At 54.4% G+C, this 115,032-nt stretch carries 97 protein-coding genes and 6 tRNA genes (2 of these 103 running past the window's edge); 63 read left to right on the forward strand and 40 right to left on the reverse strand.

Translation table 11 applies throughout. The features are described 5' to 3' along the window. From L1F30_RS07140 to L1F30_RS07175, 8 genes are all read left to right on the forward strand, one after another. Positions 1-1,619, forward strand: the 3' portion of a protein-coding gene (locus L1F30_RS07140; protein ID WP_253361119.1) for a YgiQ family radical SAM protein. The gene continues 613 nt to the left of window position 1, outside the view; only the last 1,619 of its 2,232 coding nucleotides appear in the window; the start codon falls outside the window, past its left edge; the stop codon is at positions 1,617-1,619. Between the two features lie 1,583 nt (positions 1,620-3,202). After that, the gene (locus L1F30_RS07145) at positions 3,203-3,742 is read left to right on the forward strand and encodes a YaeQ family protein (protein ID WP_253361121.1); all 540 of its coding nucleotides are present in this window, start codon (positions 3,203-3,205) and stop codon (positions 3,740-3,742) included. Between the two features lie 253 nt (positions 3,743-3,995). Next, positions 3,996-4,214 carry a hypothetical protein gene (locus L1F30_RS07150; protein ID WP_253361123.1) on the forward strand — a complete coding sequence of 73 codons (219 nt, stop codon included), beginning with the start codon at positions 3,996-3,998 and terminating at the stop codon, positions 4,212-4,214. Further along, the gene (locus tag L1F30_RS07155; protein ID WP_253361125.1) at positions 4,214-4,591 is read left to right on the forward strand and encodes a hypothetical protein; all 378 of its coding nucleotides are present in this window, start codon (positions 4,214-4,216) and stop codon (positions 4,589-4,591) included. Before L1F30_RS07150 ends, L1F30_RS07155 begins: the two co-directional genes overlap by 1 nt. Positions 4,592-4,779: 188 nt before the next feature. After that, the gene (locus L1F30_RS07160; RefSeq protein WP_253361127.1) at positions 4,780-5,670 is read left to right on the forward strand and encodes a DUF6694 family lipoprotein; all 891 of its coding nucleotides are present in this window, start codon (positions 4,780-4,782) and stop codon (positions 5,668-5,670) included. A 117-nt stretch (positions 5,671-5,787) separates the two neighbouring features. Continuing rightward, positions 5,788-6,456 (forward strand): AHH domain-containing protein, encoded by a 669-nt coding sequence (locus L1F30_RS07165; protein WP_253361129.1) that lies wholly within the window; start codon positions 5,788-5,790, stop codon positions 6,454-6,456. After that, positions 6,434-7,006 (forward strand): imm11 family protein, encoded by a 573-nt coding sequence (locus L1F30_RS07170; RefSeq protein WP_253361131.1) that lies wholly within the window; start codon positions 6,434-6,436, stop codon positions 7,004-7,006. The genes L1F30_RS07165 and L1F30_RS07170 overlap by 23 nt, the downstream gene beginning before the upstream one ends. Positions 7,007-7,169: 163 nt before the next feature. Next, positions 7,170-7,760, forward strand: a complete 591-nt coding sequence (locus L1F30_RS07175; RefSeq protein WP_253361133.1) for a triacylglycerol lipase — start codon at positions 7,170-7,172, stop codon at positions 7,758-7,760. 374 nt (positions 7,761-8,134) lie between these two features. On the opposite strand, the gene katG is transcribed toward L1F30_RS07175, so the two are convergent. Then, positions 8,135-10,339, reverse strand: a complete 2,205-nt coding sequence (katG, locus tag L1F30_RS07180) for a catalase/peroxidase HPI (protein ID WP_253361143.1) — start codon at positions 10,337-10,339, stop codon at positions 8,135-8,137. A gap of 389 nt (positions 10,340-10,728) precedes the next feature. On the opposite strand from katG, the gene L1F30_RS07185 reads away from it, so the two are divergent. Continuing rightward, positions 10,729-11,679: a hypothetical protein gene (locus L1F30_RS07185; protein ID WP_253361145.1), complete on the forward strand. Its 951-nt coding sequence runs from the start codon at positions 10,729-10,731 to the stop codon at positions 11,677-11,679. A 33-nt stretch (positions 11,680-11,712) separates the two neighbouring features. Here L1F30_RS07185 and L1F30_RS07190 read toward each other — a convergent pair whose 3' ends face one another. Both L1F30_RS07190 and L1F30_RS07195 read right to left on the reverse strand, forming a co-directional pair. After that, positions 11,713-13,101 (reverse strand): cell wall metabolism sensor histidine kinase WalK, encoded by a 1,389-nt coding sequence (locus L1F30_RS07190; protein WP_253361147.1) that lies wholly within the window; start codon positions 13,099-13,101, stop codon positions 11,713-11,715. Continuing rightward, the gene (locus L1F30_RS07195) at positions 13,098-13,796 is read right to left on the reverse strand and encodes a response regulator transcription factor (protein WP_253361149.1); all 699 of its coding nucleotides are present in this window, start codon (positions 13,794-13,796) and stop codon (positions 13,098-13,100) included. The genes L1F30_RS07190 and L1F30_RS07195 overlap by 4 nt, the downstream gene beginning before the upstream one ends. Before the next feature lie 161 nt (positions 13,797-13,957). On the opposite strand from L1F30_RS07195, the gene L1F30_RS07200 reads away from it, so the two are divergent. Next, positions 13,958-14,473, forward strand: coding sequence for a Spy/CpxP family protein refolding chaperone (locus L1F30_RS07200; protein ID WP_253361151.1), 516 nt, complete (start codon positions 13,958-13,960; stop codon positions 14,471-14,473). Positions 14,474-14,573: 100 nt separating this feature from the next. Here L1F30_RS07200 and L1F30_RS07205 read toward each other — a convergent pair whose 3' ends face one another. The 3 genes from L1F30_RS07205 to L1F30_RS07215 form a co-directional block, all read right to left on the reverse strand. Next, positions 14,574-15,953 carry a DEAD/DEAH box helicase gene (locus tag L1F30_RS07205; protein WP_253361153.1) on the reverse strand — a complete coding sequence of 460 codons (1,380 nt, stop codon included), beginning with the start codon at positions 15,951-15,953 and terminating at the stop codon, positions 14,574-14,576. 70 nt (positions 15,954-16,023) lie between these two features. Continuing rightward, positions 16,024-17,826, reverse strand: coding sequence for an ABC transporter transmembrane domain-containing protein (locus L1F30_RS07210; protein ID WP_253361155.1), 1,803 nt, complete (start codon positions 17,824-17,826; stop codon positions 16,024-16,026). A 69-nt stretch (positions 17,827-17,895) separates the two neighbouring features. Beyond that, positions 17,896-18,912, reverse strand: a complete 1,017-nt coding sequence (locus L1F30_RS07215; protein ID WP_253361157.1) for a tRNA-dihydrouridine synthase — start codon at positions 18,910-18,912, stop codon at positions 17,896-17,898. Positions 18,913-19,127: 215 nt separating this feature from the next. Here L1F30_RS07215 and L1F30_RS07220 point away from each other — a divergent pair, with 215 nt between their 5' ends. The 3 genes from L1F30_RS07220 (at position 19,128) to L1F30_RS07230 (ending at position 22,528) form a co-directional block, all read left to right on the forward strand. Continuing rightward, positions 19,128-19,361 (forward strand): OadG family protein, encoded by a 234-nt coding sequence (locus L1F30_RS07220; RefSeq protein WP_253361159.1) that lies wholly within the window; start codon positions 19,128-19,130, stop codon positions 19,359-19,361. Positions 19,362-19,430: 69 nt separating this feature from the next. Continuing rightward, entirely contained in the window at positions 19,431-21,215 is a 1,785-nt protein-coding gene (oadA, locus tag L1F30_RS07225; RefSeq protein WP_253361161.1) for a sodium-extruding oxaloacetate decarboxylase subunit alpha, read from the forward strand. Positions 21,216-21,223: 8 nt separating this feature from the next. Continuing rightward, entirely contained in the window at positions 21,224-22,528 is a 1,305-nt protein-coding gene (locus L1F30_RS07230; protein ID WP_253361163.1) for a sodium ion-translocating decarboxylase subunit beta, read from the forward strand. Between the two features lie 65 nt (positions 22,529-22,593). On the opposite strand, the gene L1F30_RS07235 is transcribed toward L1F30_RS07230, so the two are convergent. Next, positions 22,594-23,571 carry a DegV family protein gene (locus L1F30_RS07235; protein WP_253361165.1) on the reverse strand — a complete coding sequence of 326 codons (978 nt, stop codon included), beginning with the start codon at positions 23,569-23,571 and terminating at the stop codon, positions 22,594-22,596. Between the two features lie 136 nt (positions 23,572-23,707). After that, the gene (locus L1F30_RS07240) at positions 23,708-24,175 is read right to left on the reverse strand and encodes a chemotaxis protein CheX (protein WP_253361167.1); all 468 of its coding nucleotides are present in this window, start codon (positions 24,173-24,175) and stop codon (positions 23,708-23,710) included. 143 nt (positions 24,176-24,318) lie between these two features. Between L1F30_RS07240 and L1F30_RS07245 the strand changes: the two genes are divergently transcribed. Together L1F30_RS07245 and L1F30_RS07250 are read left to right on the forward strand one after the other, a co-directional pair. Continuing rightward, positions 24,319-25,227 (forward strand): MBL fold metallo-hydrolase, encoded by a 909-nt coding sequence (locus L1F30_RS07245; RefSeq protein ID WP_253361169.1) that lies wholly within the window; start codon positions 24,319-24,321, stop codon positions 25,225-25,227. After that, positions 25,227-25,841: a glutathione S-transferase family protein gene (locus L1F30_RS07250; protein WP_253361171.1), complete on the forward strand. Its 615-nt coding sequence runs from the start codon at positions 25,227-25,229 to the stop codon at positions 25,839-25,841. Before L1F30_RS07245 ends, L1F30_RS07250 begins: the two co-directional genes overlap by 1 nt. A gap of 59 nt (positions 25,842-25,900) precedes the next feature. On the opposite strand, the gene L1F30_RS07255 is transcribed toward L1F30_RS07250, so the two are convergent. From L1F30_RS07255 to L1F30_RS07265, 3 genes are all read right to left on the reverse strand, one after another. Next, positions 25,901-26,359 (reverse strand): Lrp/AsnC family transcriptional regulator, encoded by a 459-nt coding sequence (locus L1F30_RS07255; protein WP_253361173.1) that lies wholly within the window; start codon positions 26,357-26,359, stop codon positions 25,901-25,903. A 120-nt stretch (positions 26,360-26,479) separates the two neighbouring features. Next, the gene (locus tag L1F30_RS07260) at positions 26,480-26,761 is read right to left on the reverse strand and encodes a pyrimidine/purine nucleoside phosphorylase (RefSeq protein WP_253361175.1); all 282 of its coding nucleotides are present in this window, start codon (positions 26,759-26,761) and stop codon (positions 26,480-26,482) included. A gap of 104 nt (positions 26,762-26,865) precedes the next feature. Then, positions 26,866-26,940 (reverse strand) — tRNA-Asn (locus L1F30_RS07265). Between the two features lie 183 nt (positions 26,941-27,123). Here L1F30_RS07265 and L1F30_RS07270 point away from each other — a divergent pair. Continuing rightward, complete coding sequence (locus L1F30_RS07270; protein ID WP_253361177.1) at positions 27,124-27,762, forward strand: DNA-J related domain-containing protein; 639 nt, start codon at positions 27,124-27,126, stop codon at positions 27,760-27,762. A 15-nt stretch (positions 27,763-27,777) separates the two neighbouring features. Here the strand turns inward: L1F30_RS07270 and L1F30_RS07275 are convergent, their stop codons facing one another. From L1F30_RS07275 to L1F30_RS07285, 3 genes are read right to left on the reverse strand one after another with little or no spacing between them, the layout of a single operon-like run. Next, entirely contained in the window at positions 27,778-28,821 is a 1,044-nt protein-coding gene (locus L1F30_RS07275) for a class I SAM-dependent methyltransferase (protein ID WP_253361178.1), read from the reverse strand. A 26-nt stretch (positions 28,822-28,847) separates the two neighbouring features. Next, positions 28,848-29,537: a 16S rRNA pseudouridine(516) synthase RsuA gene (gene rsuA / locus L1F30_RS07280; RefSeq protein WP_253361180.1), complete on the reverse strand. Its 690-nt coding sequence runs from the start codon at positions 29,535-29,537 to the stop codon at positions 28,848-28,850. Then, entirely contained in the window at positions 29,527-30,228 is a 702-nt protein-coding gene (locus tag L1F30_RS07285) for a TetR/AcrR family transcriptional regulator (RefSeq protein WP_253361182.1), read from the reverse strand. Before L1F30_RS07285 ends, rsuA begins: the two co-directional genes overlap by 11 nt. 196 nt (positions 30,229-30,424) lie before the next feature. On the opposite strand from L1F30_RS07285, the gene L1F30_RS07290 reads away from it, so the two are divergent. Beyond that, entirely contained in the window at positions 30,425-31,861 is a 1,437-nt protein-coding gene (locus L1F30_RS07290) for a coniferyl aldehyde dehydrogenase (protein WP_253361184.1), read from the forward strand. An 80-nt stretch (positions 31,862-31,941) separates the two neighbouring features. On the opposite strand, the gene L1F30_RS07295 is transcribed toward L1F30_RS07290, so the two are convergent. Continuing rightward, a complete protein-coding gene (locus L1F30_RS07295; protein ID WP_371922653.1) occupies positions 31,942-32,775 on the reverse strand; it encodes a pseudouridine synthase in 834 nt (277 codons plus the stop codon). 94 nt (positions 32,776-32,869) lie between these two features. Next, positions 32,870-33,712: a bifunctional methylenetetrahydrofolate dehydrogenase/methenyltetrahydrofolate cyclohydrolase FolD gene (gene folD / locus L1F30_RS07300; protein WP_253361186.1), complete on the reverse strand. Its 843-nt coding sequence runs from the start codon at positions 33,710-33,712 to the stop codon at positions 32,870-32,872. A 476-nt stretch (positions 33,713-34,188) separates the two neighbouring features. On the opposite strand from folD, the gene L1F30_RS07305 reads away from it, so the two are divergent. From L1F30_RS07305 to kynU, 6 genes are all read left to right on the forward strand, one after another. After that, positions 34,189-34,265, forward strand: a tRNA-Pro gene (locus L1F30_RS07305). Between the two features lie 37 nt (positions 34,266-34,302). Continuing rightward, positions 34,303-34,379: transfer RNA gene (locus tag L1F30_RS07310), tRNA-Arg, on the forward strand. A gap of 124 nt (positions 34,380-34,503) precedes the next feature. Next, positions 34,504-34,579: transfer RNA gene (locus L1F30_RS07315), tRNA-His, on the forward strand. A gap of 109 nt (positions 34,580-34,688) precedes the next feature. Continuing rightward, entirely contained in the window at positions 34,689-35,702 is a 1,014-nt protein-coding gene (gene ltaE / locus L1F30_RS07320; protein WP_253361187.1) for a low-specificity L-threonine aldolase, read from the forward strand. Positions 35,703-35,760: 58 nt separating this feature from the next. After that, positions 35,761-36,657 (forward strand): alpha/beta hydrolase, encoded by an 897-nt coding sequence (locus L1F30_RS07325; protein WP_253361189.1) that lies wholly within the window; start codon positions 35,761-35,763, stop codon positions 36,655-36,657. Next, entirely contained in the window at positions 36,644-37,894 is a 1,251-nt protein-coding gene (gene kynU, locus L1F30_RS07330) for a kynureninase (RefSeq protein ID WP_253361191.1), read from the forward strand. Before L1F30_RS07325 ends, kynU begins: the two co-directional genes overlap by 14 nt. On the opposite strand, the gene L1F30_RS07335 is transcribed toward kynU, so the two are convergent. Beyond that, entirely contained in the window at positions 37,891-39,339 is a 1,449-nt protein-coding gene (locus L1F30_RS07335) for a nitrogen regulation protein NR(II) (protein WP_253361193.1), read from the reverse strand. The genes kynU and L1F30_RS07335 overlap by 4 nt on opposite strands. A 195-nt stretch (positions 39,340-39,534) precedes the next feature. Between L1F30_RS07335 and L1F30_RS07340 the strand changes: the two genes are divergently transcribed. The 5 genes from L1F30_RS07340 (at position 39,535) to L1F30_RS07360 (ending at position 43,686) form a co-directional block, all read left to right on the forward strand. Beyond that, a tRNA-Val gene (locus tag L1F30_RS07340) sits at positions 39,535-39,610 on the forward strand. Positions 39,611-39,657: 47 nt separating this feature from the next. After that, positions 39,658-39,734: transfer RNA gene (locus L1F30_RS07345), tRNA-Asp, on the forward strand. A gap of 528 nt (positions 39,735-40,262) precedes the next feature. Continuing rightward, positions 40,263-41,600: a hypothetical protein gene (locus L1F30_RS07350; RefSeq protein ID WP_253361195.1), complete on the forward strand. Its 1,338-nt coding sequence runs from the start codon at positions 40,263-40,265 to the stop codon at positions 41,598-41,600. Between the two features lie 11 nt (positions 41,601-41,611). Then, positions 41,612-42,541 (forward strand): 1-aminocyclopropane-1-carboxylate deaminase/D-cysteine desulfhydrase, encoded by a 930-nt coding sequence (locus L1F30_RS07355; protein ID WP_253361197.1) that lies wholly within the window; start codon positions 41,612-41,614, stop codon positions 42,539-42,541. A 26-nt stretch (positions 42,542-42,567) separates the two neighbouring features. Then, positions 42,568-43,686: a cyclic nucleotide-binding domain-containing protein gene (locus L1F30_RS07360; protein WP_253361199.1), complete on the forward strand. Its 1,119-nt coding sequence runs from the start codon at positions 42,568-42,570 to the stop codon at positions 43,684-43,686. Here L1F30_RS07360 and L1F30_RS07365 read toward each other — a convergent pair. After that, on the reverse strand, positions 43,644-44,621 hold the full coding sequence (locus L1F30_RS07365) for a DUF1853 family protein (protein WP_253361201.1): 978 nt from the start codon (positions 44,619-44,621) through the stop codon (positions 43,644-43,646). The two genes, L1F30_RS07360 and L1F30_RS07365, sit on opposite strands and share 43 nt — an antisense overlap. 90 nt (positions 44,622-44,711) lie before the next feature. On the opposite strand from L1F30_RS07365, the gene L1F30_RS07370 reads away from it, so the two are divergent. The 7 genes from L1F30_RS07370 (at position 44,712) to L1F30_RS07400 (ending at position 52,089) form a co-directional block, all read left to right on the forward strand. Further along, complete coding sequence (locus L1F30_RS07370; RefSeq protein WP_253361203.1) at positions 44,712-45,593, forward strand: NAD(+) kinase; 882 nt, start codon at positions 44,712-44,714, stop codon at positions 45,591-45,593. Between the two features lie 20 nt (positions 45,594-45,613). Next, positions 45,614-46,570, forward strand: a complete 957-nt coding sequence (locus L1F30_RS07375) for a metallophosphoesterase (RefSeq protein ID WP_253361205.1) — start codon at positions 45,614-45,616, stop codon at positions 46,568-46,570. Between the two features lie 2 nt (positions 46,571-46,572). Next, positions 46,573-47,451: a rhomboid family intramembrane serine protease gene (locus L1F30_RS07380; RefSeq protein ID WP_253361207.1), complete on the forward strand. Its 879-nt coding sequence runs from the start codon at positions 46,573-46,575 to the stop codon at positions 47,449-47,451. A gap of 16 nt (positions 47,452-47,467) precedes the next feature. Then, the gene (locus tag L1F30_RS07385) at positions 47,468-47,722 is read left to right on the forward strand and encodes a YeaC family protein (RefSeq protein ID WP_253361209.1); all 255 of its coding nucleotides are present in this window, start codon (positions 47,468-47,470) and stop codon (positions 47,720-47,722) included. Then, the gene (locus tag L1F30_RS07390; protein WP_253361211.1) at positions 47,722-48,558 is read left to right on the forward strand and encodes a DUF2797 domain-containing protein; all 837 of its coding nucleotides are present in this window, start codon (positions 47,722-47,724) and stop codon (positions 48,556-48,558) included. Before L1F30_RS07385 ends, L1F30_RS07390 begins: the two co-directional genes overlap by 1 nt. A gap of 9 nt (positions 48,559-48,567) precedes the next feature. After that, complete coding sequence (gene pepN / locus L1F30_RS07395; protein WP_253361213.1) at positions 48,568-51,228, forward strand: aminopeptidase N; 2,661 nt, start codon at positions 48,568-48,570, stop codon at positions 51,226-51,228. A 144-nt stretch (positions 51,229-51,372) separates the two neighbouring features. Continuing rightward, positions 51,373-52,089: a DUF4124 domain-containing protein gene (locus L1F30_RS07400; RefSeq protein ID WP_253361215.1), complete on the forward strand. Its 717-nt coding sequence runs from the start codon at positions 51,373-51,375 to the stop codon at positions 52,087-52,089. A gap of 146 nt (positions 52,090-52,235) precedes the next feature. Here L1F30_RS07400 and L1F30_RS07405 read toward each other — a convergent pair whose 3' ends face one another. Together L1F30_RS07405 and L1F30_RS07410 are read right to left on the reverse strand one after the other, a co-directional pair. Then, complete coding sequence (locus L1F30_RS07405; protein ID WP_253361217.1) at positions 52,236-52,757, reverse strand: prepilin-type N-terminal cleavage/methylation domain-containing protein; 522 nt, start codon at positions 52,755-52,757, stop codon at positions 52,236-52,238. Positions 52,758-52,838: 81 nt separating this feature from the next. Next, the gene (locus tag L1F30_RS07410) at positions 52,839-53,390 is read right to left on the reverse strand and encodes a hypothetical protein (protein ID WP_253361219.1); all 552 of its coding nucleotides are present in this window, start codon (positions 53,388-53,390) and stop codon (positions 52,839-52,841) included. Positions 53,391-53,528: 138 nt separating this feature from the next. Here L1F30_RS07410 and L1F30_RS07415 point away from each other — a divergent pair, with 138 nt between their 5' ends. Continuing rightward, on the forward strand, positions 53,529-55,340 hold the full coding sequence (locus tag L1F30_RS07415; RefSeq protein WP_253361221.1) for an HDOD domain-containing protein: 1,812 nt from the start codon (positions 53,529-53,531) through the stop codon (positions 55,338-55,340). Positions 55,341-55,452: 112 nt separating this feature from the next. After that, on the forward strand, positions 55,453-56,211 hold the full coding sequence (locus tag L1F30_RS07420; protein ID WP_253361223.1) for a sulfite exporter TauE/SafE family protein: 759 nt from the start codon (positions 55,453-55,455) through the stop codon (positions 56,209-56,211). A 284-nt stretch (positions 56,212-56,495) separates the two neighbouring features. Here L1F30_RS07420 and L1F30_RS07425 read toward each other — a convergent pair whose 3' ends face one another. The 7 genes from L1F30_RS07425 to L1F30_RS07455 are packed head-to-tail and all read right to left on the reverse strand — an operon-like array spanning position 56,496 to position 64,325. After that, positions 56,496-57,023, reverse strand: a complete 528-nt coding sequence (locus tag L1F30_RS07425; protein ID WP_253361225.1) for a cytochrome b — start codon at positions 57,021-57,023, stop codon at positions 56,496-56,498. Positions 57,024-57,042: 19 nt separating this feature from the next. Continuing rightward, positions 57,043-58,845, reverse strand: a complete 1,803-nt coding sequence (locus tag L1F30_RS07430) for a BatD family protein (RefSeq protein WP_253361227.1) — start codon at positions 58,843-58,845, stop codon at positions 57,043-57,045. Continuing rightward, positions 58,832-60,907: a VWA domain-containing protein gene (locus L1F30_RS07435; protein ID WP_253361229.1), complete on the reverse strand. Its 2,076-nt coding sequence runs from the start codon at positions 60,905-60,907 to the stop codon at positions 58,832-58,834. The genes L1F30_RS07430 and L1F30_RS07435 overlap by 14 nt, the downstream gene beginning before the upstream one ends. Next, positions 60,900-61,925, reverse strand: a complete 1,026-nt coding sequence (locus L1F30_RS07440) for a VWA domain-containing protein (protein ID WP_253361231.1) — start codon at positions 61,923-61,925, stop codon at positions 60,900-60,902. The genes L1F30_RS07435 and L1F30_RS07440 overlap by 8 nt, the downstream gene beginning before the upstream one ends. Then, positions 61,912-62,424, reverse strand: coding sequence for a DUF4381 domain-containing protein (locus L1F30_RS07445; protein ID WP_253361233.1), 513 nt, complete (start codon positions 62,422-62,424; stop codon positions 61,912-61,914). Before L1F30_RS07445 ends, L1F30_RS07440 begins: the two co-directional genes overlap by 14 nt. A 3-nt stretch (positions 62,425-62,427) precedes the next feature. Continuing rightward, on the reverse strand, positions 62,428-63,366 hold the full coding sequence (locus L1F30_RS07450) for a DUF58 domain-containing protein (RefSeq protein ID WP_253361235.1): 939 nt from the start codon (positions 63,364-63,366) through the stop codon (positions 62,428-62,430). After that, positions 63,366-64,325 carry a MoxR family ATPase gene (locus tag L1F30_RS07455; protein WP_253361237.1) on the reverse strand — a complete coding sequence of 320 codons (960 nt, stop codon included), beginning with the start codon at positions 64,323-64,325 and terminating at the stop codon, positions 63,366-63,368. Before L1F30_RS07455 ends, L1F30_RS07450 begins: the two co-directional genes overlap by 1 nt. Before the next feature lie 302 nt (positions 64,326-64,627). On the opposite strand from L1F30_RS07455, the gene L1F30_RS07460 reads away from it, so the two are divergent. The 3 genes from L1F30_RS07460 (at position 64,628) to L1F30_RS07470 (ending at position 70,842) form a co-directional block, all read left to right on the forward strand. Next, positions 64,628-69,505 (forward strand): NAD-glutamate dehydrogenase, encoded by a 4,878-nt coding sequence (locus L1F30_RS07460; protein WP_253361239.1) that lies wholly within the window; start codon positions 64,628-64,630, stop codon positions 69,503-69,505. Positions 69,506-69,508: 3 nt separating this feature from the next. Next, complete coding sequence (locus L1F30_RS07465; protein ID WP_253361241.1) at positions 69,509-69,730, forward strand: DUF2835 family protein; 222 nt, start codon at positions 69,509-69,511, stop codon at positions 69,728-69,730. An 89-nt stretch (positions 69,731-69,819) separates the two neighbouring features. After that, entirely contained in the window at positions 69,820-70,842 is a 1,023-nt protein-coding gene (locus L1F30_RS07470; protein ID WP_253361243.1) for a quinone-dependent dihydroorotate dehydrogenase, read from the forward strand. Between the two features lie 72 nt (positions 70,843-70,914). Here the strand turns inward: L1F30_RS07470 and rmf are convergent, their stop codons facing one another. Further along, entirely contained in the window at positions 70,915-71,124 is a 210-nt protein-coding gene (gene rmf, locus L1F30_RS07475; RefSeq protein WP_253361245.1) for a ribosome modulation factor, read from the reverse strand. A gap of 778 nt (positions 71,125-71,902) precedes the next feature. Here rmf and rlmKL point away from each other — a divergent pair. Next, positions 71,903-74,095, forward strand: a complete 2,193-nt coding sequence (rlmKL, locus tag L1F30_RS07480; protein WP_253361247.1) for a bifunctional 23S rRNA (guanine(2069)-N(7))-methyltransferase RlmK/23S rRNA (guanine(2445)-N(2))-methyltransferase RlmL — start codon at positions 71,903-71,905, stop codon at positions 74,093-74,095. 96 nt (positions 74,096-74,191) lie between these two features. Here rlmKL and L1F30_RS07485 read toward each other — a convergent pair whose 3' ends face one another. Next, on the reverse strand, positions 74,192-75,556 hold the full coding sequence (locus L1F30_RS07485; protein ID WP_253361249.1) for a pyridoxal phosphate-dependent aminotransferase: 1,365 nt from the start codon (positions 75,554-75,556) through the stop codon (positions 74,192-74,194). A 129-nt stretch (positions 75,557-75,685) separates the two neighbouring features. On the opposite strand from L1F30_RS07485, the gene uvrB reads away from it, so the two are divergent. Next, positions 75,686-77,674, forward strand: coding sequence for an excinuclease ABC subunit UvrB (gene uvrB / locus L1F30_RS07490; protein WP_253361251.1), 1,989 nt, complete (start codon positions 75,686-75,688; stop codon positions 77,672-77,674). 92 nt (positions 77,675-77,766) lie between these two features. On the opposite strand, the gene L1F30_RS07495 is transcribed toward uvrB, so the two are convergent. Next, positions 77,767-80,172 carry a bifunctional serine/threonine-protein kinase/formylglycine-generating enzyme family protein gene (locus tag L1F30_RS07495; protein ID WP_253361253.1) on the reverse strand — a complete coding sequence of 802 codons (2,406 nt, stop codon included), beginning with the start codon at positions 80,170-80,172 and terminating at the stop codon, positions 77,767-77,769. Positions 80,173-80,178: 6 nt separating this feature from the next. After that, positions 80,179-81,030: a PP2C family serine/threonine-protein phosphatase gene (locus tag L1F30_RS07500; protein ID WP_253361255.1), complete on the reverse strand. Its 852-nt coding sequence runs from the start codon at positions 81,028-81,030 to the stop codon at positions 80,179-80,181. Between the two features lie 390 nt (positions 81,031-81,420). Between L1F30_RS07500 and L1F30_RS07505 the strand changes: the two genes are divergently transcribed. From L1F30_RS07505 to L1F30_RS07515, 3 genes are all read left to right on the forward strand, one after another. Next, positions 81,421-82,278 (forward strand): FHA domain-containing protein, encoded by an 858-nt coding sequence (locus L1F30_RS07505; protein WP_253361257.1) that lies wholly within the window; start codon positions 81,421-81,423, stop codon positions 82,276-82,278. Between the two features lie 266 nt (positions 82,279-82,544). Continuing rightward, positions 82,545-83,645, forward strand: coding sequence for a DUF5610 domain-containing protein (locus L1F30_RS07510; protein ID WP_253361259.1), 1,101 nt, complete (start codon positions 82,545-82,547; stop codon positions 83,643-83,645). Between the two features lie 266 nt (positions 83,646-83,911). Then, entirely contained in the window at positions 83,912-84,199 is a 288-nt protein-coding gene (locus L1F30_RS07515) for a glutaredoxin family protein (RefSeq protein WP_253361261.1), read from the forward strand. Here the strand turns inward: L1F30_RS07515 and L1F30_RS07520 are convergent. Further along, entirely contained in the window at positions 84,196-85,437 is a 1,242-nt protein-coding gene (locus L1F30_RS07520) for an EAL and HDOD domain-containing protein (protein ID WP_253361263.1), read from the reverse strand. The genes L1F30_RS07515 and L1F30_RS07520 overlap by 4 nt on opposite strands. Positions 85,438-85,571: 134 nt before the next feature. Here L1F30_RS07520 and L1F30_RS07525 point away from each other — a divergent pair, with 134 nt between their 5' ends. Next, positions 85,572-86,507 carry a chemotaxis protein CheV gene (locus L1F30_RS07525; protein WP_253361264.1) on the forward strand — a complete coding sequence of 312 codons (936 nt, stop codon included), beginning with the start codon at positions 85,572-85,574 and terminating at the stop codon, positions 86,505-86,507. Positions 86,508-86,670: 163 nt separating this feature from the next. On the opposite strand, the gene L1F30_RS07530 is transcribed toward L1F30_RS07525, so the two are convergent. After that, positions 86,671-88,878 (reverse strand): transglycosylase SLT domain-containing protein, encoded by a 2,208-nt coding sequence (locus tag L1F30_RS07530; RefSeq protein WP_253361266.1) that lies wholly within the window; start codon positions 88,876-88,878, stop codon positions 86,671-86,673. Between the two features lie 174 nt (positions 88,879-89,052). Here L1F30_RS07530 and L1F30_RS07535 point away from each other — a divergent pair, with 174 nt between their 5' ends. Next, positions 89,053-90,951, forward strand: coding sequence for an ATP-binding cassette domain-containing protein (locus L1F30_RS07535; RefSeq protein ID WP_253361268.1), 1,899 nt, complete (start codon positions 89,053-89,055; stop codon positions 90,949-90,951). A gap of 52 nt (positions 90,952-91,003) precedes the next feature. Here L1F30_RS07535 and L1F30_RS07540 read toward each other — a convergent pair whose 3' ends face one another. Then, on the reverse strand, positions 91,004-91,444 hold the full coding sequence (locus L1F30_RS07540; protein ID WP_253361270.1) for a universal stress protein: 441 nt from the start codon (positions 91,442-91,444) through the stop codon (positions 91,004-91,006). Positions 91,445-91,531: 87 nt separating this feature from the next. Between L1F30_RS07540 and L1F30_RS07545 the strand changes: the two genes are divergently transcribed. Next, positions 91,532-92,026 (forward strand): hypothetical protein, encoded by a 495-nt coding sequence (locus L1F30_RS07545; protein ID WP_253361272.1) that lies wholly within the window; start codon positions 91,532-91,534, stop codon positions 92,024-92,026. Between the two features lie 5 nt (positions 92,027-92,031). Here L1F30_RS07545 and L1F30_RS07550 read toward each other — a convergent pair whose 3' ends face one another. After that, positions 92,032-92,781 carry a hypothetical protein gene (locus tag L1F30_RS07550; RefSeq protein WP_253361274.1) on the reverse strand — a complete coding sequence of 250 codons (750 nt, stop codon included), beginning with the start codon at positions 92,779-92,781 and terminating at the stop codon, positions 92,032-92,034. 359 nt (positions 92,782-93,140) lie between these two features. Here L1F30_RS07550 and topA point away from each other — a divergent pair, with 359 nt between their 5' ends. The 3 genes from topA (at position 93,141) to L1F30_RS07565 (ending at position 96,967) form a co-directional block, all read left to right on the forward strand. After that, entirely contained in the window at positions 93,141-95,843 is a 2,703-nt protein-coding gene (gene topA, locus L1F30_RS07555) for a type I DNA topoisomerase (protein ID WP_253361276.1), read from the forward strand. 4 nt (positions 95,844-95,847) lie between these two features. Further along, positions 95,848-96,354 carry a DUF6586 family protein gene (locus tag L1F30_RS07560; protein WP_253361278.1) on the forward strand — a complete coding sequence of 169 codons (507 nt, stop codon included), beginning with the start codon at positions 95,848-95,850 and terminating at the stop codon, positions 96,352-96,354. Positions 96,355-96,703: 349 nt separating this feature from the next. Beyond that, a complete protein-coding gene (locus tag L1F30_RS07565; protein WP_253361280.1) occupies positions 96,704-96,967 on the forward strand; it encodes a hypothetical protein in 264 nt (87 codons plus the stop codon). A 435-nt stretch (positions 96,968-97,402) separates the two neighbouring features. On the opposite strand, the gene L1F30_RS07570 is transcribed toward L1F30_RS07565, so the two are convergent. Both L1F30_RS07570 and lexA read right to left on the reverse strand, forming a co-directional pair. After that, a complete protein-coding gene (locus L1F30_RS07570; RefSeq protein ID WP_253361281.1) occupies positions 97,403-97,855 on the reverse strand; it encodes a hypothetical protein in 453 nt (150 codons plus the stop codon). A gap of 22 nt (positions 97,856-97,877) precedes the next feature. After that, the gene (lexA, locus tag L1F30_RS07575) at positions 97,878-98,480 is read right to left on the reverse strand and encodes a transcriptional repressor LexA (protein ID WP_253361283.1); all 603 of its coding nucleotides are present in this window, start codon (positions 98,478-98,480) and stop codon (positions 97,878-97,880) included. A 147-nt stretch (positions 98,481-98,627) separates the two neighbouring features. Here lexA and L1F30_RS07580 point away from each other — a divergent pair, with 147 nt between their 5' ends. Further along, positions 98,628-99,290, forward strand: coding sequence for a TIGR00730 family Rossman fold protein (locus L1F30_RS07580; RefSeq protein WP_253361285.1), 663 nt, complete (start codon positions 98,628-98,630; stop codon positions 99,288-99,290). Between the two features lie 41 nt (positions 99,291-99,331). On the opposite strand, the gene L1F30_RS07585 is transcribed toward L1F30_RS07580, so the two are convergent. Beyond that, the gene (locus tag L1F30_RS07585; RefSeq protein ID WP_253361287.1) at positions 99,332-99,646 is read right to left on the reverse strand and encodes a DUF6763 family protein; all 315 of its coding nucleotides are present in this window, start codon (positions 99,644-99,646) and stop codon (positions 99,332-99,334) included. Between the two features lie 142 nt (positions 99,647-99,788). On the opposite strand from L1F30_RS07585, the gene L1F30_RS07590 reads away from it, so the two are divergent. The 5 genes from L1F30_RS07590 to L1F30_RS07610 all read left to right on the forward strand — a co-directional run bounded on the left by L1F30_RS07590 (position 99,789) and on the right by L1F30_RS07610 (position 103,786). Next, a complete protein-coding gene (locus L1F30_RS07590; RefSeq protein ID WP_253361289.1) occupies positions 99,789-100,421 on the forward strand; it encodes a TetR/AcrR family transcriptional regulator in 633 nt (210 codons plus the stop codon). 33 nt (positions 100,422-100,454) lie between these two features. After that, the gene (gene nagZ / locus L1F30_RS07595; protein WP_253361291.1) at positions 100,455-101,498 is read left to right on the forward strand and encodes a beta-N-acetylhexosaminidase; all 1,044 of its coding nucleotides are present in this window, start codon (positions 100,455-100,457) and stop codon (positions 101,496-101,498) included. Between the two features lie 35 nt (positions 101,499-101,533). After that, on the forward strand, positions 101,534-102,646 hold the full coding sequence (locus L1F30_RS07600) for a mechanosensitive ion channel family protein (RefSeq protein ID WP_253361293.1): 1,113 nt from the start codon (positions 101,534-101,536) through the stop codon (positions 102,644-102,646). A 3-nt stretch (positions 102,647-102,649) separates the two neighbouring features. Next, entirely contained in the window at positions 102,650-103,381 is a 732-nt protein-coding gene (locus L1F30_RS07605) for an S-methyl-5'-thioinosine phosphorylase (RefSeq protein WP_253361295.1), read from the forward strand. 192 nt (positions 103,382-103,573) lie between these two features. Continuing rightward, positions 103,574-103,786: a cold-shock protein gene (locus tag L1F30_RS07610; protein WP_183909988.1), complete on the forward strand. Its 213-nt coding sequence runs from the start codon at positions 103,574-103,576 to the stop codon at positions 103,784-103,786. A 132-nt stretch (positions 103,787-103,918) separates the two neighbouring features. Here L1F30_RS07610 and L1F30_RS07615 read toward each other — a convergent pair whose 3' ends face one another. Both L1F30_RS07615 and mfd read right to left on the reverse strand, forming a co-directional pair. After that, complete coding sequence (locus tag L1F30_RS07615; protein ID WP_253361297.1) at positions 103,919-104,920, reverse strand: CsiV family protein; 1,002 nt, start codon at positions 104,918-104,920, stop codon at positions 103,919-103,921. 55 nt (positions 104,921-104,975) lie between these two features. Next, on the reverse strand, positions 104,976-108,416 hold the full coding sequence (gene mfd / locus L1F30_RS07620) for a transcription-repair coupling factor (protein ID WP_253361299.1): 3,441 nt from the start codon (positions 108,414-108,416) through the stop codon (positions 104,976-104,978). 273 nt (positions 108,417-108,689) lie between these two features. On the opposite strand from mfd, the gene L1F30_RS07625 reads away from it, so the two are divergent. From L1F30_RS07625 to nqrE, 6 genes are all read left to right on the forward strand, one after another. Beyond that, the gene (locus tag L1F30_RS07625) at positions 108,690-110,144 is read left to right on the forward strand and encodes a glyceraldehyde-3-phosphate dehydrogenase (protein WP_253361301.1); all 1,455 of its coding nucleotides are present in this window, start codon (positions 108,690-108,692) and stop codon (positions 110,142-110,144) included. Between the two features lie 483 nt (positions 110,145-110,627). Beyond that, a complete protein-coding gene (locus L1F30_RS07630) occupies positions 110,628-111,974 on the forward strand; it encodes a Na(+)-translocating NADH-quinone reductase subunit A (protein ID WP_253361303.1) in 1,347 nt (448 codons plus the stop codon). Between the two features lie 3 nt (positions 111,975-111,977). Continuing rightward, positions 111,978-113,183 carry an NADH:ubiquinone reductase (Na(+)-transporting) subunit B gene (locus tag L1F30_RS07635; RefSeq protein WP_253361305.1) on the forward strand — a complete coding sequence of 402 codons (1,206 nt, stop codon included), beginning with the start codon at positions 111,978-111,980 and terminating at the stop codon, positions 113,181-113,183. Next, positions 113,176-113,937: a Na(+)-translocating NADH-quinone reductase subunit C gene (locus tag L1F30_RS07640; protein WP_253361306.1), complete on the forward strand. Its 762-nt coding sequence runs from the start codon at positions 113,176-113,178 to the stop codon at positions 113,935-113,937. The genes L1F30_RS07635 and L1F30_RS07640 overlap by 8 nt, the downstream gene beginning before the upstream one ends. 3 nt (positions 113,938-113,940) lie before the next feature. Continuing rightward, positions 113,941-114,597, forward strand: a complete 657-nt coding sequence (locus L1F30_RS07645) for an NADH:ubiquinone reductase (Na(+)-transporting) subunit D (protein ID WP_253361307.1) — start codon at positions 113,941-113,943, stop codon at positions 114,595-114,597. Positions 114,598-114,600: 3 nt separating this feature from the next. After that, positions 114,601-115,032: the 5' portion of an NADH:ubiquinone reductase (Na(+)-transporting) subunit E gene (nqrE, locus tag L1F30_RS07650; protein ID WP_253361309.1), read on the forward strand. Its footprint extends 183 nt past the window's final position; 432 of the gene's 615 nt are visible here — the first part of the coding sequence; it begins with the start codon at positions 114,601-114,603; its stop codon lies beyond the right edge, outside the window.

The following is a 115,032-nucleotide window of genomic DNA, read 5'->3' on the forward strand; positions in this document are numbered from 1 at the left end:
TGGCCGCCGGTAAAACTATTGAAGAATTAAGCACGCTGCGGGGTACAACTGTGGTGCGTAAAGCCCCGCCCGGAGGCTGGACGGAAATCGATTCATCACGCATAGATTGGCCCGGCAATATTGATAAATTGCCGAACCCTTACGAATATCAGCAAGATACCGGAAGTGATACCAACAACACGCAAGTAGGCTTGAAGGCAGGCGAGGGGCAGTTGCAAGCCAGCAGCGCGCCTTGCCAGCAAAATCAGGCGGCTAACCCTGCCGATGAAGAGCAGCCCGTGCGCATTATTCCCATGCCGCTGGCCGGGCGCAGTTATAAAGACCCGAATACCTACATTCGGCTGCCCAGCTTTGAAAAGGTGCGCAACGACCCGGTGCTCTACGCCCACGCCTCGCGTGTGTTGCACCAAGAGGCCAACCCCTTTAACGCGCGCCCGCTTATTCAAAAGCACGGCAACCGCGAAATTTGGGTAAACCCGCCACCCATGCCCTTGGAAACCGATGAGCTGGACGGCGTTTTCGATTTACCTTACCAGCGCCGCCCGCACCCAAGCTACGGCAACGCAAAAATTCCCGCCTTTGAGATGATCAAGTCATCTATCAATATTATGCGCGGCTGTTTTGGCGGTTGTACTTTTTGTTCAATTACCGAACACGAAGGGCGCATTATTCAAAGCCGTTCAGAGGCATCGATTCTGCGGGAAATTGAAGAAATCCGCGATAAGGTGCCAGGCTTTACCGGCCACATTTCAGATTTGGGCGGCCCCACGGCAAACATGTACCGTTTGCAGTGTAAAGATTTGCCTACCTTAAGCGCCTGCCGCAGGCTTTCTTGTGTGTTCCCCACCATTTGTAAAAACCTGGGCACAGATCATAAGCACACCACGCAGTTGTACCGTAAAGCGCGTGCAATTCCCGGTGTTAAGCGTGTCTCTATTGCCTCTGGCCTGCGCTACGATCTGGCCGTGCGCGACCCGGAGTACGTAAAAGAGCTGGTAACCCACCACGTAGGTGGCATGTTGAAAATCGCACCCGAGCACACCGAGGGGCGCCCGCTAGACATGATGATGAAACCCAGCATGGAGAGCTATTACGCCTTCAAAAAGCTGTTTGATAAGTATTCAAAAGAGGCCGGTAAAACCCAATACCTGGTGCCATACTTCATTGCCGCACACCCCGGCACAGAAGATGAAGACATGCTAAACCTCGCGCTGTGGTTGAAGAAGAACAATTTTGAAGTAGATCAGGTGCAAACCTTCTACCCATCGCCTATGTCACTGGCTACGGCTATGTATTTTTCACAGCGCAACCCGCTGAAAAAATTAAGCTATAAAAAAGGCAGCTTGTACATTCCGCGCGATAAAGACCAGCGCAAGCTCCACAAGGCGTTGTTGCGCTATCACGACCCAAGTAATTGGGGCTTTTTGCGCGAATCGCTTATTAAAATGAATAAGGCGCATTTAATAGATAAGCTGTTACCCGGCGAATCCAAGCCCGGCCGTAAGCAGTTTGTGCAAGGTGGCGCACGCCAGAAGGCGAGCGGCAATAAGTTCGATAAAATTCCGGCACGCAAACCGCCAAACGCCCGCAAGGGTAAGCCCCGTTCTAAGGGGCGGTAGGTTTGTAAATTCAAGTGATTTTAAACGGGCGACTTTTTAGTCGCCCGTTTTTTTTGCCACTTGGTTAGCCGGCGGAAAGCAGTTTGCTGAAGCGTAGGCGAGGCAGTTTACACAAGCGGCTCGCCGCCCGGGCAAAAGCAGGCGAAAGAGCGGAGTTTATGAGTAATAAATGAGCATCTTGAGCTCACTGCTGTCCCATAGTTTAAGTCTCCATGGAAAACAGACGTTGAAACTACTTATATCGCAGAGTTTCTAAGCGATATCTGGACATGAAATCTGGGGCGCAGTTTGTGACACGACGTAAATACATCCATGTAGTCTCGACACCCGCGTCCATGCGGGTGACGGTCACAAACTGCGCCCCATATTCCATGCCTGTAGATTTGTGGGACAGCAGTGATCTTGAGCTTGCTTTTAACGCAGTGAAAACAACGTTGGTAGTTTCAGAGGTCTGCTTTGGTGCGGGAGGCAAGGCAACCACCTTACACCCTCTGGCCACTGCGCTGCGAGTGTTTGGCAGTCTGCTGTGTGAAGTGTTCGCAATTGGCCTGCGGGCACAAGGTGTTTACCTTACTTCTTGTCAGCATCGGCAGTATGGTAAGTGGTGGGGTGGTTTTTTCAGGCGGGTCGCTGGCTGGGCAGGGCAGGTGAGTGGGTGGAGTTTATAAGGATGAAACTTCGGCGCAGGAAGCAAGGCAAACACCTTGTACCCTCCGGCCACTGCGCTGCGAGTGTTTGGCAATGTGCTGCGTGAAGTGTTCGCAATTGGCCTGCGGGTACAAGGTGTTTACCTTACTTCTTGTGAGCATCGGCAGTATGGCAAGTGGTGAGGTGGGTTTTTCAGGCGGTTCGCTGGCTGGGCAGGGCAGGTGAGGGGGTGGAGTTTATAAGGTTGAAACTTCGGCGCAGGAAGCAAGGCAAACACCTTGTACCCTCCGGCCACTGCGCTGCGAGTGTTTGGCAATGTGCTGCGTGAAGTGTTCGCAATTGGCCTGCGGGCACAAGGTGTTTACCTTACTTCTTGTGAGCATCGGTAGTAGGGCTAGTGGTGGGGTGGTTTTTTCACGCGGGTCGCTGGCTGGGCAGGGCAGGTGAGTGGGTGGAGTTAGTATGGTTGAAACTTCGGCGCAGGAAGCAAGGCAAACACCTTGTACCCTCCTGCCACTGCGCTGCGAGTGTTTGGCAATGTGCTGCGTGAAGTGTTCGCAATTGGCCTGCGGGCACAAGGTGTTTACCTTACTTCTTGCCAGCATCGGTAGTAGGGCTAGTGGTGGGGTGGGCTTTTCAGGCGGTTCGCTGGCTGGGCAGGGCAGGTGAGGGGGTGGAGTTTATAAGGATGAAACTTCGGCGCAGGAAGCAAGGCAAACACCTTGTACCCTCCGGTCGCTGCTCTGCGAGTGTTTGGCAATGTGCTGTGTGAAGTGTTCGCAATTGGCCTGCGGGCACAAGGTGTTTACCTTACTTCTTGTGAGCATCGGTAGTAGGGCAAGTATTGGCGTGGGAATCAGTGGGCGTTTCGCTTTGTAATTCAGCCGTTGCTGCAATATTCTACGGGGCTACACATCAAGTACCGGCGAGTTTTCATGGCCCTTAAGCCCACAATCTATAAATTAAACCTGGATCTGGCAGATAGCGATAAGCATCACTACCAAAGCTACCAACTCACCCTAGCCCAGCACCCCTCTGAAACCGCAGAACGCATGGTGGTGCGTATTCTGGCTTTTGCCTTAAATGCCGATGAACGCTTGGCCTTTACCAAAGGTATTTCAACCGCAGAAGAGCCAGACCTCTGGCTAAAAGAAGATCACGGTGCAATTGCTCTTTGGGTAGAAGTAGGCCAACCCAAAGCAGACAGGCTCCGCAAAGCCGTAAACCAAGCTGCAGCCGTCAAACTCTATGCATTCGGCAAAACTGCAGATACCTGGTGGGGCATAGAAAGCAAAGACATGCCCCAATCAGAAAAACTCACCATCGCCCGCTTCCCCTGGGCAGACATAGAACAACTCGCCAAAAACCTGGATCGCAACATCCGCTGGAGTATCAGCATCGCAGGTGGTGAGCTTTACGTGGATACAGGGCAGGGCGTAGTGCACGTGCAGATGGGGAATTTTTCTGGCGCGTAAAACAACATTTGATTGCAGGTTCACAGAAATGATAGGGCATCAATTTCAATAAATGGCAGGCGCTAATGTTTGCTGAATCTAATTCGACTAGGGATAGACATACATCAGCAAAGTTGTGGCATTATTTAGATCGAAATTACTGTGCGTACAGATTTGGATATGGGCTGTCTAGATATAGACTAAGAGCCGGCCAAGTTTAGACTCGCCATTGAATCAGTTGTTAGCAATTCAATCACGTTAAAAGGAGATCGGCGTGAAATTTGACATGTCAATTGAGGACAATTTTGCCTCATTCATTGATGAGAAAACGGGGAAGTCCGTTTTTGTTGATTCTTTTGATAATGAAGAATTTGAGGTTCGAATTGGAACGGTACTAGAGTCTCAATCTGTCGGATCTATTACGGCTCACTCAGCGGAAGAATTAAATTCGAAACTAGCTGATCTTTACCAGAAATTTCAGGGAGAGAAATAATGGGGATCGCACTTGATGAAATTTCATTGCTAGAAAGCATTCTGAATGAGCGCTTCTCTCAAGAGCGCCTTACTTTCAAAATGTCAGTTCATTTTGTCAAGGGTAGAATGAACGATCCAAGAAACGTGCCAAATATTACTATCACTGAACTACATAGTATTTTTAACCGGCTCACAACGGTCTATGTCGGAAAGCTGGTAAAGCTTAAGCATCATGATACGTTCAATATTCGGTGCTCAAAAACTGACATCAATATACCGTGTGCTGTCGAGCTTACAAAAGATACATCCGGCCTGGATCACCGAGAAATTATTGCAATTACAGTCATGCGTAAGCGGGACTTCAAGTCCAAGGATCCAATAGAGTTCCTAGTTTGACCCACATTGCTAACAAACAGCGGCAGAGCGACAGCCAATGCTACTCACCTTTTGTGTTACTCGCTGGAGCTCAAACATTAGCACAAAAGGTGCGTAGCGCTGGCTACGCCTGCGCTGGGCGTTATGTTTTTAGAGCGTAGAATATGATGTCAACTATTAATAGAGAAAACGGAAAAAGGAGTTTTGCATTGAAAAATATTATTCTCATCTGCCTTGTGCTAGTGCTTTCTGGTTGCTTTGGCCCAGCTAAGTTTGATTCCTCTAGCGAAGCTTCAATTAAGGAGTCAACCAAGGAAATAGTTGAAAGCTTGCCACAGTCGAATCACGAGGAATTTCAAAAAGCGTTAATGTATTTCTCTATTGGCGGGGAAGGCGGGCTTAAAGCAATGATGGGGGCTGCTTTTTCGGGTAAGTCACCAGGCGTCACAAACGAAGCAATGTTTGCCGCCAATTTAAAGTCGATTGATGGTTTAACAGGCGACGAAATTCTCAATAAATACCGTTTAAATATCGAGCAAGACAGGATTAAAAGAGAAAAGGAAGAGGCAGAACGGAAGAGAGTTACAGCTCTTAAAAAGGAAGCTGAAAAGCTTCTTGATAGCAATAACTTTGAAGAAGCCCTTGCCAAATATAAAGCATTGAGCGAAATCTCCTCCGGTGTTGAGGCTGCTGAGACAGGTATCGAAAAGACTACTAAGGCCATGGAAGAGTTCACGGAAAAAATGAGTTACATGGATAAGGTTGAAATAACAGAGTTTGTAGCTCAACGAATTGATACTTACCTTAAAAAGGATGTCCCAGCAGTTAGAATATCTCTCAAAAACAATGGCGATCGTTCACTAGACAAAGTAAAAGTTGTTGTTTATTTCAAAGATAAAGGTGGTAACACTATCTTTGAAGAAGGTTATCTTCCAGTTCTGGTGAGCAGGTATTCATACAGTGGTGATAATAAGCCACTTAAGCCTGGATACGTTAAAGAAATGGAGAAGGGAAAATACTATACGCTGGAATCAGCTTTATCTGATTGGCAGGAAGGTGAGGCTACTGCAAAAGTGGTGGATATAGAGTTCACAAAATAACTTTTAATGCCCCGTTTAATATCAATAGGGGCAGAGTGATTGATTTGCCTCGGAAATCAGCCTTGCTTCTGTGACCGTCCGCTAACTAAGATAGCAATACCGATTTAATGTAATTAAATGGAGTTTTTATCTATGGAGATGGAAAAAGACGTTCCCTATGCGTTGCAAACAGAACTAGATAGGGCAATGAGCGGGTACAAGAAGCGGTTGGCGAGTAATCAAAAGTTAAAGGAAGATCCTGAGCGCTGGCTAAAATTCGTACAGCATGAGCGTGGGCGTATACAGGTAATTGCGCAGGTTCAGGCGGGGTTGGCGAAGTATCGGCAGGACGCAAAAGACAAGGATGTTGATGAGTTAGAAGATGAGAAGCATTGCTCACAACGCCTAGGTGATCATATGCGGGCCGATGGCTTTGCGCGGCCAGGCCCATACTGGCATGCCCATGCGATTGTTGCCGGTTGTGATACCAGGGCTTGGCAGCTCAGGGCATTACTTGCAGAATGTAGTGTAGGAATTGACGATGCCGACAACGGTTGTTGGTTGCCCTCGCGGACAAAATACACCGGGCAGCAACCTTATCCAAAGGCGGTACCTCACAGTAGGATTCACCGGCATAATTACTTTGCATGGCTGAATATTCGATTTGCCGGTGTTTTTGATGAGCGAGTGGTGCGCAATAGGCTGTCAGATACACGGCGAGACCTGCTTCATGCAACATTTCCTAAAGAAGTGATGTTACCGAAAGGTCAATGGAACGATCCCTATGACAACTTACCGACTACTTAATAACGTTAATGGCTTTCACGAGGCCTTTGTTGATTTTCGGGCTATGCGTAAGCAGTTTGAGGGCGTTAAGGTCTGGTTCTCTCAAAAGAATGAATCCTTGGGTGATCGTTTAAAAGGCGATTGGCAGCCAGTTGCTGTTACCTTTGAGTCAGACAAAAAATCCAATGCGGTACCTGATATATCTGTTTGGAACTACTCATGCTTGGTTCTCAGTGAAAAAGCCAAAAACGATTTGGGCCCTTTATTGGAAGGGGTAGGGGAGTTTTTCCCCTTGGTGGACGGATTTTGGTTGTTCAACTGCTTGGATGCCGTGGGTGGTGAGGTGATAGATCACGCCAAATCCAAGTTTCAGATGGAATCTGAAGATTCTATGCATATTCCCAAGGAGCTGGTACTGCTTGAAGAAAAGGTGCAAGGTAAGCTGCTGTTTAAACCTGGGTTTGCACACAACAGTTTTCTGTTGTGTGCTGATGCATTTAAAGATGTAGTTGAGGACAGTCAGTTGGGTGGTGTTGTGTTTGAAAAAGATCTTGCTAGGGTATTTTTGTAAAATGTATTTTAGGTTGTTCTTTAGGGTCTGAATTCACCCATTAAAAACGCAATCATAGATGCAAAAAGCCTTACTAGCTCTACTTTTACTTTCATTCCCCGCTCTTTGCATGGCGCAAGATTGCGTTATTTTGCTGCATGGCCTTGCCCGTACGGCAGGTAGTATGGCGACATTGGAAAAAGCGTTGGAAGATGCGGGCTATAAGGTGCTTAATGAAGGCTATGCCTCCACTACAGATACCGTTGAAAATCTTGCTGAGGCCAGTATTCCACCGGCGCTAGCTGCTTGTGGTGAGAGTGGTAACGTCAATTTTGTTACTCATTCAATGGGCGGTATTCTGGTGCGGTATTACCTCTCACAGCACACTGTTGAAAACCTTGGGCGTGTGGTAATGCTTGGGCCGCCGAATAAAGGTAGCCAGGTGGTGGATGAGTTGGGCAATCTACCGGGGTTTGAGTTTATTAATGGCCCGGCAGGTTTGCAGCTTGGCACAGGCAAAAGTAGTTTGCCCAATGCCTTGGGGTTAGCTGATTTTGATGTGGGTATTATTGCGGGCTCCAGAAGTATCAACCTGTTGCTTTCTACCCAGTTGCCCAACCCGGATGATGGCAAGGTGTCTGTTGAAAACACCAAGCTTGAAGGCATGAATGACCACATTGTAATGCCAGTTACACACACCTTTATGATGCGTAATGATGAAGTGATTCAGCAGGTGCTGCACTACCTGCAAAACGGGGCGTTTGCGCGCCACTAGCGCCTGAACGATTCACTGCAAGTTATAGCGTTACTTTTCTTACAGCAGTTTGACCGGCTAAAACCATTCTCCAATGGCTTTCCGATCCCAATGGTTTTGTACCTTCAATGGTGTTCTACACCCAGCTGCTTTCGCTCACCACCCATCTACACAAAGGCTAGCCACCCCCTTGTGCCCGCAGGCCAATTGCAAAGCTTTAAGAATCGCACAATGCCAAAAACCCGCGATGCAGTGGCTTGCGGGTGCAAGGGGGTGGGTGGCCTAGCCCACCCATATAAACCGCTTTTAAACCAACAACCGCTAACCAACATCACAATAAACACCACAAAAAACGCCGCACTAAGGCGGCGTTCCTGTTTTACTTAAAACGTAAGCTAGCGCAAATCAAACCTGTCGGCATCCATCACTTTCGCCCAGGCTTTAACAAAGTCTTTCACAAAGGTTTTCTCTGCACCTTCCGTAGCGTAAACCTCGGCAATACCCCTTAGCTGCGCGTTAGAGCCAAACAGCAAATCTACCCGCGTGGCTGTGTATTGCACTTTGCCGGTTTTGCGGTTGCGGCCCTCGAAGAGGTTAGCCTGTTGAGTGGTCGGCACCCATTGGGTATTCATATCTAACAGGTTTACAAAAAAATCATTGGTGAGTTTGCCCGGTGTTTTGGTGAACACGCCGTGGGGCTGGCCGCCCACGTTGGCATTTAATGCGCGCATGCCACCAATGAGTACCGTCATCTCCGGTGCTGTGAGGGTGAGCAGCTGCGCGCGGTCTAGCAGTAATTCCTCTGCGCTTACGCTGTAATCGGCCTTTTGGTAATTTCTAAAGCCACAGGCTTTGGGCTCTAGTACTTCAAAGGCATCAACATCTGTTTGCTCTTGCGTGGCATCTACCCGGCCCGGTGCAAAGGGCACTTTTACTTTGTGGCCTGCCGCCTGGGCTGCGGCCTCAATGGCGGCGTTGCCACCCAGCACAATCATGTCTGCCATGCTTACGCGCTTTTTGCCCGTTTGGGCTTTGTTAAAGGCCTTTTGAATGCGCTCAAGCGTGCTCAACACATTGGCCAATTGTTCCGGCTCATTGGCGGGCCAATCTTTTTGCGGGGCCAGCCGAATGCGGGCACCGTTGGCGCCGCCGCGTTTATCTGAACCGCGAAAGGTGCTGGCGCTGCACCAGGCAGTGGCAATGAGCGCTGTGTGGGTGAGCTTGCTGGCTAAAATTTTGGCTTTCAGATCGTTCGCATCTTTGCCAGAGATGAGCGAGAAATCCCGCTCGGGCAGCGGGTCTTGCCAAAGCAGTTCCTCTGCCGGAACTTCCGGGCCCAGGTAACGGCTTTTGGGGCCCATGTCGCGGTGGGTGAGCTTGAACCAGGCGCGCGCGAAGGCATCGGCAAATTCGGCCGGGTTCTTATGAAACCGCTCGGAAATTTTACGATAGGCCGGGTCTTCAATGAGTGCGAGATCGGTGGTGGCCATCATGGGTGCGTGGCGCTTGTTGGGGTTGTGGGCATCGGGCACTGTGCCTTGGCCTGCATTGCCTTTGGGCTTCCATTGGTGGGCACCGGCGGGGCTTTTGGTGAGCTCCCACTCGTAGCCGAAAAGGGTATCGAAAAAGCTGTTGTCCCACTGGGTGGGGGTTGGCGTCCAGGCGCCTTCCAGCCCGCTAGAGATAGTATCTTCACCGTGGCCTGTGCCCATGTTGCTGTGCCAGCCAAAGCCCTGCGCCTCAATGGGTGCGGCCTCGGGCTCTGGGCCTTTGTGGCTTTCCGGGCCTGCGCCGTGGGTTTTGCCGAAGGTGTGGCCACCGGCCACCAGCGCCACGGTTTCATAGTCGTCCATGGCCATGCGCGCGAAGGTTTCACGAATATCGTGGGCGGCAGCCTTTGGGTCTGGCTTGCCGTTGGGGCCTTCCGGGTTTACGTAAATCAGGCCCATTTGTACCGCCGCCAAGGGGTTTTCCAGCTCGCGCTCGCCGCTGTAGCGGTTGTCTGCCAGCCACTTCTTCTCAGAGCCCCAGTAGGTGTCGCCTTGGGGTTCCCAAATGTCTTCGCGGCCGCCGGCAAAACCGAAGGTGTTAAGGCCCATAGATTCCAGCGCCACATTGCCGGTGAGAATCATTAAATCTGCCCAGGAAATTTTGTTGCCGTACTTTTGCTTGATGGGCCAAAGCAGACGGCGGGCTTTATCCAGGTTTACGTTATCTGGCCAGCTGTTGGTGGGCGCAAAGCGTTGCTCGCCGCTGCCTGCGCCGCCGCGGCCATCGCCTAAGCGGTAGGTGCCCGCACTGTGCCAGGCCATGCGAATAAAAAACGGCCCATAGTGGCCGTAGTCTGCCGGCCACCAGTCTTGGGAATCTGTCATGAGTGCGTGCAGATCTTTCTTGAGGGCCTTCAGGTTTAGTTTGTTAAAGGTCGCTTTGTAGCTGAAGCTTTCATCCAGCGGATTCGCCTTGCGATCGTTCTGGTGCAAGATGCTCAGTTGTAATTGGTTGGGCCACCAGTCTTCATTGGCGGTGCCTTGGCCGCCCGTGCGGGTAAGTGCGCCGTGCAGGTAGGGGCAGGTTGCTTTGTTTGCGTTGCTATCCATGTGGGGCTCCGTTTGCGCCAGGTGAGCGGGTAATACGCCGCAAAGCCCTGCTTGGCTCACGTGCGTATTGATTGGGTAGGTATAGTTAACGGTGGCATAAATTTAAAATTGTCTTTGTTCATCGGGCCCATAAAATCTCTTGAGCCTCGTGCTAAAGCATGAGCTATACGCACTGTGTTCCCCCGGGGTTTGCCGTTAGGTGTTTGCCCAAAGTAGTACGGTTGTTTTGGCGTTGGTGCCAGTAAGCGGTGCCTTGCGCCAATTTGGCGCCTGTAAGCTGGCAGCAGGGTGTTGATTGGTTACACTGCGGCAAACGTCTGCAGCGCATTCGGTTTGGGTTGTGCCGCAGGAAAAGACGGAGCGCAGTGCGCAATTTACGGATGATTTCTATGCCCATTTTCTTTTATCAGTCTCTCAATGCCAGCTGTGCGAGCGATCGCGGCATCGCGGCCACCAATTCCCAGCGGTTTACCCGTGCAACCCATAACTTCCAGGCCGCCAGCGGCACCGATTGGCGGCTTGCAATGCCGGTGGCAGGCCCACAGGTGCCGCCCAGTGTGCCGGTGCATGGGCCCGCACAACTAGTTGGGTCTGCCCCGCAAGGGCACATGGCCAAGGGCAACCACGATATCAATAGCTTTTTGTCCATGGTTGAAGGCAAAGCGCGCGATACCCACCAGCACCTGGTGCGCGAATTTGGCCGCAGTTGCGACCTGCTGGTGTATGGCGAAATGGATGCCAGCCACGGTGATTGGCACGGCTCTAGGGTTCACACAGGGCAGTTGGTGTGTGCTGTGTCTACGGGCAAGGCCTGCAACAGTTTTAGCGTGCACGCAAACCTGAGTGCGCAACACGAACCCCTGGGTTATGGCATGGGCTGGGTTGCGGTGAGAAGCGGCAATGTTAACGTGGTGTTTGTGCATGTGCCCAATAGCATTGCCAAAAGTGATGACAAAACCGTGCGCTTTTACCAAGACATCAATCAGCGCCTCGTGGCTGCTGGCAAAGGCGCCATTGATTTGGTGATGGGCGATACCAATCAGGGCGGTAAAGATTTCACGCGCACTATGGTGAGCCGTGCCGTGGGCAGTGTATTTGCCAATGCCCACACAGAAAAAGGCATAGCGCCAATTGATGCCCACAATCGGGTATTTGGCGGCACCAACAGCAATGCCCAGCAAATGTACGACGTAGCCGTGTACAACACGGCAACTTTGAGCTTGGGCAGGCACGCTTATTTATCGCAAGGTGCCACGGTATCGCACGGCAGCCAAAACAAAGCCGCCGCCATTACCGATCACATGGGCCTGGCCGTAGAAGTGACCCGCCGGCAGATTTAATTAACAAGAGACTGAGTTTCTAGTTTCTAGCTTCTAGTTGCTAGAAGGCAGTGCTGCTGAGGGCAATTGCACGGTAATTATCAGGCCGCCCGCTGCTGCCAGCTCGGCGCTAATAGTGCCGCCGTGCTGGGTTACGGTGCGGCGTGCGATGCTTAAGCCTAAACCCACGCCGCCCTGATTTCGGTCGCGCGCCTCATCGGTTCGGTAAAAGGGCGTGAAAATATCTTCCAGCTCTTGGGGGGCAACGCCGGGGCCGGTATCGCGCAGGGTAATCCGCCAGAAGTGCCCGCTGGCTGTTAGCGCAATGCTGATTTTCCCGTTGTTGGGTGTGTGCCTTAAGGCATTGGTAATCAAGTTTTCAAACACGCCCACTAACGTATTACTGCGGGTTTGCACCAGCGCCTCGGCAGGCGCGCTGAGTGTGAGGGTGATGTTTTTTTCCGCCGCCTGGGTTTGAAAATCTTCCACGAGTGCTGTTAACAGCATGGCGATGTCTACTGTGTCTTCCAGTGGCCACTGCTCGCCATCGTTTACCGGTATCGCCAAAATATCGCTAATAATATTGTTTAAGTATTCTGCGGCCTGCTGGGCTTTGCTGATGTGCTCGCTGGTAGCTGCGGGTGATTGCTGCAGGGCAAGGCCCAAGGCCGATTGCAGGCGCATAAGTGGCGAGCGCAGTTCGTGCGATACATCTTTAATCAAGCGCTGTTGGGCGCTCATGGCGTGTTGCAGTTGTTCGGCCATTTGGTCGAAGGCCAGCGCGAGGCTGCTGAGCTCATCTTTGCGCCCGCGCATTTGCGGTGCAACGCGGGTTGAAAAATCTCCGGCCGCCAACCGCTGGGTTGCGGCCTTTAACACTTCCGCCGGGCGCGTTAAATAGCGGCCCAATAAATAACTCACCGTGCCACTCACCAATACAGAAATCAGCAGTATGGGCCAGAGGTTCATTAAAAAAAGCTTTAACAGCAGGTTGGGTTGTTCAGATTGCGAGGCCACCACCATGCGAATAATCTGGCCATCTTCCAGTTGGATTAAGCGGCCAAAATATTTTTTGCCGCGCACATCTTTGCGCATAAACGGGCGCTGCTGATTTAAATCCCGAATCAGTGCCTCGGCGGGTGGGGGCAGGGTGCGGCCCAGCATGTCTTTGCCGCTGGCATTCACCACAAACAAAGCGCGCAGCGCCCAGGGCGGCAGGGTTTGCAGGCGCGCCAGAAATTCTTGCTCGGTGGCGTTTACTGCATCGCGCGTGGCGTAGTGCAAGACGCGCATGGCGTGTGGGTCTTTATTGAAAAACGGGGCCCGGTGCGGGCGTGCAAAGCCGCCCGGATCAAACTGGTGAATCACCAGAGCCGTGCCCACAATAATGAGAATGGTGGTGAGCCAAAACCCAATGAACACCTTCCAGAACAGGCGGATCATGGGGTGGGTTCCAGGGTGAGCATGTAGCCTGCGCCGCGGATATTTATAATTAACTCTTTCGGCCCGCCGGCATCGTGAATTTTTTTGCGAATATTGCTTACGTGCACATCTATAGAGCGATCATAGGCGGTGAGCTTGCGACCCAGGGCGCGCTCTGTAAGGGTATCTTTCGAGAGCACCTCACCGGCCGAGGCCACCAACAGCGAGAGTACCGTGTACTCGGCGCCTGTGAGTTCCAGCTTTTGTTCGTTGTAGTAGCCTGTGCGGTTGCCAGATTGTAGGCGCAGCGCACCGGTGGATTGCGATTCAATTACGGGCTCTGGGCTGGTGGTGCGCCGCAATATGGCTTTAATGCGCGCCAGTAGCTCTCTTGGGTCGCAGGGTTTGGCCAGGTAGTCGTCTGCGCCCAGTTCCAAGCCGATGATGCGATCTACCGGGTCGCCTTTGGCGGTGAGCATTAATACCGGGGTGTTGTTTTGTTCGCGCAGTTGCTTGAGCACATCCATGCCGTTGAGTTCGGGCATCATTACATCTAACACCAGCAGGGCGTAGGCCTGGGCCTTTATGGCTGCCAGTGCTGCGCGGCCATCGTGACGGGTATCTACGGTGAAACCTTCGGTGGTGAGGTAGTTGGCCAAGAGCTCGCACAGCTCGCGATCGTCGTCTACCAGTAATAGCCTGGGTGGGGTATGCATGGGCTTCGCTCAACTCGATTTAGCGGTTATTTTCCCTGTAAACACACAACTTTGGCAGGGGCGCTAACCTTTCTTTACAGTAGTTTACCGGCCTTAGCCCCGCTTTACGATTGCGCCCGCTAGCATGGTGTTGTGATTAAATTTTATTGAAGGAGCGCGATATGCAACATGTTAAACACACGGCACGGGTTTTGGGCTTGGCGGCGTTAATTGGCGCAACCAGCATGGGCGTTTGGGCGGGTGCGTCGCACGGTGAGGGGCAGGGCGAGCGGCACTCTGAGGCACAGGCCGGCTGCGAGCACGCGCCCTTTGCGGGCAAGCGCCACAAGGCCGGTATGCGCCAGTTAATGGGCAAGCTTGATTTAACCGAACAGCAGCAGGCAGAAATAAAAGCCTTGCGCGAAACCCAGCATCAGGCCATGAAGGCCGAGCGCCAAAAGCTGCACAGCCTGCGCAAGGAATTTCGCGCCCTGGCCGAGGCCGGTGCCAGTGAAGCAGAGCTTGCCGCCAGCGCCGATCAGATTGCGGGCCTGATGAGCCAGCAAATGGTGGCTAAAACCCTGCACATGCGCGCGCTACGCGAGCGGTTAACTGCCGAGCAGCAGGCAAAGCTTGCCGAACTAAAAGCCGAGCGCCGCGCTCACAAAGGCCATAAATCTGAAAAGGATGGGCAATAAGTATGCGCACTAAGGCTGCGCACAAAGCGTAGGGCGAGCAACGGGGCCTGCGCCCCGTTGTTTGATGCCGCTATTTGCATGTGGTTAATGTAGCTGGCGGTTAATCGGCTTCGTTGCTGTCGGGTGCTACTTTGCGGGTGATTTTCGGTGGCGCGAAGCCATCGCCCAAGTTGGGCACCGCGGTAGGTGCGCGGCGCTTGCCAATATTTTTCTGGTCGCGCGTGCGCACTTTGGGTTTGTTGTCTTTGGCTTTTTTCTTGGCGGCGCGCTCCAGCGCTGCTTTTTTATCGGCCTTTTTCGGGCCTGCGGCCTTGCCTGAGGCCTTCACTTTTTCCGGCCCCTGGTAGCGCGATTCAAAGCCCAGCAGCGAAATAATTTCAAAGCGGGTTTGCAGGTAGCGTTCAACGCCGGCCTTCAGGTTCCATTCTTGCGGGGTAATGAAACTGATGGCGTGGCCATCGGCACCGGCGCGGCCAGTGCGGCCAATGCGGTGGGTGTAGTCGTCGCCGTTGCGGGCCATGTCGTAGTTTACAACCAGCTCAATGCCGCCAATATCAATGCCCCGTGCGGCCACGTCTGTGGCTACCAGCACTTTTACGTGGCCCTTGCGCATCAGCTCCATCACTTTGTTGCGATCGTCTTGGGTCATGTCGCCGTGAATGGCCCCGGTTTTAACTTCCTGGGCGCGCAGGTATTGGCACAGGTGATCTGCCTGAACGCGGGTGTTGGTGAACACCAGCGCTTGTTCGTAGTTGTGGGTTTTCAGCAACTGGGTAATGGCTTTTTGCTTGTGGTTCTGGCCATCGCTCAGAATCACCTGTTGCAAAATGTTGGCCTGGGTTTGGCGGCCGGTAGAAAGGCTTACGCGCTCGGGATTGTTGGTGAGCTGGCCTGCCAGTGTGCCCACGCCTGCGTGAGACAGGGTGGCTGAAAACAGCCAGGTGCGGCGATCTTTCTTGAGCTTGGCGGCAATGGCCACCATGTCGTCGTGAAAGCCCATATCGAGCATGCGGTCTGCTTCATCGAGCACCAGCACTTGCAGGTCGTCCATGGCGGGCAGGTTGCGGTTAAAGTGCTCCAGCAGCCGCCCGGGGGTGGCAATGAGGATTTCCGGGTTTTTGCGCAGTTGCGCGGCCTGGAATTTGTAATCGTCACCGCCACTTACAATGCCCACTTTCAAGTGGGTGAATTTCAAAATCTGTTTGGTTTCTTTCAGCAGCTGTTTGGCCAGCTCTCGCGTGGGCGCCATGATCAGCGCCAGGGTGCCTGCGGTGCGCGGGATTTCAGCGGTGAGCAGCTGTTGTACCAACGGCAGCAAAAACGCCAGGGTTTTGCCGCTGCCGGTTTCAGACATTACCAGTAAGTCTTTACCGCTTAGGGCGACGGGCATCACCTGGGTTTGCACCTCGGTGGGCTCGGTGATGGTCTGGGCTTCCAGCGCTTTGATGAGTCTTTGGTCCAGGCCTAATTCACTAAACACGGTATTTCCTCTGGCAATGGTCAAACGGGGCGCGAGTATACCGCAATGGCAGGTGGGCTGCGCCAGTGATTCAGCTTTGCTGATCGTTGAATTGTAGTTCGGCCAGGCGCCGGTAGAGGTCGGATTTGGCCAGCAGTTCGCTGTGGGTGCCCTGGGCCACAATGCGCCCGTTATCGAGTACCACTATGCGATCGGCGTGCAGCACCGTGGCCAGGCGGTGGGCAATGATCAAGGTGGTGCGCCCCTGCATCAGCTGATTGAGGGCATCTTGCACCTTGCGCTCGCTCTCTGTGTCGAGTGCGCTGGTGGCTTCATCCAGCAGGAGTACATCCGGGTCTTTCAAAATGGCCCGTGCAATGGCGATGCGCTGGCGCTGGCCGCCCGAGAGCCGCACCCCTTGCTCGCCCAGGTTGCTGGCGTAGCCTTCGGGCAGTTGGCTGATGAATTCGTGGGCGTAGGCTGCGCGGCTTGCGTTCAGTATGTCTTGCTCGGTGGCACCGGGTTTGCCGTAGCCTATGTTGTAGCTGACATCGGCGGTAAACAGGGCCGGCTGCTGGGGCACCAGCGCCATGTGCGCGCGCACGGCGGCAGGGTCAAGGCTTGGCAGCGGCTGGCCATCAAGGCAAACGTTGCCTGTGGCCGGGTCGTAAAAGCGCAGCAGCAATTCAAACAGGGTGGATTTGCCGGCCCCGGAAGGGCCGACCAATGCCACAATTTCGCCTGCGGCAATGTGCAGGTTAACCCCGGCCAAGGCCTGTTGATCCGGGCGTGACGGGTAGCTGAAGCTTACATTGGTCAGGGTGATGGCCTTGGGCCCGGCGCCGAGCGGCTTGGGGCTTGCGGGGCTGTGGATGAGCGAGGGGGCTTGCAGCAGCTCCAGCAGGCGCTCGGTGGCGCCGGCGGCGCGCTGTAAATCGCCATACACCTCTGAAATGGTGGCCACGGCCGAGGCCACCATAATGGCGTAAAACACAAAGGCGCCCAGTTCACCGCCACTCATGCGGCCTTCAATTACATCCATACCGCCCACCCAGAGCATGGTGGCGAGCGCCCCAAACACCATGAGAATCACTGCCGCAATTAACACTGCGCGCTGTTTGATGCGCGCCCGTGCCACGCTGAAGGCGCGCTCTACCTCGCGGCCAAAGGCCTGTTGCTCGGCCTGCTCGCGGGTATAGCTTTGCACGGTTTTGATCTGGCGAATGATCTCACCGGCGTAGGTGCCAACATCGGCGATGGAATCCTGGCTTTCACGGGAGAGCTTGCGCACCCTGCGCCCGAACACCAGCAGCGGCACTATCACCAGCGGCACGCACAGCAACACCATGGCGGTGAGCTTGAGGTTGGTAATCAGCAGTAAAATCAGCGCGCCGGTGAAGGTGAGCGACGAGCGCAGCGCCATGGAAAGGGAGGAGCCAATAATGGTTTGCAGTAAGGTGGTATCGGTAGTCAGGCGCGACATGATTTCGCCGCTTTTATTGGTTTCAAAATAGCTGGGGTGCAAACTCAGCAAGTGGTTAAACACGGCTGCGCGTATATCTGCCGTCACCCGCTCGCCGAGCCAAGAGACGAGATAAAAGCGCGCAAAGGTGCCCAGGGCAATGAGTGCGGTAATGGCAAAGATAAACCCCACCGCCTGATTGAGCTGCGCGGGCTCAGCCGACACAAAGCCCTTATCAATGAGCATTTTCACGCCTTGGCCCAGCAGTAAGGTGGTGCCTGCGGTAAACACCAACGCCACGGCCGCCGCCAGCAAGGTGCCCCTGTAGGGTTTAAGAAACTGCCACAGCGAAAACAGTATGCGTAAATCCTGTGCTTGGGCAGATGCAGGTGTGGCGTGCCTGCTTGGTTGTGGGGCTTGCGCTTGGCTCATGGGGCATCCTTGGTGTGGGCAGCTGCGCCTGCCATTGTAGGGCTTAAGGTTGGAATTAGGGGGTAGGGGTTAATCACTGCGTGCGGCTGTACTTGGGCCTGGTAAATAGGGCTCATGCAGATAGGGCCCAAGCAGTGCGTGGAAGCAGGCGTCTATTTCGGCTTCGGTGCGCAAGGTTTTTACCTTATCGAAAAACAGCTGGGCGCCGGGGTAGTGGCGCTTCAGGTGTGCCAGCCACTGCTTCAGGCGATTGCCCAGGTATTTTTTAGGAAACAGCGGTTTGCTTACCTCGTAGTGCTCGCGCACGAGGGCTGCGACCTGCAGCCAGGTGAGCGGCTGGTATTGCTGGCCTGCAAGGCTTGCCTTGATTTGCAGGCCAAGATCCGGGCAAGACAACAAGCCACGGCCAATCATTACATCGGTACAGCCGCTCTCGGCGCGCGCGCGCTGGTAGTCGGCCACACTCCAGATATCGCCGTTGACCACCACCGGAATATTGAGCAGGCTGTTGATGTGGCCCACGCAATCCCAGTAGGCGGGTGGTCGGTAGCCATCGGCCTTGCTGCGCGCGTGCACCGTCAGGCGGTTGGCACCGGCTTCGGCCGCGGCCTGGGCAATCTCCAGGTAGGGCTTGCGATCGGAATACCCCAGGCGGATTTTGGCGCTTACCGGGGTGTCTGCAGGCACCAGGTCGCGGGTGGCTTTAATAATGTTGTATACCCGCTCTGGCGTTTGCAGCAGGCAGGCGCCGCCATCGTGGCGGTTTACGGTTTTTGCCGGGCAGCCGAAGTTGATGTCTACGGCGGCCGCGCCAAGTTGTGCCACCTTGCGCCCGTTGCGGGCTATCCACTCTGGGTTGCCGCCCAACAATTGCACCGCCACCGGCGTGCCGGACGGCGTGCGTGAAATATCTTTTATGGCCAGTAACTCCGGGCACAGGCGCGTAAACACCTTGCGCGGCAGGGTGAGGTTAGTTACCCGCACAAACTCCGTGACGCAGCTGTCTATGCCGCCCAGGCGCGTAAGCAGGGTGCGCAGGGGGTAATCCACCACGCCTTCCATGGGGGCGAGGGCAATTTGGGGCATAGGGTTTCCGGCTGATAACAAGGGTGTGGGCGCGCATCTTAACTAAACTTCGGCGCAAGTGAGTGAAAATTGCACCAAAGCGCCCGTGAAAATGCTATTTTGCGGGGTAATTTGGTTTCCCATGTTACTGAATTTTGTAGATTTTCCCGAAATTTGCTTTCATATGCGCCCCCGTGGCCAGTGGCCGGCACGGGATTTAACGCGGAGAAATACACATGCAGCAGGAAATTGTCCAACAGGGCATAGATTTAATGGTGTTTGGCATGGGCACGGTATTTGTGTTCCTGACCATTCTGGTCGTTGTGACCGTGACGATGTCTGGCGTGATGTCGCGCTTTTTTCCGGAGGCCGAGCCGCCAGTGGCGCCGCCTGCAGCTCCGGCAAATCGCGTGGATGACCGCACCTTGGCCATTATCAAAAGCGCCATCGAGCAACACCGTAAACGCTGATAGCTCCACTGCATAACGGCTGGGCTATAAGCCTGGCTACGAACCACAAGAATACAGAAGGGTTAACCCATGACCGCCAGTAATAAAAAGCTCGGTATTACCGATGTGGTGTTGCGCGATGCACACCAGTCGCTGTTTGCCACCCGTTTGCGCATAGACGATATGCTGCCCATTGCCGAAAAGCTCGATCAAGTGGGCTTTTGGTCGTTGGAAACATGGGGCGGCGCCACCTTTGATAGCTGTATTCGCTATCTGGGTGAAGATCCGTGGGATCGCATTCGCGAGCTGAAAAAGGCCATGCCCAAAACCCCGCAACAAATGTTGTTTCGCGGGCAGAACATTCTCGGCTACCGCCACTACGCCGATGACGTGGTACATAAATTTGTAGAGCGCGCCGCCCACAACGGCATTGATGTATTCCGCGTATTCGATGCCATGAACGATGTGCGCAATCTCGAAACGGCGCTCAAGGCCGTAAACAACGTGGGCAAACACGCCCAGGGCACCATCTCTTACACCGTAAGCCCCGTGCACACGCTGGACATGTGGGTAGACATGGGCCGCAAGCTTGAAGACATGGGCGCAGATTCCATTGCCATTAAAGACATGGCGGGCCTGTTGCGCCCCTATGAAGGCTATGAGCTGGTTAAACAACTGAAGGCCGCGGTGAATATTCCCATCCAGTTGCACGCACACGCCACCACCGGGCTTTCTACCGCCACTATTTTGAAGTGTGTGGAAGCCGGTATTGATAACGTAGATACCGCAATTTCTTCTATGTCTATGACCTATGGCCACAGCCCAACCGAATCTCTGGTGGCCATTTTACAGGGCACAGAGCGCGACACCGGCCTGGATATCAACCTGCTGGAAGACATCGCCAACTACTTCCGTGAAGTGCGTAAAAAGTACGCCCAGTTCGAAGGTTCGCTGCGCGGTGTGGATAGCCGTATTCTGGTGGCGCAAGTGCCCGGTGGCATGCTCACCAATATGGAAAACCAGCTGCGCGATCAGGGCGCTACCGACAAGTTCGACGAGGTGCTGGCAGAAATTCCAAAAGTGCGCGAAGACCTGGGCTTCATTCCGCTGGTAACACCCACCTCGCAAATTGTAGGCACCCAGGCGGTGCTGAATGTACTGACGGGCGAGCGCTACAAGTCTATCTCCAAAGAAACCCAGGGCGTGCTCAAGGGTGAATACGGTGCCACACCTGCGCCGGTAAACACCGAGCTGCAGCAGCGCGTGCTGGATGGCGCCGAAGCCATTAGCTGTCGCCCGGCAGATTTGATCGAGCCGGAAATGGACAAGCTTGTGGGCGAGCTGCGTGAAATCGCCAAAGAAAAGGGCATCAAGCTTGCCGAGGGCGAGCGCGAAATAGACGACGTGCTCACCTACGCGCTGTTTACCCAAATTGGCCTGAAGTTTTTGCAAAACCGTGGCAACGCCGAAGCCTTCGAGCCTGCGCCAACTGGCAAGGGCAAGGCCACCGTGAAAAACGATGCCGGCGACGAGGTGTACACCGTGACCGTTGAAGGCAAGCAATACACCGTTACCGTATCTGATGGGGGTGACCTCACAGGCGTTGCACCTGTCGGCGGAGCCTCGGTTACAGCACCGGCGGCAGGCGCTGCCCCCACTGGTGGCGAGCCTGTGGCTGCACCCTTGGCGGGCAATATTTTCCGCGTATTGGTGAAGCCCGGCCAGCAGGTGACAGAAGGGCAGCCAATCCTGGTGCTGGAAGCCATGAAGATGGAAACCGAAGTGAGCGCGCCAAAAGCAGGCGTAGTGGGCGATATCCTCGTGAAAGAGGGTGATTCGGTTGCCGTTGGCGATACGTTGTTGAATTTAGCCTAGGAGTCATCATGGACGCATTGTTAGTGTTATGGCGAGACTCCGGCATGTACCACATGCAATCGGGTCAGCTGGTTATGATTCTGGTGGGCATGGGCTTGTTGTTTCTGGCCATCCGCAAAGGCTTTGAGCCGCTGTTGTTGGTGCCCATTGGTTTCGGCGGCATTCTTGCCAATATTCCGGGCGCAGGCCTTGCGCTTTCTGCCGTGGAAAACGCCGTGTATTTTGCACGCCCCGAAGTGATGGCTGCCATGGCAGATGCGCTGGGGGTGGTGTATGAAACGCCCGCGCAACTGCTGTTGGCCTACGATCAAGCCAGTGCCGCAGCCCACGTGGCCGCAGCGCAGGTGGCGGCTGATTACAACTATGCCGATGGCATGCTGTACCAGTTCTATAACGTTGCCATTGCCAGTGGTGTGGCGCCCTTGCTGATTTTTATGGGCGTAGGTGCCATGACCGATTTCGGCCCGCTATTGGCCAACCCGCGCACCCTGTTTTTAGGTGCAGCGGCGCAGTTTGGCATTTTTGCCACTGTGTTGGGCGCGGTGGGTTTGTCGGCCATGGGGATTATGGATTTCTCCATTAAAGAGGCGGCCGCCATTGGCATTATTGGTGGTGCAGATGGCCCAACGGCCATTTACGTAACCAGCATTTTGGCTCCCGATTTACTGGGTGCCATTGCCGTGGCTGCATATTCCTACATGGCGCTGGTGCCATTGATTCAGCCGCCCATCATGCGTGCGTTAACCACGCCTGAAGAGCGCAAAATCAAGATGACCCAGCTGCGTGCGGTATCGCGCCGCGAAAAGATCGTGTTCCCGATTTTGCTGGTGATTCTGGTGGCACTGGTATTGCCATCGGCCGCACCGCTGTTGGGTATGTTCTGCCTGGGTAACTTGATGCGCGAGTGTGGCGTGGTAGAGCGTTTGAGCGATACGGCGCAAAACGCGCTGATTAATATCGTGACGATCTTCCTGGGCTTATCTGTGGGCTCCAAACTTGCCGCCGATAAGTTTCTGGATCCAAAAACCCTCGGTATTTTGATTCTGGGTATTGTGGCTTTCTGTATTGGTACTGCAGCCGGCGTGCTGATGGCCAAGCTCATGAACCGCTTTAGCAAAATGCCCATCAACCCGTTAATTGGTTCTGCCGGTGTGTCGGCGGTACCTATGGCTGCACGGGTTTCCAACAAGCTGGGCCTTGAGGCCAACCCGCAAAACTTCCTGTTAATGCACGCCATGGGCCCGAATGTGGCAGGCGTGATTGGCTCGGCGGTAGCGGCGGGTGTGATGATCTCAATGGTATCTGGTATGTAGTTTTCTCTACGCTTACAAAAAAGGCCTGCTAATGCAGGCCTTTTTTATTGGAGCAGGTTTTACGCTTAGTGGTCTGCGCGGGCGAAGGCCAGAGAGAATGCCTTGGGGCCCACGTTTACTGCAGCAGTGGCAGACATCATAGAGAGCATGGTTTTTACGCCTTTTTGCTTGGCAAAATCGCGGAATTCCAAGAGGTCGGGGTTGTCGTGGATTTCTTCCAGTAAACCGCCGTAGCTCATGACGATAGTATCTGTTGCCAGCCCCGAGAGAATGGAGCTCTTGGCGTGTTCAAACAGCTCTTTTAGGGCGTTGTTGTAGCCCTTGGCCTTTTTAAAGGCGTGGGTTTCGCCCTTGTGTAATTCAATCACCGGGTTAATACCGAAGGTTTCGGCAAGCTTGTAAGACAGCCAGCTGATTTTGTGATCGCCCTTGCGCAGGTGGCGGCGATCGCGCATGTAAGACAGGTTGTAAGGCACCATGTAGCCGTAGACGTTATCGCGCAGCTTGTTGATGCGTGCAATGGCTTTGGCCTGGGATTCGCGCTGTTCGTGAATGAGCTTGGCAAACTCGCACACCAGTACCGCGTGGCCGCTGAACATGGAGTAGCTGTCTAGCATACGGATGCGAAAGGGCGTGGTGCGTTGGGTTTTATCGCGAAACTTGGGCTCGTTTATCATGGCCGCTTCGGTTACGCGGTTATACACCTGGCTTTTGCGACTGTTGATGGTAATCACGTTTACCCGATCGTACTTGGGCAAAAAGGCGCGCTCAAAAATTTCACCTACATCGGCCACCGAGAGCGGCTCGCTCTGGGCTTCGCCGTAGCGGGCTTTGGTGTGGGTTTTGTAGAAGGCGGTCATCGCGCCCGGGTCGCGCACATCGTTAAACATGCCATCGGCATGGTTGATGTAAATGGGCAGTACTTCAATGCCGTGTTTGCGAATGAATTCCGGGGTGAGATCACAGCTGGAATCTACGGCAATGCCAATGCGATCTGTGGGCGAGCTTTCCGTGCGCGTGCGGGGGGTGAGTTGGGTTTCCATAATTGCCTCCTAATCCTTCAATGTAGGCAACTATAAGGCTTGTACACAATGGCCGGTATCAGCGCTAAGACCCAGAGTTTGACGGCTTAAAGCACAGGTTTTTGTAAGCTTTGGCTTACAAGGCTGGCGCGAAAAGTCAGGCGGCGGCGAAGCAGACTTCCAGGGCGGCAAATCCGAGGCCTGTGTTTACCTGTTGGATCATCACCGGGCCCTGCACCGGGTGAAGCACCTGGTGGTTCAGGCCTGAGACCGTAGTGGGGCGGGTGAGGCTTAAATCGATGCCCATTTCAAACAGTGCAGGCTTGGCGGCGCCGGTGATCATATTGGTGAGCTCGCCCACCAGATCGCACACCTGGGCATCTATTTGCGTGTGCTTTTCACCCAGCATGTTGGCGAATATTTCACCAATCAGCTCTTGGGAAAAACTCACAGCCATGCTGCCTTTTATGTTCTTGCTGTCTAGTGCGATGATGCCTGTTACGATGCCCAACGCTTTGGTGTTTTTTTTGATACCGCGTTTGCCGGGGCTTGTATCCACTTGTGCCATGGTGAACAGCACTTGGTGTAGCGCCTCGTAAAAGGGTGACAGCAGGTTTTCATTCATCAAACAAACACCACAAAACTGCGCGACAAGAGCTGTCAGTATAGATGGCAACTCACAGGCCATCAGGCGCTACGCTTGATAATTGTAAGAACTAAACGCTATTTTAAGTATTAGCTGATATTACTAAGCAATGGAGAAAGGGAATGAGAAGGTTATCTTTTATGCGCTTTGGCAAATCCTTTACCGCATTGGCGCTGGGTTTAATGCTGGGCGCAAGCGCCCTGGCCGATGATCACGCCAAACAAAAAATCGAGGTAATACCCGTGGCCGAGGGCCTGTACATGCTGGTTGGCGCAGGCGGCAATATGGGGTTATCTGTGGGTGAAGATGGCACCTTTTTGGTGGACGATCAATTTGCCCCGTTAAGTGAAACCATCAGGGCCACCATCGCCACCTTAAGCGATCAGCCCGTGAAATTTTTGATCAATACCCACTGGCATTACGACCACACCGGCGGCAATGAAAACTTTGGCAAGCAGAAAGCGGTGATTGTGGCGCATAAAAATGTGCGCACCCGCCTTGAAGCAGGCGGCGTGATTGAGGCATTCAAGAAGTCTGTGCCGCCCGCGCCCGATATGGCCTTGCCGGTGGTTACTTTCGAGCAGGCCATAACCTTTCACTTTAATGGCGAGACAATTAATTTAACCCATCCGCAGGCGGCCCATACCGATGGAGATGCGCTGGTGTTTTTTGAGCAGGCCAATGCCGTGCATATGGGGGATTTGTATTTCAACGGGTTCTACCCGTTTATTGATGCCAGCAGTGGCGGCAAGATGTTGGGTGTGATTAACGCCGTTGAGGCAGTGCTTGCCAAAATTGATGACAACACCAAGGTGATTCCCGGCCATGGCCCCCTTAGCAATAAAGCCGAACTTAGGCGCTACCACGCCATGTTAAAAGCGGTGTATGAGCAGGTGGCACCCATGAAACAGGCCGGCAAAACCGCAGCCCAAGTCATAGCCGCCAAGCCCACCGCGGCCTTTGATAAGCAGTGGGGCAAGGGCTTTCTCACACCTGATCAGTGGGTTGGCATCATCTACGAGGCCATTTAATGAAAATTATTGAAACCAAAAGCGCGCCCAATGCCCGCCGGGTGCGCATGTTTTTGGCAGAGAAGGGCCTGCTTGATGAGGTGCAGTTTGAACAGGTAGATATTGCCGCCGGTGAGAATTTATCTGAGGCTTACCGGGCTAAAAACCTCACCACCAAAATACCGGTGCTGGCGCTGGATAGCGGTGAGTTTATTGGTGAATCTGTGGCGATCTGCCGCTATTTTGAGGCCCTGCACCCGAGCCCTGCGCTCATGGGTGAAACGCCTCTTGAACAGGCGCAAATTGAAATGTGGCAGCGGCGCGCGGAGTTTCATTTAATGCTGCCGGTGGGCATGTGTTTTCAGCACACCACCGGCTATTTTAAAGATCGCATGGTGCCGGTGCCTGCTTACGGCGAGCAATGTGGCAAAGATGCGCGGGCGTTTATGGCGCAGCTTGATGCGCACTTGGCCGGCAGTGAATTTTTGGCAGGCCCCCGGTTTTCCATAGCAGACATCACAGCGCTCTGCGCGGTAGATTTTGCCCGGGTGGTGAAAATTCGCATCAGTGATGAATGGGCGCATTTGGCGCGCTGGTACAAGCAGGTAGCCGGGCGCCCGAGCGCGGCAGCCTAGTTTGGCCGGTGCGCCCAAGCCGCGTACTGAAAAGTGCGCGGCTTTTTTGTGCCAGCGGCTTAGGTGGGCAGTACCTGTGAATTTTTAATGGTTTGCAGGCTAAAGGTTGACACAATATTTTTCACGCCCGGGAATTTCAGAATGCGGCGCATGCTGATATCGGCAAAGTCATCAATGTTGCGCGCCACCACACGCAGCAGGAAGTCGTAATCGCCGCTGGTGGCGTAGCACTCCATGATATGGCCCTCGGCGGCCACCGCCTCCAGGAAGGCCTCGGTGTCTTGCTCTAAGCGCTGATCAAGGGTGACTTGCACAAAGGCTGTCACATCCAGGCCGAGCTTGCGCTGGTCAACAATGGCGGCGTAGCCGCTGATCACGCCGGCTTCTTCCAGCTGCTTTACGCGGCGAAAGCAGGGCGATTCACTCAACCCCACTTTTTGGGCCAACTCTACATTGCTGGCGCGGCCGTTTTGCTGCAGCAGCCTGAGAATTTGTCTTTCGCTATCGCTGAATTTCATGGTGATGCTTGCCTGTATGTCTGTGCTTGCGGCAAGAATATCGCAGTTTTACGGGCAGGGTAATGCGGTGGGGTGAAGCAGGGGCGGAACAGGGCGGGCAACCGGTGCCCGCCTGCGGGCTTATTCGTACTTGCAGAGGTAGGCGGTTTGCTCGGTGGTTTTTACGTTAAAGCTCAGGTTGGCTTCAACAATAAAGGTTTCACCGGCGTTGAAGGTTTGCCACTCGGTAGCACCCGGCAGCTTAACGGTCATGGCGCCACTCACTACGGTCATGTATTCGCGCTTATCGGTGGCGAATTCGAACTCGCCCGCAGCCATTACGCCCAGAGTGGCGGGCAGGTCGGCGGTTTGAAAGGCGATGGAGGTTACTTGGTTGTCGAAATAGTTGTTTACTTTAAACATGGCGGTATTCCTGTGATCACTTGCGGTTAGGGGTGGCCGGCGCCTGTATCGGTCGCTTGGGCATAAAAAAACCCTGAATACGGGGTATTCAGGGTTTTTGAATTTGGCTCCGGTGGCTGGGATCGAACCAGCGACCAACGGATTAACAGTCCGCTGCTCTACCGCTGAGCTACACCGGAAAAAAGCGCTTCCTCTGTGGAAGTGGCGCGTATCTTATTGTCAGAATTAAAAGTGGTCAAGGGATTTTTATAAAAAAATTCATGGGCTTACGGTGATTGTTTAGTGCGTAACCAGCTTGTTTGTTTGGTGTGCAGCCAGCCGGGTTTTTTGCAATCTGCGCCGCCTGCCACCACACTTTAGCCATGGAATCTTACTCTGGGCCATCAACTGGCCATATCGAAAACCCCCTGTATCACGCTGTGGGTGAATATGTGTGCCAGTGCCAAGCGCGGGGCTTACAGGCGTTAAGCGAGGCGGAGCTGCTGAGCTGGTTGCGTGGCCAATTGCTGGTTGAGCAAGCAGCGTTGGCCGGGCAGGGGCTTTACCGGGTGCATTTTCTGATGCGCAATGCGCTTTATCACTGGGCCCGGGCGCACGCCCAGTGGTGCTGGGGCTTCAGTGCTGCGGGGGTTGAATGGCGGCCGCTGACGGGCACGGCCAGTGCGCAGGCTGTGATGATGCCCAATTGCAGCGGTGTGAGTGGCGAGCTTGCCGACTACTACCTGGATTTTGCCAATTTGTCGCTCTCTGAAACGGCCGTAGATGAGCTACTAGCAGGTTTTTGGCGCCAGTATGCCCGCTACGCGGGCGCAGAAGGCGAGGGCCTGGCCGCCGCGCTCGATACCCTTGGGCTGACAACGCTTACCGATTACGCGAGCCTGAAGCGCCAATACCGGCGCCAGGCCATGGCAGTTCACCCAGACAGAGGCGGCTCAAACCAAGCCTTGCAGGCACTTAATCAGGCCTTTGAGCTGGCCTGCCTGCACCTACCCGCAAATTAACGGCGGGTGCGGGGCTCACTTGGTGAGCCTTATCACCCTGAAACTGCCATTCTTGGCCACTTCAGCCACCTTGCTAAACAGGCCCTGGGCGTGTTTTTCGAGCCCGACAAACTGGTTTACCACCACCAGTGCCGTGCCCTTGGGCGTGAGCCATTGGTGCATGGCGGCCACAAAGCGTTGGGTGATGTTGGCCTCTGGGGAAAAGCCCTGATGAAAAGGCGGGTTGCACAGCACTAAGTCTACAGCGGGGCGCAGGGGGTGTTGTTGGTTGTCTAGCCCCCGGTCGCCGGTAAAGCCCTCGGCAAAATCGCCGCAGTTTCTGGCGTAGGCGCTGAGCGCGGCGGCGCAGTTATCGGTGCCAAGCCACTGGGTGGCGGGTGTGTTGAGAAGTGTGCGGGCCGCCAGGGTAATAAAGCCATAGCCGCAACCGAGGTCTAGCACCCGGTGGGTGCGCGGTGCCAGTTCCTCTGCCAGCAGTTGCAGCTGCTCAATTAAAAATACGCTGCCATCGTCGATTTTTTGCCAGCCAAAGGTGCCGGGTTTGCTGTACAAAGGCTGCTCGCCCCAGTGTTGGGTGACTCTGAGCTCCGGGTAGTTCTGGCTTTCCAGTGGCGCGCCATCTGGCGCGCGCGATTGAATGCAGGCCACATAATAGTTGCCGTGCTTTTTTACCTGTTTGTTGCCAAAGCGTTTGCCGGCAAGATCTGCGTAGCTTTTTAGCCCTTCATTTTTTTGGCCAATAAGAATGAGCTGCTGCCACTGGGCGTGATGCTCTGCCAGCTGGTTCAGCAGGTGGTGCACCACGGGGCGCTCTTTGGAAACGCGGTACACCACCTGCGTGAAGTTTGCCCCAGCAAAGGCCGGGGTTAAATCCCAGTCGTTAAAGATGTTGTTCGGGCTGTTAATTTGCTGGTGCACATCAAAGCGGTTGGTAACCGTGCAGGCCACAGGTACCGGCAATTTGAGCCCCAGGGCGTTTTCATCGGCCAGCCACAGGGTGCTCCCGGGTTGGTGGCCAAGCGCTTCTGCCAGATGTTGTTCGGGGGTGTTGCATTTCATAGTGGCAAGCCGTGGTTGGGGTTGGGTTAAACCGCTGCAATTTCTTCAGGTGTGAGCGGGCGGTACTGGCCTTCGGCGAGTTGGGGATCCAGTGCAATGGCGCCAATGCGTTCGCGATGCAGGGCTGTTACCCGATTGTTTACCGCACCTAACATGCGCTTAACCTGATGGTAGCGACCTTCGCTGATGGTGATCCGGCATTGGTTGTTGGGCAGCGATTGCACCTCTGCAGGGCGCGTGGGGTGGGTTTCATTTTTCAGCAAAATACCGGCTTTAAACAGCGCCGGTGCGCTCTCGCTCAAGGGCTCTGCCAGGCTTGCCAGGTAGGTTTTTTCACAGGCGCGCCGGGGGCTGGTGATGCGGTGGTTCCAGCGGCCATCGTCGGTGATCAGCAGCAGGCCTGTGGTGTCTAAATCGAGCCTGCCCACAATTTGCAGGCCGTGCTTGTTGGGTTCATCCAGCAAATCCAGCACCACCGGGTGGTGCGCATCGACAGTTGCGCACAAATAGCCTGCGGGTTTGTGCAGCATAAAATAGCGCGCACCGGGGGCTTTTAAGTGCTCGCCATCCAAGCTTACCTGATCTTCAGCGCGTACCGGGAAGGCGGGGCTGTTAACGGGCTTGCCATCAACACACACACGGCCTGCCTTAATGGCAGCCTGTACGGCCTTGCGGGATAAATCTGTCGCCTGGCTGACCCAGCGATCAATTCTCATGGGTGGAGCCCGCCTTGGTTGTGTGGATGTGCTCTTGCTGGTGGAAGGGGGCAAGATCCAGATAATAACCTTGTGCAATATCATCCAGCTGGCTGCGGGCGGCCGGGGCCAGGTAGGGGCGCTCCAGGCTCAGCACCTGGTACACGGCGCGCCTGATGAGTTGCGCGCTATTGGCTTCTACATCCACTTCCAGTGTGGTGGAGATAAAGCTGATCCAATTGGTGAGCAGTATCCAGGCGTTGTAGCTTAAATCGCGTTGGGTTTCGGGGGGTGCCTGCAGCAAGCCCGAAGCCGCCAATGCGCTGTGCAGTTGCAAGCTCTTGGTAAACACAGCGTTAAAGGTGCCCTTATGCAGCCGGGCCAGGTGCGGCGCTTCACTGAAGATGTGCTCGGTATCGCGGTAAAAATAGCGGTGCGCCCACATGGCTTGGGTGAGCTCGTTCAGCAACTGTGCCTTGTGGGCGAGGGTGAATTGGCTGCCCTCTGGCAATTCCATCAGGCCCAGCACCGCGTGGCGGTGTGCCAGGTAGAGTTGTTCGATAATCGCGCTTTTGTTGCGGAAGTGGTAATAGAGATTGCCCGGTGAAATACCCAGCTCGCCGGCTATGTGATTGGTGGTGGTGCTGCGCTCACCGCGGGCGTTAAAGAGCGCGAGGCTTGTGGTGAGAATGCGATCACGGGTACTGGACATCAACAGATTTACCTTGGATTTCAGCGCGCGATTATAGCGGCAAGCTGCGCCCCTTGACAGGCTAGAGTAAAAACTCTAAAACTGCAGCTTGGTTTTGCACATCAGCGATTCAAATCAACAGGCTGGATTGGTTGCCCGGAGTAATTGCCAAGGTTTACCGCGCAGGCTCCACCCAACGCAAGCCCCAGGAGACGCAATGAATACCGCAACACAGGCTTTCACCACAGAAGATATCAGCGCCGAGGCGCTCGGCGATTTGTTGGCCCGCCAGCGCGCCTCCTACCGGGCAAACCCCATGCCTTCGGCAGACGAACGTAAGGCGAAACTCGCGCTATTAAAAGAGATGGTATTGCGCCATAAAGATGCCCTGATGGATGCCATGAGCGCCGATTTCTCGGCGCGTTCGCGCCATGAAATGCAGCTGGCTGAAATCTTGGGCCTGATTGAAATGATTGGCTATTTGAGCAAGCGCCTCGGCAAGTGGATGAAGCCCGAGCGGCGAAGCCTGGCGTTGCATCTGCTGCCTGGCAAGGCGCAGGTAATTTACCAGCCGCTCGGAGTGGTGGGCATTATGGTGCCGTTCAACTACCCGCTGTTGCTGGCCTTGGGGCCTTTGGCCACGGCGCTGGCTGCGGGTAATCACGCCATGATAAAAATGCCCGAGGCCACGCCGCGTACCTCGGCCTTATTGGCCGAAGTGATTGCAGAAACTTTCACGCCTGAAAGTGTCACCGTTGTTAATGGCGGCCCGGCCGTTGCTGCGCGCTTTTCGGAATTGCCCTTTGACCACATTTTATTTACCGGTGCCGGCAGCATTGGCAAGCATGTGATGCGCGCTGCCGCTGAAAATTTAACCCCGGTCACGCTTGAGTTGGGTGGTAAATCGCCGGTGGTGGTTGGCCCGGATTTCCCGCTGGAAGAGGCGGCGCGGCGCCTGTGTTACAGCAAATCCATGAACGCCGGCCAAACCTGTGTCGCTCCCGATTACATTTTTGTGCCCGAGGGGCAGGTGGATGCCTTCAAGGCCGCCTATAAAAAAGCGTTTAACACCTTTTACCCCAAAATTTCCGACAACAGCGATTACACGGCCATTATCAGTGAGCGGCACCAAAGCCGTATTGCTGGTTGGGTAGAGCAAGCGCGCGCTGCAGGTGCACAGGTGGAGCCTGTGACCGATGAGCAGGTGGATGATGGCACGCGCCGCCAGGTGCCCTTATTGGTGACCAATGTGGATCGCAGCATGACGCTCATGCAGGAAGAAATTTTTGGCCCGGTGTTGCCGATTATGGCCTACAAAAATCTGCAGGAAGCGGTTGATTACATCAACGAGGGGGATAGGCCGCTGGCGCTGTATTATTTCGGGTTTAATAAAGCGCACCAGCAATTAATTTTGAATTTCACCCACAGTGGTGGGGTGGTGTTTAACGAATCTATGCTGCATGTTGCCGTTGATGATTTGCCCTTTGGTGGTGTGGGCGCGTCGGGTATGGGGCACTACCACGGCAAAGAGGGCTTTATAACCTTCAGCAAGCCTAAAGCTGTGTTGTACAAGCCCAAGTTTAACGGCATGAAAATGTTGTACCCGCCATACGGTGGCTTGGTTGATAAGGTGCTGGGTTTTTTAATCCGCTAGCATGCCCCTTGCGCTTTAGGCTTTGGGCGGCGTGCTTACCGCCGCCCAAAGCTGCCTGATACAGTGGCCGTTTTTCACTTTTAGCCGTGCGCTAACCACTTGGGCGCAATGGCCACGGCCCAATCTGGCTCCTGCCAATCAATCCTTTTAATTGCCTGAATAAATTTTGGTGCGGCTGCGCAATTTAGTGTGAGCCTTGTGCCTGTTACCGGGTGGCTGAAATCTAGACCCACCGCACTTAAAAGCAAATGATCTGCCTGAAAAGTGTTGGCAAAAAAACGGTTGTGCACACTTTTGCCGTGTTTGGCATCGCCAATGATGGGGTGGCCTGCGTGTTTCAGGTGGCGACGAATTTGATGCTTGCGCCCGGTGTGGGGTTCGCACAACACCAGTGAGTAGCGGCTAACCGGGTAGCGATCTACCGCGTAGGGCAGCTCGCAAGTGGCAAGCGTTGTGAAATCTGTTATTGCAGGCTGGGCGGCTTTATCTTGTTGCTTGTGTTTATCGGCAATGCGATCAAGCTTTACCGAAAGCGCATAGTCCAGGCGCTGGCTGGGCATGTAGCCGCGGCACAGTGCCAGGTACTGTTTTTTGATGGTTTTATCGTTAAATTTTTCACTCAGTGCGCGCGCCACATCGCCGTTTAAGGCAAATACCAACAAGCCGGAGGTGGGTTTGTCGAGCCGGTGCACAGGGTAGACGTGTTGGCCAAGTTGATCGCGCAACAGCTGCACGGCAAAGCGGGTTTCATGGCGATCAATCGGGCTGCGGTGCACTAACAGGCCGGTAGGTTTGTTGATCACCACCAGGTGTTCATCCTGATACACAACCGGCAAGGTTTCTTGGGCGGCTTCAGGTATGGGGCCCGCTTGGGTGCCGGGCTTGTTAGCCTCGGGCTCGAAGGTGTGAGTCACGTGGGTTGCTCTGGGGTGTGAAAGATAACGCGGCAAGTGCAGCTAAAGTGCGCGCGCCGGGTGCTGCGCGCAGAGCGCCGCACCCGGCAAGGGCTTAAATGGATTTTTCGCCAGAATCCACAGATTGGTATATCAACGTGTTGATGGTCATAGGGCCTACACCGCCTGGTACCGGCGTGTAGGCGCTTACGCGGTCTTTCAGCGGGGTGAGTTCAATATCGCCCACGCCGCCCGGGTGGTAGCCGGCATCTACCACAACGGCGCCGTCTTTAATCCACTCGGCCTTGATAAATTCAGGTTTACCCACCGCACCTACGACTATGTCTGCCTGCTTGATGTGGTCGGCCAGATTCTGCGTGCGCGAATGGCAAATGGTGACCGTGGCATTGGCGCCCAGCAGCATCATGGCCATGGGTTTGCCGAGGATAGGGCTGCGGCCAACCACTACTGCATGTTTGCCGGCAATCTCGATGTTGTAGGCCTCCAGCAGGCGCATGATGCCCTTGGGCGTGGCGCAACCGTAGGCAGCTTCACCCATGCTCATGCGGCCGAAACCGAGGCAGGTTACGCCGTCTACATCTTTTTCCAGGGCGATAGCATCGAAGCAGGCGCGCTCATCAATTTGTTCTGGTACCGGGTGCTGCAGCAAGATGCCGTGCACATTGGGGTTGGTGTTGAGCTCATCAATTTTGGCCAGCAGTTCTTCGGTGGTGGTAGAAGCCGGCATTTCCACGCGAATAGAACCCATGCCAATGCGCTCGCAGGCGTTGCCCTTCATCTTTACATAGGTGGCGCTGGCTGGGTCGTCGCCCACCAAAATGGTGGCCAGAATGGGGGTTTGGCCGCCGCTTTTTTCTTTGAGTGCGCCAACGCGCGCGCTGAGTTCTTGTTCGGTTTTTTGGGCAAGGGCTTTGCCGTCGAGAAGCAGGGCGGCCATGGGCGTTCTTTCCTGTGTGGTAGCATCAAAAGTGGTGGCTAAAAGGGGCAAAGTTGCAGCGTAAATGCGTAAATATCTGACTATTTGATCAGAAATTTGCAGCTCTTGCCTGAGGGCGCGCATTGTCCCACAGCTCTTTACAGGCGCCAATAGGGAGTGGCCCTGTGCTGCCACAATGGAGTTTGGCTACAGGGCTCTGGCCATGCTCTCGCAAAATGCAGCTGCTGCCTGAGGGGTTGATCTGCATGGGGCTTTTATACGTATCGACTGGCGCCACGGGCTTTGGAGTGCGGCCGTTAGAGCCAAACCAGAGGTTGGTGCGGGCCATGGCCTGTGGTCGGGTAATTGAAAGGAAAAGCCCTGTATTTTCAAATACCTAGTTAATATAAAAAATTGGATTTCTCTTGTTGACGCGGGTAGGGCGCATGGGTATGATGCGCACCACTTGAAACGGCAAGCCGCCGTAACGGGTAAGTCGGAGTGTAGCGCAGTCTGGTAGCGCGCCTGGTTTGGGACCAGGATGTCGGGGGTTCGAATCCCTCCTCTCCGACCAATTTTTAAAGCGTTTGTTGCACCGAGGTGTCGTTCACGCGCCCGTAGCTCAGTTGGATAGAGCAACGGCCTTCTAAGCCGTGGGTCGCAGGTTCGAATCCTGCCGGGCGCGCCATTCTTGGCCCTGGTAGAAACCCGGTACCGAATCAGTACAAAACCAGCTCCCAGCGGATTTGTTACCTACACTGATTTCATCTTCTAGTATCAATCTAGAATTGCAGCAGATCAGCACCTCTATGGTGGGCGTAGCTCAGTTGGTAGAGCCCTGGATTGTGATTCCAGTCGTCGGGGGTTCAAGTCCCCTCGTCCACCCCATTTTCCCCTTATATTTTTTACCTATCTGCTCGCAGGTCTCGCTTATTTGCTGAAGCCGGGCGGTGTTTGTTCGTCTTTAGTTTTTGTGCAAATACCTAAGGGCAAGCCCATGATTGATTTCAGATCCGATACCGTAACCCGCCCCTGTGCGGCCATGCGCAAAGTCATGGCTGAGGCAGAGGTGGGGGATGATGTGTTTGGCGATGATCCCACCGTTAATATGCTTGAAGCTTGGGCCGCAGAAAGGCATGGTTTTGAGGCGGCGCTCTTTACGGCCTCTGGCACCCAGGCGAATTTGCTGGGAATTTTGGGCCACTGCGAGCGGGGCGATGAATACATATGTGGCCAGCAGGCGCACAATTATCGCTATGAGGCAGGTGGTGCGGCGGTGTTGGGTTCTGTACAGCCGCAGCCTTTACCAAACCAGCCAGACGGCACCCTTGCCCTTGCCGATATTGCCCAGGCTATTAAGCCCGATGACAGCCACTTTGCACGCACAAAGTTAGTTAGCCTGGAAAACACCATAGGCGGCAAGGTGTTGCCATTGGGTTACACCCAACAAGTGCGCGCGCTCGCAACAGAAAAAGGCTTGCAGCTTCACCTTGATGGAGCGCGCGCCTACAATGGCTCGGTGGCCATGGGTGTTGATATTGCAGAGCTTGCCCAGCCTTTTGATTCCATGACAATTTGTTTGTCTAAGGGGTTGGGTGCGCCAGTGGGTTCACTGTTGTTGGGTCCGCGCGATTACATTCAGCGCGCCCGGCGGCTGCGTAAGATGTTGGGTGGTGGCATGCGCCAAGCCGGAATTCTGGCGGCTGCAGGGTATTATGCGTTGCGACACAACGTCGAGCGACTCGCCGAAGATCACGAAAACGCGCGGTATTTGGCGCAACAATTACAGCAGTTGGCAGGTTTCGATACTGCTGCTCATCCCGTACAAACAAACATCGTTTTCGTGGATGTGTCATCCAGCATTGATATCCATGGGTTGGCCAAGCAGCTGCACACACAAGGTATTTTTATTATTCCAGGCTACCAAGGCATGCGCTTGGTGACACACAAAGACATTGATCGTGCAGCGATTGATACATTCATTGGCAGCGTGGCGCGCGCGCTGACCTAAGTGCACCGCGAGCCATGGCCGCACGTGATACATTCGTGCGCCATTCTGGAGAAGGGCCGTGAAACATTGTTGTTTTTTAGGCGCGGTTTTATGCGCATGGTTAATGCCAGGTTTTGCTGAAACGCCAGTGCAACCTGTTTCGTTTACTGCGATAGCTGGCAATGTGCCCTATAGCGCTATCGCGAATTTGCCTTTTAATGAGCCAGACCTGCGCATCGCCTACGGTCACGAACAAAGTCAATACGGACTCTTGTGGCGGGCGAGGGGAGAGCGGGCCACAAGCCAGCGCCCGCTGGTGGTTTTTATCCACGGTGGTTGCTGGTTGAGTGCCTACGATATTAAGCACAGTAACGCCCTAAGCAGCGCGCTGGCGGATGTGGGATTTGCGGTGTGGTCACTTGAATATCGGCGTACCGGGGCATCCGGAGGTGGTTGGCCTGCGACATTAAATGATATCCGGCAGGCACTCGGGGCCATCGAAAAATTAGCCATCGCCAATCTCGACTTTGACGGCCTCGTGTTGGTAGGGCATTCTGCTGGGGGGCATTTGGCACTGCTCGCAGATGGCGACGCGGTGAACACTTCCGCCACAGCGGGTTCGGCATTAACTGTGCGCGCACTCGTGGGCCTGGCGGCCATTGTTGATCTTGAGCGCTACGGTCAAGGGGGAAATAGCTGTCAAAGTGCGGTGTCGAAATTTATGGGGGGCGATCTGTCGACTCGACCTGCGGAGTATCAAAGCGCCAACCCTGCCGGGCGGCGATTAACTGTGCCGACATTCCTGTTGCACGGCACAGACGATCACATTGTGGGCCCCGAGCAGGCCCGCCATGCAGATGCGCGCACAGTGCTCGTGCCGTCCGCCGGTCATTTTGATTGGCTCCACCCGGGCAGTGAAGCTTTTGGCGTTCTCGTTAAGACCTTAGAGAAGATTTCCGATAATGAGCAAAAGTGACGTTGTTCCCGCAGCCATTAAAAGGTTGGACGCAGAAGATCCACTAGCGCAAAAGCGAGCTGATTTTTATTTGCCACCTTCGGTTGTCTATTTGGATGGCAACTCGCTAGGCCCCATGCCAATCGCTGCGCAGGCCCGTGCTCGCGCTGTGGTTGAGCGCGAGTGGGCTGAGGATTTAATCACTAGCTGGAATGTGAATCGCTGGATTGAGTTGCCGACGATTGTGGGTGACAAAATAGGTCGCTTGATCGGGGCCGACAGCGGGCAGGTTATTTGCGGGGATTCTACATCAGTCAATTTGTTTAAGGTGTTGGCCGCAGCTTTAAGCCTGCAACCTAAGCGATTTAAGGTATTGTCGCAGCAGGGAAATTTCCCGACGGATTTGTACATGGTGCAGGGGCTGGCCGCGCTGTTAGGTGAGTCTCGCTGTCAATTGCTGACAGCGTCTGCAGAGGATTTGTTGGGCCAGCTGGATGAATCTGTCGCAGTGCTTTTGTTGACACAGGTGGATTTTCGCACCGGCAAGTTACATGACATTCGTAAAATCACTGAGCTTGCGCACGAAAAGGGCATCGTAGTTATATGGGATCTCGCTCACAGCGCGGGCGTCATTCCACTGTCGCTCGATGATTGGCAGGTGGATTTTGCGGTGGGCTGTGGCTACAAGTTTTTAAATGGTGGCCCGGGTGCGCCGGCATTTCTGTACGTGGCCAAGCGTCATCAAGGCGCTTGTCAGCAACCTTTGTCTGGCTGGATGGGGCACCGTCAACCGTTCGAGTTTTCCGATGACTATCACGGCCACGCAAGTGTTAAACAATTTCTATGCGGTACGCCCGGTGTGCTCGGTATGAGCGTGCTTGATGCCGCGCTGTCTGTGTTTGAGGGCGTGCAAATACAGGCGCTGCGCGAAAAATCCCTGGCATTGATCCAGCTGTGCAGGCGTTTGGTGGCTGAGCGCACAGCCTTGAGTGAACTACAGCTGCTTACGCCTGAAGAGCCCGAGCAATCCGGTAGCCAGTTGGCCTATGCGCACAGCGAAGCTTACGCCATTTGCCAGGCGTTAATCGCGCGAGGCGTGATTGCAGATTTTCGGGCGCCCGATATATTGCGGCTCGGTTTTTCGCCACTATTTCTGCGTTTCGAGGATATCTATTTAAGTGTGTTGGCGCTTGAGGAAATTGTGGTGGAGCGGCAGTACTTATCACCCCGGTTTCAGGCGCGACATGCAGTGACCTAGTGGCTGGGCGTTCCCGGCAGGCGGATTTTAAAGCTGCTGCCCAAGCCCGGTGTCGATTCCACCCCAATAGTGCCGCCGTGGTGTTCGGTAATAATAAAATAGGAAACAGAGAGCCCAAGGCCCGTGCCTTCGCCCACTTCTTTGGTGGTAAAAAACGGTTCAAAAATATGCCGCCGCACAGATTCCTGAATACCTGGGCCATTGTCGGTTACTTCAATGCAAAACCAGTCGTTTTCTTCAAAGGCATTTAGCGTAATGGTGGGGTTCAGCGGTGGCCCGTATTCCTGCTGCTGAAAGGCCTGAAAAGCATTGCGCAATAAATTCAAAATCACCTGCTGAATCTCTACCGCAGAGCAGGTGATGGGTGGCAGATCTTGCGCGTAAAGTTTGACGATATTGGGCAGCTCGGTATCTTCGCCGGTATCGAGCTGCATGCTGTGAATGGCGAGCTCCAGGGAGTTGTCTAGCAGTTCGGGAATGTGTGTGGGCGCGTGATCGCGATACTGGTTGCGCGAGAACTCCAGCATATTGCTGACAATGCGCGCCGAGCGTTCGCCGGCTTCGCGAATGTGCTGCAAAAATTTCGGAATTTCACGCAGCTCCCAATAGCGTCGGGCTTCATCCAGTGAAATGCCGTGCGCGGCGGCCTGCTCTTGGTTCATGGGCAGGTTTGGGTCTAGGCGCCGGGAGATATTTTGTACGTTGTTTAAAATGGCTGCCAGCGGATTGTTGATTTCGTGCGCCATGCCTGCTGCCAGTTCGCCCAGCGACAACATTTTTTCATTTTGAATCATCATGGTTTCGACGCGCACCCGCAGGGTGACGTCGTCTATGCGGATAACCGCGCCGCCTAACTCTTCGGCCATCAAGGGGTAGACGGTGATGTCTGAATAGCGGCAGTTGCTGCCGGTGCCTTGTTGGATGTTTTCCAGGGTTTGGGGCACTTGGCTGTCTATGGCCATTTCAATGGTGTCAGTGGTGATGGCGATTTCCGGGTAGATGTCGTCAATGGGCTGGCCCAGCGCTTTGTTCGAGCTGATGCCAATCAGGCGCTCGGCGGCGGCATTCCACAGGGTAATGTGGCCCTGGCGGCTTACGCCAATGAGCACCGAGGGCATGGAGTTGATAATGGAGTGCAGGTAGTCCTGGGTTTCGCGCAGCAGTTCTTCTGCGATTTCGTGACGGGCCAGGGCATCGGTGAGTTGGTTGTTGCTGGTGCGCAGCGAATCAGTACGCTCTTCAATGCGCGCTTGCAGTGACGCCTTGGCCTGCTCCAGGCTGTTCTGCGCGCGCTTGTATTTAACGCGGCTTTTTTGCAGCAGCAGGATCATCACGCCCTGCAGTACAGAGAGGCCCGCAAGCACCCAAAATGCCGTTGAGGCGTGGCCGCCGGCGTCGGCCTGGGCTGGTTGGCTGAACAGCCAAAGGGCAGGGCATGTGCCCATCAAAAGCTGCATTGCATTGCATTGCATGGCGGTGCGGGGCTCCGGTTCGTGAAGCGGCTATTGTATCGACTTTTGTAGGCCCTGCCAGTTGATCATTTTGTGGCCAAAAAGCGTATATAAATCAAATTGTTAGCTTTTTTTCAAAAGTCGTTGACAGGCCCGGTTAAACGCGTAGAATGCGCGGCTCTGAACAACGGGTGGTTAGCTCAGTTGGTAGAGCGGCGCCCTTACAAGGCGTAGGTCACAGGTTCGACCCCTGTACCACCCACCATATTCAGGCAGCGGTTAACCATGTTAATTGCGCCTACCCGGTTTAGCGGACCGGTAGTTCAGTTGGTTAGAATGCCGGCCTGTCACGCCGGAGGTCGCGGGTTCGAGTCCCGTCCGGTCCGCCATTATTTGACTAGCCTCTAGTCTTACAAAAAAGCCCCGATTTTCGGGGCTTTTTTGTGCCTGCCTGTTTTCACCATCAGCCCTTTCTTACCAAATCATAGGGTTTTTGATCCATTTGGCCGCTGTTGCGTACACACTCGGGCGTTTTCGCAGTTTGTGACTATACTCAGGCCTTCGGTATTCATTGTGGGCGGTGTCACCTGTTCGTCATCAATGGGTTATAGGCTTTATGGGAGCGCACAAATTACCTGGCGCCATAAAAAGGATGAGAGTTATGCAAGATTATGTAGAAGAGTTGCTCGAACTGTTGTCGGAAGACGACTACGAAGATGCCTGGGTGAGCGAATCCATCGATTTCTAGTCATTTAGCGCTAGCTCGCCCGCGGCCGGCCGGTCATCAATCTGGCGAATCCATCACACCGCAAGTCTGCGTTGTCGATCATACTTACAGCCTCTATAGTTAATCAGAATATTTGCCCTGGCCATGACGGCTGGCGGCAGGGCTTTTTTGCCTGTTTGGGAAGTTTGGTATGCCGTTAGATGTCAATGAGCTGGCAGAAGCCATCTACGTTTATGAAGGAAATCGCATTATTCGGGAGATGTTATACCCCGAATTTGAGGCGATTCTGGACGGCTATGTTCCCATCCCCGAGTTTGCAGGCAAGCAAATTCGGGCGGTTTATGTGCGCATTAACAGCCATTTGTTTGTTAAGGCGGCGGTGTTTTTCCTCATTGAGTTTGATACCGAAGGCTTTCCAGACAGGCGCTGGAACGTGCCGCTGGGCCAGCTGGCAGATTCCGCCACCAATGGCCCGGATTTAGGCGCCGGTGCCATTCGCCTTGCCTGTGCCTCCCAGTGCCCCATTGAGTGGCACCAGCCGCGCATGTGGGATCCGAGTGTTGCCACGGGCAAGAACAACTTCGCACTGCTGAAGAAATACGTTAAGGCCAATAAGCTGGGGTTGATTTGGCGCCAGTCTGCCGAGGTGCCGCAGGCAGTGCCAAGTCACGCCGTAGACACCGCGTCTGCGCGCGCGCTCAAGGCCAAATTTGAAACCGAGGCGCGCACCCATGTGGCCCAGCTGCTGAAAGAGCAGCGTTTTAAAATGAGTGTGCAGCGCAACCAGTTCCAGCAGCAGGTTGATAGCCTCAAGCAAGAGCATCAAAGCCGCTTGGCGCGCTACCAGGAAGCGTTGGCCGAGCGCGAGAAAGAGTTGGTTGCCTTGCATGGCGCCAACCAGCAGTTAAAAGAAAAGATGGATGCCCAGATGTCAAAAATGGCGGGTATTCGCGAATATTTTGAACACAAGCTCAAATCGGCACAGGCCGGTGAGCAGGAGAGCGTCCAATCGCTGCGCGAGCAATACGAGCTTGAGATGCAAATGAAGCTCGAGGCCGCCACCTCCGATTTGCAGGATATGATTCAAATGCGCGATATGGAGCTTCTCTATCGCAACGAACAAGAGGCGAGCCTCAACGAAGAAATTGCCCGCCTGCGCGCCGAAGTGCAGAGTTTGATGGGCAATTCAGGCGATGAGATTCTCGAGCGCCTGCAGCAGTACGGCATAAATTTTGTAGCCTACCAACCGGGCGCGGGGCACATCACCATTCCCGTGGCAGAGCTTACCGAATACACAGAAAACCCGCAGGATTACGCTGCCAAAAAGTGTGGCCTGACCCCCAGCCAATACCAAAGCTGGCTGGCCCACTACAACAACCCCAGCTGCTGCGCCCTCAAGGCTGATGGCAGTGTTTGTGGCGCGCACATTGAGCGCGTACACAACCCCAACGATTTTCACCCGGGCGAAAATGACCGCTGCGCTGAACATCGCACGCCTGTTGCCCGGCAATTTGCGGTGCTTTCCTGAGCATAGCGCCTATGTTGCTGCCCGATTTAGCCCGCGTTGCAGCGCAAGTTCCCTTAGAGCGGCTGCACTGGCAGCCCATGGCCGAGCAGGGGCTTGAGTGCTGGATACGGCGCGATGATTTACTGCCCGCATGGTGCCAGGGCAACAAATTCTACAAGCTCTATTACAACCTGTTGCAGGCCCCCGAGGGTGTGCCGCTGGTGAGCTTCGGCGGCGCCTTTTCAAACCATTTATACGCTCTTGCAATGGCCTGCCAGGCGCTGGAGCGCCAAGCTATAGGCATAGTGCGCGGTGAGCGGCAGGCGCGTCTTTCCCCCACGCTCGAAGACGCAGAGGCTGCGGGCATGCAGCTTGTTTTCGTCTCAAGGCAGGCCTACCGCACGCTGTGTGCACTTGAAGGCCGGGCATTAATGCAGGCAGTGGCCGAGCAATTGGGGGCGGGCGAGTATTGTGTTATTCCCGAAGGTGGCGCCAATGCCCTGGGGATGCGCGGCTGTGAGGTGCTTGGGCAAGATATCGCCAGGCGCGGCGAGTTTACCGAGGTGTGCCTGGCCGCCGGCACTGCCACTACCCTTGCGGGCGTGGCGAAGGGCTTAGGCCAAGCCGGACGCGTGGCCGGGGTGTCTGTATTGGGGCCCTTAAAGGCCGGCAGCCTGCCGCTCGCGGCCCGGGTGTGCGGGTTGCTTGGCGAGCCGCAACTGCAAAACTGGCAGTTGCTCGAAGGCATGGCGCCCGGGCGCTATGGCCAGTGCACTGAAGCCTTGGCGGCCTTCATGGCAGATTTTTTTGAGGATACTGGGGTGCAGCTTGATCATGTGTATACTGCCAAGCTGTTTTGGGTATTACAGCATCTGGCAGAAGCTGGGCGCTGGCCGCGCGGTAGCCGGGTGTTGGCCATTCACACCGGTGGTTTACAGGGTTTGCGCGGGTTGGAACTTTAAAGGGTAAAAGCACAATGGATGCGGCGATGTCTACAGACAGCAAGGGTTTGGATTTTGGGTGGGTGCGCACGCTGGTGCCGCTCAAGGCCATGGGTGATGCACACCTGCAGGAGCTTTTGCAGCACTGCCCTGAGCAGATGGTGTTCAAGGGCCAATCGCTATTTGAGGCCGGTAGTTTTGATCGCCAACATATCTACCTATTGCATGGCGATGTGGAGTTTTCCCACCCCAATGGCGTTACGGAAATTATCAAGGGCCGCAGCAGCCTGTTCCCTTTGGTGCCCATACAGCCGAGGCCCTGCACCGCCACTGCGCTCACCGATTGCAGTGTATTGCGCGTTAACAGCGAGCAGCTCGATAAATTGCTTACCTGGAGCCAGGTAGCAGAGTATTTGAAAATTGATACCGCCTATCAGCCAGAGCTGGATGAAGATGTGGATTGGATGCTCACCATCTTAAAATCCAACCTGTTTTTCAAGGTGCCGCCCACCAACATTGGCGAAATCTTCAGCCGCTTGAAGCCCCGTGTAGTGGAGCAGGGCGAGGTAATTTTGCGCCAGGGTGAAGTGGGTGATGGTTGCTACTTTATCAAAGAGGGCACCGCTGAAGTGTTGCGCTCGAAAGATGGTATTCAAAAGCCGCTGCACCTTGCCGATATTGGCGCTGGGCGCTGTTTTGGTGAAGACGCGCTGGTGAATGAAACCGTACGCAACGCCACCGTGCGCATGACCAGCGACGGTGTGCTGATGGTGATGGATAAACAGGATTTCATTCGCCTGCTCAAAGAGCCAAAGGTAAACAGCCTGCCTCTGACGGCGCTGGGTAACGTGCAAGAGCAGGCGGTACTTATTGATGTGCGCACTGAAGATGAATACGCCATGGGCCATTTGCCCCAGGCGGTGAATATTCCTGTGAGCCTGTTGCGGTTGAAAACCCGTATGCTCGATAAAGCGCAAGAGTATGTGCTTTATTGTGATACCGGCAGGCGCTCAAACGCCGCCACCTATTTATTGCAAAAGCTGGGGTATCACGTGAGCTATCTGGATCGCGGGGTAAACCAAGACCCTAACTTGCGCCTGCAATTACTTAAGGCTGGCGATGATTACTTGCTGCGCGGCGGTAAAGCCGAGCGGGTAGACGCATAGGGCCAGTTATCGGCCACCAGCATGCGGCGCTGGCCCTCACACCAATTGCCCGATTCCAAATAAACCCCGGCCACCAGCAGTGGCTGGGGTTTTTCTATTTGGCTGTGGCGGCCGAGAATGGCGGCAAATGCCTTGCTATCTAGCAGTAAGGGCTGTGTAAGCTGCGCTGGCGGCCAGTGCCCAAGCGCGTCTGCCCGCAGGCATTCGCGGGCCCCAATGCAAGCGCCCGATAACCAGTACTGCCGCGGCAATATCAGCCATTGATCGTAATCCTGCCCATTGCATTGCGAAACATGTTGCCAGCGCCCGCGCAGGTGGCCGGGGTTGATCATGGGGTGTTGTGGCAGCTTTTGCGCATTGAGGGCATTGCTTTCGTCTGCATAAAACAGCCAACCCTGTACCAGCGCCTGGCTTTGCCAGTTGGCCTCTGTGCGGGCGGGTAAGCGTTTTGCTGCCAGCCAGTGATCAATGTGGGCTTGTGCCTGCGGCTGCTGGGCCAGGGGCAGCTGGTGGCCTAAAAGCCGTTCGGTTTTGATATCCAGCCGGTCTATGGCATTGGGGCCAATAAAGTGTGCCAGAGAATCGCCTGTGTGCTGGCAGAGGTAGAGCTTGGCTGCAAGCTCGGTATGCACGTAGGTGTTGTTCTGGGCATCGTAGTGCAGTAAATCCAGTGCCCCCAGTGTGCGGCCCTGCTCGCTGATTTGCCGGTTGACGGCCACAGGCGTCCAGCCGAGCCTTTGGCTTAGCAGGTGTTCCCACAGCTGTTCGTAATAGTGCCCCAGCCGTGGTGCCGGTTCGAAGTTTGCCCGCGCTGCTTGCGGGTATTGTGCAAGGCGTGCTTGCAGGCTGTTCAGGTAATCGAAGGCGGGCCCGCGCAAGAGTGAGGGCGCGTGCATGCACCAAGTGAGATCTTGCGAAATTTGCCGGTAGTCCATTGTCTTCCCGCGTGTGCCTTAGGATGAGGCCATGTTAAATGACGCATCAGACGTTATACTGTCCTGCCCTAAGAGCAGAGTGTCAATAACATGGCAGAGTTTTCCACGGTTGGATTAATTGGTCGATTGGGCGGCGATCGCGCCGTGTACACCTTGAAGCGGCTAATCAAATTCCTGGAGCGCGAAAATAAGCACGTTTTGCTAGACGACACGCTCACGCGGGATTTTCCGGGCCATAACTGTGAAGTGGCCAACCGCGAAACCTTGGGTCAGCGCTGTGACCTGGTAATTGTGGTGGGTGGCGACGGCAGCCTGCTGGGGGCGGCGCGCTCGCTGGCCAAGCACAAGGTGCCCTTGCTGGGCGTTAACCGTGGCCGGCTCGGGTTTTTAACCGACATCACACCCGATGAAATTGAAGAGAAAACCGCCGAAGTGTTGGCCGGTAAATTCATGATGGAGTCGCGTTTTTTGCTGGATATGGCCGTTACCCGCAACGGTAAAGCCGTGGGGCAGGGCGACGCACTTAACGATGTGGTGCTGCACCCGGGTCAATTTATCCGCATGATCGAATTTGAGCTCTATATCGATGGCCAGTTTGTGTATAGCCAGCGCTCAGATGGGCTTATTATTTCCACGCCCACCGGTTCTACGGCCTATGCTCTTAGTGGTGGTGGGCCCATCATGCACCCGAGGCTCGAGGCGATTGTACTGGTGCCCATGAACCCCCACACCCTATCCAGCCGCCCCATTGTGGTAGACGGCAATAGCGAAATTAAAATTTTGGTGGGCGAGCACAACACCACCTCGCCACACGTAACCTGTGACGGCCAAACCCATGTGGTTGCCGAACCCGGCGATGAAATTCACGTGCACAAAAAGCCCCACCGGTTGCAGTTGATTCACCCGCTGAATCACAACTTTTACGAAACCTGCCGCACCAAGTTGGGGTGGGGCAGTCACCTGGTAGACTGACGAAGTATTGAGGTTCACCAATGGCGGCGTACAGCGGCTACGACATAATCGGCGACGTACACGGGTGTGCACTTGCCCTGGAGCGCCTGCTGGATAAGTTAGGTTATACCTCGGTGAACGGTGTGTTTACCCACCCTAGCCGGCAGGCCATTTTTGCAGGCGATATCGTAGATCGTGGGCCCCGGGTGCGCGAGGCGCTGGCAATCGTTAAAGCCATGTGCGATGCAGGCACTGCACAAATGGTGATGGGTAATCACGAGTTTGATGCCATCGCCTACCACACCCCGGCGCCCGCTGATTGCGAGCGCAGCTATCTGCGTGATCACACAGAGCGCCACAACCGCTTGATTGCCGAGACCTTGGCGCAGTTTGAAGATCACCCAGAAGAATGGGCGGCCTACCTCGAATGGTTTAAAGGTTTGCCGTTATTTTTGGAATTTCCGCATTTTCGCGTGGTGCATGCCTGCTGGGATCAGCGGGTAATTGATGAACTCAAGCAGCGCTATCCCGATCACTGCATTAACGATGCATTTTTAACCGCCGTGGCAGATCCGCAATCGTTTGAGTGGTTGTGTATCAACCGCCTAACCCGCGGGCGCGATTTGCCGCTGCCAAAAGGCACTGCCATGCGCAGCGCCGAGGGTTTTGAGCGGCGCTCATTCCGGGCGCGTTTTTGGGGTCGTAAACCAAAAACCTACGGCGACTTGGCCTTCCAGCCAGACCCATTACCCGCAGCCATTGCGAGCCAGCCCATCAGCGCGGAAGACCATTTAAAAATCACCCGCTACGGCAAATCGGAAATTCCGTTATTTGTGGGCCACTACTGGCTTTCCGGCAGGCCTAAGCCCATTGCCGACAATCTGGCCTGCCTTGATTACAGTGCGGTGAAATACGGCCGTCTGGTGGCTTATTCCATGGACGATGAAACTCAACTAAGCCCGGAGAAATTTACCTGGGTGAATGTGGATACGCCCTAGCAATGAGTAACCAATGGTTTTGTGCAGAGCGGTTGCCGCTCGATGTCAATTTAGCGCCGGTCATAAATGCGCTGCGCGCACGCGCCATTCCCTGCTGGGTGAGTGAAGAGGCGGGGCGGCAATGCATCTGGTTGCAGGCCCAGGCGCACCTGCCAATATTGGCGGAAATTTTACAAGCCGCCGGGCGCGGTGAGCTGGAGGTTGATAGCGAGCTGGAGATTGATAGCAAGCCAGCCCCTATGCCGCGCGTTGCCAAAGCCCGGCAGTGGCCGCCGGTTACTTTGTGTCTGCTGGTGTTGAGCGCGCTCGGTGCGCTGTTGGTGGAGTTTGATCAAGGCAGCACGATTGCCCAGCTTACATTTACCGAAGCCCGCGTGCGCGGCAACGCGCTCTACTTCTCAGACTTGGCCAGCGCCCTGGAACAGGGCCAGTGGTGGCGTTTACTCACGCCCATGTTTTTGCATTTCGATTTTTTTCACCTGCTCTTTAACAGCCTGTGGGTGTGGGAGTTTGGCCGGCGCATAGAGTTGCAGCGCAGCGGCTTGTGGTTAATTTCGCTCACCCTGTTTGCCTCGCTCGGTGCCAACTTTATGCAATATGCCATGAGCGGGCCGTCGTTGTTTGGTGGCATGTCGGGCGTGTTGTATGGCTATGTGGGTTACATACTGGTGTGGGCGCGATTGTGGCCTGCCAAAAGCTTTGGCGTGGCGCCCGGTATTCTCGGGTTTATGTTGATTTGGTTGGTGCTGTGTTTTACCGGCGCCGTAGATACGTTTATTGATGGCGAAGTGGCCAATGGCGCGCATCTCGGTGGGCTGCTGGGTGGTTTGCTGTTTGGTTTTCTTGATGTGTTGCGGGCAAAGCTGCTGGCCCGAAATTAATTTTAAGGTTCTATAAATGGATTACAAAACCCTGCTCGATAATTTAACCCCAGAGGTGTACGAAAACCTAAAGCGCGCAATTGAATTGGGCAAGTGGCCCGATGGCCGCGCGCTTACCCAAGAGCAGCGCGCAACCTGTATGCAGGCAGTCATCGCCTATGAACACAAGCATTTGCCACCCGAGCAGCACACAGGGTTTATACCGCCTAAGCCGCACCAGCATTGTGGTGAGCCTGGCGACGACGAACAGCCCGTAACCTGGAAACACTGATGCCACGTTTCGAGGGAAGTTTACGTAAAATGGGCGCCCGGTTGGGCGCAGGCAGTGAGGCTGAAGTGGATTACAGTATGCGGGTGGGTGATGCCTGTGTGCCGTTAAATCCGCTTTTGGGTAAGCCTGTGTCGCTCACCTTTACCGGCACTATCGAATGCATTCACTGTGCGCGAGTCACTAAAAAAAGTTTTAGCCAGGGTTTTTGTTACCCCTGTTTCCAAAAGCTTGCCCAGTGTGATCGCTGTATTATGAGCCCGGAGCTGTGCCATTTTGATCAAGGCACCTGCCGCGAACCCGAGTGGGCCGAAACCCACTGCATGACCGATCACATTGTGTACCTTGCCAATTCCTCGGGTTTAAAAATCGGCATTACCCGCGGCACACAAGTGCCCACGCGCTGGATTGATCAGGGCGCGGTGAGTGCCGTGCCGCTGGTGCGCGTTGCCACCCGTCAGCAAGCGGGCCTGTTGGAAAGCGCCATGAAAGAACATGTGGCCGATAAAACCAACTGGCGCACCATGCTCAAAAATGCCCAGCCCGAGATTGACATGCACGCCGAATTCGAGCGGTTGGCAGAGCTTGCCGAACCCGCCATTTGCGAGCTGCAAGAGCAGTTTGGTTTACAGGCCATTCAGTTGTTGGATGGCTCGGCGGTGCAACACATTAACTACCCGGTAGCCCAATACCCGGGCAAAATCACCTCGCACAATGCAGAAAAAACACCGGAAATTGCCGGTGTGTTGCAAGGCATTCGCGGCCAGTACTGGTTACTGGATACCGGCGTGATTAACCTGCGTAAGTACACAGGCTACCAAGTGTCGTTTTCTTTTTGAGGTAAATTCATGACCGAGCAGCAAGCGCCCAATGTTATCTATCTGGCCGACTACCAGCCGCCCACCCACTGGATTGATGAAACGCATCTGGATGTAGATATCAAACCCAACGCCACCCGTGTGACCGCGCGGTTAAAAATCCGCCCCAATGAGGCGCGCGGTGAGCAGACTCTGGTGTTAGACGGTGAAAATCTAGACACCCGGCGCGTGTGCTGGAATGATCGCGCGCTCGCCCCGGCAGACTACACCATTGAAGGCAGCCAGTTGATTCTAACGGGCATTTCCGAACCCGGCTGGTTGACCACAGAAGTGGTGATAGACCCTGAAAACAACACCGCACTCGAAGGCCTTTACCGCTCGCGCACCATGTATTGCACCCAGTGTGAGGCCGAGGGCTTTCGTAAAATCACCTGGTATTTAGACAGGCCCGATGTGATGAGCGTGTTCACCACCCGCATCGAGGCCGATAAAACCACCTGCCCGGTACTGCTCTCAAACGGTAATTTAGTTGAGGCAGGAGAGGTGGGCTCGGGGCGCCATTTTGCCGCTTGGCACGACCCCCATAAAAAGCCCAGTTACCTGTTTGCACTGGTTGCAGGCGAGCTTGCCTGTGTGCGTGATGCATATACCACAGCCTCTGGCCGCAAGGTTGCCATTGAAGTTTTTGTGGAGCCGAAAGATCTCGATAAATGCGATCACGCCATTGATTCCTTGAAGCGCGCCATGCGCTGGGATGAAACCGTGTACGGCCGCGAATACGATTTGGACATCTACATGATTGTGGCGGTAGATGACTTCAATATGGGTGCCATGGAAAACAAGGGGCTCAATATTTTTAACACCTCTTGTGTATTGGCCAACCCGAAAACCACCACCGATGTGGGTTTTCAGCGCGTAGAGGCGGTGGTGGCGCACGAGTATTTTCACAACTGGTCTGGCAACCGCGTAACCTGCCGCGATTGGTTTCAATTAAGTTTAAAAGAGGGGTTTACCGTTTATCGCGATGCGCAATTTTCAGCCGACATGAATTCGGCAACCGTTAAGCGCATTGAAGATGTAAACCTATTGCGCACTGCGCAGTTTAAAGAAGATGCCGGCCCCTTGGCGCACCCGGTCAGGCCCCCCTCGTTTATAGAAATATCAAACTTCTACACGCTTACCGTGTACGAAAAGGGCGCCGAAGTGGTTCGCATGCTCGCAACCCTTCTTGGGCCGGAAGATTTTCGCCGCGCTACAGATTTGTATTTCGAGCGTCACGACGGCCAGGCAGTGACCTGCGATGATTTTGTGCAGGCCATGGAAGATGTGAGCGGGCGCGACTTCACCCAGTTCAAGCTGTGGTACTCCCAGGCCGGCACGCCAGAGGTGGCGGTGGCGGCGCACTATGATGAAAACGCACAGCAATATCGCCTGCGTTTTAGCCAAAGTTGCCCACCCACGCCTGAGGCCGACACCAAGGCGCCGTTTCATATTCCCGTGCGTATTGCCCTGCTGGGGGATGCAGGCCAACTGCCGCTGCAACTCAAAGGCCACACACCTGACGATTTGCCGGCAGACAACACAGAAATGATGCTGGAGCTGACCGAAGCGGAGCAGGAGTTCACCTTTACCGGGGTGAAAGAAGCGCCGGTTCCGTCATTGCTGCGGGGCTTTTCTGCGCCAGTGAACCTGCGTTACGAATACACAGAGGCCGAGCTGGTTCGCCTGTTAACCGGCGATACGGATTTGTTCAACCGCTGGAGCGCCTCACAGGAACTGGCTGTGAGTGCGGTAAAAGGCGCGTTACAAACCTTTGATGCCGAGCATGACTTTGCAGGTGCAATTACCCCAGGTGATGCCTGGGTGGCAGCGCTGGCGGCAAATCTTGAGCATCCCGAACTGGATCCGGCGGTTATGGCGTATATGTTGCAATTGCCCTCTGTAAGCTATCTGCACGACCGGTTGCCACAGGCCGATATTTTGGCACTGCATAAAATACGTGAAGCCTTGGTGGCGGCATTGGGCCGGGCTTTGGCCGTGCCACTTTCGGCCAAGCTCAAGGCCTACGATATCAGCCAGCCCTATGCGGTAAACGCCGAAGCTGTTGCCCAGAGAAGCCTGAGCAATACCGCGCTGTTAATGCTTGCACGCGCCGGTGATGCCGAGGCGTTGGCCCAGGCGGTTAGGCGCTACCAGGGTGCAAACAATATGACGGATCAGCTGGCGGCACTGAAGGCCATAGTGGCGGCTCACCCAGAGCCCGTGGTGCAGGCACACCTTAATGCCTTCTACGCGCAATGGGCCGATGAGGCGCTGGTGGTGAATCAATGGTTAACGCTGCAAGCGAGCCGCGACGTGCCGCAGGCGCTGGACGATGTTCAGGCGCTTACTGAACACGCCTGTTTCAGTTGGACCAACCCCAACAAGGTGCGTGCGTTGGTGGCAGGCTTTGCCAGCCAGAATCCGGGGCAGTTTCATCGCGCTGATGGCCGTGGCTACCATTGGCTTGCCGATGTGATTATTCGCCTGAATCAGGCCAATCCGCAGTTGGCATCGCGCCTGGTCACGCCACTGGCGCAGTGGCGTAAGTTCGGTGAGCGCGGCGCGTTGATGCGTGAGGCGCTAGCGCGTATTAACGGCCAGCCGTTAAGTAAAGATGTGTACGAGGTGGTGGCCAAGGCATTGGCCTAAACGGGTGCCAGCCCGAGCCTGCTGTGGTAAATTTGTGGGCTAGGTTTCACACCCGAGGGCACGGCGGCCACCCCCGTTGCGGGTAACCAGCCTGCTGGCCGTTAGATTTAATGAAAAAGTACCGGTGACAAGAAAGGAGCGAGCATGTCCCCCAAGGTAATTGTTGCAATTTGCAGCGCAGGATTTTTATTGGCTGCAAGCCAGGTGTGGGCACAAAAGCTCTACAAAATAGTGGATGAAAACGGCAATGTAACCTTTTCCCAGTTTCCCCCCAAGGAAAAATCTGAAAACACCAAAGTGGAAGACGTGCACGTAAAAAGTTCCGGTGGTAAAACGCCGGTGCGCTATGTGGGCACCAATGCCTATTGTGGAGATATTCGCCTGCCCACAAGCTACACAGGTTCAAGCCGCCATTCGGAAGAGTACCGCGCGAAATATATGCAATCCAAACTGGATGACTGGCGTGAACGTTTGCGTGATATCGAGCAATCCAGCCAAGAGCGTGCGCGCCGTAAACTCAACCAGGGCTCGGGCGGTGGTATTGCCTACAGTGCCAAGCAAAATAGCCAATACCAGCAAAGTATGGCGCGCGATACCGAGCGCATGCGTGAATTGCGCTGCGCCATCAATTGGGCGGAAGAGCAAAATAGCAGCACAGCCGAAGTGATTCGCGAAAGCGGCGAAGAAACCCAGCGGTTACAACAGGTGCATGCCGAGCTTGAGCGCAGGATGATTGATCAGTGTGGCCGCGAGCCGCTGTTAGACCCAACAGACCCGCGCAATGCAAAAGATCGTCGCCAGTGGCGTGCCTGCTCGAAAAAATTCCGCAACGATATGCGCAAAGTAGAGCGCGAACTCTAGGGTGTGTTTTAGCCCGTTTTAGCGAATTTTCTAAAAAATAAGCCAGTGAGCCATTAGGCGCACTGGCTTTATTCTGTTTGACTTTGGCCTGTACTTTTTTGCCGTTACCTGCCTGGCCTGTGCTAACTGCTGGCAAGTAAGAGCCCTCAATAGCGGCAGCGGGTGGGCAGGTAGGCCAGTTCAATATCTGTCAGGTTTTCTCCAGCACCCTGCATGCCCTCAGGTACGGCGCTTAAGCCGCACACCCAAGACACAGGGCTTAAGGGGGAGCCTGCCACATACACGGGGTAGAGGGTTACCACCTTGCCCGTTTGCCCCTCGGCAATTTTATTGCCTAATTCCAGATGCAATGCGCCGTCTGCCAGCGTTACGGCCGCTAAATAATTGCCCACAATTTTATCGGGGTTTGGCATACCCAGTGTTTCATTGTTGGCAGGGAATTCCCCCATGAGTTTGTAGTAGGCCACTACCTGCTGCTGGTAATCCTTAACAAGTTCCAGGCTTTCATCAATTTGCACACGGGTCATGCGGCCCTTGGTGTTGGGAATGGCAAGCGTCACCAATATGGCAATAATGGCGAGCACTATCATCATTTCAACCAGGGTAAAACCTGCTTGAACGGGCAGTAAAGGGTGGCTTTTAGCCTGAGGTACAGTTGGTTTGCGCATGGCGCTAGCATAGCCGGTTTGCTGAGCTATTTCAGCTATGCCAGCACCCCAATGCGCAATGGCGGTGGTGCTTAGTTGTGCTTAAGCAACCAATAAATAGCGATCCATCTTTGCCTGAATAGTGGCCTCAAGTGACTTGGCATCAAAGCGCGAAAGATCTTTTAATAGTGAGGGCTTAACCCGGTGCAAATGCAAAATGGGGGATGACTTGTTTAGCTCCCGCAAGTCTTTGTTGGTGATCACCGGTAAAAACGGCTCACCTTTGGGCATGCGCTCGGCCACGGCCTTAAGGCCCTGGGCCAAGGGCGTGAACTGGAACTTGCCGGTACCGCGATTGCGTTTGCCGAGCATCAAGCCCGATTTACCCAGCGCCTCACCTGGCACAATGAACAGGCCCGTGCGAATAACGGCATCGGCGCAAATGGCTTGGTAGGTATCGTGGTGGGCATCCTGATTGGGCAACACCAGCAGTTTGCTGTTGTCTGCGGTCACGGGCCAGATGTTATAGTTTGCGTACACCTGTTCTACAGAGCCTGAAAATACGCACAAAGACGCCTCAAAGCGCTTTAAAAAGTTAACCGCGCGCTCTTTGTAAACTATGCCCGCCAGATTCCATATGAGTTGCTGCGACATCACCTGCCTCCGTCTAATAAGCTAGAGTGTATGGCAGTCACGTTTACTTCCCCACGACCTAAGGCGCCGAATAAATGATCAATTCCGCCAACTTTCATTGCCATTACCGGGCCGGCTTCGGTTCGCAGAGGTGCAGTTTTGGCACTGGCTGAGCAGGCGCTGGCGGCCAAAGTGCTGGTGCCAGGCCTTGATTGTGCCTCTGGCGGCGCGCCTTGGGTGAAGGCGGGTGTGTTACAGGAATATGTGGGGGCGCAGGGTTGGTTTCGTTACTTCCAGCAGCTGCAGGCCGCACAGCTGGGTGTGGCGGGCTATTGGTGGTTGGCAAATCCCAATTTGCAGCAGGCGTTAAGTGCCCACGGTGGGGTGATGGCCAGTTGGTTGCCGGGCTTCAGCGTTGATCTTACCCAGGCCACTTCAGGTTGCCTGAAGTTAAAGCACCCTCAGCCCTGGCTTGTGGTCTATGGCAGTGCGCTGCTTTGGCATTTGGCGCGCCAAGCCTGGGGCAGCGGGGCCAAACTGACCTCACTGGTGGTGCCCGCCCGCGAAGAGGCAGCTTTGGGGCTGCTGGGAGCCTACAGCGAATCCCTCGCGGTGGCGGATACCGAGGCGGCTGAGTTGCACTTTTCGCCGGAATTGCTTACCCAACGCTTTGTGACCCACAACGCCAAATTACTCCCCCTGTTTGCCGACAGTTTAAGCTTTTTGCGCCCAGGTGGTGATGCAGGTTTGGCAAGCCAGATCTACCAGCTTTTAGACGCAATACCGTCGTTGGAGTCGGCCACGCAAGCCTGGGTAGCATCAGAGCTTGCCATCAGCGAGCGCACCCTAAACCGGCAGCTCTCAGAGCAGGGCTTGAGTTACCGCGAGCTGATCACGGCATACCGCAATAGTCAGGCGGTAACCCGCCTGTGTGACGGTGAATCCATTGATCGCTTGGCGGCCTATTTGGGCTTTTCAGAGCGGGCGGCATTTGAGCGGGCTTTTAAGGGTTGGCAGGGGGTAACGCCGGCAAAATTTCAGGCGCAATACCGGCGCTTGTCAAAAGACATAGATGTAGAAGTGCTCATAACGCCCGAGCGCTTACCGAATTTACCGGCCATTGCCTCGCAGCTACTGGGCATGGTGCAAGACGACGATGCCAGCCTTGAAAAAATTGCCGCATTGGTAGAGCAAGATCCGGTATTAACGGCCAAGCTAATCAGTATTGCCAGCAGTGCCTATTACGGCATGAAGCGCTCGGCCACCATCAAAGAAGTGGTGGTGCGGGTGTTCGGCGTTGATAAACTGCGATTTCTGGCGCTGGCTGTTTTGGCCGCAGGCAGTTTTAAGCTTGAGCGTTGCCCGGCATTTTCGCTGGAGCGCTTTTGGTTGATGTCTTTAGGGGTAGCCCAGATTGCCACTAATGTGTATCGCAAACTGGGCAAATCAAGTGAAGATCAGGCAGATATTTACCTGGCGGGTTTGCTGCACAATATTGGCCGGCTGGTATTGGTGCAGTGCTTTCCCGCACGCATGCAAGCGCTGCTTGCGCCCTTAACCGGCAATGAGTTGCCCCAGGAGTTGCTGGCCATGGAAAAACTCAAACTCGGTGTAGATGCTTGCGAGGCGGGCGCGGTACTACTCGCCAAGTGGCAACTGCCGCGCTCGGTGAGCGTTGTCATGCGCCAACTGGCCGTAGACAAGGTGGCCATGATGCCTGAGGCCCAGCTATTGCTGGATGCCGAAGAGTTTTTATTGGCGTTGTCGGCAGTGCCTGCCGCTAGCCAAAGTGGGGCGCCCGAAGTTGATGCCGCCGCAAAAACACGCACTGCTGTAAACGCTTTTGCTTGCACCATTGCCGAGGCCATGGCGGTTGCGCCTGATAAAATCTCCCCGGTGTTGGAAGAGTTTGCCACACGGCTGCCCGAGCTTCAGGCAACGGCCAAAGCCATTCATACAGATGCCGCCTAATAGCCCGGTAACAAATCTGTGCCGCAGAGGCTGACATCTGCCATTACTGCCCGGCGCTCGCTATGAGCGCTACAAGTCATTAACATGCTCTCCCAGTTGCTGGGGGAATGTCATGCCGATTGAACTTTATTATCTGTTATTGCTGGTAACCGGATTTGTTGCCGGCATCATAAATACCCTTGCCGGTGGCGGCAGTAATTTAACGGTGCCTGCGCTCATGGTGATGGGCATGCCCGCCGATGTGGCCAATGCCACCAACCGGGTAGGGGTGTTGTTTCAAAGTGTGAGTGCCGTGCGGGGCTTTCATCAACACGGCAAGCTCCCCTGGGACGCCGTTACCCCCATTGTGATGCCCACGCTCATTGGCGGTGCCTTGGGCGCGTTGGCTGCAGTATTTGCGCCGAACGAGATTCTAAAGCCTTTGCTGTTGGGCACCATGATTGCCATGGCGCTGGTTATTTTAATCAGCCCTTCGGTGGTGGCCCCGGGCGCTGATGAAAAACCCAAAACCGTTGCAGAGTCTCCCCTGGGGCTTGTGGGTTTGCTGTTTGCGGGCTTCTACGGCGGTTTTGTGCAGGCGGGTGTGGGGTTTGTGTTATTGGCGGCCATTACCGGTGCCTTGCGTTTTGATCTGGTGCGCGCCAATGCGCTCAAAGTGATTTGCGCACTGGGCTTTACCTTAGTGGCACTCATAATTTTTATTATTGATGATTTGGTAGCCTGGGTGCCGGGCCTGGTGCTGGCCGTGGGGGCCATATTCGGTGCACAACTTGCGGTGAAATTTGCCATTAAGGTAGAGCAGCGGGTGTTGAAATGGTTTTTACTGGTAATGACTCTGGTGGCGAGTGCCGCCGCTTTACTCAGCGGCTAGTTTCGCAAGGTGCCTGAATTAGGAAGTACCTAAATTGAAAGATGCCTGAATTGCAAAGTACATGAATTGAAAAGTAGCTGAAACAGATGCACAAAAGCCCGCAAAGTAACTGGGCAATCTAAGCACAGCTGCAAACGACTAGCGGGCGTTCTGTTTGGTGAGAGGTAGGTGTGAAAAGTTGGCTGCCAATGGTAAGTGCGGGGCGCAATAAAGCTCCAAATGAACCAGTGGCTGCCGGTTTGGTGCAGGCCTTGCAAGCGTTGAGGATTGCAAGGCCAGGCAATTTACAGCATGCGGCTTAATATGCTTTTCTTTTCGCCTTCAAATAAGTGATAGAGCACAGCAGTTAGGTGCAATACTACAACGGCCAGCAGTACCCAGGGTGCATATTCGTGCACTTCATGAAAAAAGCCTGCCAGTGCCCGGTTTTCTTCGAACAACAAAGGCACAGATACGCCCCCGAACTTGATAGCAGAGCCTGCAAAGTTAGCCATTGCCCAGCCGCTTAGGGGCACAATGGCCATTAATAAATACAGCAAGTGCTTGGTAGATTTTGCCAATACTCGCTCTGTTTTACTAAACGCTTCCGGCAGCTTGGGCGCGGGTTTCTTAAAGGCCCAGGCGATGCGGGCAATCAACAGCCAGATGAATACAAAGCCCGTGGCTTTGTGCAATAGGATTAGATCAACCCGCCCGGGGGCATCGCGATCCAGTCCACTCATGTAATTGCCCACGGCAATCAGGCCAAAAATCATCAGCGCCATCAACCAATGGAGGCTGCGGCTAACTAAGTGGTAGCGTTCGGTGTTCATAGGTTTTCCTTTTACGCACTTAAACCTGTTCCGGGTAGAGGGGTTTTAGTGGCTGATTCTCTTTTTGCTTATCGGTTGCCGCACTCACCGGATTAGCCGCACGCACCTCGGCAAGCAGGCTGCTAATTTCGCCTGCAAAATGACTGTGCGCGCCGTAGGCCATGGCTTCAAGCGCGTTAATTTGCGCAACCAGTGCAGGGTAGTGGCCGAGCCTTTTAGCCAGGGGCGCTTTGCCCAGTGGTTCAGACCAACGATTTAGCCAGCGAAGAATAGCAGTTGCATTGGCGGGCGTCATGGGTTGGCTGCACAGGCGCTCAAGCTCGGTCACAGGCGCGCCGGGTGCCGGCGCGCTGGTTGTATCATCCGGTGCTGCAAGGCCCTCTTTTGGCGCTCGCGCCCATAGCCAAATAAGCCCACACAGGGTTGCAATATTGGTGGCTGCCAGTGCAAGCGTTAGCCAAAACCATGGGTTTGGTGGCTGTTGTGTTGCAGCATTGGGTGCGGCTAAGGGCGGGTTCGGCTGTGTTTCGTCATCAGCTTCGGTGGGGCTATCAGAGGCAGCTTGTGGCTCTCTGTGAGGTTGGGCCTGGCCATCATGGGGTGCGCTGTTTGCCAGTGCCGGGTTGTTGGCCACTTCAACGGTGCGCGCGGGCAAGCGGGCGGTTTCCATTTGTTGGGTGTTCAGGTTCCACCAGCTGAGTGTCACTTCAGGCAGGGTAAACCTGCCGGCCTGCGTGGGCACAATGGCAAGGCTTTCTGCAACTGTGGCCGTCAAGCCATCGCTGCTTGTTTGGTCGTTGCGCTCTGTGGGTTCTTGGTAATATTTCAGCCCCCGGGGTGCTTTGAGTGCAAGGCTGGGTATCTGGTTTTCCGTAAGCCCTTGGGCCGAAATAATAATATGGCGGTTAATGGGTTCGCCCACAGTCCATTGAGTGTTGCCCTCGCTCCAGGATTCAGACAGCGACAGCTGTTGGGCAGGCAACCAGTGTTCGCCTTGGTAATTGGCCGGTTGTGGCTGCACCTCAAGGGTGAGGGCTTTCGAGCGCAGGCGTTTGGTTGCGCCTGTGCTGTATTGAAACGGGTTGTTCCAGCTTCTGTCGCTGCCTGTTGCTACGGTAAACACTTGTTGCGGTATTTCCAAACGCCCGCTTTTTTGTGGGAAGAGCGCGTAGCGCCATTCTTTTATGGTGTAGAGTTTTTCGCCCACGCGCTTTTGATATTGGGTGTCGTCAAGGTTTACCAGCAGGGCATCGGGAAGTGAAAGATTGGATGCATCCTGAATGCGCAGGGGGATGGCGGTGGCGAGTTTCAAGCTGACAATCACCTGCTCTTGCACATAGGGTGTTGCGTTATCAACCGATAAATCCAGATACACATCAGCGCGCGTATCGCCAGCCGCCGGTGCCGCGGACACATCAATTAAAATGGCGTTGCTGTAATTGCCCATGTATTCAAATGAGGGGATAACCAGTTGGCCTTGGGCCTTGGGTGCAAGGGTGAGTTGCCACTCGGTAAAGGCTTCAATTTGGCCGTTGATATTGCGGTACTGGCTACTTTGGGTTTGCCCTAAAATATCAAACTGTTTTTCCAGTTGGCTGAAATCCGGTGCTGTATTGCTTTGCGGTGATACGCGCACTTGCAGCGCGAGCGTTTCATCCAGGCTCAGTTGCGCGCGATCTACCCGCGCGCTGATGTCTTGGGCTTGCGCCCAGGGGCTAAGGGCAAGTTGCACCAGTATCAGCACAGTTAACAGCCACAGTGTACGGGCTGTATTTCCTGCCGGGTAGCCATTAAAAACAGGCAGGGTTTTACCAACGTTCATGGGCATCATTCTCCGGTGCTTGCCATTCGCCGCGTTTAATGGCTCGGCGGCGCTCTCTGTATTCGTATTCAAATTTTCGGCGCAACAGGCCTGAGGGATCATCTTCTACCTGACGTAGCCATTGCTCCATGGCCTGGCGCTCTTCCGGACTCAGGTGATCAAGTGCATCCGGGCGCCCGTATGTTTCGCCCTGTGGCTCGCCTGCTTGCCCGGTTTCAGGCGGGTTATTGCTATAGGGCGATTCTGCCAGTGAATCTTCAGGTGCCCCGGGCTGTGCGCCCTGTTCTTGCGATTGGGCCTCGCTGTTTGGTGGCTCGCGATCTTCCGGGTTGTTGCCCGGATTTTCGTCAGCTGTGTGGTCGGGGTTATCGGCCGCGTTAGCCTGGGGTGACTCAGTGGGATTTTCCTGCTCACCTTTTTGATTGTGAGGGGTTTGGTCTGCTTGCTCGTTTTGTGAATCTGGGTTTTGTGAGCCGTTGTTCTGTGAACTGTTGTTTTGTGAACCAGAGTCATCCGGGCTCTGCTCGCCGTCGGTGTTTTCACCCTGTGGATTTTCCTGGTTTTGGCCCTCGTTGTTCTCGCCTGGCTGGCTCTCGTTTTCCGGGTTGTCAGCTGGGGGATTTTGATTCTGTTGCTCTTTAATAGATTCCAATAATTCCAGGTTTGCCTTGGCATCGTTCATGTCGGGTGCAAGTTCAAGGGCCTGCTGGTAGCTTTCCATCGCTTTATCGATATCGCCTGCCTGAGCGTGGGCATTGCCGAGGTTGTACCAGTCGTCGGCGGTTGCTGTGTCTTGTTGGGTGAGGTTGCTCAGAGTTTCAATGGCTTGTGGGTAGTTTTTTGCCCGGTATTGCGCGGCCGCTCGCCAGCGGGGGTCGTTAAACTCGTGGGCGGCAACTTCCGGCGCATCACTTTCCAGCGCTTTCTGGCCCCGTTGATCGCGGTTTAGCCAAAGCTTGTCCCAAAAGTTTAAGGGGCTGGCCTCGGCTGCTTGCGATTGTTCTGTGGTGCCACTGGCCGGGCTATTCGCCTGGGCAGCCTCTGGCAACATGAGCGTGGTGCCAAGAGCGATGGGCAAGAGAAAAAACAAATTTTTTCTAAAGCCGTAGGCGGCAAGTGGCAGCAATAGCCACGCAAGCCAAATGCCTTCATCGCGCCAGCTGTCGAAATCACGCTCTACCTCGCGCCCACCACGCGTGTTGCTGAGCGGCTTGGCGAGTGCGCGAATATCATCATCGGTAAAGGTGAGGTCTTGGTAGCTCCCGCCGGTGCTGGCAGCCAGCTGGCGTAAGAGCGCGCGATCGTTTTTTACCATCACAATATTGCCGGCGCGGTCTTTGGCGAAACCGCGCTCACCCAGGGGAATAGGAGCACCTGTTTCATCGCCCAATCCAATAATGTGCAGTTGGTAGGGGGTTGGTTTTAACGTATCAACCAAGGTAGGCAGAGCCTCCGGTGCTACGCCGTCGGTAATTAACACGATGCGGGCACGGGCAAGGTGTGCCTGGTTCAGTTGTTCAACGGCAAGGGTCACTGCCTGCTCTAGGTTACTGCCGGTGAGCGGCATGATGTCGGGCGTGAGTGCGGGAATCAGATTTTTCAGCGTGCGCGCATCGTCTGTTAGTGGGGCAACGAGGTGTGCATTGCCGGCGTAGGCAATGAGCGCACGCTGGCCTTCGCGCTGCAAATTGAGCGCATCTGTGAGTTTTTGTTGGGCGCGTTTAATCCGGCTGGGTTTTACATCTTCTGCCAGCATTGATGGTGATAGATCCAGCAAAAATACCGTGGCATCGTCTGTTTTCAAGACCGGTGTGGGCAATTTATTCCAGGCGGGCCCGGCCAGCGCAACGCATGCAATAACCCAACTGCCTGCCAATAAAGGCCACACCAGTTGCCGCTTACCTTTATGGGCAATATTTAATTGCTTGAGCAGGGCCGGGGCTATGTGGGTTTGCCAGACGGCCACGCTCGCCGTGCGTTTGTTTAGCCAGTAGGCTAGTAACGGCAGTAGCGGTAATAAAAGCAGCCATACAGGCCTTAAAAAATGAAATTGATCAAACATGCTTCACCTCAGAGGCAAAGAATCTGTTGGCCAGCTGCGCCCAAACCAATGCAGTAATGCTTAAGAGCAATGCCAGCGCCAGTGGCCAGTGAAACAGAGACTGGCTGGGCCTGAACACTTCGGCATCTTGAGCTGCGGGTTCCAGTTCATCCAAAAGCGCGTAAATTTGATGCAATTCTTGCGGGTTGTGGGCGCGGAAATATTGGCCGCCGGTGAGTTTGGCGATGTGGGTTAATGTGGATTCATCTAAATCAACGGAGGGGTTCACAGTGCGGGCACCAAACTGTGAACCCAGTAAGCCCGGCACCTGCATTTGGCTGGCGCCCAGGCCTATGGTGTAGATTTTTACATTGGCCGCCGCCGCCACTTCAGCGGCTTGGCGAGGGCTGATGGTGCCCGCGGTGTTGGCGCCATCGGTGAGTAGAATCATAACCCGTGAAGCTTCTGGCCGTTCGCGCAGCCTTTTTACTGCCAGGCCTATGGCATCGCCGATGGCGGTGTTTTCACCGGCAAAGCCGAGTTGTGCCTCTTGCAATAAGCGCCCAACGGTTGTGCGATCAAAGGTGAGCGGTGCCTGCAGATAGGCTTGGGTGCCAAATAAAATCAGCCCCAGGCGGTCGCCATGACGGCGTGTTACAAATTCTTGCACCACCGCTTTTACCGCCACTAGCCGGCTTACGGACTGGTTATTGAATTGCATATCGGGTGTTTTCATGGAGCCTGAAATGTCTACGGCCAGCAGTAAATCGCGGCCACTTGCGGGCAGCTCTATAGGCTCGCCTTGCCAGCGGGGGTTGCTGGCCGCGGTTAGCAGGCAAAGCCAGATGGCACTCATTACCAGTAGGCCTTTGCGGTTTTTATGTTGGGCTTGAGTATCACTGTTTGTATTGGCGCCGCGCAATATGGCCGCCGGTACCGCGAGCGTTGGGCTTGTGCGTGCAGCATTGGGCAGCCATGCGCGAACAAGCCAAGGCAGGGGTAATAGGGCAAACAGCCAGGGCCATTCAATGCTGAGCATCTACGGCCTCCGTGAGGTAATGCTGGAGCCAGCGCCGAACCGCCTCTACACAGGCTGCGATTTGCTCGGGCGTTAAGGTATTGCCCGGTTGATAGGCTTGCACCAATAGCATTTGGCCCATGTGTTCACACTGTGTGCCTGAACCCTGCGCGCGGCTATTAATAAACGTGAGCCAGGCTTTATCTGTGAGGTGAATGGCCTGCGGCTCACCACGGCTGAGAGCCGCGCGCCGCAGCAATGCATTCAGGGCTTGCGCGAGTTGTTGGGCGTTGTTGTGGCGTTGGTAGTGGGAATAGGCTCTCGCCAATTCCGCCTGCGCCTGCATTAACAAGGCATTGCGCGCAGCCGTTACCTGGCGCCTTTGTTGGTACTTCCAAAAGCCGAGCGCAATTAGCAACAAAAGTATTAAACCCAGCAGCCACCAGCCAGGGGCGGGTGGCCAACCCCCCACCTCGGCGGGCAGGTGAATGTCTTTAATGGGGAGTTCATTGGTTTGCATGGGTCAGCGGGCTCCCCGGGTAGCGCGGTTACGGCCGAAGTGTTGTATCAACCAAGGCAACAGCGGGGTAGAGATTTCCAGGCTGTAAAAGCTTAAACCGAGTTTACGAGCGCTGGCTTCCAGAGATTGGCAGCGCTGGCCAAATGCCCGGCTAATGGCGGCTGCCTGTGGCGCGTTGAGTTGCAGGCGCTGCGTGCCGTTGCTGATGGCCAGCCGGCTGTCTGCCGGCGGTTGCGCTTCCAGTTGATCGTACAGGTGAATCAGCAGCACATCATTGTGCCGGCCGATAAGCGACAACTGGCGCTCGGCGGCGGGCGTCCAATCGGAAAAGTCGCTGATAATCGCCAAGGTAGTACCGGGTTTCAGCGCGCGCGCACACTGGCTTAGCTGGTTGCCAAGGCTCACTTCTTCGGCCAGGCCGAAAGGTTGGGTGAGGGCATGGTTGCAGGTGTGCAGCTGGTTAATCATGTTGAGCATGGCGTGCTGGCGGCCCTTGGGGCGCAAATCTGTAATGCCGCTTGCATGGGCGAGCATTGCGCCAATGCGATCGCCGGCCTGGCTTGCCGCCCAGCCCAGCAGGCAGGCCAGGTGCGCGGCGTACACAGATTTAAAACACTGCCGGCTGCCAAAGAACATGCTGGCGCGCTGGTCTACCAACAAAAATACCGGTTTTTCCCGCTCTTCACTGTAGAGCTTGGTAAAAGGCTTTTGTGCCCTGGCGGTTACGCGCCAATCGATAGTGCGCACATCATCGCCGGGTTGGTAGGCCCGAATTTCGGCAAACTCCATGCCGCGCCCACGAAAGTGGGTGCGCCTGGCGCCGTGCAGCAGGCTTTGGCTGCGGGCTTTGGCTGGCAGCGATAAGTCCTTCGCCGCCAGCCGGGTTTGCACCAGGGCGCGAAGGTCTGTGTAGGGGCCTTTCGGTTGCAGGAAGTCGTTCATCAGCTAACGGCTACAACGTCCAACAGCTTTTCTATTACCTGGTCTACATTTACCCCGCTGGCCTCTGCTTCAAAGGTAAGCAGTAAGCGATGGCGCAACACATCGGGCACTAGGGCTTGTACGTCTGCGGGGGTCACAAAATCTCGGCCGTTCAGCCAGGCGTGGGTACGCGCAACGCGCTCAAGCGCAAGTGTTGCGCGAGGGCTTGCGCCATATTCCAGCCACCCGGCCAACTCATTGTTGTACTTGGCCGGGTGGCGGGTGGCATCTATTAAATGCACTATGTAATCCTCAATGGCCTCCGAGACATGCAGCCCCAGTATTTCCTTGCGCGCGGCCAGCAGCTGGGCCTGGCTAAGCGGCGCCGGCGGCTCGCTTGATTGATTCAAATTTTCTTCGCGCACCAGTTTTAATATGGCCTTTTCGGCCTCAACCGACGGGTAGCCCACCTTTACGTGCAGCAAGAAGCGATCGAGTTGCGCCTCTGGCAGGGGGTAGGTGCCTTCTTGCTCAATGGGGTTTTGTGTGGCCATAACCAAAAACAGGGTGGGCAGCGGGTAGGTGTTGCGGCCCACAGTAATTTGGCGCTCGGCCATGGCCTCCAAAAGTGCCGATTGCACCTTGGCCGGCGCACGATTGATTTCATCGGCCAGTACCAGGTTGTGAAACACCGGCCCTTGCTGGAACTCAAAGGTGGCGGTTTCTGCGCGGTAGATGTCTGTGCCGGTGACATCGGCAGGCAGCAAATCGGGAGTGAACTGCACCCGGTGGAAGCTGCCCTCAACACCTTTGGCCAGCTGTTTGATAGCCTTGGTTTTTGCAAGGCCCGGGGCACCTTCAACCAGCAAGTGGCCATCGGCCAAAAGCGCAATAAGTAGACGTTCAATCAGGTCGTTCTGGCCAACTATTTGGGCATTCAACCAGTCTTTCAATTGTGAGACTTGTGCTTGTGTGGTCATAGGATTGTTGTTCGTTATACCTGTCAAAAAGAAGGATTGCAGTTACTAGACCGAGTCATAGACAGCAATATCACGCGTTGGTTCTTTATTTGGGGGCACAATGAGTTGATACAAGGGCTGTTTTTGGTGCGATTGGTCTATGCTTTGTACAGTTCGGCGACGTTGGCTACTTTTTGCCCGACAAGAGGGCCCGGTTGAACTGAATAGAGCGTAAATTGCCTGAAACTACACAAAAGGACGGCAGGCTGCGCTTGCCACTATCGGTGCATAACGGAACGCGGGGCGTTCTTCGGAGATATTACGTGGATACAAGTTTGGTTGCGGCTGACAACAAAGACGCGTTTATAAGCCAGCTATCGGCACTCATTGAGGAGCGCCTCAGCGGCAAGAAGGCTCAGCAGGTTAAGGCCTTTGCCGTGGAGTACTACGATCAGTTCCCCATAGACGAGCTGGAAGGGCGCAAGATCAGCGATATCTACGGCGCCGTTTATGGCTGGTGGAATATGATCAACCAGCGGCCGGCGGCACCGGAGCCGAAGGTGCGGGTGTTCAACCCGAGCCTGGATGAAGATCACTGGCTTTGCCCCCACACGGTGGTGGCCGTTGTACAGAGCGACATGCCATTTTTGGTGGATTCCATTCGCATGGAGCTAAATCGCCGTGGCATTTCTGTACACACTGTGTACTCCAGCATTCACAATGTTGGCCGCGATGAGGCCATGAAACTCACCGAGATAGTGCCGCGCCATGAAGCAGCCCCTAAGAAAAAGGGTGTGAGCTTTGGTAAAGAGGCGCTGATTTACTTTGAAATTAACCTGCATACCGATGCCGAAGAAATGGCTGAAATTGTGGCCAGCCTGCGGGATATTCTACTTGATGTAGACGTGGTTGTGCGCGATTACAAGCCCATGCTGGCAGCCGTTGGGCAGGTAAGTAAAAATTTGGCCAAGGTTCCCGACAGCGAGCACGTGGTGGATTTGGCAGAGAGCTGTGAATTCGTACGCTGGCTGGCCGATGGCCACTTTACCTTTATGGCCTACTCAGAGTACGAATTTTTTGATCAAGACGGCACCCGGGCGCTGCGCGAGGTCACTGATAAACGCCTGGGCCTGTTCCACCGGCACTCTAAAGATACCGGTGCGGTGGTTATCGATGATTTTAACGCCGGTATGGCGCGCTTTCATTTAACGCCAAAGGTGTTGGCGTTCTCTAAATCTTCTGTGCGTTCACGGGTGCATCGCCACGCCTATTCAGATTATGTTGTAGTCAAGCGCTACGACAAAAACGGCAAGGTTGATGGCGAATGCCGGTTTATGGGCCTGTACACTTCTCCCGTGTACACCCTAAGCCCCACTAAAATTCCACTGATTCGCAAAAAAATCGAGCAGGTAATCGAACGTGCCGATTTAGATCCGCAAAGCCACGACTGTAAAGCCCTAAAACAAACGCTTGAGACTTTCCCGCGCGATGAGCTATTCCAAAGCAGTGGCTCTGAGCTGTTTGAAACCTCTGTTGGGGTAATGCGCATTAATGAGCGCTACCGCGTAAAGCTGTTTATGCGCCGCGATCCCTACGGCAAATTTGTAAACGCACTTTTGTATGTGCCGCGCGATATTTTCAGCACAGCCATACGCCTTAAAATTCAGGAGTTAATCAGTAAATCCATTAACGCCAAAGAGTGTGAATTCACCACTTATTTTTCCGAATCTATTCTTGCGCGCGTGCACCTGGTGTTTCGGGTAGATCCAAGCAAACCCATTGAATATGACGTGCGCAAGCTGCAAGAAAAAATTATAGATATCACCCGCACCTGGGAAGATCATCTGCACGCTGCACTGGTAGAAAATCACGGTGAAGAAAAGGGTGCGCGCTTGTTTAAAAGTTACCAGCACGCCTTTAGCAGCGCCTATCGCGAACACTTCGATGCGCGGGCTGCGGTGTTTGATATTGAAACCATGGGCAATATCATAGGCCCCGATGCCCTGGGGATGAGCTTTTACCAGCCTGTGGGCGTTGAGAAAAACTCCTTCAGGTTTAAGGTGTTTCAGCGCAACACCACCCTTGAGTTGTCAGACGGTATTCCGGTGCTTGAGCGCATGGGCATGCGGGTTATTGGCGAGCACCCTTACCGCATTGATGTGGGCGAAGATCGCTATTGGATGCACGATTTCGAGCTGGTCTATGACTTGCCAGCCGACATTGACGTGCATTCTGCGCGGCATTTGTTTCAGGAAGCCTTTGCTGCCGTATGGGGCGGACGTACCGAAAACGACAGCTTTAACCAGTTGGTGTTAGGGGCATCGCTTGAGTGGCGCGAAGTGGCGATTTTGCGTATTTACGCGCGCTACATGAAGCAGACGACCTTTAATTTCAGCCAGACATACATAGCCAATACCCTGGCAAATCACATGGCCATTACCCGCAATTTGGTGGCGATGTTCAAGGCCAAGTTTGATCCGGCAGAAAACGACGGCTCTGAAACCGCTGTTAGCCGAATTAAACAATTGGAAACCGAGATTCTCACAAGCCTGGATAATGTCGATAACCTCAACGAAGATCGCATTATTCGCCGTTATCTGGATATGCTAAACGGTAGCCTGCGCACCAACTTTTTCCAGAAGGGCAGCGATGGTGAGCACAAAGATTACATATCCATCAAGTTCAGCCCGCGCTCAATTCCAGAAATTCCGGAGCCGCGCCCGCTGTTTGAAATTTTTGTGTACTCGCCCAGAGTAGAAGGTGTGCATTTGCGTGGCGGTGCAGTTGCGCGCGGTGGTTTGCGTTGGTCTGATCGCTTGCAAGATTATCGCACCGAAGTGTTGGGCCTGGTTAAAGCGCAGCAAGTGAAAAACGCCGTGATTGTGCCCAACGGCGCCAAGGGCGGGTTTGTTTCCAAGCAGCGCCCCAAGGGCGGCGACCGCGAGGCCATCCAGAAAGAAGGCATTGAATGTTACAAAATATTTATTCGCGGCCTTTTGGATGTTACCGATAACCTGATTGATGGCGCCGTGGTGCCACCGAAATCTGTGGTGCGCCACGACAGCGACGACCCCTACCTGGTAGTGGCCGCTGATAAAGGCACGGCCACCTTCTCTGATATTGCCAACGGCATTTCCAAGGAATACAACCACTGGTTAGGTGATGCCTTTGCCTCGGGCGGAAGCCAAGGTTACGACCACAAAGGTATGGGTATTACCGCGCGCGGCGCCTGGGTGGGTGTTAAGCGCCACTTTATGGAGAAGGGGTTAAACACACAAACGACGGATTTCACCGTGATTGGTATCGGTGATATGGCAGGCGATGTGTTCGGCAACGGCATGTTGATGTCTGAGCATATTTGCCTGGTGGCGGGCTTTAACCATTTACACATTTTTATTGATCCAACGCCGGATTCCGCTAAATCATTTAAAGAGCGCAAGCGGTTATTTGAGTTACCACGCAGCAGTTGGACAGACTACAACCAAAAACTCATCTCCAAAGGTGGCGGGATTTTCGAGCGCTCTGCGAAATCTATTCCCATAAGCCCTGAGATGAAAAAAGCTTTCGCTATTAAAGAGGATAAGCTTACCCCAACAGATTTGATTTCCGCCTTGCTGAAAGCGCCAGTAGATTTGATTTGGAACGGCGGCATTGGCACCTATGTGAAATCAACCCAAGAAAGCCACGCGCAGGTGGGCGATAAAGCCAACGATGCGCTGCGGGTAAATGGCCGTGATCTGCGCTGTAAGGTGTTTGGTGAGGGCGGCAATCTGGGTATGACCCAGCTCGGGCGTATTGAGTTTTCGCTGGCCGGCGGTGCCTGTAACACAGACTTTATCGATAACGCCGCCGGTGTTGACTGCTCAGACCACGAAGTAAATATCAAGATTTTGCTCAATGAAGTGGTGTCTGGCGGCAATCTCACCGAGAAGCAGCGCAATAGCTTGTTGGGTGAAATGACCGATGATGTGGCCGATTTAGTGCTCTACAACAACTACCGGCAAACCCAGGCCATTAGTATTGCCCAGTTTCAATCGCGCCAGCGGGTAGGGGAATATCGCCGGTTTATTAATGCCTTGGAGGCCAGTGGGCGCCTGAATCGTGCGCTTGAGTTTCTACCGCCCGATGATGTTCTGGTAGATCGCCAATCCCAGGGTAAATCGCTCACCCGGCCCGAGCTTTCTGTGTTGGTGTCTTATGCAAAGGTGCAGCTCAAAGAAGAGCTGGATGTGCCCGCCATCACCGATGATGCCTACATAGCCTCTATTGTGGAAACGGCGTTTCCCGCCGAGGTGCGCAAGCGTTACAAAGAGCAGGTGTACAGCCACCGCTTGCGCAGTGAAATTATTGCCACCCAGCTTGCTAACGACATGGTTAACATCATGGGCATTAATTTTTGTCAGCGGCAGATGGAATCCACCGGCAGCAACCCCGCCGAAGTGGCCAAAGCCTATGTGGCGGCGCGCGATATTTACGAGCTGGATGCCTTCTGGCGCGACATTGAAGCGCTCGACTACAAGGTGGATGCCCAGCTGCAACTGGACATCATGAGCCGCATGATGCGACGCATCCGCCGGGCATCGCGCTGGTTCTTGCGCAACCGTCGCACCAACCTGGATGTGGCCACCGAAGTTAAAGCTTTCCGTGCGCCGCTCACCAAGTTGCGTATTGCGCTGCCCGACATGATTCGCGGCGAACCCAGAAAGCAGTGGGAGGCGGAATCCAGGCGCCTGATTGCCGCCGGCGTACCGGAGCCGGTGGCAGCACGAGCGGCCATTCCCATCAACGTGGCGCCAGGTTTGAGTATGGTAGAGGCCGCCGTGCAGTCTAAAACCGATATTCTGCGCGTTGCGGAAATTCAAATGGCCGCCAGCGACTTTTTGGGGCTGGATTGGTTTGCCGATGAGATCTCTAACGTAAAAGTTGAGAACTACTGGCAATCCATGGCCCGTGAAGCCTTCCTGGATGATCTGGATTCGCAGCTGCGTTGCATCACGGTTTCGCTGATTCGCTTGCTGGAAAAAGATCAAAGCATTGAAGCGGCCCTGGCCATCTGGGCAGACCGCCACAAGGTGCTGGTGGATCGCTGGCGTTCCATGATTGCCGATTTGCGTGGTGCAACTGGCACCGATTACGCCATTTTCTCTGTGGCGTTGCGTGAATTGCTGGATTTGGCACAGGCGAGTCAGTTCAGCCAATAAGCTATGGGCGGCCAGGTTGAGGTGCAGTTAGCCATTAGCCGTGATGAGCTGCTCCGGTTGTACCGGGGCAGCGCGCGGGTGGTGTCGGCTGTGGCGGTAGATGGCCGCCGCATTCGCTTCCCCGCTGACGCGCTAAGACGCCTGGTGACCGACAAAGGCGTGTATGGGCGTTTTGCCATAGAGTTTGACGATGCCAACCGATTGATCGCCGTTCGCCCTTTGTAAGCCCCCGTGCGGCATTTGCCTGTACGGGTGCATGGCTGCGCGCTTTCCAGTATCCTTGCCCGCCAGAACACACCTGATGGGAAGCCTCCATGTACGCCATTGCCAAACCCCTGTTATTTGCCCTTAACCCGGAAACAGCCCACCACTTCTCCCTGGATATGCTGGGGGCCTGTGAGCGCTTGAAGCTCTTGGGATTTATGGCGCCTGAAGTACACGGGCGGCCTGTGGAGCTAATGGGGTTAACCTTCCCCAACGCCGTGGGCTTGGCCGCAGGCCTTGATAAAAATGGCGACTACTTCAATGCGCTGGGGCGTTTGGGCTTTGGCCATGTGGAAATTGGCACCATTACCCCGCGCCCGCAGCCGGGCAACCCCAAGCCGCGGCTGTTCCGTTTGCCCGAGCAGCAGGCCATCATCAATCGCATGGGTTTTAACAACAAGGGTGTTGATCACCTGGTACGGCAAGTCAAACGGCGCCGGTTCGACGGCATTTTGGGTATTAACATCGGCAAGAACTTTGACACGCCAGTGGAAAAGGCCTTTGAAGATTACCAAATTGCCATGGCCAAGGTTTACCCCTATGCCGATTACATTACGGTAAATATTTCTTCGCCCAATACCCCGGGGCTTAGAAGTTTGCAGTACGGCGAAAGCCTCAAACAATTGCTGGATGTGGTAAAAGAAGAGCAGGCCAAACAGGCGCAAGTGGTGGGTAAATACGTACCCCTTGCCATTAAGGTTGCGCCAGATCTCACCATTGATGAAGCAGAACAGGTGGCGAATGCCATTTGTGGTGCCGAGATGGACGCCGTGATTGCCACCAACACCACGCTTTCACGAGAATTGGTGCAAGGCTGTGAGCACGCCGATGAGGCAGGCGGGTTGAGTGGCGCGCCAGTGCGCGAAAAGGCCACAGAAATTATTCGCCTGTTAAGTGCAGAGCTTAAAGGGGAGGTGCCTATTATTGGCGTGGGCGGTATTTGCAGTGGTGAAGATGCCGCGGAGAAAATTCAGGCGGGTGCGTCACTTGTGCAAATGTACAGTGGGTTTATTTATCGCGGCCCAGAGCTCATTGCCGAAGCCGTAGACGCCATAGATTCCTTGGCAAAATAACGCGTTTTTTAACGCAAAAAAAGGCAGCGCATTGCGCTGCCTTTTACTTAGCATAAATGACTTTGCATAAGTTTAAGAGGCGAGGTTGCTAAGCTTTTGTGCGCACGCCGCCATATTGTAACCATTCCAATGATCTTCCCGCGCTTCGCGCCAGCCGCTTAGCCACTCTTGCCGGGCTGCGCCTTGCTGGTGAGGGCAGAGATCGCGGGACCGACCTCTAATTGCTGCCATGTATCCTTTGTTGAATGCCAATTCGATCTGGTTACGTTTTTGTCTTTTCATAAATAAAGCACCTTGGCTGTTTACTATTTCAAACTCGTTACCGAACAATGTTGCAGTCACCGAAGTGACGGCGATTTCAGGCCTCTCAGGTTAGTGTGTGGGATGGATTAGCAATGAATGTCTGGCGCTCCAGCGGGCAGGGCAAGGGCTGTGTTTTTCGCAGGTTGTTTTGGGCTGTGCAAGTTTACTTTCCTTCTGCCTGTTGCCTAGTTTTACCGGCCAATACCTTGTACGGCCTACCGCATGAGCGTAACGGTAGCCGGCGGGCTCGCCCGCCGGCCGTGGGTGTGCAAGCATCAAGGCCCGCTGAGGCACAGGGCCATAGGCCTGTGCAGCTGGCTTGTGCTTCATAGTGAACAGCGTGACTAGCGCACCCTGTATCACCCGGCCCCAATCCCGTTGGTATCCCTACACAGGTATTGAGGATGACTATTTGGGCCAAAGCCTGGGGCTCTGGCGGGTCCTTAATGAGCGTAGGGCAATTCCAGCAGGTAAGTAAGGTGGAATCGTGCAAAGGCCCCAATGTGTTTTATACCTGCGCTATGCAGGCCAAGCGGGATTTTACCCGTTACAATAGCGCCCTTTGTGGGCGGATGATCAGTACACCAAAATCGGTTCTGCTTGTGAATGAATAAAATCTTCTATGTTCACAGCCTATTATTGTTCAAGGCTATATTGTGAAGGTTTTATGATAATTACACCTAAATACTAGCCCAAATATCTGAATTTATGCCGAAATGGGTGCGAATACGCACGTTTTGAGGTGGGAACTCCCGTTATGACCAAATATGATTTTTTTGCCACCTGCCCAAAAGGCCTGGAAAACCTGCTGTTTACAGAGCTTCAGGCGCTGGGCGCCGAAACCCTGCGTGAAACGGTGGCGGGTGTGTATTTCACAGGGGAGCTTAGCCTTGGCTATCGCGCGTGCTTGTGGAGCCGTCTGGCCAACAAAATTCTACTGCCACTCAACCAGTTTTCTGTGTCCAGCGATCAGGATTTATACGATGGTGTGGCGGCGGTGCCGTGGGCGGAGCACGTGAGCCCGTCGTCCACCTTTGTGGTGGATTTCTCGGGCAGCAGCTTTGCCATTCGCAATACCCAGTTCGGCGCCCTTAAAACCAAAGATGCCATTGTGGATGCGTTGCGCACGGCCACTGGCGAGCGGCCCTCTATTGCAAAGCAAAACCCCGATTTGCGGGTTAACGTGCGGTTATCGCGCGGGCGCGCAACCGTGAGCCTGGATCTCTCCGGTGAAAGCCTGCACCGCCGGGGCTACCGCCTGAAGCAGGGGGCCGCGCCCTTGAAAGAAAACCTGGCCGCGGCTGTGTTGTTGCGTGCAGGCTGGCCTGCAGTGGCGGCCAAGGGGGGCGCCTTAATAGACCCGATGTGCGGCTCTGGCACCTTGTTGATTGAAGCCGCGCTAATGGCCGCAGACATTGCGCCGGGCCTATTGCGCCCGCGTTTTGGCTTTGAGCGCTGGCTGCAACACCAGAACGATTTGTGGCTGTCGCTGCGTGAAGAGGCCCGTGAACGAAAGCGTGCAGGCCTTGCCAAGCCCCTGCCTGAAATTCGCGGATACGATGCCGATGTGCACGTTATTCGCGCGGCCGAGGCAAATGTGCTCACCGCCAAGCTCGATCACTGGGTGAGGCTCAGTCGCAAAGAGCTCAAAGATTTTACCCAGCCCACCCATAAGCAGCTGGAGGCGGGCATGGTGGTGACCAATCCGCCCTACGGTGAGCGCCTGGGCGATGCCGATGCGCTGGCATATTTGTATCGCTACTTAGGCGATCGCATGCGTGAATCTTTCGGCGGTTGGCAGTTGGCAATTTTTACCGGCAACCCGGCCCTGTGCCATGAGCTGGGTATGAAGGCCCATAAAAAATACAAGCTCTATAATGGCACCCTGGAAAGCGAGTTATTACTGTTTGATGTGCATGCGCGCGACGAGCAGGCACTTGCCGCCGCCCGTGAAGCCCAGAGCCTAGAGCGCCGCGCCTATGTGCCCGCAGAGGTCACGTTGAGTGCCGGTGCGGAAATGTTTGCCAACCGCTTAAAGAAAAATCAAAAGCAGTTGGCGAAATGGCTGAAAAAAGAATCCATTGAATGCTACCGCTTATACGATGCCGACATGCCCGAATACGCCGTCGCTATTGATGTGTATGGCCCCTTGGTACATGTGCAGGAATACGCCGCGCCCAGCAGTGTGGATGAGCGCGCAGCCAAGCGCCGTTTTGATGATATAAAAGCGGCAATTCCCGTGGCCTTGGGGGTAGACCCCGCCGATGTCAGCTATAAGCAGCGGCGTCGCAATAGCGGAAGTAGCCAATACGAGAAGTTATCTGTGCGCACCAAGCGCGAGCCCATCAGTGTGCGTGAAGGGCAGGTGAAGTTGTTGGTGGATGTGTGGCAGTACCTCGATAGCGGCCTGTTTTTGGATCATCGCCCACTGAGGTTGCGCATTGCCAGCGAGGCGCGCAACAAACGTTTTCTGAATTTATTCTGTTACACCGCAAGCGCCAGCGTGCACGCAGCTGTGGCGGGTGCCAAGTACACGCTGAGTGTGGATATGTCGCGCACTTATCTGGATTGGGCGCGCAAAAATTTCGCAGAAAATGGTTTGGGCGAACAGAAAAACCGCCTGGAGCAGGCCGATTGCATGCAGTGGCTTCGCACGGCAGAAGGCGAATACGATCTGATCATGTTAGACCCGCCGAGCTTTTCCAATTCCAAGCGTATGGATGGCGTATTGGATGTGCAGCGTGATCATGGGCAGCTAATCGACGATGCCATGCGGCTATTAGCCGCCAGCGGTACCTTGTACTTTTCAAACAATCTACGCACTTTCGTGCTGGATGAAAGTGTGCAGGCGCGCTACAACGTAGAAAATATTTCCCCTCAAACGCTGGATAAGGATTTTCAGCGCAACAGCAAAATACACCAGTGCTGGAAAATCACGCATCGCGATTGAGATTGTTAATATTTCTGTGTGGTTTAAGCTAAAGCGCCAAAGGCAGATGCCGGTGGCGCTTTTTTTATGTTTTTTAGCGGGCGCTACTAATGATTGCTACAGGCCGCACTCGGTGCGTATGGCGCGGGCAAAGGCCTGGCTTGCTGCGCCAAGTTCAGCGCGCCTTGCGGCACCTGTGCCTTCGCTATAACAAAAAGACAGCCGCAGTTGGTTGAGCCCCGCCTTGGGGTTGCGCACGCGTGCATCGGCCGGAAAAAAGCTGAAAGTAGGGATGGTAACTACCCCGTATTCGGCCACTAAACGCTCGGTAAAGGCCTTATCGCAGCGAATGCTTGGGTGGTTTAGGGTAAAGACCGAGAAAAAACCGGCGCCCGGTGTGGTCCAGCCAAATAGCTCTGGTGTATCCCCCAATTTTTCTGCAAGCGTTGAAAGCAGTATTTCACGATTTTCCCGGTACACACGGATTTTTTCTTCGGCTACCGGCCACAGGCTTTCGCGCGGTTTAAATTGATCATCCAGCAAAAACGATTCAAAGCCACAGAGTGCCTCTGGGTTGTGCATTAAAAAGTCTGCACTGGCTTCGGTCATTAGCAGCTGGGTGAGCGGCACCTTGGCACCGCCTGCAATGGTGAGTGTGGCCTCGGTATAAATGAATCCGATGCGCGGGCCCGGCAGGCCAATTTTAGAGGCGGTAAACAGGTGTACTGTTTGCTCGGGCGCCAGGCTTATGAAGGGCAGGGGGCGCGCCTCGGGTGCTTCAAAATTGATATAGCTGTAAGGAGCATCCTCAACCAATAATACATCGGCATTGGCCAGCACCTTGATGATTTCCTGGCGCCGTTGCGCGCTAAAGGATATGCCGCCGGGGTTATGGCCATCGGGTACTGTGTAGTAAAAGGCAACGTCGTAGCCGTCGGCGCGCGCTTGCCTGATTTGCGCGGCCAATGCCTCGCAATCCGGGCCTTCGTTATCCATTTCTACCGAATAGATGCGCGCCTTTTGGTAGAGGCTGGCCCGCGCAAGGAAGCCCGCGTAGGTGGGGGCATCGGTGATGTAGGCCACTTTGTTGCCCGAGCGCTCAAACAGTGAACACAATAAATTGATACCGCCGGTGGAACCAACGGTGGGAATCAGGTGTTCGGGCGCTAAATCTGCCTTGAAGTCTGCCCCGTATATGTTGGCGAACAACTCACGGGTGCGCAGTGCGCCTTGGGTATCTGTGTAGCCGTAAAGCGGCTGCAAAACCGCTTTGGTGCCCGTGGTTTGCCCGAGGTGCGCGTAGTAGGCATCTTTGTGGGCCAAAAACGCCGTAGGGTCTGTAACCTCGGGGTGCGGGTAGCCAGCGCCCAGGTGGTGTAGGGCCAGGCCCTTGGATTTGGCAATTTGCGCAAGCTTCGGCAGGGCGGCGGCCATTTCGCGGGTTACGCTCACGGGAGCTTGGGTGAGTTGGGTTGCATGCATGGTTTGGTCACTGACAGCGATAATAGTCTCGCCATGATGCGTAATGGCGCTTGAAATCTCAAGAGAGCGGTCGCTGGTAGTGCTTTGCTTTGTTAAACTTTTGCGCCTGGTGCCCCTCTGGAATTTGCTATGAAGCCTTTTGTTGTAAACAGTAAGTTTGAGCCCGCTGGCGATCAGCCCACGGCCATAGCAGGCCTTGTGAAGGGGCTAGAGGCAGGCCTTGCGCACCAAACGCTGCTGGGTGTTACAGGATCGGGTAAAACCTTCACCATCGCCAATGTGATTGCCCAGATGCAGCGCCCCACCATGGTCATGGCACCCAACAAAACCCTGGCTGCGCAGTTATACGGTGAATTCAAGGAATTCTTTCCGGAAAACGCAGTGGAGTATTTCGTGTCTTACTACGATTACTACCAGCCGGAAGCCTATGTGCCGTCGTCAGATACGTTTATTGAAAAAGACGCCTCGATAAACGAGCACATAGAGCAGATGCGTCTATCTGCCACTAAAGCGCTTATGGAGCGCAAAGACGCCATTGTAGTGGCGACGGTTTCCGCGATTTACGGCCTGGGTGACCCAGAGGCCTACCTGAAAATGGTGATCCATCTGGTGCGCGGTGATCGGGTAGATCAGCGCACCTTGCTGCGCCGCTTGGCGGAGTTGCAATACACCCGCAATGACATGGATTTTCACCGTGCTACCTATCGCGTGCGCGGTGAAATAATTGATATCTACCCGGCAGATTCCGATGCCGATGCCGTGCGCGTTGAATTGTTCGACGATGAAATTGAACAAATCACATTGTTTGACCCGCTCACCGGTGCCCCTATTCGCAAGGTAGCACGCTTCACTGTTTACCCCAAGTCTCACTATGTGACGCCCCGCGAGCGCATTTTGGAGGCAGTTGAACAAATTAAAGTGGATTTGGCCGAGCGGCTTCTGCATTTGCGCGCCACCAATCAACTGGTTGCCGCCGAGCGTCTGGAGCAGCGCACCCGTTACGATATAGAAATGATGGTGGAGCTGGGCTACTGCAACGGCATTGAAAACTATTCCCGCTATTTGTCTGGCCGCGAGCCCGGGGCTGCGCCGCCCACACTGTTTGATTACCTGCCGCCCGATGCCTTGCTGGTGATTGATGAATCCCACGTGGGCATTCCGCAAATCGGTGGTATGTACCGCGGTGATCGCTCGCGCAAGGAAACTCTGGTGGAATACGGGTTTCGCTTGCCCTCGGCACTAGATAACCGCCCCATGCGCTTTGATGAATGGGAGCGGCTGGCACCGCAGATGATTTTTGTATCGGCCACCCCTGGCGATTATGAAAAAGAACACGCAGGCCAAGTGGTAGAGCAGGTGGTGCGTCCCACGGGGCTTGTTGACCCGCAAGTGGAGGTGCGGCCCGCGCAAACCCAGGTGGATGATGCGCTGTCTGAAATTCGTGCGCGCGTGAATGTGGATGAGCGGGTGTTAATAACCGTGCTCACCAAACGCATGGCGGAAGACTTGACCGAATACTTGGCCGAACATGGCGTGCGTGTGCGCTATTTGCACTCGGATATCGACACCGTAGAGCGCGTTGAAATTATTCGCGATTTACGGCTGGGCGAATTTGATGTGCTGGTGGGCATTAACCTTTTGCGCGAAGGCCTGGATATGCCAGAGGTATCACTGGTGATGATTATGGATGCCGACAAAGAAGGTTTTCTGCGCTCCGAGCGCTCGCTTATTCAAACCATTGGCCGGGCAGCGCGTAACCTGAACGGCAAGGCGATTTTGTATGCCGATAAAATCACGGGCTCTATGGAGCGCGCGATGGGTGAAACCGAGCGCCGCCGCAACAAGCAGCTGGAGCACAACGAAGCCCATGGTATTACCCCTAAAGGCGTTAAGAAATCTGTTGCCGATATTCTTGAGGCAGGGCAGGCGCCGGGCAAAAAACGCCAGAAGGGTGCAGGGCGTAAGGGCAGGTACGAGGTGGAAGTGCCCGAAGGTGATGTGTGGTCGCAAATTGCGGCGCTTGAAACAAAGATGTTCCAGCATGCCAAAGATCTGGAGTTTGAACAGGCCGCCCAAGTGCGTGATGAAATCAGCAAATTAAAACAGAAGGCCGTGTGATAAGCGCTTGAAATACCCGGCCGGTGCCGATGAGGCATTGGCCAGGTTGTTCGTGCTACATTGGCATGGCTTAGAAAAGCCTGCCTCTATACTCAGTAGTTGAGCTCTACCACTACCCTAAAGCCCACATCGCTGTAGCGCTTACCCGCAAAGCGGCCCTCGCGGTAATAGTTTGTGATTTCCGAGGCGGAGTCTTTCATGGAGCCGCCGCGCACTGTGCGCTTGTTGCAGTCTGACGTGATTACAGCAGAGCCATCGCGCGGTGCGGAAACGAAGTGGTTCTGGAAGCAATCTTCCACCCATTCGGCCACGTTGCCGGCGGTATCGAATACACCGTAAGGGTTGGCAGAGTAGGTGCCCACCGGCGCTGTTTTGGTGATGAACAGGCCTGCAAAATCGCTGTCGCAGCGCGAGCGACAATTGGCTTTGCCCTTGGCGTCGCCCTCCCACCAGTAATCACCGGTGGTGCCGGCGCGGGCAACGTACTCCCACTCGGCCTCGGTGGGCAGCCGGTAGCGTTTACCGGTGGTTTTAGACAGCCAGGCAACGTAGTTTTGCGCCTCTTCCCAGCTCACATTGATGGCCGGGCGCGCGCCGCGGCCCCAGCGGTTGTCATCTAACTGGCCCAGGCTTTCGGCCTTCAGGTATTTATCAAAATCCGCGAAGGTAATTTCAAAGCGGCTAATGGCAAAGGCTTCGCTAATGGTTACGCTGCGAATGGGCATAGTGGTGCTGCTGTTTTTATCGCCCATGTCAAAGCGGCCGGGGCCGATGATGACCATCTCCGGCCCCAGTTCGCCACTGGCCAAATCATTTTTGAAAATACTGCCAGGCTGAATGACCTTTTTTAGTTTTACGGTGTGTTCTAACTGCGCGTTGTCGATTTGCACCCACTCTTCATAGCCGTGGTAGCCCTTGGCGGTAACCTCAACGCGGTAGCGGCCGGCGGGTAGCTCTATGCCGTGGCGGTAGCGGTCTCTGATGTTCAAAATGCGAATGCGTGCATCCTCCGGGTCTGCAGTCACCGTAAGTGCATAGGTGGGTGGCGGCGGTGCGGGTGTTTCCTCGGGTTCAGGCTCGGGCAGTGCAACGTCGATAGCTGCCTCTTCTGGCGGGGCATCTGTACTCTGTTGGGTCACGGTTGCTGCGGGCGCAGGGCTGGCTACAGCGGCTTCTGGCGTGGGCTCGGGGGTAGGGCTTCTGAGTATAGGTTGTGGCGACTCAGTGGCAGCCACAGGCAACACCGTTTGGGCTTTTTCATCCACCAGCGCTGCGCTAAATTGCGCGGCATTGTATAGCCAGTAGGGGTAGCTATGTTCGCCCGGCAAATCAAAGCGCGCCAGTGCCACAGAAAAGGTAAACCACAGGGTGCCCACCACCGCAGAAATAGACAGCACCCGGGCCAGGCTGAACTTCGGGCGCCCGGCGGCTTGATAGAAAGCCGCTTTTTGAATGCGCGTAGACACCACGGTGGAGCGGTCGTTTTCGCTCGTGTCGGGCGTGGTGGTTACCTCGGTAATGGTGATGTTGGGGCGCCGGTAAAAGCCCCGCTTGGGTGACCAGCGCCAGCTGTATACCTCTTGGGCGATGGCTTTTATCTGGGCTGCAATGGCCACATAACTTGTGAGTACCAGTGCTTTAAAGAGCGTGGCAATATGCATGGCCGAAGGCTCGGTATTCGACATATACCTGGGCCGGCTGCCACTTAAGGTGGCATCTAGCTCTTCAATGGCAATCGCAATTTCCCGCCCGCGTTGGAAGCGGTCATCGGGATCTTTGGCGAGCAATTTATTAAGCAGTTTCTGGTACAGTGAATATTGTGGCGGCAGCCGCGGAATAGGGGCGGTAAGGTGCTTGATGGCAATGGCTACCGCTTCATCTGCCTTAAACGGTACAGAGCCTGTAAGCATTTCATAAAACACAATGCCCAGGCTGTAAATATCCGATCGCCCGTCAATACTTTTGCCGCGAGCCTGCTCTGGGCTCATGTAATGGGGTGTGCCCACTACCATGCCCGCGTTGGTCATTTGCGATGAGCTGCTGACGGTTTTTGCCACGCCAAAATCTGATAGCACCGCCGAGTTGTTTTCGCGAAACAAAATGTTTTCAGGCTTGATGTCGCGGTGGATGTAACCCTTTTCGTGCGCTAGATCCAGGGCCAGGGCCATTTCGCGCATGATGCGCAGAATTTCAGCGGTGCTGAGGCCTGTGGCCATTTTGTCGTGCACTGAACCACCGGGCAGGTAGTCCATGGCGATGTAGTTCAGGTTTTTATAGCGGCCAATATCGTAAATAGAAACAATGTTGGGGTGCGAGAGCTGGCCAACAATGTTGGCCTCGCGCTGAAAACGCTCGCTGAAAATCGGATCGGCATTGAGCGCAGGCGACATAACCTTCAGCGCCACCTCGCGCCCAACACTCAGCTGAATGGCAAGATAGACGGTAGACATGCCGCCTTGATTGATCTTGCGAATAATTCGGTAACCGGGAATTTGCATATTGTTTTAGCCAAGCAACCAATAGCAAAGCAGCCCAAACGATGCGAGTGCGAGGCTGTAGAGTGAGAAATCGAGACTGGAATTCCCTGTCAGTTCCGGCAGCCAATCCGTTATGGCTGTGTAAAAGCGGCGTTTGGTGAGCGGCGATTCCACCACCTGGATGGTAATGTTGTCGTTGCCGCCGCTGTCGAGTGCGGCCTGTAATAATTTGGAGACGGCGTCTTTCGGTGAGCGGCATTCGCACAGCAAACGGGCCAGTGCTTCATCGTCCAACTCATCGGTCAGGCCATCGGAGCACAGCAATATCCACTGATCTTTTTCCCACACGCCGTGTACTTGATCTACACGCACATTTTTAAGCTCTTGCGAGCCCAGGCATTGGGTGATGACATTGCGATCTGGGTGCTGGTCTTTATCAGCAGCGCTGATGGCACCGGTATCTACCAGCATTTGCACGTAGGAGTGATCGAGCGTGAGTTGCTCCAGGCTGCCGCCGTCTGGTTTGAAGGTCCAGAGGTAGGCGCGACTGTCGCCCACCCAGGCCACTTCATAATCTGATTGTTTGCTTTTAAGGGCTACCACGGTGCTGCCCATGCCCGGCGCGCCTACACCGTCTTTGGCGGCTTGTAATATAGCTTTGTGGGAGTTTTCAATGGCAACACTGAGGTTAACTTGTTGTTTCACCTGTTGCTTGATGCAATCGCGCACTATGGCACTGGCAACTTCACCGGCTTCGTGGCCACCCATACCGTCTGCCACTACCCAAACGCCAACATCGGGGCCTGCGAAGTAGGTGTCCTCGTTGTTGTCACGCGTGAGGCCTTTATCAGTGGCTGCGCTGTAATTGAGTGGTGGCATTTGCCGTCCTGCTCGCTGGAATCATCTTATTAGGTATGTGCCGAACGCTCATTGGCTAAGGGCGGCTGGTGCTGAGCCATGTGGCTTGCAGGCTTTGCCCGGGGCCGATCTTTTACCGCTGCTTCTGCTGCTTGCGAAGCCAGCTTGCGCGGTATTGATGACGCAGGGTAAAGGCATTGCAACAATCGGGCATTCGCATCATACAAATTCTGCAGATTGCCTGCCTATAATTGCGCCACAAACCAGACACGCTCCACAGTTTACCTACTAAATGTAAACGGTAAAGCCATTTTTAGCTAACCTATTGAAAGACTTCGCTCTTTTGCGGCATTATCCCGCCAGAGCTGGGCTTTTCGTGGGGCCCATTAGTGCATTTTGGGGAACTCAAATATGTTGAAACTCCGCTTTAAGAACAATAAGCATAATGCGGTGTGGCTGGTAGAGCCGAAGGTTACCATCGGGCGTGATTCCAAAAACGACATGGTGGTTGATGACGCCAGTGTTGCCGAGCTGCACGCAGAGATACATGTCAATCATGAAGAGCTCACATTGCGGGTGTTAAATCCCGAGCAACCTGTGCGGGTTAATGAGAAAAGCATCAGCAAAGGTGCGCGCTTAAAGGTGAATGACGTGTTAACCCTTGGCAAGGTGCAGCTGCAGGTGGTGGATCCAAAACAGGAGCCCAAGGCCGTGCCCACTCTGGTACGCACCGAAACCACGGGTTGGTCTTTGAAAGCCAATCATGCAGCCCTTGCCAATAAAGTATTCAATATTGCGCCCAAAACCGTGGTGGGCCGGGCCAGCGACTGCGACATAGTGCTGGCGGCGGCCCATTTGTCGCGTCGGCATGCTGAACTCACAGTGAAAGATGGCCTGTTGTATGTAAAGGATTTGGGGTCAGCCAATGGCACCTTCCTCAATGGCACACAGATTACCGAGGCCCGCGTTAAGCGAGGTGATGAGCTCCGTTTCGACACCCTGGGGTTTGGCGTGGTGGGCCCAACCGATGACATGGATAAAACCAGCATTCGCTCTATGCCCAAGCCAAAGCCACAGGCCGCAGCCCGCAAGGGCGGTGTGAAGCGGCCGCTGGAGCCTAATGTTGAGCAGGTTAAGGCGGCCATGGCCGCCCCTGAGGCGGAAGACGAGCAGCCGCGCGCCTCGGCGTTTACCGGCCTCAGTATTACCTTGCTGGTAATTGCCGGCATTGCCTATTGGGCTTGGCAGTCTGGTTATTTTGGCGGCTAGTTCGCCTGCGCCCTGTAAATCGGGCGCGCTAGCGCCCTTGGCCAAAAGCGCCGCCACTGCAATTGGCCCATAGCGCACCTTGCCAAAGCGCCGGCTTCAGGCGCTTTGGCATTCAAGCTTGCGTCGTTAAATCGATAGGCCGCCAAGGCCTGGTTAATTCGATTTAGCGATAAGCGCAAAGCCCTCAAGAACTATTCGTTGTTTAAGTTTTGATCACCTCGGCCGATACCCCCGTAATCTGGTTTATTCCCGGCAGGAGGTATTCAATGTTGGCCCCAATTCAGCCCAATTCAGCGCAATTTTCCCCTGGCTCCCTAACCCCCGATACCTCCCGTGCCCGTCAATCAAGCAGCCTGAGCACACCTGCGCTGCAAGGCGCCAGCAGAAGTGAGCCAGTAGCAGCCACGCGCGAGCAGGGCATCACCCCTGATCGCGCTGCCGGTACCATCTTGTTGTTTATTGAAAACCGCCTGCAGGCAGACGCCGCGGCAGGCATGAGCACCGAAGATCTGCAAAGCCGCTTGGACGCGGGCCTAGAGGGCTTTTTGAAGGGTTTCAATGAAGCCAAAACCATACTCTCTGAAGCAGGGTTGCTGTCTGATGAGCTGATGGCCTCCATTGGTGCCACCTACGACAAAGTGCTCGCTGGCCTTGCCAATATGGCTGAGGAGCTGGGGCTCGATGATAGCGCAATAAAGGCCGCCCAAACCCCTGCCGCTGAAGAGCCCCCCGTACTTGATGCCCCCGATGCAGTAACGGCGCCGGTGGCAGATATCAAGGGCCTGGTAAAAGCCAGCCGTGCCTTTGATTTCAGTGTTACCACCCAAGAGGGCGACAAGGTGCAAATCAGTGCCTCAAGCTTTTTCAAAGCGAACTACGCCGCCAACGGTAATGGCGCGAGCGCAAGCCTGCGCCAGGGCGAAAGTTTCCAGCTGAAAATCCAAGGCGATTTGAATGAGGATGAATTGGCGGCCATTAATGATTTGTTGGGGCAGGTGAATGACTTGGCCGACCAGTTTTATGGCGGCGATTTACAAGCCGCCTTTGAATCTGCCCTAGCATTGGATTTTGATGCCAATGAAATTGCAGGTTTTGCACTGGATTTACAGCAAACCCAAGTGCAAAAAGTAAGAACAACCTATGGCCAGCCGGCTCAGGCTTCGCCCTTCCAGCCTTTAGGCCCAATGGCCGATCAGGTACAAGCGGCGCTGGAATCAGCTCGCCAGTTCATGGAGCCTGCCAACCTGTTGTTGAATATACTGGATAAAATGAGTGGCGTGCACCCAGAGTCAGGGCAGGCAGATGCCGGTGTGCACAAGCTATTTTCAGACACTGTAGGGGCCATGGCTGATAAGTTGGCAGCCTAAGGTCAAGATGCACTGCGGTAAACCTTGGCGAGGTTGGTTGTTTCACTCACCGCAAGCGTTGGCGGTGAGCCTGGTTAATCATTGTTGCAACCGGTACCGGAGCGCCCAAGCAGTTGTTATACGTTTATCTAGTTGTTTGTGCGGCTGTGGGGTTTTAGCCACCGTTCAGGTATGATTGCGCTCGCCTCAGGTTAGCGGCCGCTTGTGGCGGTTTTGGAAAAATGTCTAACCGTCGGCGCTTTTCATTTAATATTTTGCCTGCTGCTATGACTCACCCTGTATCGCCTCAAAAACACCTGCTAACTGTTACCTTGCTGGGCACAGAGGGTTGCCATCTGTGTGATGACGCCGAGGCATTAGTGCATCAGGTACTGCAAGCCAGAGGTGTGCCTTACCGGTTGGATCACCGCGACATAGCCGATAGCAATGAGGGTATAGAGCAATACGGATTGCGCATTCCGGTGCTTGTCAATCAGGGGCGAGAGCTGGACTGGCCATTTAGCGCGGAGCAACTGGCTGTGTTTATCTCTGATCAGGTTGTGCCTGGTCCCTAGCCATCGAACACCAACGACTCCAATGCGCTGGTAACCCATACCAGGCTTTCGGTGTAAAAGTGCCCGAGCGCAGAGGCTTCAACGCCGTGGTGCTGAAGCCAGCTCCAGTCGATGTTATCCCAGTCTGCCTTTTCATACTGTTTAATAATTTCCAGTACTTTGCCTTCGTTATTTTTGTAGTACATCAAGGCACTACGAATATTTTCACTGATAGAAATTCTTTGCAGTAGTTCTTCCATCGGGGCATCCATGAATGCGTCGATGGTTGACAGCAGGCCTACGGTGAAAAATGTATCGCCGCGCTTGCTGGTGGTGGCCGCTTCCCCAAGGGTTTGACAAAAACGCGCCCTTACCAAGGTGGCCACACACAGCTCCCGTGGCTTGTCGTCAATACTGGCCATAGAGAGTAGGGTAATCCAGCTGCGTACCTGGATAAGCCCGAGCAGCGTAATGGCCTGGCGCAGGGATTCGATTTTACAAACGAAATGAAAGGCCGCCGAATTAATCAGTTTTAGCATTTTATAACTAAGCACTGGGTCCTGGGCGATTAAATGTTCAATGGCCTGAATGTCTGTGCCCGGATCATTGAGTTGCGCCAGCAGCTGTAAAATGGTTTGCCGGTTTTCAGATACTTTCCTGCCAGACATGATTTGCGGGCGGGATAAAAAGTAGCCCTGAAACAAACGGAACCCCAAAGATTTACAGTGCTCCAGCATTTCGTAGGTTTCTATTTTTTCAGCCAGCAAGGTGACACCCAAAGGCTTTAGGTATTCTACGTGATGTTGTAGCTCGGCCTCGCTAAGCGCCAATACATCCAGTTTCACTATGTCGGCATATTCCAGCATTTTGAAACTGCTGGAAGTCAGGGTGAAATCGTCCAGTGCAATGGTGTAGCCCTGTGCGCGTATTTGCCCGAGTGAGGCCAGCAGGTGGTTGTCTACTATCTGGTCTTCCAGAACCTCAATCACCAGTTGCGTGCGGCTAAAGGGGGGGGTGCTTAGCAGGAGATTGCGAGTGAAGTTAATGAACGCCTTATATTCGCCTACCACTTCGCCAATGCTCAGATCGGTGAAGGCGCGCAGTAACACCTGCGAGCTGGCTTGGTCGCCACAGCTTATGTTTGCCCTGTTTTCATCGCTGTCGCGGCATAGCAATTCGTAGGCATAGACGTTCATCTCTGTATCAAAGATGGGTTGGCGCGCGAGCAATGGCAGGTGTTTCTGGTTCGGCTGAGACACGGCTGATATTGCCCCCGGTAATTCAAAAGTTGGTGCAGTGGCTCATTCAGTGTAGTGGTTCAAAGTGCGATTTTGCAGCTAAATCTTTGGCTTTATTGGTCTAAGCTTGATATCACTGGGCTAGAGAGCGGGTTATGTCTAAGCTACTGGAAAGTGTGGATGCGCGCACCAAATTGGTGGGCGAAAACAGGCTGGAGCTGTTGCTTTTCAAGCTCAGTGGCCGGCAGATGTATGCGCTGAACGTTTTCAAAATCCAGGAAGTGGTGCAAATTCCGCCGCTAACGGCCATGCCGCACCGCCACTCGGTTGTGCGAGGGGTAACGCACCTGCGCGACCAAACCATTTCTGTTATCGACTTGAGTGCTGCAATTGGCCTAAGGCCGTTAGCTGATATAACTAACGGCAATATGATCGTGACGGAGTACAATCGCAGTATTCAGGGCTTTCTGGTGGGTTCTGTTGATCGCATAGTTAATTTGAATTGGGAGGTGATCCTGCCGCCGCCAACAGGCTCCGGGCGGGCACACTTTTTAACGGCCATTACCCACATTGATAACCACATTGTTGAGGTGCTGGATGTAGAGCGGGTGCTGGCCGACATCATTCCCTACGATACCCGCGTATCCCAGGATGTGCTGGATGCCGATTTAGCGGCAAAAGCCAAAGCCAAAAAAATGAAATTGCTCATGGCCGATGACTCCATTACAGCCCATGGCCAGGTGCGCGATACTTTAAAGCACTTGGGGGTTGATGTGATCAGCGTACAAGATGGGCTACAAGCGCTGCAGTTGTTACACCGTTGGCTTGATGAAGGCATTGATGTGCATGCGCACATTTTTATGTTGATTACCGATGCCGAAATGCCGGAAATGGATGGCTACCGGCTCACCCATGAAATCCGCAAAGACCCACGGCTTAAAGATCTATTTGTGGTGCTGCATACATCGCTTAGCGGCAGCTTTAATCAAGCCATGGTAGACAAGGTGGGTTGTGACGGGTTTTTATCCAAATTCCAGCCAGACACCCTGGCAGACTTGGTGCAGTCGCGCTTGCGAACACTGCTGAATTAGCGACCTTTTGATTCTGTTATCTCACCTGATTGATCGCTAGTTGCAAGCGCGTGCAGCTATTTCACAGCTTGCCGCACAGCGCGAAAAAACCTCTTTTTAGGCGCAGGCTTTGGTGGCTGCATGCCCGGTGCGGTGACTTTTACAGCACCTTCGGCGTGACCTTCTAGGGCGCCTTTAGCGTGGCAGCCGCAGCGTTACTTTTTAGTGCAATGGCGGGGAGCTTGGTTGCTCCGCGCAGTTGGGTGATATCGGCACCATTGCGATAGGCGTAAATAACGGAAAAAACCACCACGTTTTGCACATAGTTACGGGTTTCTTTGAAGGGGATGGTTTCTATCCAGATGTCCATCGGCAAGCTGTCGCGCCCGTCGGCAAGCCAACGATCTACCCTGTGTGGGCCCGCGTTGTAGGCCGCAGCGGCCAGTGCCGGGTTGCCACCAAAGCGTTTAAGCATCTCTTGCAGGTAGCGGCCGCCAAGGGCGATATTAAATTCAGGTTTTAATAAATCATACTTGCGGTAGCGCATGCCGGCTTTGCCCGCGGTTTGACGCGCGGTGGCTGGCATTAATTGCATGAGCCCCAGGGCGCCGGCTGAGCTTTTTGCGTCTGTAGCAAAGGCACTTTCCTGACGGGCAATGGCAAATAGCAGATTCGCATCCATGGATAATGCGTCGGCCTGGGCCTCCATGTGTTCGGCATAGGCAAGCGGAAAGCGCACGGTTAAATCGTTCCAGGCGCGTGCGTCGATCATGGCCTGAATGCCTTTGCGGTGCCATCCCCATTGGTAGGCCAGGGTGCCGGCGGCCTGCATTTGTGCGTCAGAGAAGCCACGCACTGCGTGATACCACTCGGCCCGGGCGAGCCCGAGGCTGCCCGTTAAATAGAATTCCCGCGCCCTCAGTACACCCGAGTGATTGCGCACAATGCGCTGATCTGCCAAGGGAATCTGGGTGGGTTCGTCTTCAAGGTTGTAGTTGCGGCCCAAGCGGTCGGCTGCAAAAAAACCGTAGTAGCTGCGCCCATTGGCAAGCGCCTCATAGCTTGCCTCAATGGCAGGGTATGGGGGCAGTTCATGGCCTAGCGCTTCCGCCGCCCGGGTGGCCCAGTATTGCCAGCGCGGCGATTGTTTGTCTTCGGTGGGCAGTTTGGCAATCCAGCGCTTTACCGCCTGCCAGTCTTGCTCTGCCAGCGCGCCGCGCAGTAAATGTTCCACCATATCGGCATTGTTAAAGTTTTCCATGCTGGCAGCCAGGCGCTCGGCCTCGGCCATATGGTTGCCGCGGGCCAAATACAAAATCAATGATTCTTGTACTTCACGGCGCTTGGCATCGGCAAACAGCTGCTGGGCGTCGTAGCGCTGCCAAAGTATTAACGCTTTTTGCGGATCTTTGCGAGCCAGGCGCTGAATGCCGTGCAAGATGGTGAATTTTGTTTGTTCATCTTGGCGCGAAAAGTTGCGGTATTGCCCGAGCAAGTGAGGGTTGCGGTCCACTGCCAGCAGGCGCTCCAAATCGGGCTTGATGGTGGCGGGCGCGTGTTTGCTGATATAGCGGGTAAGCGTAATTTTGCGGTTTGCCATGGCCTTGGTTGCCCGAGACCAGCTCAGTGCTGCGGTTTGCCTGCCCGCTGCCCGCCAAACTTCCAGCAGTGAATCACAGGCTTTGGGCAAGGAGTGGCCTTGATTCCAGAGGGCATCTACCTCAGTGAGCGCCGTTTCATCGCCGGTAAGAAGCCGCGCTCTCAGGTATTGGCAGGTAAGAGGCTCATCGGCCATATCGGCATTGTAGTAACTCTGGAATTCGTGCCAGTGCTGTTTGCTGTGCAAGGTGGCAAGCCAGTCGCGGTTGAGGCGCTTGGCAAGGTAGCTGCCTTCATGCTGATACAAAAACTCGTCCACTGCCCGGTAGGGGAGTTTGCGCAGTTGTTTGTTGAGCAACAGGTACTCTAAATAGGGCACTAGTGGGTAGTCGGCCAGTACCGCTTGCCAGTGCGACGGGTCTTTAATATCACCGCGGGTAACGGCTTTCAGCGCCTCTTGATACAGCGCTCTGAGCTCGGCCTGGCGGTGCGCGCCAATTTGCGTAAACGGGTGCGGCGTTTGCACGGGCGGCTGGGTTTCAGGCGCTGCCGCCAAGGCTGTTGGCGCAGCCTCTGGGGTGAGAGCCTCTGTGGGCTCTGGTGTTATGAGGTTCGCTTGGGGCTGGTGGCCGGGCGCTGAATCTACGGCTCGGGCCGCGCCCGAAAACGCGAGGCTTGCGGCAATCAGGCTTGTGGCCAACAGGGCGCTGGCTCGCAATGGTCGTGATGTTGAAAAAGTGCCAGCCCGTTTGGCGGGGTGACGCGCGAATACCAGCTGCGCAACAGCGACCATGATTACCTCGTAAGATCAATTATTGATCAGGTCAACAGCCGCCTGTGGCTGTTTGTGAACGTCTTTTATATCACGCCTGATAGTCATTACCAAAGTATAGGCCAGCTCTTTCATGGGTGCAGTTTGGTGAGCCTATGCGTATCATGCGGGCCTTACTGAGGAGAGTAGTACCCCATGCCATTAGTTCGACTTGATAACGCATCCCTCCACTTTGGCCTTCAGGTGATTCTGGATAAAGTGCAGCTGGTCATCGAGCCTGGCCAGCGCGTGTGTTTGCTGGGCCACAATGGTGCGGGTAAATCCACACTGATGAAGGTGATTGCCGGCGATACCCTGCTTGATGAAGGTGAAATGTGGCGCCAGCCAGGCCTTAAGGTGGCGCGCCTTGAGCAGGATTTACCCGAGCCAGACGAGCTCACGGTGTTCGAGGTGGTTTCTCGCGGCTTTTTGGAGGTGGGCGAGTTAATTGCCCAATACCACAAGCTCGCCCAGCTCCCAGACCCGGACATGAGCCAGCTTGGCAGGCTGCAAAGCCAAATTGAAGCCGCCGATGGCTGGGCCATCGAGCAGAAAGTTCAGGCGATTCTTACCCGCCTGGCGCTGCCTGCCGATGCCAAAATGGCGTCGCTTTCCGGCGGCTGGCGCCGTCGGGTGGCGCTTGCGAAAGCGTTGGTGATCGAGCCGGATTTGCTGATGCTTGACGAACCCACCAACCACCTGGATATCGAAGCCATTGAATGGCTTGAAACACAAATCGCCCAGTACCGTGGCGCGGTGGTATTTGTTACCCACGATCGCGCCTTGGTGCAAAAACTTGCCACGCATATTGTTGAGTTGGATCGCGGGCATCTGCGTTATTGGGAGGGCAGCTACCAAAGTTTTCTGACCTTTCGCGAGCAGCAAATGGCAGAGGAAGAGCGCCATAACGCCTTGTTTGATAAACGCCTGGCCGAAGAAGAAGTTTGGATTCGGCAGGGCATTAAAGCCCGGCGTACGCGCAACGAGGGCAGGGTGCGGGCGCTCAAGGCGTTGCGTGTTGAACGCGCACAGCGCCGCGAGCGCCAGGGGCAGGCAAACTTTGAGCTGCAACAATCAGACAACAGCGGCAAGCTTGTGGCAGAACTCACCGGCGTTACCCAGCACTATGGTGAGAAACGGTTGATCGATAATTTCTCCACCACCATTGTGCGCGGCGATCGCATCGGATTTTTAGGCCCCAATGGTGCCGGCAAAAGTACTCTGCTTAAAATAATTCTGGGCCAGCTCTCGCCCCAGGAAGGCAAAGTACGCTTGGGCACCAACTTGAGTGTGGCCTATTTTGATCAGCTGCGGGATCAGCTCGACCTTAATAAAAACGCCGTTGATAACATTGCCGAAGGGCGCGAGTTTATTGATGTTAACGGCAAGCGTAAGCACATTATTTCTTACCTTTCAGATTTTCTGTTCACCGGTGAGCGCGCGCGCACGCCGCTGCGGGTACTCTCCGGTGGTGAGCGCAACCGCGTTTTGCTCGCTCGCCTGTTCAGCAAGCCTGCAAATCTTCTGGTGCTCGATGAACCCACCAATGACCTCGATGTGGAAACCCTTGAGCTACTTGAAGAATTGCTTGGCAACTATGAGGGTACGCTGTTACTCGTGAGCCACGACCGGGCGTTTTTGGATAACGTGGTGACCAGTTGCTTTGCCTTTGAGGGCGATGGCATTGTGCGTGAATATGTGGGCGGCTATGAAGATTGGCTGAGGCAGGGCGGGCGTTGGCACCGCAATCGTGATAGCCAAAAAGCAGCGCAAGCCAAAACCGAGCCGCAAGCCCCGGCAAGCAGCACACCTGATGAACCCGCAAAAACGCAGGGCAAAAAGCTTAGCTATAAGTTGCAGCGTGAACTGGAGCAGCTGCCGGGCCTTATTGAAAAGCTTGAAACCGATATTGAGTCTTTACAGGCACGCATTGCCCAGCCCGATTTTTTTGAAAAGTCCCGCGAGGAAACCGAGGCCGCGCTAGGTGAGCTGGCGCAAAAGGAATCTGCGCTAGAGGCGGCGTTTGAGCGCTGGGCAGAGCTTGACGCTATGTAGCCATTAGGCCTGCTGGCAGGCCTTGTGCGAGTGGGTTGGAGTATGGGCGGGCTCAGTCGCTTTCTTCAACACGCACTGCCAATACATCGCGGTTGGCTCCGTGCAGCACGCCATTGGCGGTAGAGCCAAGCAGCAGCGCGAGCCCCTGGCGGCCGTGGCTGCCCACCACAATTAAATCGGCGTTAAGCTCGCCGGCAATGTGATGCAGCTCGGCGGCCGGTTGCCCCACTTTTAAATGGCAATCTGATTGCGCAATGCCGTATTGGCTGGCCAATTTGTGCAGTTGTTGCTCTGCTTGCGCTTGCAATTGTGTTTGAATTTCCGTGAGGTCCATCGGGATGTCGCCGCCATAGGCGAATGTCAGTGGCTCCAGAACATGCACCAGGTGAAGCTTGGCGCTACACAGCTGCCCAAGTTGCCTGGCCCGCTCGATGACTTGGGTGGATTCCGGTGAAAGGTCTACGCCGATGATGATCTGCTGATAGGCTTGCATAAAACACTCCTTTGGCTGGGATCTACCACCCGATACTAACGCGGTCTCGGGATTTGTTAAAGCACACACAAATAGTGGGAGTTTGAAATGTCAGATTGGAATAGCTGGCTGCTGATTATTGCCGTTGTGGCCCTGGCCGTGGGCCCGGTAATGATGTTTAAACCCAGTGGCGGCCAGCGCAAGCTCGCAAAGCTTCGGGGTATTGCCAACCGGGCGGGCTTAAGGGTGCGCCTGGCGTCAGGCAATAACAAAGCCCTTGCCGGTACAGCCTTGTATGCCATGCCTTGGGTGCACAAGCCCTTGCGATCACTGCAGTGGGCGCTGGTTCGTAAAGACTATGTCCATGAAATCCATTTAAATGATGTTTGGTCGTGGGAAAACTCAACCCAAGTGCCGGATGCTGTGAAAGCATTGCTGGCAGAGGAAATTCCCGCGCTGCCGGTATCCGTCATGGGGGTATCTGCCGGTGCAGAAGGTCTTGGCGTAAATTGGAGCGAGAGGGGAAGCGAAGTTGAGTTGCAAGCCATTATGGCCTGGCTCACTGAAATGCAAAATAAATTGAATGATAAATTGGCCGCCTAACTGCGTTAGTCGTCTAGCATGTCGTCTAGCAATTGATCACTGGATTCATCTGGCGCGTCGGGGTTTAAGAAGGTTTCGGGCATGAGCTCTTCACTTAAGGAGACTCGCTTGCCGTCGAGCATTTCGGCCACCTGCTTGATCATTTGATGTCGGCGTGGGTCTGAGTGGGTGGATGAAATCAACATCTGGCGCGCCTTCTTGTAATAGGCGTGTGCAGACAGCGGGTTACTCTTGTTCATGGCCTTGTGGCCTTGGCCAACCATGGAAATCACATCCACCATCAAGTGCTGGTAACTCAGCTCGCGCACAAATAATTGCATTTCTTCCATTGATATTTTTGCATGCGCCTGGCGATGCCTTATAACCTTGGCAGCTTCAGTAAGGTGTTTTTGCGCAAGCGCAATTTTTGCATCGCTTTCAAGCAGGCGCCGGGGTTTGAGCGATTGATTAGTAGATAGTTGAGACGCCCGTTGCTGTGCGGTGTTCAGGCCCGCTTCCAGGTAGGGGAGGCTTGAGTCCAGATCGATCATTGCCTGGTACATATCTACAATTTCATCGTTGATCTGTATCAAAACGTCAGGATTTTCCAGTAAATGCGTTAAATGGATCAGCAGCGTTTCCAGCTCATCCACACGCAGTTTTATTTTTTGCAGGCGAATGCGACGCGAGCGCAGGCGCTCTTGGCGCTGGTTGGCCAGGCTTACCACCAAAAGCGACAAAACTGCAATCGCGCAAAAAATAATCAGGCTGGTCAAAGTCTGCCCCTCGCACCCGGTTAGCACAAAAAAATCTTACAGCCATTTAGAGTGTAGCAAGCCGGTTGTCGGCCGGGGCTGGCCTAACTTTAATTTATTGGAATAAATTGCTAGTAAAAACAATCGCTTAACTAGTATTTTTGCCGCGTTGTTAAGGCTGTAGGGCGGCAGTAAAAAGGCGAATAAAAGCCGGCCTGGGCCGAGGTGTGCTAAAAAGTAATCACTTGACCCTTTGGCGTTGAGGTTTTATATATGCGCACCCTGAGTGCGAAGGATCGTCATTCGCGCATAAATAACGTAACGTGCGCAATCACGCTTCTACTATATAAAGAAACAATACAAGCAATTAGAGACCCTATATGGCCAAATCACTTGTTATCGTCGAATCACCCGCCAAGGCAAAGACGATCAATAAATACCTTGGCAGTGATTACGTGGTTAAATCCAGTGTCGGCCATATCCGCGACTTGCCAACAAGCGGCAGTGCCAAGGGCGCGGTAGACCCTAAAGAGCGTGCCCGGCAGGCGGCCATTACCCGTAAGTTATCGCCCGAAGAAAAGGCCACGCACAAGGCCCAGAAGGCACGTGAGCAGTTAATTAACCGCATGGGTATCGACCCGGAAAACGGCTGGGAGGCGCACTACGAGATCCTGCCCGGCAAAGAAAAGGTGGTTAACGAGCTTAAGCAACTGGCTGCCAAAGCCGATGAAATCTATCTCGCAACGGATTTGGATCGCGAGGGAGAGGCCATTGCATGGCACCTGCGTGAGGCCATTGGCGGCGACGACAGCCGCTACAAGCGCGTGGTGTTCAATGAAATTACCAAAAGTGCCATCAAGGGTGCTTTTGAAAAGCCGGGCAACCTGGATCTTGATCGTGTCAACGCGCAGCAGGCGCGCAGGTTTCTGGATCGGGTAGTGGGCTACATGGTATCGCCCTTGCTCTGGGAGAAGGTGGCGCGCGGGCTATCGGCCGGGCGCGTTCAATCGGTTGCGGTACGGCTTTTGGTTGAGCGCGAGCAGGAAATTCGGGCATTCATCCCGGAAGAGTACTGGGATGTGTTCGCCAACCTCAATACAACCGACGCCCAGAAGCTGCGATTTGAAGTTAAAAAGTACCAAAGTCAGGCGTTCAAGCCGCTCACCGAGGCGGAAACCCAAGTGGCGGTTAACGCCCTTCAAAATGCAGACTACCGCATTGTGGAGCGCGAAGATAAACCCACTAAATCAAAGCCTTCGGCGCCATTTATTACCTCTACGCTGCAGCAGGCTGCCTCTACCCAGCTGGGATTCAGTGTCAAGAAGACCATGATGATGGCTCAGCGCCTGTACGAGGCGGGCTATATCACTTACATGCGTACCGACTCCACAAATTTATCAGCCGATGCCGTTGCGGCCTGCCGCGATTACATTGTGGATAATTTCGGTAAGCGTTATCTGCCGGAATCGCCCAATGTGTACAGCAGCAAAGACGGTGCGCAAGAGGCGCACGAGGCCATTCGCCCGTCGGATGTAGGCTTGATGCCCGCGCACCTCAAAGGCATGGAGCGCGATGCTGAGCGCCTGTATGGGTTGATTTGGCAACGCTTTGTGGCCTGCCAAATGACACCTGCAGAATTTACCTCTACCGCCATAGTGGTGGGTGCTGGTGACTATGAACTGCGCACCCGCGGGCGGGTAATCCGCTTTGACGGCTTCATGAAAGTGATGCCCGCGCCTGCCAAAAAAGATGAAGACGTGGTGCTGCCGGATGTAAAAGTGGGCGATGCTCTAACGCTTTTGTCGCTGGAGCCTAATCAGCACTTCACCAAACCACCAGCACGCTATTCGGAAGCGGCATTGGTTAAAGAACTTGAAAAGCGCGGTATCGGTCGGCCATCCACTTACGCTGCCATTATCTCCACCATCCAGGATCGCGGTTATGCCCGCGTGGAAGGCCGCCGGTTTTTTGCTGAAAAAATGGGCGATATCGTAACCGAGCGGTTGGTGGAAAGTTTTGATGACCTGATGGCTTTCTCATTTACCGCCGAGATGGAGCAGCAGCTGGATCAGATCGCCACAGGTGAGCGCGGCTGGCGTGAAGTGCTGGATGAATTCTACGAGAACTTTTCCAAAAAGCTGGAGCTTGCCAAGTCGAAAGATGGTGGCATGCGCGCCAACGACCCAACCGATACCGACATTGCCTGCGGCAATTGCGGCAGGCACATGCAAATCCGTACCGGATCTACCGGTGTGTTTTTGGGTTGCTCAGGTTACGGGTTGCCACCTAAAGAGCGCTGTAAAAACACCATGAACCTGGTATCTGGTGATGAAGCTATCAGTGCAGACGACGAGGAAGCCGAAACCCGCCTGCTGCGCACCAAGCGCCGTTGTAAACTCTGCAAGGCCGCAATGGACAGCTACCTGCTAGATGAAACACGCAAGCTCCACATCTGCGGCAACAACCCAGATTGTGCCGGTTACGAAGTAGAAACGGGCACCTTCAAGATTAAAGGTTATGATGGCCCGGTGTTGGAGTGCGACAAGTGCAGCAGCGAAATGCAGCTGAAAACCGGTCGTTTTGGCAAATACTTTGGTTGTACAAACAGCGAGTGTAAAAACACCCGGAAGTTATTAAAAAATGGCGAGGCCGCACCACCTAAGATGGATCCGGTACCCATGCCGGAGCTGGCTTGCCAGAAGGTTGATGATCATTACATTTTGCGTGATGGCGCGGCAGGTTTGTTCCTGGCGGCCAGCCAGTTCCCAAAAAACCGCGAAACGCGCGCGCCCTTGTTGAGTGAGCTGCTGCCCCACAAAGATGAAATTGATAGCAAGTACGCGTTTTTATTCAGTGCGCCCGTTGCAGATGATGATGGCAACCCCACGGTTGTGCGCTTTAACCGCAAAGAAAAGGTGCACTATGTGCAGTCGGAGGTAGACGGCAAAGCCAGTGGCTGGAAAGCGGTTTACGAGGGCGGCAGGTGGGTTGTAGATAAGGCCACCAAGCGCGCGCCCAAGAAAGCTGCTGCCAAAAAGGCGCCGGCTAAAAAAGCGGCCGCCAAGAAAGCTACTAAGTCTTAGCCCTATGCAAAGTGCACGCGCTCACGTTAACCAGCAGCTGGCTTGGTGCCGGCTGCTATTAACACAATTTGAGCAAAGTGATTTACCCTGGCGTCAGCAGTGTTTAGTGCAAGCGCTGGGCTGGCACCTCAAGGCCTGTTATCAGGCATTTATTGCAGAGCTTGCGCAGGCGTTGCGCAGCACGGCACAGCTGCCAGAAACCGCGCGCGATGTCATACAAGCCATTCCCGCCGGGCGCGAAGTGCCAGCAGAGCTGCGCGAGCTGTTAAGGCTTGAATCCGGTGATTCCTGGCTGGCCTCACTACTGGCCTTGCCCGCACCGGGCAAGGCCAGTGCAGCGGATACGGGAGCGGACGCAGGGAAGGCAGGTGGCGCAAACAGCCAGATATTGGCTTCAGATAAGATTGCGGTATCCAAACCCCGGGTATTTGATTTGGCTCTGGCAAAGGCGTCGCTTGCCGCACTGGATGAGATTATTCAGCGCAATCGCGCCTTCTGCGATGAGTGCTAACCGGGCGCTACCTGGTAGGTTAATGGTAGGTTAAACCCTGCGCCTTTTTAAATCGCGTTGAAGTTTGGCAGCTTAGAGCGTTGCAGGGCTATACCTACACCCTTCCACAATTCATTAACCCAATCACTTTCCGGGCATCCTCTAAGTATCTTTCAAGCACCTTCCAAGTAACTTCCAAGCACCTTTCAAGCACCTTTCAAGCACCTTCAGTGGCCGTTTAAACGCCATTTAATCACCCAGGCGGCCAAGATAGCTCAATTGCTGGATGCCGCTATTTGCCGCTATGGCCTGGCGGGAACTCATCGCCAATTGCTGGTAGAATAGTGCCACTGTTTGTTTGGGAGTTGTTATGTCCTCTGATCTGTACGAAATAATTGAGCTTGCCTCGGGCGAGATTGCACTGCGCCGCGCCAACGAGGAAGGGGAGCCTTTAGTGACCATTCGCTTTTCTGAGGAGTCACAATATTTCTTACAAGAGGCGAAATACGATGTGGCCAAAGCAATGATCGAGGCGGGTATGGAAGCCGCTGGTGAAGTGGCCATGGAAAAATCTGATCAGGAAGAGGCCGCAGGCTCGCTTGATGAGGAGCTGGTTTCCAAAACCCTGCATTAAACCCGCCTAAGCTGTGCATTGCGCAACAGCGCGTATTGCGTGACCCTCGGTAGATCCGTTTGGTGTGCGGATTTGCCAGACCTGGTTGTAATCTGAATTCCCGTGCGGTGCTTTTCTGCTTTCTGTTAGCGGCTTGAGCCAGTGCATCGCGGCAGGTTAGTGCATGTGCCTGTTTTATACGCCCATGGCTCGCGTTAGTGTCAAACTTAGCCTGTGGTTTATGTGCAAGTAGGCTAAGTATGGCGTGGGCGTCAATAGTGATGCCTTAGGGCAGTTTCTAGTCAAACATATACAAACATATACAAACATAAGCAAACATAAACCAAAGATAAGCCAAAGGCTTAATGGGTACTTCAGCCGTGTGCTTTTAAAGGTATTAAGCGGCCTAGCTCTTGTTTACAAAGCGTAGCTTTGCATGCTTAACAGCTATTGCCGCTAGCCGCCAAAATTACCGAACTCATGCCCTCGTTGGCTGACCAAAATGAGCCGGCTGTTACCTTCATGGGCTGCGCGTTCCAGCTCTTTTAGTACATCTTTTGGTTGTGGGGGTAGCTCTGCAACTACCGTGTGGCTTGTGCCATTGCTAAGCGCCTCCCAGGTCATCCACAACACATCGTTATGGCTGCTGGCCTGGATCACCCGCAATGTTTGAGCGTTTACGCCTTGTGATTTTAAGGTGTGCTGTTGCGAGCTGCGAACGCTTATGAGTGTGAGCCATTGGCGCTGGTTGTTGTTGCCCAGAAAGCAAATCATGGGTAGCAGCATCGACTGCTGATCACCTTTGGGGATTACAAGCTCGGTAATGCGGCTTGTGGGTGTGCAGGTTTTGGGCTCTTGCGCAGCAAGGGCTGCGCGCGCTGAATTATTGTTCTGGAGTGCAATGGCCATAACCGAATACCTTTTAAGTGGCTTAGTTGCGGCGTAAAACGCCAACACTTAACCCTTCAATAGCAAAATTTTGCGACTTTAAATCAACTTCAATAACCGAGAACTCGGGGTTTTCCGGGTGCAATTTAAGTTGCGCACTGCCGCGGCGGTGTTCAAGCCGCTTTACGGTAACTTCATCTTCAATGCGGGCAACCACAATGTCACCGGTGCGCGCTTCTGTGGTGCGGTGTACTGCCAGTAAATCGCCATCGAGAATGCCGATGTCTTTCATGCTCATGCCGTTTACGCGCAGCAGGTAATCTGCTGCAGGGCTAAAAAAGCTCTGCGGGATTTCACAGTACTCTTCGATATTTTCTTCCGCCAATATGGGGTTGCCTGCCGCAACGCGCCCAATGAGTGGAATGCCTGTTTCAGATTCCGGCAACCGAATACCACGCGAGGCGCCGGCCACCATCTCAATGGCGCCTTTGCGGGCCAGCGCTTTCAGGTGTTCTTCAGCGGCATTCGCAGAGCGAAATCCCAACTCCTGTGCAATTTCAGCGCGGGTAGGTGGGTAGCCGGTTTCATCAATGCAGCGTTTGATGAGATCCAGAATTTCTTGTTGCCTGGCGGTGAGCTTGATCATTGGGTCTCCAGGGAGCGGGCGCTCTGTTTTTTTATACAGTAGCTGTGATTATATACAGTAAAATATATTCGGCAAGCACTTAGGCATCATAGCTATACTGAAAAGGGAGCTCTGGCTTCTAATTCTTTGAAGTAAAAGGAGTTTTTTATGTTTGATGCAAAAATGCCCGAGGCCTGGCGGGTGCTACGGATTCAGTCTGAGCTGGTTGATGGTATAGAGCAGCTTATTAAAGTGCGTGGCGCAGTGACAGTGTTCGGCAGCGCGCGCACCCGGCAATCTCACCCGCATTACGCCGATGCAGAGCTGTTGGGTAAGCTCTTGGCGGAGGCTGGTATTCCTGTGATTACCGGTGGTGGCCCGGGAGTTATGGAGGCGGCTAACAAGGGTGCCCAAGAGGCGGGCGGGGAGTCTATCGGGTTGAATATCACCTTGCCCATGGAGCAGGCGCCCAATCCTTTTCAGACTATCAGCCTGACATTTCGTTATTTCTTTGTACGCAAGTTCATGTTTGTGAAGCATGCCGTTGGCTTTGTGATTATGCCCGGCGGTTTCGGCACGCTCGATGAGCTGTATGAGGCGTTAACGCTGGTGCAGACTGGTAAGGTGTCGCCGTTTCCCATTGTGTTGGTTAACCGCAACTACTGGCAGGGGCTGCTGGATTGGATGCAGTCGACCATGGCGGGGCAGGGGTATATCAGTGCAGCTGATTTACAGCTGATTCAATTAGTGGATACCGCTCAAGAGGCGGCTGACATTATCAAGGCCCACGCGGCCTCTGCAATGGGCGTGCAACAAGCGCCCGTTGTATAGGTTAAAGGCAGCTGTTGCGTTTGGTTGGCTGCAGGCGGCCGCTAGTCGTCGGCCTCGGTGCCGGTAAAGGGTTGTGCCTCTAACTTTTCAATGTCCAGCGGCTCGATTGGGTGCTCGCCATCTATGCCGCATTGGCTTTTTAAGCCAGGCCCGGTTTCATAGGCTGATGTTGGGTCTTCTGGCGGGGCAGCGGCTGCGAGCGTGAGTTCTGGCCAAAGCTCGGCATCTATTTCATCTAGCGAGCCATCGGCGTATTGGATTTCAATAGTGGCGTGATCGGGATCCAGGGCAACAACTTCAAAATACTGGTTGGTTTCGCGGTTGTTGTACCACTGCCCGGTGTGTGGTGTGAGCATGATTTATGGCCTCCCATTGCGTAGTCGCGCGGTGCCTTGCGGCCACCTTGACACCCAGTTCATGTAAACGTATGTTCGATATTGAAAGGCGCCCTCAATCTTATGCGCTAACCATAATATAAGCCCTGCCAGAGAAGTTCGCATGTCCCAGCCTGATACCGTAGCCCGCATTCTGGATGCCGCAGAAGCCTTATTTGCCGAGCGTGGCTTTGCCGAAACCTCCTTGCGCACCATTACCAGCACGGCAGGGGTCAATCTGGCGGCGGTAAATTATCACTTTGGCTCCAAAAAGGAGCTGATTCAGGCGGTGTTTGCACGTTTTTTAACGCCATTCTGCCAAGAGCTGGATCGTTCGCTGGTGAAGCTCGTGGAGCGCAAGGGCAGTGAAATGCTTACCCCGGTAGACTTGCTCGATTGCCTGTTTTCCACCATATGCGATGGTTCCGAGGAGGGCAGCTTGGCGGCCCAGCGGTTTATGCGCCTGTTGGGGCTGGCCTACGCGCAGTCGCAGGGCCATATTCGGCGGTTTATCATTGCCCGCTACGGTGAACACTACCAGCGCTTTACCGGCCTGTTGCAAAAAGCGGCACCCGAGATAGATCCGGTCACCTTTTACTGGCGCCTGTATTTCATGCTAGGGGCCACCATCTTTACACTTTCAAGTTTCGATTCAATCAGCGCCATTCTCAAAGAGGATTTCGGTCAAGACAGCACGCTGGTAGGCACAACCCAAATGATGGTGCCCGCACTTTCAGGGATGTTTGCTGTCAAGTAGAATGCCGCTTTTACAATAATGAGGCAGGGGCCCATGTCAGCGGGTGTGGTAATGGTGGATGTGGCAGGCACGGCGTTGTCTGCTGAGGATGCAGAACTGTTGCGGCATCCGCAGGTGGGCGGCTTGATTCTGTTCAGCCGAAATTTCGAAAACCTCACTCAGTTACAGGCGCTTGTGCAGGCAGTGCGCGAGTGCAGCCCGGATATTCTTATCGCGGTAGATCACGAAGGCGGGCGCGTACAGCGGTTTCGCACAGAGTTCTCAGCCATTCCCGCAATGCAAAGTTTTTTACCGGATTTTCGCAAAAACCCGCAAGCGACTTTAAGCGCAGTGCGAGATGTGGGCTGGTTGATGGCCAGTGAGCTGTTGGCTACGGGTATTGATATCAGTTTCGCGCCGGTTTTGGATGTGGATGATCACCACTGCAAGGTGATTGCTGATCGCGCGTTTTCGCCTGAGCCTTTAGAAGTGGTGCAGCTTGCCGGTGCCTTCATGCGTGGTATGCATGAGGCGGGTATGGCCACCACGGGTAAGCATTTTCCCGGTCATGGTTCTGTAACCGGCGATAGCCACCTGGTGCAGCCCGTTGATGAGCGCAGTTTTGATGAGATTGCCGCCCACGATCTGGTGCCCTTCAAGCAGTTGTTGCCGCAGTTGGATGCGGTGATGCCCGCACACATTGTCTTCCCCCAAGTTGATGCCCGCCCTGTTGGTTTTTCAGCACATTGGCTGGGCCGTTGCCTGCGTCAGGATATGGGGTTTGAGGGTATGATTTTTAGCGATGATTTAAGTATGGCCGGTGCCCACAGTGCCGGTGATTATGCCGCGCGTGCTGATGCAGCCCTTGGCGCTGGGTGCGATATGGTGTTGGTGTGTAATGATCGCGCGGGTAGCTGGCAGGTGGTTAAGCACCTTGAGGCCTGTGCTACCGCACCCTCTGTACGGATAGCATCTATGCGCATGCGCCGCAGGGTGCACTGGGATGACTTGCGCCAGATGTCGCGCTGGCAGCACCTGGTGAGTGGCTTGCCTGGCATTGATGCGCCCGCAGTCGCTGTGGGTGAACCGCAGCAATAACATTGCGCGCAACTATTTAGATAAGAGTGGGTTTAATGGAACAACTAAAGCAGTCAATCGCGGCACTGGGTATAGAATCCTGGATGCTGGAAGTGTTTATTCTGGTTACGGCAACGCTCATTGTTGCATTCATTGTGCGCCGTGCGCTCAGGCGCTTGGTAGTGCACGCCGGTGCCACTAAAAGTTTGTGGGACGATGCATTGTTTTTGTCGGCGCAGCGCCCCATTGAGTGGGCGTTTTGGCTGGTGGGTATTAGCTGGGCGGCGGAAGTGGTGGCGCCGGCAACCGATACCGACATTCTGAATTTTGTAGAACCGCTGCGCACAGCCGGCATTATCGCGCTGCTGACCTGGTTTATTGTGGGGTTCATTGCGCGCGCGGAACAAAACCTCATGAGCCCCGAGTTCATGGATGCCCCCATCGATGAAACCACCGTCATGGCGCTGGGTAAGCTGTTGCGGCTTTCGGTAATTATTACCGCAGTTTTGGTGGCGCTGCAGACCTTCGGTTACAGTATTTCCGGTGTGCTGGCCTTTGGCGGCATCGGTGGTATAGCGGTGGGCTTTGCGGCCAAAGATTTGCTGGCGAATTTCTTTGGCGGCCTGATGATCTATTTGGATCGCCCCTTTGCGGTGGGTGATTGGGTGCGCTCGCCCGATAAATCCATAGAGGGCACCGTTGAGCACATCGGCTGGCGCCTGACGCGTATTCGCACCTTCGATAAGCGCCCCTTGTACGTGCCCAACTCTATCTTTACCCAAATTGCCGTGGAAAACCCTTCGCGCATGCTGAACCGCCGCATTTACGAAACCATTGGTATTCGCTACGACGACGCGGCGCACATGGATAAAATAGTGGAGGATGTAAAGGCCATGTTGCAGGCACACCCGGCAATTGATACCGATCAAACCTTGATTGTGAACTTCAATGCTTTTGCGTCTTCCTCGCTCGACTTTTTCGTGTACGCCTTTACCAAAACCACTAACTGGGTAGAGTTTCACGAGATCAAACAAGATGTATTGCTGAAAATTCTGGCAATTGTTGAAGGCCATGGCGCCGAGTGTGCCTTTCCTACTTCCACATTGCATGTGGCCGAGCCCATTCGCCTGGCGGCTGATGCAAAAGCCGAACAACCGACTAGGGATTGATTGATGTTGGCAGTTATCGGGGGCAGTGGTTGGGAATCTATGCCCGGCTTAACAGTGCAAGGCCACAGCGTACTGGCAACGCCTTACGGTGATTTGGCCGAGCCCATTGTGCGAGCCGAGCTTAATGGTGTGCCGCTGCTGTTTTTATCTCGCCATGGTGCAAATCATCAGTTGGCACCCCATCAAATCAACTACCGGGCAAACATTTGGGCGCTAAAAAATGCCGGCGCCACTGCGGTGCTGGCAATTAATGCCGTGGGGGGCATTACCGAGGATTTTGCGCCGGGTACCCTTGCGCTACCCGACCAGTTGATAGATTACACATGGGGTCGTGAGCATACCTTTTGGGCCGGCGACATGCTGCATGTGGATTTTGCCGAGCCCTTCGCCGGCTTGCTTCGCGAGCGCGTGCTGGCAGCTGCGGCCAGTGCCAAAGTAAGGTTGCACGCCGGTGGCACCTATGGCGTGACCCAGGGCCCGCGTCTGGAAACCGCCGCTGAAATTGCGCGCTTGGCCCGCGACGGCTGCAACCTTGTGGGCATGACGGCAATGCCGGAGGCAGCCCTTGCCCGCGAGCAAGCCTTAGCCTACGCCAGTGTGTGCATTGTGGTGAATTGGGCGGCGGGGGTAAGCCAAGACAAAATCACCGTGGAGTTTATTTACCAAGTGCTGGAAGACAGTCGCGCACCGCTTGAGGCCCTGCTGGCCTTGCTGCCGGCGCAGTTTGCTGTTTAGCCAATAGGGCGCTTGGGCAGCGGGCGGGTAGTGTGGTGGAATTTTTTACTTTACAGCGCAGTTAATATCCCTTAAATATAGGGGTTGCGGCTTGGGTGTGGGGACTCATGCAAGCTGCCAAGGTGTTAGGGCCACCAGGTTTGGCCCTAACCAGCAGGTTTTACACACATAAAAATAATGAGGTTGTTCACAATGGCTGATCGTGAAGTCGGTATTGTTAAGTGGTTTAACAATGCCAGGGGCTATGGATTCATTTCTTTTGGTGAAAAGCAGGAAGATGTGTTTGTTCACTACCGCAATATTCGGGGCGAGGGCTATCGCTCGCTGGCCGAGGGCCAGAATGTCGAATTTCAATTGCTAACAGGCGAAAAGGGCTTACAAGCCGAAGACGTAGTCTGTGTGTAATCTTTACAGCAGCACCGGCAGGCCGGTGTTGCTGTAGTGTTGCTTTAGCTACACCTGATGGTTGTTCGTGTTAACGCACAGTAAGCGCGCCGCTGTTAATTGCGGCGCGCTGCGCGCGCGTGACGAATAGGCCTAGGGTGTGTCTTGTAATGTTGCGGTTTCATCAGGCGCAATTTGAGCGCCGGGCTCAGGCAACGCATCTTGCTCAGGCAGTTCATAAGGTGTTACATAAACCATAATGCCAATTTTAGGGTGGTCGATGTAGTGCACCTCACCGCTGCGCATGCGTCTGTCTTGGGTGAGTGTGGCAAGGTTTGTGACTACGTAAGGTTTGGTGAGCATGCTTTGGTAGGTGGTGTCGATCACCTCATACTGGGCCCACAGATCATCGCGCCCATTGAGTTGGCCGGCATTTAAGTTAATGCTCTCGTCTTGAATATCTTCCGGGTGCCGCGCGGGTGCCGGCGGCAGGTTGGGCCAGCCCAGATCCCCTTGTCCGTAGTTTTCTGCAAATTCTGCAAACCATAAGTTGGTGTTTAAATGTAGATAGCGGGCAACCCCCAAGGCAATGGTGCCGCCAAGGGTTTGATCTTCTCCGAAAGTTTCACCGCCGCTCACAACAATGGCGGGCGCCGCTTCCGGTGCTACCACTGGTTGGCGCCAGGCCTCGTGAAAAAGAACTTCCTGACGGTTGCGTCTGGCAAGTGCGGCAATGGTGTCGTTCAGCCCGCGCAGAGATTGCGGCAATTTAATAAAGGGTGCGGTGGCTAACAGCTGCGCTTTTTCTTGTTCGGTAGCCTGGGTGGAATCATCGGTCTCTGTCTCTAAGGGCTCTGATGTTTGCTCGATCAAGAGCGCGTCTTGTTGCTGTTGGGCCTGGAGTGAGGCTATGGCTTCATCCAGTGTACGCAGGTACTGGGTGTTATTGCCGTAAGATAAAGAGACATCCTTGCGGAAGGTTTCTGCATTGGCGGCTATTTGGGCGTTGGCCGGCTGGGTAAAAATCGCGATTTCTACCTGGTACCAGCGCGGCTCTTCTCCACTTTGTGCGAACGCCTGCGGGCTAAGGGTCAATGCCAGCGTGGCCAGGGCGCGGGTAAATGTGCGGCCTAAGGTTCTTTGAATGGCGTACATAGTGAGTTTTTGTTCCTGTTGCTTTGCAATGCGGTTACTGTCGGTAGCTGGCCTGTCAGTGTGCCTGTGCCAGGCTTTCCAAAAGCTGCTCAACCGCGCCCAATCGGGCTTCGGGGTGTTCCATATCATGCATGAATTTCAAGCTGCTGGCCCCTGCTAATTGGTATTTCTGTGGTTGAGTCTGCACCATTTGGATGATCGCCATAGGGTCAACTTTGGGCTCTTTGCTAAAGTCGATTCTGCCGGCGCTGGCCCCTGCGTCAAGTTTTTCTACTCCCAGGGCTTCGGCGGTAAGCTTCAGTTGGGTAATGCGGAACAGGTTTTTAAGCGGGTCTGGCAGCAGGCCAAATCGGTCGATCATCTCCACCTGCAGCTCTTTCAGGTCGTTGGCGTCGGCGGCGTTGGCGATGCGCTTGTACATGATCAGCCGGCTGTGCACATCGGGTAGGTAGTCATCGGGAATAAGCGCAGGGATGCGCAGATTAATTTCAATGGCCGAGCCTAGCGGCGCGTCCAGATCTGGTTCTTTGCCGGCCTGGATGGCTTTCACCGCGCGATTTAGCATATCCATGTACATGGAAAACCCTACCGCAGCAATTTGGCCGCTTTGTTCATCGCCCAGTAGCTCACCTGTGCCGCGAATTTCCATGTCGTGCGTGGCCAGCGTGAAACCTGCGCCGAGGGTGTCTGCTTCGGCAATGGCCTCAAGCCGCTTAATGGCATCACTGGTGAGTGTTTTGGGGTTGGGCGTCATCAGGTAGGCATAGGCCTGATGATGGGAGCGGCCCACGCGGCCACGCAATTGGTGCAGCTGGGCGAGGCCGAATTTATCGGCGCGCTCAATAATAATGGTGTTGGCGTTTGGCACATCAATGCCGGTTTCAATAATGGTGGTGGCAACCAGAAGGTTAAAGCGCTTGTGGTAGAAGTCGCTCATCACCTTTTCAAGATCGCGCTCGCGCATTTGCCCGTGGCCAATGCCTATGCGTGCCTCGGGCACCAGTGCCTGTAATTCGCGCGCGGCTTTTTCAATGGTTTTAACTTCGTTGTGCAGAAAATACACCTGGCCGCCGCGGAGCAGTTCACGCAATATGGCCTCTTTTACCAGCGCATCGTCGCGCACGCGCACAAAGGTTTTAATGGATAGCCGTTTGTTGGGCGGTGTGGCAATAATCGAAAGATCCCTGATGCCGGCCATGCTCATGTTCAAGGTGCGCGGAATGGGCGTGGCTGTGAGGGTGAGAATATCCACTTCTGAACGTATGGATTTCAGTGCGTCTTTTTGCCGCACGCCAAAGCGGTGCTCTTCGTCGATGATTAGCAGACCAAGTTCACGGTAGTTGAAATCCGGTTGCAACAATTTGTGGGTGCCAACAATAATGTCCACCTTGCCGTCTTTTAATTTATTGGCAATGGCTTCAATTTCTTTACCGCTTTTAAAGCGTGATACCACTTCAATATTTACAGGCCAGTCGGCGAAGCGGTCTTTAAAACTTTCGTAGTGTTGTTGCGCCAGTAGGGTGGTGGGCACCAGCATGGCCACTTGTTTGCCACTTTGCACCGCAATGAACGCCGCGCGCATGGCAACTTCGGTTTTTCCAAAGCCTACATCGCCACACACCAGGCGATCCATGGGTGTGGTGGCCAGCATGTCTTTGCGCACCGCCGCAATGGCCTGTTCCTGATCGGGCGTTTCTTCAAAGGGGAAGCTTGCACTAAAGGCCGCATAAGCCTGGCCCGGGTCTTTAAAGGCAAAGCCCTTGCGGGCGGCGCGGCGGGCGTAGATGTCGAGCAGTTCTGCAGCCGTATCACGGACTTTTTCGGCGGCCTTGCGCTTGGCCTTAGACCAGTTTTCACTGCCAAGTTTATGCAGCGGGGCCAAAGATTCTTCTGTGCCGGAGTAGCGGCTAATCAAATGCAGGCTTGCTACGGGTACATAGAGCTTGGCATCGTTGGCATAGTGCAGTTCCAGAAATTCCTGCGCCTGGCCATCCAGTTCGATGGTGGTCAGGCCGCGATACCGGCCAACGCCGTGGTCTATGTGCACAACCGGTGCGCCAATGTGCAGCTCGGTTAAATTTTTAATGGCTTGGTCGTTATCGGTGGCGGTTTTCCGGCGCCGGCGCTGCTGTATGCGTTCGCCAAACAGGGCGCTCTCGGTAATGATGGCCAAGCGGGGTTGCTGTAAGTAGAGGCCTTGATCCAGCGGTGCTATGCAGATGCCCAGTGCTGCATCGCTTTCAACAAATGCGTGCCAGTTGTCGAAATGCTCGGGCGTAACCTTGATGCCGCGCAGCAATTCCAGCAATACTTCGCGCCGGCCTGCGGATTCAACTGAAAATAAAATCTTTTCAGGCTGTGTGTCTATAAAAGCTTTTAGTGCCGCAAGCGGCGTTTCGGCTTTGGCATCTACCGGCACGCTGGGTAGCACTTCGGCGGGCAGGGCAAGCGTGTCACCTGCAAGGTCGGTGCGCGGCAGTTTTGCGAGGGCGGCAAAGGCCTCGGCTACCGGTAAAAAGATTTCTTTGGGCGCAAGCAGCGGGCGCTCGGGGTCAACCCTGCGGCTTTCGTAGCGGCTATTAACTTCGCTCCAGAAACGCTCTGCAAGGGGCGTTAAGCTATCGAAGGTAATGACCCGTGTATGCGCAGGCAGGTAGTCAAACAGGCTTGCACATTCATCGAAAAACAATGGCAAATAGTACTCGATGCCCGAAGGTGCCAGCCCATCGCAAATGTCGCAGTACATGGGGCAGGCTTTGTGATCCACGTCAAAGCGTTCATGCCAGCGCAAACGGAATTCGCTAATGGCGGTTTTTGTCAGCGGAAATTCTCGTGCAGGCAGCAGCTCTACCGAGTCGATTTGCGTTTCAGTGCGCTGGGTTTCCGGGTCGAAGGTGCGCAGGCTTTCAATTTCATCGTCAAATAAATCGATGCGCAGCGGGCGCTCACTGCCGGAGGGGTAGATGTCCATCAGCGCCCCGCGAATGGCAAACTCGCCGTGTTCAAAGACGGTATCTACGCGCCGGTAACCGGTGGCTTCAAGCAGGCGGGCCTGTTCGTTCAAATCAAATTGTTGGCCGGTTTTTAAAATCAAGGTGTTGCCGGTAACAAAAGACACGGGCGCAAGCCGGTACAAAAGGGTGGTCACCGGTGCCACCAGAATGCCTTGCTTGGCGGTGGGCAGCTGATAGAGCGCGCGCATGCGCTCTGAGATGATGTCCTGGTGTGGGCTGAAAGTGTCGTAGGGCAGGGTTTCCCAATCGGGCAATGCCATCACCGGGGTTGTATTGCCCGCAAAAAAACTGAGCTCATCCTGCAGCTGCTGCGCGGTGGCAGAATCTGGCGTGATAACGAGGGTCAGCCCCTTGTGCTTGGCCGCACCCAGGGCAATGGCCAGGGCGTTGGCGGCACCGGGTAACAGGCCCCAGCGTTGATTGAATTTGGCGGTGTCTGATAAGTCAGGGGTAAGGGCTTTGAGCGCGCTTGAGATATTCATGTATACCTGTGCTGCGGCGGGGCCTAAGGGCCGTGGGCAAAAAGTCGATTATTGTACCGGCTTGGTGCGCCGCTGCCAGCCCCGAGTGATAAATAGTGACTATGGCCGTTATTTTGTTCCCGGTTATCTTGCGTGGCCTAGGGGGAGAAAGGATAATACCGGGCCTCTCTATTAGAGATAAGTGATTTTACTAAGCTGGCCAAAAGAGCCGGCGCAGCGGTAAGGCAAGTGCTTTACTGAACTTTACTTAGACTTTATTAAAGGTGCATCCCCGTGAATCGTCCAAAGCCCGTCGACTTCTTTAAAGACTGGAAAGAGCGTGAGGCGCTCGCCGAAGCCATGATCCCCATGGTTGGCAAGCTCAACCGCGAGCAAAACGTAGGTATTTATATCTATGGCCGTTCGCTGGTTAACAGCTCTGTGATCGACATTATGAAAATCCACCGCTTCGTGCGTCAGGTGGAATCCAACGAATTATCCGAATTTGAAACCTTCCCCGTATTGAAGGCCGTGTGTGAGCTGGACCTTGGTCGCGCGCATATCGATATCGGCCAGATTACTGTGAAGTACATGAAAGATTCACGGGGCCTGTCGGTACAGGATTTCGTGCGTGAAGAGCTGCGCGATGCCATTGGCGCCGAGTTCAAGCCGCTGCCCCAGTCGCAGGATGTTGTGCTCTACGGTTTTGGCCGGATTGGCCGATTGGTGGCCCGCCTGCTCATCGAAAAGGCCGGCAGTGGAGATGTATTGCGTTTGCGTGCAATTGTGGTGCGTAAAAGCAGCCTGGAAAACGACCTTGAAAAACGTGCCTGTTTGTTGCGTCGCGATTCGGTACATGGCCAGTTTAAAGGCACCATTCGCGTAGATGAAGAAACCCAGAGCCTGGTGTGTAACGGCAATGTGGTGAAGATGATTTACGCCGATAATCCGGCAGAGGTGGACTACACCGCATACGGTATTAACAACGCCCTGGTGGTAGATAACACCGGTGTGTGGCGTGATGAGGCAGGTTTGAGCCAGCACCTTAAGGCCAAGGGTGTGGCAAAGGTGATGTTGACGGCGCCTGGCAAGGGCGACATTAAAAACATTGTGTACGGTATCAACAACGATGCCATCAGCGCCGAAGACAAGATCATTTCGGCAGCCTCCTGTACCACTAACGCCATTGTGCCTGTGCTCAAGGCGGTAATGGATAAGTACGGGGTGAACCACGGCCACGTTGAAACCGTGCACTCTTACACCAATGACCAAAACCTCATCGATAACTTCCACAAGGGTGAGCGCCGGGGCCGCAGTGCGCCGTTGAACATGGTGTTAACCGAAACTGGTGCGGCAAAGGCTGTGGCCAAGGCGCTGCCGGAGCTTGCGGGTAAGCTGACCGGTAACGCCATCCGGGTGCCCACGCCGAACGTGTCTATGGCTATCTTGAACCTGGTATTGGACAAAGACGTAACCAAAGACGAGCTCAACCAGTACATGCGCGATGTGGCGCTGCATTCGCCGCTTCAGCAGCAAATCGACTACACCAACTCCTCTGAGGTGGTGTCCTGTGATTTTGTGGGCTCTCGCCATGCTTGTGTGTATGACAGTGTGGCCACCATTGCCGATGGCAATAACGTGGTGATCTATTGCTGGTACGACAATGAATTCGGCTATAGCTGCCAGGTGGTTCGCTGCCTGGAAGACATGGCGGGTGTGCGCTACGACATCTACCCCAAATTGAACTAGTTCATTGGTTGTTGAAAAACCCGCTGCGGCGGGTTTTTTTATGGGCAGACAAGGCGTTTGTTTAAAAAATGATCTATTCTCGAGGCTTTGGTCGTAAGAGCCTGAGATTTCAGGGTTTTTTGTTCCCAAATAGGGGCAGAAAAGTGTGAGATCACTGGCATGTGAGCAAGGGGGTCTTTATAATTGCCGCCGTTTGCCCAGAGCCGAATGCTTTTCTAGTGCTTTCGTCTAAACTAGAACAAGTTTTTGTAGCAGGAATTTAAGGGGTTTTGTGCCCCCAGGCACCAGGCTGTTCTGGCTGTACAGCGTCAAATCGGTTGAGCTTTTATCGGGCGCCGGGTTCCCGGTGGCTGCGCGGATTTCGTTGTAAATTTAGTGATTTTTCAAGGTTAAGCCTTGAATCTTGGGCCACGGCAGGCCCGGAAACGATTTTTTGTAACTACCAGTAACTTTTTTAAACTTCCAAGTAATTAGGCAGGACGTATGATCAAGATCCGTCGGGGATTGGATTTACCTATATCCGGTGCTCCCGAGCAGACCATTCATGACGCCCCTAAAGCCAGGTCGGTTGCGGTCATTGGCGTGGATTACCACGGCATGAAACCCACCATGGCTGTAAAAGAGGGTGACAAGGTCAAGCTAGGGCAGCTGCTGTTTACTGACAAAAAAACCGAAGGCGTGCGCTATACAGCGCCTGCCGCCGGTACGGTTGCAGCGATTAACCGCGGTGCCAAGCGCATGCTGCAATCGGTTGTCATTGATGTTGAAGGCGAAGAGGCGGAGCAATTTGCACGCTTTGAGCCGGCAGCCTTCGCCACGCTTGAGCGCCAGCAGGTGGTTGATAACCTGGTGAACTCGGGGCTCTGGACAGCGCTGCGCACGCGCCCTTACAGCAAGGTGCCAGCATTGGATGCGACGCCTAAGTCGATTTTTGTGACTGCCATGGATACCAACCCATTGGCGCTGGACCCTGCGATCGTCATCGCCGAGCAAAGCGAGGCCTTTAATCAGGGCTTGCAGTTGCTTACGCGCTTAACCGAAGGTCCGGTTTATGTGTGTAAAGCCGCCGGTGCAAACGTAGAAGTGAACAGCTTCGAGCGTGTATCCGTACACGAGTTCGGTGGTGTGCACCCGGCAGGCAATGCCGGTACCCACATCCACTTCCTAGACCCGGTGAGTGCCAGCAAATCTGTGTGGACCATCGGTTACCAGGATGTGATCGCCATGGCGAAGCTCTTCACCACCGGTACACTTGCCACCGAGCGCGTGATTTCGCTGGCAGGCCCCCAGGTTGAAAAGCCCCGTTTGCTGCGCACACGTCTGGGTGCCAACCTTGAAGAAATTCTGGCTGGTGAGTTGAAAGACGGTGAAAACCGCGTGGTTTCAGGTTCTGTGTTCGGTGGTCGCAAAGCCTTTGGCCCCTACGGGTTCCTGGGCCGTTACCACACTCAGGTAACCGTGCTGCTGGAAGGGCGCGACCGTCCATTCCTGCACTACCTGCGTGCCGGCTTTAACCTGTTTTCAACCACCGGCATTTACATTTCCAAGTTGCTCGGTGGCAACAAGAAGTACGACTTCACCACCACCACAGCGGGCAGCGAGCGTGCCATGGTGCCCATTGGTACCTACGAGCGCATCATGCCGCTGGACATTTTGCCAACGCAATTACTGCGTTCGCTGATTGTTGGCGACACCGACATGGCCCAGAAGTTGGGCGCACTGGAATTGGACGAAGAAGATCTGGCTTTGTGTACCTATGTTTGCCCGGGCAAATATGAGTATGGCCCCATTCTTCGGGATAACCTTACCCGTATTGAGAAGGAGGGCTAAGGCATGAAAGCATTACGCAATTGGTTCGATAGCCTCGAGCCCCACTTCCACAAAGGTGGAAAATACGAAAACTGGTACGCGCTCTACGAAGCCATTGATACCGGTTTGTTCCGTCCATCGGATGTCACCAAAACCACGTCGCACGTGCGTGACGGTATTGACCTCAAGCGCATCATGATCACCGTGTGGGCTTGTACCTTCCCGGCCATGTTCTACGGCATGTATAACTTGGGTTTTCAGGCCAACACGGCCATGGCAGACCTGGGTATTGCCGCGGTAGAAGGCTGGCGCGGTGGCTTGATTGAGCTGTTCGCCGGTTACTCTGCCCATAGCATTTGGGACAACCTGATCCACGGTGCGGCTTACTTCCTTCCTATTTACATGACCGTGTTTGTAGTGGGCGGTTTCTGGGAAGTGCTGTTTGCCATGAAACGTGGCCACGAAGTAAACGAAGGTTTCTTCGTAACCTCTATATTGTTTGCCTTGATCTGTCCGCCAGATATTCCCCTGTGGATGGCGGCGCTGGGTATTACCTTTGGTGTGGTTATTGCCAAAGAAGTATTCGGCGGTACCGGCAAAAACTTCCTTAACCCGGCGCTTGCCGGCCGTGCTTTCCTGTTCTTTGCCTACCCAGCTGAAATGTCTGGCGATCAGGTGTGGACTGCGGTAGACGGCTTCTCGGGCGCCACTGCGTTGTCTGTTGCCTACTCGGATGGCATGTCTGCCTTAACCGACCAAATGACCTGGCTCGATGCCTTCTTCGGCAACATGCAAGGCTCTATTGGTGAAGTATCTACCCTTGCGATTCTGATCGGCGGTGTGGTGCTGGTGGCCTGCAAAATTGCTTCGTTGCGCATCATTACCGGTGTGATGGCAGGCATGATGGCCACCTCTTTCCTGTTTAACCTGGTGGGTAATCCTGAAACCAACCCCATGATGGCCATGCCCTGGTACTGGCACTTGGTAGTGGGTGGTTTTGCCTTCGGTATGGTGTTCATGGCAACCGACCCTGTGTCTGCTGCAATGACCGAGTCTGGCAAGTTGTGGTTCGGATTCTTGATTGGCTTTATGGTTGTTGTCATCCGTGTAGCCAACCCTGCATTCCCGGAAGGCATGATGTTGGCCATCCTGTTTGCCAACCTCTTTGCGCCACTGATCGACCACTTCGTGGTTCAAGCAAACGTTAAGCGGAGGCTGGCACGTGGCTAATAACGATACTATTAAAAAGACGATTATCGTCGCTTTATCGCTGTGTATTGTGTGTTCTGTGGTGGTGTCTACCGCTGCAGTAATGCTCAAGCCCATGCAGGTAAAGAACAAAGAGCTGGATTTTAAGCGCAACATCCTGATGGCCGCAGGCCTGATGGAAGAGGGTAAAACCGTTGAAGAGCTGTTTGCGCAGATCGAAACTCGCGTAGTGGATCTTGAAACCGGTAAATTTACCGAAGAAGTTGCACCGGCAAACTACGATCAGCGCAAAGCGTCGAAAGACCCTGCGCGCTCCACCAAGCTTGAGCCACAAGAAGACATCGCCAAAATTGGCCGCCGTGAAAACCTGGCCAAGGTGTTTTTGCTAACAAAAGATGGCGATATCGAAAAGGTAATTTTGCCCGTTAAAGGTTATGGCTTGTGGTCTACCTTGTACGGCTTCATTGCCCTTGAATCCGATCTCAACACCGTTGTTGGGCTGGGCTTTTACGAGCACGGCGAAACACCGGGCCTGGGTGGTGAAGTGGATAACCCCAAGTGGAAAGCACTGTGGGTGGGCAAAGAAGTGTATGACGGCGGTGCAGTTGCGATCGACGTGATAAAAGGTTCAGCACCTGCCGGTGACGAGCACAAAATTGATGGTTTGTCTGGCGCAACACTCACCAGTGTGGGTGTAGAAAACCTGGTGCGTTTCTGGATGGGCGAAAACGGCTACGCCGAGTTCCTCACTAATCTGAAAAATGGGGAGGCTTAATTCATGAAGACTAAAGAACTTCTGTTTAAACCCGTCATTGAGAACAACCCCATTGCATTGCAGATTTTGGGTATTTGTTCCGCGCTGGCTGTAACTACCTCACTGAAAGTGACGCTGGTTATGTGCGTGGCGCTGACGCTGGTAACCGCATTTTCAAACCTGTTTGTGGCCCTGGTTCGCAAGCACATCCCAAGCAACATTCGTATTATTGTGCAGATGACCATCATTGCCTCACTGGTAATTGTGGTTGATCAGGTGCTAAAAGCAGTGGCCTACGATATCAGCAAGCAGCTTTCGGTATTTGTTGGCCTGATCATCACTAACTGTATTGTGATGGGCCGCGCCGAAGCCTTCGCCATGAAAAACCCGCCAATCCCAAGCTTTTTAGATGGCATTGGCAATGGTTTGGGTTACTCGGCACTGCTGATTGTGTTGGGTGTTGTGCGTGAACTGTTTGGTTCTGGCTCGCTCTTGGGTTACAAGTTAATGCCACTGGTCACTGAAGGTGGCTGGTATGTGTCTAACGGCATGCTGCTGCTTGCGCCTTCTGCTTTCTTCCTTATCGGTTTGATTATTTGGGCCATTCGCGCCTATAAGCCTGATCAGGTGGAAGAAGAGGAGTTCAAGATTTGCTCCAACACCAAAGCGCAGGAGGCTTAATCGATGGAAGCGTTGCTGAGTTTATTTGTTAAGTCGATCTTCATTCAAAACATGGCCCTGGCGTTCTTCCTGGGCATGTGTACCTTTTTGGCTATCTCCAAAAAGATTGAAGCGGCGTTTGGTTTGGGTGTGGCGGTTGTGGTGGTATTGGCCATTACTGTGCCGGTGAACAACCTGCTGTACACCTACCTGTTAAAAGACGGTGCCCTGGTTTGGCTTGGGCCGCAGTTTGCCAGTGTAGATTTGAGCTTTTTGGGCTTGATTACCTACATCGGTGTAATTGCCGCCATGGTCCAGATTCTGGAAATGCTGTTGGATAAATACGTACCTGCGCTGTACAACGCGCTGGGCGTGTTCCTGCCGCTGATCACCGTAAACTGCGCCATCATGGGTGCATCTCTGTTCATGGTTGAGCGTGACTACAACCTGGCTGAA

It is taken from the genome of Simiduia sp. 21SJ11W-1 (genome assembly GCF_024138675.1).
Taxonomy (GTDB): Bacteria; Pseudomonadota; Gammaproteobacteria; order Pseudomonadales; family Cellvibrionaceae; genus Simiduia.

Excerpts from the sequence above, each read along its gene's own strand:
- L1F30_RS07145 (WP_253361121.1), top strand. The coding sequence starts at position 3,203 with ATGGCCCTTAAGCCCACAATCTATAAATTAAACCTGGATCTGGCAGAT.
- L1F30_RS07155 (WP_253361125.1), top strand. The coding sequence starts at position 4,214 with ATGGGGATCGCACTTGATGAAATTTCATTGCTAGAAAGCATTCTGAAT.
- L1F30_RS07165 (WP_253361129.1), top strand. The coding sequence starts at position 5,788 with ATGGAGTTTTTATCTATGGAGATGGAAAAAGACGTTCCCTATGCGTTG.
- L1F30_RS07170 (WP_253361131.1), top strand. The coding sequence starts at position 6,434 with ATGACAACTTACCGACTACTTAATAACGTTAATGGCTTTCACGAGGCC.
- L1F30_RS07175 (WP_253361133.1), top strand. The coding sequence starts at position 7,170 with ATGGCGACATTGGAAAAAGCGTTGGAAGATGCGGGCTATAAGGTGCTT.
- katG (WP_253361143.1), bottom strand. The coding sequence starts at position 10,339 with ATGGATAGCAACGCAAACAAAGCAACCTGCCCCTACCTGCACGGCGCA.
- L1F30_RS07185 (WP_253361145.1), top strand. The coding sequence starts at position 10,729 with ATGCCCATTTTCTTTTATCAGTCTCTCAATGCCAGCTGTGCGAGCGAT.
- L1F30_RS07190 (WP_253361147.1), bottom strand. The coding sequence starts at position 13,101 with ATGATCCGCCTGTTCTGGAAGGTGTTCATTGGGTTTTGGCTCACCACC.
- L1F30_RS07195 (WP_253361149.1), bottom strand. The coding sequence starts at position 13,796 with ATGCATACCCCACCCAGGCTATTACTGGTAGACGACGATCGCGAGCTG.
- L1F30_RS07200 (WP_253361151.1), top strand. The coding sequence starts at position 13,958 with ATGCAACATGTTAAACACACGGCACGGGTTTTGGGCTTGGCGGCGTTA.
- L1F30_RS07210 (WP_253361155.1), bottom strand. The coding sequence starts at position 17,826 with ATGAGCCAAGCGCAAGCCCCACAACCAAGCAGGCACGCCACACCTGCA.
- L1F30_RS07215 (WP_253361157.1), bottom strand. The coding sequence starts at position 18,912 with ATGCCCCAAATTGCCCTCGCCCCCATGGAAGGCGTGGTGGATTACCCC.
- L1F30_RS07220 (WP_253361159.1), top strand. The coding sequence starts at position 19,128 with ATGCAGCAGGAAATTGTCCAACAGGGCATAGATTTAATGGTGTTTGGC.
- oadA (WP_253361161.1), top strand. The coding sequence starts at position 19,431 with ATGACCGCCAGTAATAAAAAGCTCGGTATTACCGATGTGGTGTTGCGC.
- L1F30_RS07230 (WP_253361163.1), top strand. The coding sequence starts at position 21,224 with ATGGACGCATTGTTAGTGTTATGGCGAGACTCCGGCATGTACCACATG.
- L1F30_RS07235 (WP_253361165.1), bottom strand. The coding sequence starts at position 23,571 with ATGGAAACCCAACTCACCCCCCGCACGCGCACGGAAAGCTCGCCCACA.
- L1F30_RS07240 (WP_253361167.1), bottom strand. The coding sequence starts at position 24,175 with ATGAATGAAAACCTGCTGTCACCCTTTTACGAGGCGCTACACCAAGTG.
- L1F30_RS07245 (WP_253361169.1), top strand. The coding sequence starts at position 24,319 with ATGAGAAGGTTATCTTTTATGCGCTTTGGCAAATCCTTTACCGCATTG.
- L1F30_RS07250 (WP_253361171.1), top strand. The coding sequence starts at position 25,227 with ATGAAAATTATTGAAACCAAAAGCGCGCCCAATGCCCGCCGGGTGCGC.
- L1F30_RS07255 (WP_253361173.1), bottom strand. The coding sequence starts at position 26,359 with ATGAAATTCAGCGATAGCGAAAGACAAATTCTCAGGCTGCTGCAGCAA.
- L1F30_RS07260 (WP_253361175.1), bottom strand. The coding sequence starts at position 26,761 with ATGTTTAAAGTAAACAACTATTTCGACAACCAAGTAACCTCCATCGCC.
- L1F30_RS07270 (WP_253361177.1), top strand. The coding sequence starts at position 27,124 with ATGGAATCTTACTCTGGGCCATCAACTGGCCATATCGAAAACCCCCTG.
- L1F30_RS07275 (WP_253361178.1), bottom strand. The coding sequence starts at position 28,821 with ATGAAATGCAACACCCCCGAACAACATCTGGCAGAAGCGCTTGGCCAC.
- rsuA (WP_253361180.1), bottom strand. The coding sequence starts at position 29,537 with ATGAGAATTGATCGCTGGGTCAGCCAGGCGACAGATTTATCCCGCAAG.
- L1F30_RS07285 (WP_253361182.1), bottom strand. The coding sequence starts at position 30,228 with ATGTCCAGTACCCGTGATCGCATTCTCACCACAAGCCTCGCGCTCTTT.
- L1F30_RS07290 (WP_253361184.1), top strand. The coding sequence starts at position 30,425 with ATGAATACCGCAACACAGGCTTTCACCACAGAAGATATCAGCGCCGAG.
- folD (WP_253361186.1), bottom strand. The coding sequence starts at position 33,712 with ATGGCCGCCCTGCTTCTCGACGGCAAAGCCCTTGCCCAAAAAACCGAA.
- ltaE (WP_253361187.1), top strand. The coding sequence starts at position 34,689 with ATGATTGATTTCAGATCCGATACCGTAACCCGCCCCTGTGCGGCCATG.
- kynU (WP_253361191.1), top strand. The coding sequence starts at position 36,644 with ATGAGCAAAAGTGACGTTGTTCCCGCAGCCATTAAAAGGTTGGACGCA.
- L1F30_RS07335 (WP_253361193.1), bottom strand. The coding sequence starts at position 39,339 with ATGGGCACATGCCCTGCCCTTTGGCTGTTCAGCCAACCAGCCCAGGCC.
- L1F30_RS07350 (WP_253361195.1), top strand. The coding sequence starts at position 40,263 with ATGCCGTTAGATGTCAATGAGCTGGCAGAAGCCATCTACGTTTATGAA.
- L1F30_RS07355 (WP_253361197.1), top strand. The coding sequence starts at position 41,612 with ATGTTGCTGCCCGATTTAGCCCGCGTTGCAGCGCAAGTTCCCTTAGAG.
- L1F30_RS07360 (WP_253361199.1), top strand. The coding sequence starts at position 42,568 with ATGTCTACAGACAGCAAGGGTTTGGATTTTGGGTGGGTGCGCACGCTG.
- L1F30_RS07365 (WP_253361201.1), bottom strand. The coding sequence starts at position 44,621 with ATGGACTACCGGCAAATTTCGCAAGATCTCACTTGGTGCATGCACGCG.
- L1F30_RS07370 (WP_253361203.1), top strand. The coding sequence starts at position 44,712 with ATGGCAGAGTTTTCCACGGTTGGATTAATTGGTCGATTGGGCGGCGAT.
- L1F30_RS07375 (WP_253361205.1), top strand. The coding sequence starts at position 45,614 with ATGGCGGCGTACAGCGGCTACGACATAATCGGCGACGTACACGGGTGT.
- L1F30_RS07380 (WP_253361207.1), top strand. The coding sequence starts at position 46,573 with ATGAGTAACCAATGGTTTTGTGCAGAGCGGTTGCCGCTCGATGTCAAT.
- L1F30_RS07385 (WP_253361209.1), top strand. The coding sequence starts at position 47,468 with ATGGATTACAAAACCCTGCTCGATAATTTAACCCCAGAGGTGTACGAA.
- L1F30_RS07390 (WP_253361211.1), top strand. The coding sequence starts at position 47,722 with ATGCCACGTTTCGAGGGAAGTTTACGTAAAATGGGCGCCCGGTTGGGC.
- pepN (WP_253361213.1), top strand. The coding sequence starts at position 48,568 with ATGACCGAGCAGCAAGCGCCCAATGTTATCTATCTGGCCGACTACCAG.
- L1F30_RS07400 (WP_253361215.1), top strand. The coding sequence starts at position 51,373 with ATGTCCCCCAAGGTAATTGTTGCAATTTGCAGCGCAGGATTTTTATTG.
- L1F30_RS07405 (WP_253361217.1), bottom strand. The coding sequence starts at position 52,757 with ATGCGCAAACCAACTGTACCTCAGGCTAAAAGCCACCCTTTACTGCCC.
- L1F30_RS07410 (WP_253361219.1), bottom strand. The coding sequence starts at position 53,390 with ATGTCGCAGCAACTCATATGGAATCTGGCGGGCATAGTTTACAAAGAG.
- L1F30_RS07420 (WP_253361223.1), top strand. The coding sequence starts at position 55,453 with ATGCCGATTGAACTTTATTATCTGTTATTGCTGGTAACCGGATTTGTT.
- L1F30_RS07425 (WP_253361225.1), bottom strand. The coding sequence starts at position 57,023 with ATGAACACCGAACGCTACCACTTAGTTAGCCGCAGCCTCCATTGGTTG.
- L1F30_RS07430 (WP_253361227.1), bottom strand. The coding sequence starts at position 58,845 with ATGAACGTTGGTAAAACCCTGCCTGTTTTTAATGGCTACCCGGCAGGA.
- L1F30_RS07435 (WP_253361229.1), bottom strand. The coding sequence starts at position 60,907 with ATGTTTGATCAATTTCATTTTTTAAGGCCTGTATGGCTGCTTTTATTA.
- L1F30_RS07440 (WP_253361231.1), bottom strand. The coding sequence starts at position 61,925 with ATGCTCAGCATTGAATGGCCCTGGCTGTTTGCCCTATTACCCCTGCCT.
- L1F30_RS07445 (WP_253361233.1), bottom strand. The coding sequence starts at position 62,424 with ATGCAAACCAATGAACTCCCCATTAAAGACATTCACCTGCCCGCCGAG.
- L1F30_RS07450 (WP_253361235.1), bottom strand. The coding sequence starts at position 63,366 with ATGAACGACTTCCTGCAACCGAAAGGCCCCTACACAGACCTTCGCGCC.
- L1F30_RS07455 (WP_253361237.1), bottom strand. The coding sequence starts at position 64,325 with ATGACCACACAAGCACAAGTCTCACAATTGAAAGACTGGTTGAATGCC.
- L1F30_RS07465 (WP_253361241.1), top strand. The coding sequence starts at position 69,509 with ATGGGCGGCCAGGTTGAGGTGCAGTTAGCCATTAGCCGTGATGAGCTG.
- L1F30_RS07470 (WP_253361243.1), top strand. The coding sequence starts at position 69,820 with ATGTACGCCATTGCCAAACCCCTGTTATTTGCCCTTAACCCGGAAACA.
- rmf (WP_253361245.1), bottom strand. The coding sequence starts at position 71,124 with ATGAAAAGACAAAAACGTAACCAGATCGAATTGGCATTCAACAAAGGA.
- rlmKL (WP_253361247.1), top strand. The coding sequence starts at position 71,903 with ATGACCAAATATGATTTTTTTGCCACCTGCCCAAAAGGCCTGGAAAAC.
- L1F30_RS07485 (WP_253361249.1), bottom strand. The coding sequence starts at position 75,556 with ATGCATGCAACCCAACTCACCCAAGCTCCCGTGAGCGTAACCCGCGAA.
- uvrB (WP_253361251.1), top strand. The coding sequence starts at position 75,686 with ATGAAGCCTTTTGTTGTAAACAGTAAGTTTGAGCCCGCTGGCGATCAG.
- L1F30_RS07495 (WP_253361253.1), bottom strand. The coding sequence starts at position 80,172 with ATGCAAATTCCCGGTTACCGAATTATTCGCAAGATCAATCAAGGCGGC.
- L1F30_RS07500 (WP_253361255.1), bottom strand. The coding sequence starts at position 81,030 with ATGCCACCACTCAATTACAGCGCAGCCACTGATAAAGGCCTCACGCGT.
- L1F30_RS07505 (WP_253361257.1), top strand. The coding sequence starts at position 81,421 with ATGTTGAAACTCCGCTTTAAGAACAATAAGCATAATGCGGTGTGGCTG.
- L1F30_RS07510 (WP_253361259.1), top strand. The coding sequence starts at position 82,545 with ATGTTGGCCCCAATTCAGCCCAATTCAGCGCAATTTTCCCCTGGCTCC.
- L1F30_RS07515 (WP_253361261.1), top strand. The coding sequence starts at position 83,912 with ATGACTCACCCTGTATCGCCTCAAAAACACCTGCTAACTGTTACCTTG.
- L1F30_RS07525 (WP_253361264.1), top strand. The coding sequence starts at position 85,572 with ATGTCTAAGCTACTGGAAAGTGTGGATGCGCGCACCAAATTGGTGGGC.
- L1F30_RS07530 (WP_253361266.1), bottom strand. The coding sequence starts at position 88,878 with ATGGTCGCTGTTGCGCAGCTGGTATTCGCGCGTCACCCCGCCAAACGG.
- L1F30_RS07535 (WP_253361268.1), top strand. The coding sequence starts at position 89,053 with ATGCCATTAGTTCGACTTGATAACGCATCCCTCCACTTTGGCCTTCAG.
- L1F30_RS07540 (WP_253361270.1), bottom strand. The coding sequence starts at position 91,444 with ATGCAAGCCTATCAGCAGATCATCATCGGCGTAGACCTTTCACCGGAA.
- L1F30_RS07545 (WP_253361272.1), top strand. The coding sequence starts at position 91,532 with ATGTCAGATTGGAATAGCTGGCTGCTGATTATTGCCGTTGTGGCCCTG.
- topA (WP_253361276.1), top strand. The coding sequence starts at position 93,141 with ATGGCCAAATCACTTGTTATCGTCGAATCACCCGCCAAGGCAAAGACG.
- L1F30_RS07560 (WP_253361278.1), top strand. The coding sequence starts at position 95,848 with ATGCAAAGTGCACGCGCTCACGTTAACCAGCAGCTGGCTTGGTGCCGG.
- L1F30_RS07565 (WP_253361280.1), top strand. The coding sequence starts at position 96,704 with ATGTCCTCTGATCTGTACGAAATAATTGAGCTTGCCTCGGGCGAGATT.
- L1F30_RS07570 (WP_253361281.1), bottom strand. The coding sequence starts at position 97,855 with ATGGCCATTGCACTCCAGAACAATAATTCAGCGCGCGCAGCCCTTGCT.
- lexA (WP_253361283.1), bottom strand. The coding sequence starts at position 98,480 with ATGATCAAGCTCACCGCCAGGCAACAAGAAATTCTGGATCTCATCAAA.
- L1F30_RS07580 (WP_253361285.1), top strand. The coding sequence starts at position 98,628 with ATGTTTGATGCAAAAATGCCCGAGGCCTGGCGGGTGCTACGGATTCAG.
- L1F30_RS07585 (WP_253361287.1), bottom strand. The coding sequence starts at position 99,646 with ATGCTCACACCACACACCGGGCAGTGGTACAACAACCGCGAAACCAAC.
- L1F30_RS07590 (WP_253361289.1), top strand. The coding sequence starts at position 99,789 with ATGTCCCAGCCTGATACCGTAGCCCGCATTCTGGATGCCGCAGAAGCC.
- nagZ (WP_253361291.1), top strand. The coding sequence starts at position 100,455 with ATGTCAGCGGGTGTGGTAATGGTGGATGTGGCAGGCACGGCGTTGTCT.
- L1F30_RS07600 (WP_253361293.1), top strand. The coding sequence starts at position 101,534 with ATGGAACAACTAAAGCAGTCAATCGCGGCACTGGGTATAGAATCCTGG.
- L1F30_RS07605 (WP_253361295.1), top strand. The coding sequence starts at position 102,650 with ATGTTGGCAGTTATCGGGGGCAGTGGTTGGGAATCTATGCCCGGCTTA.
- L1F30_RS07610 (WP_183909988.1), top strand. The coding sequence starts at position 103,574 with ATGGCTGATCGTGAAGTCGGTATTGTTAAGTGGTTTAACAATGCCAGG.
- L1F30_RS07615 (WP_253361297.1), bottom strand. The coding sequence starts at position 104,920 with ATGTACGCCATTCAAAGAACCTTAGGCCGCACATTTACCCGCGCCCTG.
- mfd (WP_253361299.1), bottom strand. The coding sequence starts at position 108,416 with ATGAATATCTCAAGCGCGCTCAAAGCCCTTACCCCTGACTTATCAGAC.
- L1F30_RS07630 (WP_253361303.1), top strand. The coding sequence starts at position 110,628 with ATGATCAAGATCCGTCGGGGATTGGATTTACCTATATCCGGTGCTCCC.
- L1F30_RS07635 (WP_253361305.1), top strand. The coding sequence starts at position 111,978 with ATGAAAGCATTACGCAATTGGTTCGATAGCCTCGAGCCCCACTTCCAC.
- L1F30_RS07645 (WP_253361307.1), top strand. The coding sequence starts at position 113,941 with ATGAAGACTAAAGAACTTCTGTTTAAACCCGTCATTGAGAACAACCCC.